Source organism: Alcanivorax sp. NBRC 102024, assembly GCF_001602235.1.
Taxonomy (GTDB): Bacteria; Pseudomonadota; Gammaproteobacteria; order Pseudomonadales; family Alcanivoracaceae; genus Alcanivorax.
On sequence record NZ_BDAS01000001.1, the window covers coordinates 169351 to 284370 of the forward strand.

Consider the following 115020-nt stretch of genomic DNA (forward strand, 5'->3'; position numbering starts at 1 on the left):
GGTACGAATGATCTCCTGCAAGGCCAGGCGCATGGAATCATCCAGCCCGGAGCGCACCAGATCGAACTCGTCGGCGCCGCGAGCCAGTTCCTTGACGATATGCTCGGGCACCTTGGTGTTGGTGGCCTGCTCGATGGCATCAATCACATGCTGGCCACGGGCTTCGTGGAAGCGCTTGTCCAGGCGTCCGAAGCGCACGTGGTTGAGGTTACGAATCCATTCGAAGTAGGAAACGATCACACCACCGGCATTGCAGTAGGCATCCGGAATAATTTCCACACCCTTTTCGCGAAGAATCCGATCCGCTTCAAACGTCACCGGCCCGTTGGCCGCTTCCGCGATCAGCTTGGCCTGAATACGCGGCGCGTTTCCGGCGGTGATGACACCTTCCAGTGCTGCCGGTATCAGAATATCGCACGCTCTTTCCAGCGCCTTGATGCCGTCTTCCAGATATTCCGCACCGGTAAACCCCTTCACACCGCCTGTTTCCACAATATGCTGGCGTACCGCGCCCACGTTGAGGCCGTCTTCATTAATGATGGCACCATCCCGTTCGATGATGGCGGTAATACGGCAATCGTCTTCGGTTTCCAGGAAATGCGCCGCGTGATAGCCCACGTTACCCAGCCCCTGAACAATCACCCGTTTGCCTGCCAGTGAACCCGACAGCCCGGCACGCTTGATTTCTTCCGGGTGTCGGAACAGTTCACGCAGGGCATATTGCACGCCCCGCCCGGTGGCCTCATTGCGGCCACGGACCCCGCCGTGCTCCACCGGTTTACCGGTTAGCGCGCCCATGTAATTAATGTCGTTGGGGAACATCTGTTTGTAGGTGTCCACCATCCAGCCCATTTCCTGCGGACCGGTGCCCATGTCCGGCGCCGGCACATTCTGGGACGGGCTCAGGTAGCCCTTGTTGATGAGTTCGCGGGCAAAACGGCGGGTGATGGCTTCCAGTTGGTGCCGCTCGTATTTTTTCGGGTCGATCACCAGCCCGCCCTTTGAGCCGCCGAAGGGCACATCGACAATGGCGCACTTGTAAGTCATCAGCGCTGCCAGCGCTTCCACTTCATCCTGATCCACAATCGGGGCGTAACGAATGCCGCCCTTGGAAGGCAGCCGATGATCACTGTGGGTGGCGCGCCAGCCGGTGAAGATTTCTGCCTTTCCATTGATCTCCACGGGGAAAGACACCTGCACCACGCTCTGGCACACCTTCATGGCATTGCCCATGCCCGCATCGAGCCCCATGATGTCGATGGCATGGTCGACCATGTGTTCAACGCTTTCCCGAAATGACATGCCCTTCTGGGCGTATTTGGTATCGCTCATGGCTGCTCCGTCAGTCCTGTTGTTCTTGGTAGAACCTGAACATTAGCAGCGCCTTTTCGGCAAGGGTGTTTATGCTTTGTTATGCCCTGTTAACGTGCACGGAGGTACCAGTCAGCGCGGCACCGCCAGCACCGCAAAGGTATCGCCCACATTGACCAGGGCAGGATGGCGACGGCCAATCAGCAAGCCATCGCAGGGGGCGCGATATTCCACCGAAGCGGCACCGGTACGTTCCAGGGAATGCACCCGGGCCAGCACATCACCGGCACGGACGCTGTCACCCAACGCCACAGCAAATTCCAGCAGGCCACGATGTTCGCTGATCCGGTAATACTCACTCCCGGGAATCTCCAGAGCCTGGGAGGCCACCACCTCCGGATCGCCGGGCAGGATGCCAGCAAAGCGCAGCAGGTTCTCCACCCCCCGCTCCGCCAGCGCCACAGTCTCGGGGGTAGTCGTGCCGCCGCCACGCAGTTCCGTACTGACGAACACCTTGCCGCTGCCCTCCACCACGCTGTCGTAAAGCACGTCGCCTTCCAACTCCGCCATGAACAGCGTGTAGGGCGCGCCGAAGGCGGTGGCGGCGGCGAGACAGCGGGCTTCGAATTCCCGGTCGGCCATGCGGTGGGTAGCGGCAAAGGGCAACAGATCCAGGGTGCGCCCCCCGGAGTGGATATCCAGTGCCAGATCACACAGCGGCACCAGATAGCGGGTGAGGTAATCGGCGATTTTTTCCGTCAGGGTGCCCGCCGGATGACCGGGAAAGGCCCGGTTCAGATTACCGCCATCCAGCGGCGAGGTGCGAGTGCCGTTCAGTACCGCGGGATGGTTGAGCATGGGCACGATAATCACCCGTCCGCGCATCTCTTCGGGTTGCAGACGATTGGCCAGCTTCAACAGGGCGGTGATGCCTTCGTATTCGTCACCGTGATTGCCGCCGGAGAGCAAGGCCGTCGGCCCCTCGCCGTTGCGTACCACGGTGATCGGAATCATCACATTGCCCCAGGCGGAGCCATCATGGGAATGGGGCAATTTCAGAAAGCCGTGCTGAACGCCGTCCCGGTCGAAATCCACAGTGGCGGTGATAGGGCTGTCTTGCATAACGAGATCGGATCCGGGGCTGGGAATGTTGGCGGAGGCATCGGCGACACCCCCGGGTAGTACCCCCTATGATGCGCGCATTTCCGGCATCGCGAACAGCGCAATTTTGCGCTGTTCGCCATACCCAAAACGGCATCGTGCTTCTCAGAAGTCGTCGGTCACCGCCCCTTCACTGGCGGAGCCCACCAGGCGCGCATATTTTGCCAGCACACCCCGGGTATAACGGGGCGCCGGTTGCTGCCAGTTGGCTCGCCGGCGGGCCAGTTCCTCGTCGGACAGGTCCACGGTGAGTGTATTGGCCTCCGCATCGATGGTGATGCGATCGCCGTCTTCCAGCAACGCCAGCGGCCCCCCATCGAAGGCTTCCGGGGTCACATGGCCCACCACAAAACCATGGCTGCCGCCGGAGAAACGGCCGTCGGTGATCAACGCCACATCATTGCCCAGACCTCGGCCCATGATCGCCGATGTGGGAGTGAGCATTTCGCGCATGCCCGGGCCGCCACGGGGGCCCTCGTAGCGGATCACCACCACATCGCCGGCAACCACGGTGCCGTCATTGATCCGTGCCTGGGCTTCCTCTTCCGAACCGAACACCCGTGCCGAGCCGGAAAAATGGGTGCCCTCCTTGCCGGTGATCTTGGCCACCGCCCCCTCCGGGGCCAGGTTGCCGTAGAGAATACGCAGATGGCTTTCCGCTTTCAGCGGGGCCGTCAGGGGAGCGATGACGTCCTGGTCTGACGGATACGGCGCCACCTCGGCCAGATTCTCTGCCAGGGTGCGGCCGGTGACAGTCAGACAGTCGCCATGCAGCAGACCGGCTTCCAGCAAGATTTTCATCAACGGCTGAATGCCGCCGATGGCCACCAGCTCGCTCATCATGTACTGACCGCTGGGGCGCAGGTCCGCCAGCACCGGTACCCGTTTGCCGATGTCCGTGAAGTCGTCCAGAGACAACGGCACCCCCACCGTGCGCGCCATACCCAGCAGGTGCAGCACCGCATTGGTGGAACCGCCCAGGGCAATCACGATGGTGATGGCATTTTCGAAGGCCTGCCGGGTCATGATGTCGGAGGGCTTGATGTCCTTTTCCAGCAGGTGCAATACCGCCGCACCGGCCCGCTCGCAGTCTTCCCGCTTATCCTCGGACACCGCATTCTGCGCCGAGCTGCCAGGCAGGCTCATGCCCAGCGCTTCGATGGCTGACGCCATGGTATTGGCGGTGTACATGCCGCCACAGGAACCGGGGCCCGGAATGGCGGTTTCCTCAATCTGCTTGAGCTCGATCAGGTCCATGTCACCACGGGAATGGGCGCCCATGGCTTCGAACACGGAGACGATATCGGTGTGGCCCTTGCCGGGCAGGATGGTGCCGCCGTAGACAAACACGCTGGGGCGGTTGAGCCGGGCCAGACCGATCAGACAACCGGGCATGTTCTTGTCGCACCCCCCGATCGCCACGAGACCATCAAACCCCTCGCAACCGGCCACCGTCTCGATGGAATCGGCGATCACCTCGCGGGACACCAGCGAATACTTCATCCCCTCGGTGCCATTGGCGATACCATCGGAAATGGTGATGGTATTGAAGATAACCCCTTTACCACCGGCGCCGTCTGCGCCTTCACAGGCCCGCTCTGCCAGTTCGCCGATATGGCTGTTGCAAGGGGTCACCTGGCTCCAGGTGGAGGCAATACCCACCTGGGGCTTGCGAAAGTCCTCGTCGGTAAAGCCTACCGCCCGCAACATGGCGCGGCCGGCCGACTTGCCCGGGCCATCCACCACCTTGGCGGAATGGCGGCGGCGCGGATCGTCCTGGGGGTCGCTCATGTTCTCTCCTTGTCCGGTGCCGGGAAGCGCCTGAATCATTGCAGACATCTTCCCCATGGAATGGGTTGCAGGGGGAAACGGTAACCTGTGACGGCTCGCACTGCCATCCTCTGCTGGAGGACACGCATAAATTCAAAAGCACCACATCCAGGCTCTACCCCAAAGAACACGCCGCTTTCTGCCCGGCAATCCACCGCCGGCCTGTCGCCTTCGCAAACGCCCTCAACCGGCACATTGTCCCCATTGCCAGAGGCGTCCGCTGCTTTCTCGGGGCCATATGTCGCAACCAGGCAGTCTCATCAATTCCCAGCCGCTGGAGCACATCGGCAGCCTCGGCGCTGATCGCACCCCGTTTATCTTCACGCAGAGCACGACCTGTCGCATCAACCAGTTGCAGATAATCCATCAGGCGAACCCGGCAAAGCGTGCCCTCATCGTCTGTTTCAATGTGCTCAGCATCTACCATAGGGACTAGGCGTGGCTTTGCACCACCCTTCTGGCCAGGCTTCTGGCTCAGTGCCTGTGAACGCTGTTGAATGGAGGTGTGCTCTGACTGTTCCGGGGTGGCAGCCATCCCCGCGCGTACCGGGTTCAGGTCGACATACGCCATGCAGCTGAGCAGGGCTTTTTCATCCAGCAGGGCCTGACTCTTGTAACGGCTTTCCCAGAAACGGCCCTTGGTGTTGTCTTCTTCGTTGGCCTTGCGGGCCAGGTGTTCATTCAGGCATTTCATGAACCAGCCAAGGTCAAACAGCCGGGAGCGCCAGCTTTCGACGATTTCCACTGCCTTCAATGTTTCTGCCTCTACCGTTTCACCACGCAGCCAGCGCCTGACCAGTAATGGCCCGGAAAACAGCCCCATCCACCGCTCCGCCACCTCTTCCACTGACCAGGTCTCTGCACGAGCCCGATCCACCTTCAGCACCACATGGTAATGGTTCGACATGACGGCATAGGCACACAGATCGATGGCAAAAATCTCCACCAGAACCGCCAGCCTGTCTACCACCCACTGGCGGCGATGCTCGTAGTCTTGACCGGAATAATGATCCTGGCCACACAAAAATGCTCTGCGAACGCAGCGACAGATACAGTGGTAATAGGGCGTCTCATCCAGAGAGATCTGGGAAGATCGGGCTCGGGTCATGGAAAGGCCTTCTTGCTGTTCCACAACTCCACAATACTGATCAAAAAGTCAGCCAACCATCAGAAAGCCGCTACTGAATTTGTAGGAAATTCTCTAATCCGTGCGTGTCCCGTTGTGTGCTCGTGTCCCGTTGGTTGGTGGTTGTTTGAATTGGTTCATGCCCCCGATTATTGCAAGTCCTCCTACACCCACTCCCAGTTGAAAGACACAAAGGTCTTTCCATCCGAAGCATAATAGCCACTTTTTCCCCAGGCATTGAGCCGCTGCATCAGCATCGCAAGCTTGTCTTTCGCATCAGGCTGCGGCTGCAAGGAATCCTGGCGGATTGCCAGGTGGATTAGACCGTTAAAAGCCGGATTTTTGACATCCTTACTAAACACGCAGCGACCACGGGCGATGGCGAGATTTTTTAGTTCCGACTCGCCATAGCGGAGTATGTCATCTAGGCAGGGGTAATCCGTAGTCAACACATATTCTTCCCCCCCCCATTTCTCCGCAGAGATTCCACAAACGACACCTCCGCGTCACAGACAAAATCTGAATGAATATCATCTGGATCAAACTCTACCAAAGCCCCTCCCTCGTTACCCCAAAAGCTGCGAGTCATAGGCACATAGAGCTTTCCTTCAGAGAACCGGGGTTCCAGGTTTCTATCAACGGCATAACCTATCGGCAAATCTTCATGACGCAAACATTCCAATGTTGCCAAATCAAAAATCCAAAACTCTTTACAATCGGCACTTGAATCAAGCAAGTAGCTAGTGTTGAAAAAGTAAAGGTGCGCCCCGTCTGAAACGAGCGTACTTTTTAATACAGACTGGTACATTTTGTTTTGTTGATAACGCTGATTACTTTCCACACCGAACACATTTTCCAGACTTTTGACGATATCGCCACTTTCCGGGTCGAGCACATAAGCCGACCCTTGAGAAGAAACGTAGACATATTTCTCGTCTGACCAGATACTGTTTACAACCTGTGGAAACGTCACCTTCCATAGGCATTTCCCTGACACTTGCTCCAGCAGGGCCACATCATTGTCGCTGCCGTTAGCGTCTTTTCCATCAAGGTAACCAAGATTTAATAAAACGGTATCAGCCACTGGACCTTCAGCAATATTCACAGGGCAAAATGCAGCATCAAGGTGTTTTCTTTCAATTGACCATAGCTCATTTAACCTAGAATCAAGCGCCACGAACCGATGCCCCCTAGGGGCTTCATGAACACAAACACCTGATGGGAAAATACGGGAGACACCAATATTCTTCGACTTAATATTTTCCACCTCTTTACTATCTATTGAGTAGTGAAACGCATAGTTATCCCCCTCATAATCATAATCCTCGGCATCGACTATATTAACGGCATCAGGAAAGAAAAGAACATCATTGCTTTCCGAGTCAAAAGTTTTTCCTGGGAAAAGTTTCAAATAACAGCGCATCGCCTCTTCAAATTTATTTTTATCAACAACATCAGGAGCAACAAAATAGCCATCTAGACTAACAATCACACTTCCTAGAATTGGAGCACTGGCCAAACCAACATCTTTACCTAGCATCGCTGAATGACCAAGAAAAGCATCATAACCTCGCCCAAAGCCTTTGCGATAACTGAATCCGCCACCGCTCCAAGCTGACAGGGTTCTTTTTCCCACATCAAAACCATGCAAATTAGTCGGAAAAACATGAATAGTTAGCATCTTCAAAACTCCACAAAACCAACAAAGTCATCCAGCTTTTCTTTTAATTGGTCTAGCTTCCTTTTCAGTTCCTTGTCTCGCAAATTTCCAAGATGCTTCCTAAAGTTTTCTTTATTCTCATCAATCGCATCTTTCATTGTCTGAACAATCTCAGCTTTCATACCGGCAGCACGTGGGTCAAAATCTCAATGCCCGCTTCTTCCATTTGCCAAATCAAGCACTTAAGGGACACGCACAAACTTAAAACCAGAAATCAATCAGTTACCAACTCTCACTTCTGAAATAGCGTTTAGCCCCCCCAAACACTCATGCAAAAAATCAATCTGTTAACGATTCAACCTTCTAGAAGCTTGTGCGCCCCACCGGGCCACACCGACTCGCTCCCTTCGCCATGGAATGGGTCGCAGGGAAAACTGTAACCTGTGACGGCTCGCCCTGCCATCAGGCCCCATATGACGCCCCCCGCCTTTGCGCCTATAATGCGCCCTTTATGGGAATCACAGGACACTGCTTGTTATGGCCGACAAAGGCACGCTGTATATCATTTCCGCCCCGTCCGGCGCCGGCAAGACCAGCCTGGTGGCGGCGCTGGTCGACAAGCTGGAGCAAGTGCGCATCTCCGTCTCCCATACCACCCGCGCCATGCGTCCCGGGGAAGAAGACGGGGTGAACTACCACTTCACCGACCGCGACACCTTTGTTCGCCAGGTGGAGCAGGGCCGGTTTCTGGAACATGCCGAGGTGTTCGGCAACCTGTACGGCACCAGCGCCGACTGGGTGGCCCAGACCCTGCGCAGCGGCGATGACGTAATTCTGGAGATCGACTGGCAGGGCGCCACCCAGATCCGCAAGCAGCTGCCGGACTCGGTGAGCATCTTTATCCTGCCGCCGTCCCTGGAAACCCTGGCCGAGCGCCTGCGCGGGCGGGACACCGACGACGAGACGGTGATCCAGCAACGTCTGGACGGTGCCCAGGAGGAGATGAGCCATTACGGAGAGTTCGACTATCTGGTAGTGAACGATGATTTCCAGCGCGCTCTGTACGAACTGGAAGCCATCCTGGAAGCCCGCCGGCTGATCACATCCCGGCAATCCGCACGGCTCGCGGCCACCCTGAGCAATCTGCTGGGCAAACGGTAGGCTGCCCGGCGGCGCTGGACTTGCTCACCAATTCACCAGTAAAATCGCTCCCCCTCGCGAATTTCAGGCGCTGCCGCCATCGGCATCGCCACCCTGTAGGAGAACAGCATGGCCCGTGTAACCGTTGAAGATTGCCTGGAAAAACTGGATAACCGCTTTGAGCTGGTACTGGTAGCCGGCAAGCGCGCCCGTCAACTGCAGACCGGTGGCAAGGAACCCCGCGTGGCCTGGGAAAACGACAAACCCACCGTGGTGGCCCTGCGTGAAATCGCCGAAGGTCACGTGACCTCCGAATCCGTGGACAACCCGATCGCTGACCGCAGCGCTGACGTGGACGAACTGGCCCTGCTGACCCAGTCCTTCGGCGAGTAATACCGTCTCTGGCAAGTGCCCGCCCGGGCGCTTGCCGGTATTTCCCTGTCTGCCACTTTTCCCCTCCGCGACCCACCCGGAAAATTCATTGCCGGTGACTATCGCCCTTGTCATAGACAAATCCCCTCGCCAAATCTAAGCTTGAAGTCATTCCTGATCATTACTCCGCCCCGGGCGTGACGAGGACTTTTGCCCACCATTCATAACCTGGAAAAACGGTTACGCAGTTACCTGGACGACGATCAGATCGCCCAGGTCGTACGCGCATACCATTTTGCCGAGCAAGCGCACGAGGGGCAGTACCGCCGCACCGGGGACCCGTACATCACCCACCCGCTGGCCGTGGCCAACATCCTCACCGACATGCACATGGACCATGCCTCACTGATGGCTGCCATGCTGCACGACGTGATCGAGGACACCGGCATCTCCAAGGAACAGCTGGCCGGGGAATTCAGCGAAGAAGTGGCCGAGCTGGTGGATGGCGTGTCCAAGATCGCCCAGATCAAGTTCGAGTCCAAGGCGGAACAGCAGGCGGAGAACCTGCGCAAGATGATGCTGGCCATGACCCGGGACATCCGCGTCATCCTCATCAAGCTGGCCGACCGCCTGCACAACATGCGCACCCTGCACGTGATGCGCGCGGAAAAACGCCGCCGCATCGCCACCGAAACCTTGGAACTGTATGCGCCCATCGCCTTCCGGCTGGGCATGTACAACATGCGGGTGGAGTACGAGGACCTGGCTTTCCACGCCATCTACCCCATGCGTGCCCGCCTGATCGGCCAGGCGGTGAAAAAGGCCCGTGGCAACCGCAAGGAAATCCTCACCACCATCAAGGCCAGCCTGGAACACTGTCTCGAAGAAGAAGGCATCGAAGCGCGGGTGCTGGGCCGCGAGAAGCACCTGTTCAGCATCTATACCAAGATGAAGGAACAGCACAAACCCTTCGCCGACATCATGGATGTGTTCGGTTTCCGCATCATCGTGGACCGGGTGGATACCTGTTACCGGGTGCTGGGCGCCGTGCATAACTACTTCACCCCGATCCCCGGCCGCTTCAAGGACTATATCGCCATTCCCAAGGCCAACGGCTACCAGTCCCTGCACACCACCCTCAAGGCGCGCTCCGGCATTCCCCTGGAAATGCAGATCCGCACCGAGGAAATGGAGGCCATGGCCAATAACGGCATTGCCGCCCACTGGCTATACAAGGCCGACGATGAGCCCGGCTCGCCCACCCACAGCCGCACCCAGAGCTGGATGCAGCGCCTGCTGGAACTGCAGCAGAAAGCCGGCAACTCCATGGAGTTCATCGAGAACGTGAAGGTGGACCTGTTCCCGGACGAGGCCTATGTGTTCACCCCCAAGGGCGACATCAAGGAACTGCCCGGCGGCGCCACCGCGGTGGATTTTGCCTATGCGGTACACACCAAGGTCGGCAACAAGTGCGTGGCCGCCCGCATCGACGGCAAGCTGGCAGCGCTCTCCACACCCCTGGAATCCGGCCAGACAGTGAAGATCATCACCGCCCCCAACGCCACCCCCAACCCGGCCTGGCTCAACTTCGTGGTCACCGGCAAGGCACGCACCAACATCCGCCATTTCCTCAAGCACCAGCGTCGCGAGGATGCGGTGGAACTGGGTGAGCGGCTACTGGAGAAAGCCCTGCACTCTTATGACATCGGCATGGACGAGCTGCCCATCGAACGGGTGGTGAGCGAGCTGGCCGGAAACGGCTATGTGGAGCTGGACGACCTGCTGGAAGACATCGGCATGGGCAATCGCCTGGCGCCGCTGGTGGCCCGCAAGCTGGCCGGCGCCCGCGATGACGATGAACGTCAGCATGAGGACGACCGTCGCCCGCTGGCCATCCGCGGCAGTGAAGGCCTGATGGTCAGCTACGCCAAGTGCTGCCTGCCCCTGCCCGGCGATACCATCATCGGCCATCTGAGTGCCGGTCGCGGCATCGTGGTGCATCGGGACACCTGCAAGAACCTGCTTGCAGAAATGCGAAACGCCCCGGAAAAATGCATCGCGCTGAGCTGGGACAAACAGGTGGAGCAGGAATTCACCGCCGCCCTGCGCATCGAGCTGATCAACAAGCGCGGCGTCCTTGCCACCCTGGCCAACAGCGTCTCCGAGCTGGGCTCCAATATCGACACCATCGACATGGCCGAAAAGGATCCCACACTCACCACCCTCAACGTGACCATGACCGTCCGGGACCGGATTCACCTGGCCCGCATCATCAAGAAGCTGCGCACCCTGGACAGCATCGTGCGGATTCACCGATTGTAGAAACCCTCTGTCCTCACTACAGAGGGCGCTTTCTCTCCAGAAACGCTGGCGTTCGACTTGGTGATATTGCGAGTTGCGAGAAGCGGGTTTCGAAAGGCGACAACCTGTCAGATGATGCCTTTCGAAACTCGCTTCTCGTGACTCGTTACTGTTGAATCGCGCCGCCAGCGACGCTCCTACAGGCCGGCTGGAACCGCCCATGTTGCGTGCGAGCCTGCTGCGTGCAAGCATAGCCCCTTTCCTGATTTCGTCTGTCAGCGCCATGGCGCTGGCAGCTCAACCAAGTGAAGAACCAACCATGTCCAACCATTCCGTGATCAGCACCGACAAGGCGCCCCAGGCCATCGGTACCTATTCCCAGGCCATCAAGGCCGGCGCGACCGTTTACCTGTCTGGCCAGATTCCCCTGGTCCCCGACACCATGGAACTGGTGGACGGCGACATGGAAGCGCAGATCGAGCAGGTATTCAGCAACCTGACCGCCGTGTGCGAGGCCGCCGGCGGCAGCCTGCAGGACATCGTCAAGCTGAACATCTTCCTCACCGACCTGAGCCATTTCGCCCTGGTCAACGAAGTGATGGCCCGCCACTTCAAACAACCCTACCCGGCCCGGGCGGCTATAGGCGTAGCTGCCCTGCCCAAGGGTGCCGGGGTGGAAATGGACGGCATCATGGATATTGCCTGACCAGGCAAAAGCCGCATTCGCCCTGCAACACGCCCGCTACTTGCGGGCGTGTTTCGTTAACAAACCTGATCCCGACGGGGGAAGACAACGGCGGTCAAAAAGCGCACCATCTGGGGACAACGTCATCCGCTATGGAGGGACTGCGATATGGATACCGCAACCCACGACTTGCCCACCCTGTTCGCCCAGCTCGGCCTGGAAAACAGCGATGCGGCCATCGAAGACTTCATCCATCAGTACGCTGGCACCCTGAAAGACAGCATGCACCTGCACCAGGCGCCCTTCTGGAACGACGCGCAGGCGCGCTTTCTGGCTGAGGCCATTCGTGAAGACGCGGATTGGGCCGAAGCGGTGGACAGCTTGAGCGCACTGCTTCGGCATTAGCCATTTCCAGGCAATTCCCTGACGCCAGAATCCTGTTACGCCAGCTGCAGGACCTGGGCAATGCGGTCGAAGAAAAAGCAGTAGATCAGCAAGGGAAAGGGGAGGCCCAACAGAGAGCCAAGCAGGTAATCCCGGCGTTTCACCCCGCTCAATGCCAGGGTGTAGTTCAGGGCAGGCATGGTCTGGAACAACAACCGCAGCAACATCACACTGCGCACCGGGTGACTGTCCAGCCGGGCGAGGATCTTTCTTGCCAGGGGTTTGTCGATATCGCGCAGGGCGCTGCCGCCCACCCCCTGTACCACCTGGAAGGTGACCAGGCAGGATACGCAGGCCGCCACATACGTCACCAGTCCGCCAGCCACTGTGCCCAGCGCCAGTATGGCCGCCGCCAGAAACGGCCAGCCCGGCAGCTGTATCAGGTTGCCGATGGCAAACGCCAGCACAAACAGCAGCACGCCCACCAGCAGATTGGCTTCCAGCAACGTCCGCAAAGCCGTGAGGGAAAACTGCTCGCGCAGCCCGGTAAGTTCCACAATGAGCAGCACGGAAACCAGCATCACAGCCAGCAGGATCAGTCGTCGATAACGTGTCATGGCAAGGGGGGAAGCCACATCCGGATTCCTGTTTCAGGTTTAACCAACAGTGTACCCGATAGGTGCGCCACGGAAATGTGAAGCGAACCTGCGCCTGGCGGGGGGATTGGAGACAGTCGCGAGTGACGAGAAACGAGTTTCGAAAATCAAACCCTGTTTGCCTTTCGCTCCTCGAAACTCGTGACTCGACACTCAGCACTCAGCACTCACGAGCAGGCGTTATTCTCCCTGCTCGTCCATTCTGGCTTCAGCCCAGCGCCAATTCGGAATCGAGCACGGCCTGATAGCCTTCCGGCAGCACATCTGCCCAGGCGTCCAGACCCGCGCGCAGCCCCTCCAGGCTGTCCGCCACCAGGTTGGCGTGGCCCAGCTTGCGGCCCGGGCGCACGCCCTTGCCGTACCAGTGCACCACACCCGGGTGTTGCAGCCAGGCGCTTTCGAAGGGAGTGCCGATCAGATTCACCATGGCAGTGGGACCGTGCACATTCAACGCGTGCAGGGGCACGCCGGCCAGGGCATGGACATGCAAATCGAACTGGGACCAGTCCGCGCCTTCGTGGGTCCAGTGACCGGAGTTGTGCACTCGCGGGGCAATCTCGTTGACCATCAGCTGGCCATCGGTTTCGAAGAATTCCACCGCCATCACACCGGCATAGTCCAGCTCTTCCATGATGCCCTTGAGCATCTGCTCCGCCGGCTTCTGCAGATCGGCACAGGCATTGGCCGGGGCCAAACTCAGGCGCAGGATGCCGTCCACATGCCAGTTGCGGGTGAGCGGGTAGAACAGGGTTTCGCCGCGGGTGCTGCGGGCACCGACAATGGACAACTCGCGGCGGAAAGGGATTTTTTGTTCGATGATGGCCTTTCCGGCCAGTTCGCTGACAGGCACCGCGCCCAGATCACCGCCTTCGCCAATGATCCAGGTGCCGCGCCCGTCATAACCGCCGGTGCGTGCCTTGACCACCACGCCGCCAAACTTTTCCACGGCCGCAGCCAGATCTTCCGGCTGATCCAGGGTTACCCAGGGAGCAGTGGGAATGCCCAGCTTGTCGAGCATGGACTTCTGGGTGAACCGGTCCGGGATCACTTGCAGGGCGCCCCGGGCCACACAGCGATCGCTTGTTGCCAGCTCCGCAGAGAGGCCTGTTTCCGGGAAGGCCTCGCGCTCCACGGTAATGACCGGGTAACGCTCCAGACACTCCTCCCAACTGATTGGCACCGCCAGATCCGAGGTGCCGGGCAACAGCAAGGCCCGCTCCGGGTCGTAACGATCCACCACCAGCCCCAGCCGGGCCGCCGCTTCCGCCATCATCAGGCCAAGCTGGCCTCCACCAAGAACAAGCACGCGATTCATCAGCCTTCACCCAGCTCAGCATTGGCCAGCACGTCAGCGGCCCGGGTGGCTTTCCAGTCAGCGATCTTCTGCAGTTGCTCCGGGTTACCCGCGGCCAGCATCTGTGCCGCCAGCAGACCCGCGTTCCAGGCACCGGCCGCGCCGATGGCCAGTGTGCCCACGGCCACGCCCTTGGGCATTTGCACGATGGACAACAGGCTGTCCCAGCCGGACAGGGTGCGGCTTTTCACCGGCACGCCGAGCACGGGCAGCGGGGTCAGGGAAGCGATCATGCCTGGCAGGTGCGCAGCGCCACCGGCACCGGCAATGATCACCTGATAGCCATTATCGTGGGCGCTTTTGGCGAAATCATACATGCGCTGAGGGGTCCGGTGGGCAGACACCACTTCCGCCTTCCAGCCCACGCCGAACTGGGTCAGGGCGTCACAGGCTTCTTTCATGGTTTCCCAATCGGACTGGGAGCCCATTACCACGGCAACCGGTGTGCTCATTCGCTTCACTCCATCGCGCCCACCACGGGCTTTTGCGGGGTTTTCGCCCGCCACAGAAAAATTTGAGGCGCACACTTTACTAGCGCGTGCGCGGGAGGCAAGTCCGCTTTAGGGGCAGTGAATAATTCATAGTTAATAATTCATAGTTAAAAGTGAAAAATAAACCTTAAATTCAACTGGTTACCGATATTTCTGGCACTTTTCCCCGGTTTTTGGTGGATGGCGCCGTTTATCGGCTGATCAGGGCAGCGTAACCATCCTGGTAACCCGGATAGTGCAGGGTGTAATGCCCCTGGCGAATGTACTGGCTGCGAATCCGCTTGCCAGCGGGCGCGTCGTCGGGCACCGCCAGGGTCAGCCCCTGCTGCTGGGCCAACCATTGCAGCACGTCCAGGTTACGTCCACCCACGTTGTCGGTACCGATCACCAACGGCGGCATTTCCTGCCCTGCCAGCCAGCCATCCGCCACGTTCTTGAGCAGGCCCACACAATCATCCCGGTGAATGCGATTGGTCCACTGGGCGGCCGGTAATGCTTCCTCGCCCCGGGCCAGCCGCGCCGCCTTGTCGATCTGCCGGTAACGGCCCGGTCCGTAGATGCCGGAAAACCGCACCACGGTACAGTGGCTGCGAATGCTCAGCTCTTCTTCCGCAGCCAGCAGCACCTTGCCGTTATACCGGGTGGGTCGAGGCGGTGTCAGCTCATCCACCTCGCCCGCCACCTCACCGAACACCGCCGTACTGGACACAAAGATCACCGGCGGCAGCGGCTGCTGCCCGGCCAACGCATCCAGCAGGGTCTGTGGCGCCCGGACATAGGCCTTCAGATAGCCTTCTTCGCTGTACTCGGAGGGCGTCATGATGATGACGACCAGATCCACCGGATCCGGCGGCAACAGGGCCGCACCCTCCAACAGGTCCTGACTGTACAACTCCACCCCGGCGGGGCAACGGCTGCCCCGGCGAATAGCGCTGACCCGGTGTCCGTCCGCCAGTAACTGTTCCGCAAGGCCGGTCCCCAGATCTCCCAGGCCAGCAATCAGAATGTGGGACATAAATGAAAAACCAATTGATAGTTAATAATGAATAGTTAATAGCGAAAAACGCACTTGATCCAAGGTAGGCGCGCGTCTGCTATTACCGCAGCTCTCCGACCCTTTCTCGCGAGCTATTAACTATTCACTGTTAACTATTCACTGCCATGTTTTCTAGGCACAATGGCCAGTAATTGGATAAGCGAATCAGTGCCATGACATTAACAGAACTACGCTATCTCGTCGCCCTGGCCCGGGAGCGCCATTTTGGCCACGCTGCCCAGGCCTGCAACGTGAGCCAGCCCACTCTCAGTGCGGCGATCAAAAAGCTGGAAGAGCAGCTGGGTATGCCCCTGTTCGAACGTCGTCCACGGGAAGTGGTGGTTACGCCCCAGGCCGAACCCATTGTCGCCCAGGCCCAGCGGGTGCTGGAACAGGCGGACTTGCTCACGCAGATGGCCATGAGTCAGCAGGACCAACTGGGCTCGCCACTGCGCGTTGGCGCCATTTTTACGGTGGCCCCCTACCTGTTCCCCACCATGGTCCCGAAGGTACGCGCCGCGGCACCGGAAATGCCCCTGTTTATCGAGGAAAACTACACCCACGTGCTGCGGCGCAAGCTGGAACAGGGCGACCTGGATGCCATTATTGTGGCGCTGCCTTTCTCCGGCGGCGGCCTGGTGCGGGCACGCATGTACGAGGAATCCTTTTCCGTGCTGCTGCCCGGCGATCATCCCTGGACCGCCCAGACCGAAATCGCCCCGGACCAGTTGCTGGACGAAACCCTGCTGCTGCTGGGGGAAGGCCACTGTTTCCGGGACCAGGTACTGGAACTGTGCCCGGCCATCGATTCCCAGCGCCAGCGCAATCTGGTGCAGATTGAGGGCGGCTCCCTGGAAACGCTGCGGCACATGGTCGCCAGCGGTCTGGGCATCACCGTGCTGCCCAACTCTGCCCTGCACCAGCATGGCTACGACAAGGCCACGTTCGCGGTACGCCCCTTCAAGGCCCCGGTTCCGGCGCGGACCATTGCCCTGATCTGGCGGGACAGCTTCCCGCGGCCGAAAGCCATTGAGGTGCTACGCCAGGCGGTGCCGAAGGAAGGGCTGGCCGGTTAATCATGGGTTGGATGATCGCTCCCCGTAGGAGCACCTCTCGAGGTGCGAACCTGTTTGAAGACGATCTCCCAAGTACCGTTCGCACCTCGAGAGGTGCTCCTACAGCGGCGCGGTATAATGGCCAGTGACAGTCTCTCCGCCCTGCCCATCACCCGCCTGAAAGGCGTCGGTCCCGCTGCGGCTGAACGGTTGGCGAAACTGGGCCTGCATAGTCTGGAAGATGTGCTCTTCCACCTGCCGTTTCGCTACGAAGACCGCACCCGTATTACCCCCATCGGCAGTCTGCGCCCGGAAACCGGGGTGGTCATCGAGGGCGAAGTGATGGCGGCCGATGTGGTGTTCGGCCGCCGACGATCGTTGCTCTGCAAGGTAGCCGATGGCACCGGCATGGTGACCCTGCGCTTTTATCATTTCAGCGCCGCGCAGAAGAACAACATGGAGCGGGGCAGGCCCATTCGCGTGTATGGCGAACCCCGCCCCGGGGCAGCCGGGCTGGAGTTTTATCATCCCGAATATCAAATTGGCAGCACCCTGCCCCCCCTGGAAAAAGCACTGACTCCCGTCTACCCCACCACCGAAGGGGTCAGCCAGAAACTGCTGCGCAACCTGGCCGGTCAGGCCCTGCATTACCTTCAGGGTCACCCTCCGGCAGAACTGATTCCCGCCACGCTGCTGGATCAACGCGGCCTGCCCTCGCTCACCGACGCCCTGAGCAAACTGCACAATCCACGCCCGGATGATCCGGTCAACCTGTTGCTGGACGGCAAGCATCCGGCAGTAAAACGACTGGTCATGGAAGAAATGGTGGCCCACCAGCTGGGCATGCTGCAGAAACGGGCGGGCCAGAAAGCCTTCCATGCGCCGCGCCTGCACGCGGATGCATTATTCGAACAACTGCAGGCCAGCCTGCCGTTCTCTCTCACCGGCGCCCAACAGCGGGTGATCGGCGAATTACTTGGCGACATGGGCAACCCGCACCCCATGTTGCGCCTGGTCCAGGGGGATGTGGGGTCCGGCAAGACGCTGGTGGCCGCCGCCGCCGCCCTGGCCGCCATCGAATCCGGCTACCAGGTGGCCCTGATGGCCCCCACGGAATTGCTGGCCGAACAGCACCGGGACAACTTCCGCCACTGGCTGGCACCGCTGGGCATCCCGGTGCACTGGCTGGCCGGCAGCCTGGGGGCCAAGGCACGCCGGGAAACCCAGGCTGCCCTCGCCGACGGCAGCGCCCCTATCGTCGTCGGTACCCATGCCCTGTTTCAGGAGACGGTGCAGTTCCATCGTCTGGGCCTGACCATCATCGACGAACAGCATCGCTTTGGCGTGCAACAGCGCCTGGCCCTGCGGGAAAAAGGCCGTTTCGATACCCCACACGGCATCCAGGTGCCCCACCAGCTGGTACTCACCGCCACCCCGATCCCCCGCACCCTGGCCATGAGTGTCTATGGTGACCTGGATACCTCGGTGATCGACGAAATGCCTCCGGGACGCAAACCCATCGATACCCTGGTGCTACCGGAAGGACGCCGGCCCCAGGTGATCGAGCGTATCAACGATGCCTGCCAGCAGGGCACCCAGGCCTATTGGGTATGCCCGCTGATTGAAGAGTCGGAGGAAATCCAGGCGCGGGCGGCGGAGGCCTCGTTTGAGGAACTGCAGGCCGCCCTGCCCGACCTTACCGTGGAACTGGTGCATGGGCGTATGAAGGCAAAGGAGAAGGCAGAACGCATGGCCCGATTTGCCAGTGGCGAGGCCCAGTTACTGGTGGCCACCACCGTGATCGAGGTGGGTGTGGATGTGCCCAATGCCACCCTGATGGTGATGGAGAATGCGGAACGGCTGGGACTGGCCCAGCTCCACCAGCTTCGTGGCCGGGTGGGCCGGGGCGGCGAGCAAAGCTACTGTCTGCTGCTCTACCAGACGCCCCTGTCGCTCACTGCCAAACGACGCCTGGCGGTAATGCGCGACACCACCGACGGCTTCGTGATCGCCGAGGAAGATTTGAAGCTGCGCGGCCCCGGCGAATGGCTGGGCACCCGCCAGACCGGTGACATGGCATTCCGCATTGCCGACCTGGTCCGCGATGAGTCCCTGATGGAACCCGCCCGGGAGGTGGCCGACAACCTGCTCCGCGGCCACCCCGAGAATGTCGAATCACTATTGCGGCGCTGGCTGAAAGGGGGAGAAAGCTATGCCGACATTTAGGGAGCCTCTCACCCCTCCCCCCCGCAACGTTATGGAGTCACCCTGACTGTCACCGTCCCCACCCCCGCATAGCTGACCACCCGAAGTATCTGATCCGCGGATCCGGGAAGCACCTGCCCCCCTTCCACAGACACCTGATAGCCATCGGGATAATGCCGTTCCGGGACAAAGATTTCGGTGACAGAACCGGGCGCAAAATGGCCGTTCCCGTCGGCACGCTGAGTGGAATAGGTCAGATGGAAAACCTTGTTCTTGCGATCGAACCCGTAACTCTCCGGCACCCCGGCCACACGCTGCGGGTAAGCCCTCACCAGCACATCCAGTTTTTCCTGATTCAGGTTTTCAGGCAGTGGCGGGTCTGAGGGATGGGTAATGATCCCCTCTTCCGGACGCTCGCAGCAAACATCACGATTCCACCATGCCCAGTACTGCCAGGACACACGATTTTTTGCAGCCAGCGTGATCAACCGCTCAATCGTTACCAGGTCATTGGACGCGCCAAACTCGCTGAGGATGAGGGTATCGTTCTTTTCCCTGGCCTGCCTCTCTGCATTGGTGAACACCAACTGCTCTTCGATCCCACACCCCGGATCGGTAAGCGGCAGCCCCGGCAAACCCGGCGTTTTGGCCAGGCAGTAATTGTGAAAGGACATGCCAGCCTGGACGTCTTCACCAACGCCACCGTGTGCGGTATCTGCGCCGTTGTTAAAGGTGACGAAGGGTTCATAGAAAATAATCGCGGTATCGTCTTCTTTCCGAACTGCATCCGCGGCCAGACGACTGACTGCGGTCAGCTTTTTGTCCTGATTGTTCAGCAGGCAACCCAGCGGGTTGGCACAGAGCGCCAGCGCAGTGCCTGGGAAAGGCTCGTTCCACAGGTCATAACCCAGCAATCTGTCGACATCCTTGATGCGGGCGGCCACTCGGCGCCAGGCTTCGGCGAACGCCTCATGCATAGGACGACCCGCCAGGTCCTGGTCGTTATCCAGAAAGTGATCATAGGCACGCCACAAGGCGGGCATCAGGAAGTAGTTTCCCGGGAAACCCAGGTCGGGCTGGTTGGGCAAGCCGTCATCAAACACGGTCCAGTCGGGAAAGCCCTCACCACTGAATTTTTCGTTATACATGTCCTGATGGAAATCAAACAGCACCCACAAACCGGCATCGGATGCGGCCTGCGCTGTACGGTATAACGATTCCAGATAATCGGTATCGTACTGACCCGGTTCCGGTTCAAATGCCTTCCAGATGAATCCTAGCCGAATGGTGTTGAAACCCTGGCTGGCAATATAGCGCAGGTCATCCTCGCCAAAGCCGATGGCTTCTGGCGTATAGGGTGGCAGTTTACTGATCTGGTTCACCCCCTGAAGAATCACCACCCGGCAGTCTGCATCGATCACCCATCGACCGGCCTGCCCCAGTCTTCCTTCGGCAACCGTGCCCTCACAGGAGGAACGGGGAGCCACGGGTGAAGGGGTATCCACTACCTCCGGCTCCTGGTCATCATTGTTCGGGTTGACGGGGGGCGCACTGGTCCCGCCACTGCCACCGCCACATGCCACCAGAAACGCAAACGGAACCCAGACAAGCGCCTTCAGGCCCCACCGGCAACGTCTTTTTATTTGCATAGCCTACTCCGACAAATCCGCAACATGACGTATACAAATATGGCTTTGATGCCGCCTGACCGTCTTGCCAGAATCGGACAGCTTTTAGCAAATCACGACACCCTATGCGCTGCATTGATGCCACCTACTCACATTTGCTTTTCGACCACCTGACAAGCCGGGGGATCGCGGCCGAAAACGTGCTGGGCAAAATGCCAAAGGCCGGAAGCCGGATCGCGGAAGATCGCTGGAAAGAGATGCTGGAGAAAGGTGCCCGCACGGTAAGGGATTCCGCCTTCGGCCTGTCTGTGGCTAACCATTTCTCGTTACGGTATCTGGGGCCGGTTGGTTACCTGCTTCTGAGCAGCAACAACGTCATGGATGCCCTGGCCAAAGGGCAGCGCTACCATGTGCTGATTTCAGAAATGAACCCGGTAAAGGCACATATTGACGCGGATCATCTGGTGTTAAGTTGGCCTCTTGAGCATGGCTGGAGTGGCCAGTTATGGGATGAGCTGGGGCTGGGCACCACCCTCAAGTTGATTCAGGCCATCAACCAGAAACCCGTATTTCCATCCTCGGTTGAATTTGTTGGCCCCCCTCCCGCGAACCGGGCGCTTTATGAACAGTTTTTTGGCTGTGATGTGTTATTCGACCAGGCAATGCCCAAACTGGTTTTCCCTGTCAGGAATCTGTTTTCCCCCCATCCCCAAAACCGACCCATATCTCCATGACATTCTGGACAATCAAGCGCAACAACAGCTCAGAAAGTTGACCCTGGAGAATGAGGAAATCGGTCTCTATCGCAAACAATTGCTGCAGATCCTCACCCGAGAGCCGCCATCACTGGAAAAGCTCGCAGCAGAAAACGGCATTTCTGCCCGTTCAATGCAAAGACGGTTACGGGCGCAGCGCATCTCTTTTCAGAGCCTGCTTGATCAAACCCGCCACACACTGGCAACCAATTACCTGCGTGAGTCCCGGCTTGGTCTGTCAGATATTGCCGGCATGGTTGGCTATACCGAACAAAGCTCATTCACCCGGGCGTTTGCCCGCTGGGAAGGCATGTCTCCGGGGAAGTATCGCCGACAGCACCACGAAGACGACCGGTAACGGACGCAGGGCATGACGATTCTGACAACAATTTTTCCTGGCACCACTAGTGGAACCGGGAACTGCGGCGTAGTATCGCCGCCGCTTCCGACATGCCAGGGAGCCGTTTGGATACCAAGGATGTCATCACTTTAGTTTGAGGAAGAAAAACCATGGCAAAAGGCCCTAAACCCCTGCGCAACTGGGCGGCGATGGATCCGCTGATGCGCAAAGGTGGCGCTCACCAGGTCGCCAGGGAACAAACCCGACCCCGCATGGACTGGCGCCAGGCGCTGGATGATTTCGAGGACTGGCAGGATAGCCTGCCGGAAACACAATGCGGGAGCGTCAAAGAAGGGCCGGACGGCCCTTCTTTTTTGCCTGGCGAACAGGCAGGAGGAGGCTGTGATCAGTCCGCACAGATCCAGGCCTTGGCGCTGGCCGTGTCATCGCGGGCAAAGACTTTGACATCGATGGAGGGCAGCAGCTTGTCCGCCAGCAACGCCAGGCGCCGCATCCAGTCCTGATCGGTGACGACAGCCTCTCGCTCGAAATGCTGCCAGTGGCGCAGGCCGAATTTCAGATCCTGGAACAGGGCATCCATGGCCACACCACCAAAGGTTTCCATTTCCGCATAGAAACGCACCTTGTCGTGTCTGGCCAGCGCCGCTTCCAGAGCGGCCGCCACGGTATCGAATTCCGGGCGGGTGATCTTCCCGGAAATCCTTGCCCCGACGACCCGATCATCGTCGAACGGAATCAATGTCAGCATGCCAGCCCCTCCCAGTTTGCTGCACGACCCTCAGTTTTCCTCAGGGCTCTCCGTGCTTTCTGCTACAGGTGCATTCAGCGCCTGCCAGCTCTGTTTAACCGCGTCCCAACCTCGGGAGAATTTTACCTTGGCAGCCTCCCAGTTGTCGGCACTGGCTTGCTGTAGCGCCTGATAACGGGACTCCAGCTCTGCACGTTGCTCTTTCAGCGTGGCCATGGCGGACTGTTTGTCCAGCCGTGCCTGTTGGGAAAGTCCCTGCCAACGGCTGTCGATCTCACTTTGCAGCAAGGTGATCTGCCGGTCCAGGTCATCCAGCGCATGGCGGGCAGCACGCATGGCATCGTTTTTCTGCTCCACCGTAAACGCCTGGATTTCTTCCAGGGTATCTTCCATCTGGGCGGTAACTTTCTCCGGATCCGGGGTCTTCACATTGGGGACCCCCTCGGTATTCGCCCAGGAAATGGATGTGGTTACCAGCATGAGTGCGGCGGCTGCGAGTAAACGATGTGTCATTGGAGCACTCCTTGTATTGCTTGTCGGTCTCTCTCTTCCGGTAGGACAAGCAGAATCCCGGGAATACTCCTGAGGAGATGAAAAAAAGGGGTAAAACGGGCGGGCCGGGCAGCCCGGCCCCGAGTGTGCGTCAGGCGTTGAGGATATATTCCAGCATCTCTACCACCTGTTCAGGAGTGCGTGCCACGGCGTCCGCGGCCGCATCCACTTCCTTGAGCGGATGGTCATGTTCCTCATCGTGGAGAATGATCATCGGGGTCCCCAATGCCGCCGTGTAGCCCGCATCGAAGGCCGCATTCCACTGCTTGTATTTGGGCCCGAAACGCACGATCACCAAGTCGGCCTGATCGATCAGTTTACGGGTCCGAATACCATTAATGCCGGCGCCCAGCCGATCTTCCCAGAAACGCTTTTCTTCCGCGCCAAGAATATTGACCCCTACCTTGTCGCTGGCTTCATGGTCGGTCACTGGACCGGTAAATTCGATATCCAGCTCTTTCTCGGCACAACCCTGAATGATCCGTTCGCGCCAGTCGGTGTGGATCTCTCCGGAAAGGTAAACCGTCCAGAAGCTCATTGCGTTTCTCCCTTTGATACAGTGTCTGTGAAACCGGCTAGCATAGCAGGCTAGCAAAGAACCTGTTACGGGCCCGTTATTTCATCAACCTGTCCGGTTCCCGGTTGCAAAAAGCAAGGCTGCTGCCGTTAAATGCCCCCATTCCGAACTTTGTGAAAAGGCGACCCCATGCGCATCAGATTTCTGTTTCTGCTGGCGGCTGCAATGCTGGCAGGTTGTGATAACAATACTCAGGATAGCGATTCCCCTGATGCCAAGGCGGACACCACCAGCCAGCAGTCTGACAACGTACCGGGCAATACCGGTGAGCTGATACGCATTCTTCACACCCTGAAAAAGACCGACGAGCAATGCCAGGGGGACGGCTGCCCACGGGTTGAGCTGGAATGGATCACCTTTGAGAACCAACCGACCCTGAACGATGCGATCACCACCCAGCTGGCCGGCATGCTGGTCCAGAACCAGGGCAGCAGCCCCCATGACGGCACCATCGAAGGGCTGGTGGATGCGTTTCTGGCCGATGCGTCGGACATGGCCATGGCGTCCCGACAGGGTTGGGAGCTGAACGCCACCATCAAGCGCCAGGGTCGCCGCGGTGACCTGCTGACCCTGCGTCTGGACAGTTACGAGTACACCGGTGGCGCCCACGGCCAACCCGGGGTGCAGTATTTCCATTGGGACCTGGCCCGCCAGCAAGAGCTGGGACTGGATGATCTGCTGGAACCCGGCCAACAAGAGGCTTTCTGGGAGCTGGCCCGATCCCGCCACCAGCAATGGCTGGATGAGGAAAACCTGGATCAGGCCTTCCGTGACAGCTGGCCCTTCGATCGCACGGACAACGCCTACTTCAGCAAGAACGGCCTGGTGCTACACTACAACGTCTACCACATCGCCCCCTATGCCATGGGGCAACCTGAACTGACCATTCCGTATGAAAAACTGGACGGGATTGTGCGGGGGAAATACCTCAACCCGTAATCACTCAGCGTAGGAGCCAGCCTGCTGGCGAAGAATAAGGTACGAGTGGCGAGGCTCGAGTAACGAAGTTCAAAACCGGTTTTGATTTTCGAAACTCGCTTCTCGAACCTCGAGACTGGCTTGATTCACCCTACAAAGTCAGCCCCAATAACAACACCAACTCGGTAAACACCACACTGGCCCCCAGCGCATCCCCGGTATAGCCACCGAGCTGCCGCTTCAGGCTGACGCCCCACAGCAACGCTACCAGCCCCACCGCCAACAAGGCAGGCAGCCACACCGAGAACAGCAACGCCACCCCCAGGATGAAAAGTGTGGCCAGTAGCAATCGCTGGCTGCTGAAGGCTTCCGCCACCGGTTTGCTTTTACTGGTAGTCGGGTCGGTCACATAGGGCAGAAAGCGCATCAGCAGCAGGGGTGTTAGACGACTAATGGCAGGCGTTACCAGTAGCGCCAGCCAGACCGGCTCGGCCTCCAATAGCAACACGGCCTTCAGGCCCAGCGCCACTATCAGCGCCACGGCACCATAGGTGCCGATACGGCTATCCTTCATGATTTCCAGCCGCCGGGCCACGGTGTAGCCACCGCCCAGCGCATCCATACTGTCCGCCAGGCCGTCCTCGTGGAAAGCACCGGTAATCCACAAATGAAACGCCAGCACCAGACCGATACACACCGGCGGGCTCCAGAACACCACCAGAGCGCTGAACAACGCCGCATAAAGGCCGCCCAGCAACAGTCCCACCAGGGGGAAATAAACACTGGCACGATTCATCAGACGCTGGGAATAATCGATCTTCACCAGCATGGGAATCCGGGTCAAAAAGCCCAGCGCCAGCCAGAAGGCCTGCCATTCCTGTTTCACGGCAACTCCCTATTGAATGGGTTGCCGCACGGGGGCGCGGCATAATTCCAGCCACCGCTCGATACCGGGACTGCGGTATTTCTGGCGATGCAGCACAAAGTAGAAATCACGGCTGAAATCCCGATGGGGCACCGGCAATTCCACCAGCGAACCACGCCTGAACGCCTCACGCAGACACACCCGGGACAGGCAACTGATCCCCAGACCCGCTTCCACTGCCCGCTTGATGGCTTCGGTGTGCTCCAGCTCCAGGGCCAGATCCAGCTCCGGTACCAGACCATGCAGGCCGCGCTCAAACGTCTGCCGGGTGCCAGAGCCGGATTCCCGGACAATCCAGTGAGCCTCCCGCAAGTCCTGATCTGTGAGTGCTTCCTTACCGGCAAGAGCATGATCCGGGCTACAAAACACCACCAACTCATCCTCTCGCCAGGGCAACAACTCCAGGTCCGGGTGGTTCAGTTCGCCCTCAATCAGCCCCAGATCCAGCTCGAACGCCAGCACCCGCTCCACGATAGTCCGCGTGTTGGCCACCTCCAGGTGTACCCGGGCGCCGGGCTGCTCCGCCATATAATCGGCCATGATCCCCACCGCCAGATAATTGCCGATGGTCAGCGTGGCCCCCACATTCAAACGGCCCAGATCTCGGTGACTGAGCAGGTCGGCCTCCAGCTCCCGGGCCTGGGCCAGCAACGCCTCTGCCCGGGGCCAGAACTGGCGGCCCAGCTCATTGAGTTTGAGTCGCTTGCCGGCCCGTTCGAAGAACTTCAGGTCGTAGAGGGCCTCCAGCTCCTTGAGGGCACCGGAAGCGGCGGACTGGCTCATGCTCAGGCTCTCTGCCGCCTTGCTGATGTTCTCGTGGTGCGCCGTGGCCAGGAAGACCTGAAGCTGACGCAGGGTAAATTTCATGGCCACTCCCTCCGGTAGAGTCAGACGTGGAACGCCCATATCGGCAATGCCGATATAATACATCGGAATTACCCATTTTACCGATAAACAGGTTTCGTTTAAATTTCCACCAACTGAGATTTTGGAATAAGCGCTGATTTAATTATGTCTAATTTGAATACTGAGACCGTCACAAGCGTACGCCACTGGAACGATACCCTGTTCAGCTTCACCACCAGTCGTGATCCGGGTTTCCGTTTCAAGAACGGCCACTTCACCATGATTGGCCTGGAACAGGACAATGGCCGCCCGTTACTGCGCGCCTACTCCATCGCCAGTGCCAACTACGAGGAAGAACTGGAGTTCTTCAGCATCAAGGTGCCGGATGGCCCGCTCACCTCCCAGCTGCAGAACATTCAGCCGGGTGACAAGATTTATGTGAGCCGCAAGCCCACCGGCACCCTGGTGGCCGATCACCTGCTGCCGGGGAAGAATCTGTGGCTGCTGTCCACCGGCACCGGTCTGGCGCCGTTCATGAGCATCATCAAGGACCCGGAGGTCTACGACCAGTACGACCGGGTGATCCTCACCCACGGGGTCCGTCATGTGTCGGAGCTGGCTTACCAGGACACCATCCAGAGCGAGCTGCCCAACAACGAATTCTTTGGCGAATTCGTCAAGGGCAAGCTGCTCTACTACCCGACGGTGACCCGCGAACCCTTCCGCAATCAGGGTCGCCTCACCGACCTGATGACCAGCGGCAAGCTGTTCGAGGATCTGGGCCTGCCGACACCGAGCCTGGAAAACGACCGCTTCATGCTCTGCGGCAGCCCGGCCATGCTCAAGGATACCCAGGCCATTCTCGATGGCTGGGGCTTCAAGGAAACCCGCGGCGGGGAACTGGGTGAGTATGTGATCGAACGGGCGTTTGTGGAGAAATGAGTTAGACGCTGACACGCTTCACGCAACACGCTCCGGGCCGCCTTCGCGGCCCGTTTTTTTGAAGCCCGATACCAACCGACAGCACGCTTCCTTGTTAGCATGAGCAGGATGTTACCAGGGAGGGACATTCATTCGATGCAACCACAATCCATCGCCATTATCGGCGCCGGTACCGCCGGCCTGGCTACTGCTGCCCTGCTTGCTGAACAAGGCCACCACATCACCCTGATCGAACGGGCCGAGGCGCTGGCACCAGTAGGAGCCGGTCTTTTGCTGCAGCCCACCGGCCTGTCAGTGCTCAAGGACATGGGACTGTACCAGGCCATGCTGGGATATGGCGCCCGCGTTGATGCCCTGATCGGTCACACCCGCGATGGTCGCCGCATCATGAACACTGCCTACCGAAGCCTGGACGACCACAGCCACGGTCTAGGCATTCATCGCGCCAGCCTCTGCCATGTGCTGGACTGTCACCTGCAGACACTGCCCCATGAGCGTTTGATGGGCTGCACCGTCAGCGCCGTGGAGGTGGCGGAAGCGCACACCACGGTAATCGCCGACAACGCAGGGGAGCCCTGTCGGCGATCTTTTGATGCGGTTCTGATCGCCAATGGCAGCCACAGCCGCCTGCGGCCAACGGATTGGACCCGCTATGACAGGCGTTACCCCTGGGGCGCCATGTGGGCTATTCAGCCCATGGTGGAATCATTTGCGGCGCCGCTGCTGCAACAGCGCTATCACCGGGCGAGCCAGATGGTCGGCATCCTGCCCACCGGCTGCTGCCCGGAACAGCCGAACCAACCCCTGGCCAGTTTCTTCTGGAGCCTGCCGGTGGCGCAGATGCGTCACTGGCAACATCGGGATTTTGATTTTTCCGGTTGGCGTGATCAGGCACTCCAGCTGTGGCCACAGCTGGAGACTCTACTGGCCCCACTGACCCATCAAGACCAGCTACTGCCCGCCACTTACCGGGATGTGATCATGCATCGTTGGGGGGAAAACCGGCTGGGCATCATTGGCGATGCCGCCCATGCCATGAGCCCGCAACTGGGTCAGGGGGCAAACATGGCCCTGCTCGATGCCCGGGCCATTGGCCAGGCGGTTGCGGAATCAGACGCCTGGCCCCAGGTCTGGCGTCACTATCACCGTCAACGGGAACCACAGATTCGCTTCTATCAGCGTATGAGCCGCTGGCTGACCCCCGCCTTCCAGTCGCACAGTCGCACGGTATCCCGCGGACGGGATCTGTTCTTTCCAGCCATGGAAAGGGTGCCATGGCTACGCATACAGATGGTGAAGACGGTTGCTGGACTGAAACAGTCCCTGCTCGACTGACCGGCATGTCGTAACCGGCCATCCGCCATTTTCCACCTTTGAGTGCCGAGAATGTAAAAGAGCGCGCCAATCGCTACATAAAACCAATGAAAAAGTACTAGAAATAAACCTTCGCACTTAGACAAAATAATTACATAGTGATCGAAGGGGGCAACATGAACACTGCAAGCCGAGCGGGGATTACCGTACTACTGGCACTTTCAGCCTCAGCCGCCATGGCCAGCAATACGATTTCATTCCAGGGAGCGGTTGTTTATGCGTCTTGTCAGCCAGGGACGCAGAGCCAGGTGGGGTATACGGACGTCATTGTAGACAGCTGCGGCAATCAGGCATTGTCTGCTGACCAGCACATAGGCAGGACTTATCTCGAGCCGGTGTCCGGAAACCGTCACGCCCAACCGGAGGTTATCAGCCGGTCAGAGTCTCTCCACGAACGTATTGCCGCTTCGGAGACGGGGCCCGTCAGCATGCGCTATGTCATTGAGTACCATTAATGGTACTCAATGGTGAACGTGGCCCTGCCATTACCGGTGCCTGCGCCGACCGTGCCTGACTGCGTCTGGATATAGTAGGCACGCATGGGCAGAACAAACTCCGCGGAGTCGTTGATGGGCGTGCGCCCAAGGGCAACCCCTTCACCCAGAGTCACGACCTGTTCGGTGCCACCCAGGGTCTGGTTGAGCTGAATGCCAATACCGCTGGCGGATGCCGGGCCAGCATCAATGGCCAGCACGCCCGGCAGGTTCGAGACGTCCCGGGTTCCATCAAACCTTACCTTGATGAGCCCCTGATCCATGCCGGCCACATTGCCGCCCTGGCATCGCATGCGAATCTCGAAATCTCTTGGATTCACCCTGGACCCGACCCCGCTGAAATCACGGTTGGACACCGAGCCAAAGTTGACGGCGATATTCTTGGATCCCGCATCAACCTGACAGGATGACGTCACAATGGTGACCCCCTGCCCGGTCAACGTGGAAGTCAGAACCGGCCTGTTGATGCCGGAGCCATCCAGATAATAGGTGGTAAACAATCCGGGCGGCCCAATGGGGCCGGCACCGGTGACCGCCGCCGTCTTCACCAGATCCACCTTGAAATACCCGCCAATCAGGTTCAACTGCCGATTGCCGCTGAAATTGATCTGATGGGGGTAGTAGGTGGAGATATTGCCCGCTTCCCGATAAACCCGAATTCCTACGCCCGGCACATCCGTCTGATAGACATTGGAAAACCCGGGGACTGCAGCGGGATTACGGACAAACTCGCCCCTGGAAAAGCCACCATAATTACAGTAGCCGGCATTATTTTTGCCAGTGATTGGCCGTTGCAGGGTCTGGATCACCGCGCCGACGGGCAAATCCGGCTGAATCAACACACGCCCCCAATCCATCTGTACGTCCTGAGGGGTGAATCCGGACGACACATAACAGGCGGCATGGCCCGCCATACTCAACAAGGACAGCAGGGCGACCGCTATCAGGTACCCTGCCAGTCTGGCAAACCGATCAGTGACAAATCGCATTGGTTTTTTCAAAACCGAACTCCTGTTCCGGGGACACATCACCAAGCTGGTAAGTCAGCCGGCATTGCTCCCCACCCCACTTCACCGTCAATATCCCTTGTCGCTGCTCGCTGCGTACAAAAATGACGCTGCTCTGGCCGACCACACCGACTTCATTGCCAGACGTGTCAAAGACCCGGGCAGCGAACGGCAAACTGATGCCATCACGTCGGTGCGCTTTTATCAGAATCGGTAGCCCTTTTTCTGTTTCAAAGGTCACCCGGGTAATGGAACCGGCATAGGGCGCCAGCTCACGACTGGTCCCTTTCAACTCCACATTTCTGTCAATGCCATTGGGATCCAGGGTAATTCGATTCATCCGGTACGGGGTCACGTACGGCAAGACCGCATAGCCAAAGTCATCCACTTCCACACCCGAGGCACTCACCACGCCAGCCCCTTTTGCATCTTTGGCTTCAATCAGCACCATGGTGTCGCCATGTTGCGGGGTCATGGTGATGCCATCCTTGTGGGCCACAAAGGCACCCCGCGCACCGGCAGAGGCTTGCTGGTAATCATCGCTATAGCTGTAGGAACCATTAATGGATGCAAATCGGCTACGGTATTCCGCGTTCACACCAACGGTGGACCCATTTTGTTCGTTGTCCGTTACCCGCATGCCATAGTTGTACTGGTTACGGTCACCGCTATAGTCGTTGATGCCGGCACGGCTGGACACGTAGCCGTCATCATCCAGAGATACACCGCCATCAATGTACTTCCCGGTGTAGCCTCCGCCTATCGGCATGGTGAAAGAGAGATCAAACTGGTTATCCGATTCACCGTCCTGGGTGGTCGTCCGAATCGCAGAAATCCCATAGCTGATTGAGCGGAAGCGGTTGTTATACCCCATCTGATATTGCTTGGTTTCCCCGTCAGTATCCCAGAAGTCACGCACGGACCCGGTAAAGTACAAGGATCCATAACGACGCCCGAGCGCCTGGTTCAATGTCAGTTGAAACTGACTCTTTTGGCTTCTCAGCGCATCCAGACTCAACTGTTGCTCGTCAAACTCTCTGGCAAACATGGCATCCGAAAGACCATAGAAGCCTTTGGTGGAGTAGCGGTAGGCGGCCAGCGTAAAGTTGGTATTGGTCTGGTTCAGCATTTTGGAATAATTGATGCGAACACTGTTACCCAGCTTGTCCTCATTATTCCTGAATTCCGTCTGCGACCGGGTCACATCAAACGAGAAAGCCCCCAGCTTGGTCGACAAACCGGCGCCCACCAGAACAGATCGATACCCCTGGCTGACCGTACTGCCCAGATAGCCGGTAATATCGTGATACAGACCGCGCTGGTAGGTCGCTTGCATGAACAGAGGCTCATCCTCAAGTTCGTCATTGCGCAGCTGCGCCACCGTAACGCTATGTCGACTGATACCTTCTCGAAGCAGTTGTGCAATGGAGGAATAGGGAACACTGAAACTCCGTTGCTGACCGTCCGCTTCCGTGACAAGCACCTCCAGATCGCCACCAAACCCTGTTGGGTAAAGGTCATCAATGACAAAGTTACCGGGCGATACCGTGGTGCTGTAAAGAAGATTGCCGTTCTGACGAACTTCAACCCGGGCATTGGTTGCCGCCACGCCGCGAATGACTGGCGCGTATCCCCGCATGGAGTCGGGCAGCATACGGTCTTCGCTGGCCAGATTAATGCCTCGATAGGCCACGGAATCGAACAGCTCTCCACTGGTAAAGCTGTCACCAATGGTCAGATTGCTACGAATCTCCGAGAAAGCACGGCGCGCAAACGTTGAGGTTTTTTGCCAGTCGTATCCGTCACCGGAACGCCTGGATACGCTTGAGTTATGTCTCAGCTGCCAGCCGGCCACATTGACACCGGAGTTGAGACCAAGATAGAGGTTGTCACTGCTTGAAATGCCGGAACCGGACTCGTCGGCACGGATGGTAGTGGCATTCAGGTCATAGCCAATAAAGCCGGCATCAATGCCGCGATCCCACAGCTCCGGATTGACATAGCCCCTGGCTTCGCGGCGCATGTTCTCCTGAGGAATGGTGAGATCCATACGCAGAGAGGAAATCTCAAGGCGGGATTGTGCTTGTCCTATCCACTCCGAGAGCGGCTTGCACGTTTCGATATCCGTCTCTGCCGCGTCCATGGATTCAACATCGATGCCGTAGAACGCAAGCTGCTCAACGGTGAAGCAGGTTTCTGCACTTTTTCTCCCGGGTACTGACGAGAAAACGATGTCCTGCTTGCCAAACCACTGTCCATTCACATACATGTCCAGACGGTATTGACCGGGCGATACGGGATTGCCATGGCTATAAAGAGAGGTATCCATATCCCTGGCTGAGCCCATCAGGAACGATGAGTTAAAAGACGCCGTCTTTTCCTGTGCATAGGCATTCCCACAGCAAAATCCGCCCGTCAGTATGGCTATACCGATAGCGAAACTTTTCTTGAATGATAGCGCCGACAGCATTGGCATCCTTACCAGACCTCTAGGCCGTTAATTCTTTTATTGGCGGGCAATATCGATACTGGCTTCCACTGCGCCGCCAAAATCATTTATCGATGTAAAGACCGCCTTTGTCCCTTCCTTTACATCGTTTTTGAAACCAATTTCGAAATTGTGGGATGAGAAAGGCGAGAACATCATCCCTTGTTCAACTTGATTTTTTTCGCCGCTTTCATGGGCGAGTTCCAACTTGACAACACTGATGTGGTACGGCGTTGGATTGGAACAGCGCATCACTCTTTGCTCTGATTCGAAATCACATTCGAGAGAGTGACTGGACAAGTTAGCTCGACCCGACAAACCATCAGGACGATAGAAAATTTTCAGTCTGGAACGAAATGCCAATTGCATCAGGTTCTTGTCTTCCGCACTTTCCGGTGCCGGAGGAACCTCAAGCACATTCAACCAGAACAGGGATTCCCGGTCAGAGGGCAAATCCCTGCCGGTAAATGTCAATCGCAATGCCTGTCCAGATCCCGCTTCAACACGGGAAATAGGCGGCGTAATGATGAACGGTGCCGACGTGGTATCCGGTGTTGCATCCTTATCGCCTTCGTCTACCCATGACTGGACCAGCGACGGTGAATCACCTGTGTTGTGAAGCTGCACAGTCACCTCGCGGGCTTTTTGTGAGTAAACCACACGGGTGCCATCGATAATCACACTGGCACTGGCCCACTCTGCCAGCAGCAAAAGGCTGCTCAGCAGGAACAGTTTCATTTTTAATAACATTGAATTACCCGGCCAAAATAGTTGGCAGCCCCCGGGGAACGGGAGCTGCCATCACGTCATCATTGGTAGATGATGGTGTACTGGATGGAGCTATTGACCGTACCGGCAGTAGCTGCACCGGTAGCGTAGTACTCGGCGTAGTAGTTCAGGTCAGCGGCACCACCTGCGGTCACGTCAACCCACTGGGAGTTGTCCTGCGCACCACCGGCACCGGCGGCTTGAACAGGAATGAACAGGCTGTTTTCGCCCAGCAACTGGATCTGAACGTTAGTGGCGGCATCGGCAGCGTTAGCCTGGTTAACCAGACGGCCCGTGTCGAAATCAACGGTGGGGCCCGGCTCGAAGTAGGTCGCGACCTTGCCATCGCTGCTGCAGTTGGACAGGTTGATAGAGAAAGGCGTACGGCCTGCGGTTTGCGCGGCCGCATTCAACGTGGTGGCAGACACGGTCGGCAGAGTGACGGTGAAGTCTTTGCCGGCAGGGGTGGTGATTTCACAGGTCTGGTCGGTTACCAGGCCGTTGAATGTAATGGTTCCGTCGACCGCCAGGGCCGGAGCAGACAATGCCGCGATGGCAGATGCCAGAATAAGCTTGTTCATGCGCATGAAAAGTTCCCTCTTTGGATGGTCATTACCGAATTCGCCATTTGTTCAGTGAAACAGGTCACATAACAGACAGCGGGAGGAAACTTAGCACGCGGCAAGATATTTTAAATGTAAAATCGGATACGAAAGATTACTTTTTTACACATTCTAATAACGAATAATCACCTTGGCACCAAGGTATTCACGCCTAGTGCGTAGTTTTTTTCATAGCGACTACGTCTTTTTCCCTAAAATACCCTGTTTTAATGAATTCCGTTCATTCCTCAGGGGGTTTCTGACGCAGACACGCAACCCCATCTCGCTCATGTAATCATGGCCCGCCAGGAAAGGAAAAAGAGAGGGATATCGGCAAAATGAAGGGCAGGAATGGAAAGGCGGGGCAGTGGCCCGGGAAGGAGCCAAACATCCCTATGCCATTTTACTGACGACAATCACAGGCTTGCCGGTGGTGTTTTTTTGCCCGCCAAACTATTTTTTTGGCGGCTGCAAAGTGACCGGTTGCGCCAGGGCATCGATCGTCTCTGGAGGCTTGGCATCCAGATCCTTTGTCGCCCCGCAGGCGACGCATTCCATCCATTGCCTGTCGCCGTCGATGACACGCTGGATCTTGTCCATCTGCCCACACTCCGGGCAGGTGGCGCCGGCGATAAATTGGCGTTTCATAGAAAACCCTTTGAGTCTCGAGTTGCGAGTAACGAGTTTCGAAAACCCGGCGACGCGGGGTTTTTCATTTCGAAACTCGCTCCTCGTCACTCGCTACTTAACAGCACCGGCACAAAAGACTCTCTTGAGAGATTCTGTGCCCTCTGTGGTAAAAATCAGCCGTTAATGCCGCAATGGCGCAGCAGCGGCTCCACGCTGGGCTCGCGGCCGCGGAAGGCCTTGAACAGCTCCATGGGTTCGCGGCTGCCCCCCTTGGCGAGAATTTCGCTACGGAAGGCACGGCCTGTGTCTTCGTTGAACTCGCCCTCTTCCTCGAAGCGGGAATAGGCATCCGCAGAAAGCACTTCGGCCCATTTATAGCTGTAGTATCCCGCCGCATAGCCGCCGGCAAAAATATGTCCGAAGCTGTTGGGGAAACGGTTGAAGGCGGGCGGTTGTATCACGGCCACCTGCTCACGCACCTCCTTCAGGACCTGATAAATATCCATTCCTTGCTGATATTCCGCGTGAATGCGCATGTCGAACAGGGAGAACTCAAGCTGCCGCACCATCTGCATGGCACCCTGGAAGTTTTTGGCGGCCAGCATTTTTTCCAGCTTTTCTTTGGGTAACGGCTCACCGGTTTCGTAATGCCCGGAAATCAGGGCAATACCTTCCTCGGTCCAGCACCAGTTTTCCAGGAACTGGCTGGGCAGCTCCACGGCATCCCAGGCCACCCCGTTGATGCCGGAGATCCCGGACACATCCTGCTCGGTAAGCATGTGATGGAGACCGTGACCGAACTCGTGGAACAGGGTCACCACTTCATCGTGGGTGAGCAGCCCGGGTTTGCCGCCAGCGGGCGGGGCGAAGTTACAGGTCAGGTAGGCCACCGGGGTTTGCAGGCTGCCGTCGGCACGGCGGCGGCGAATACGGGCATCGTCCATCCAGGCACCACCACGCTTGCCGGTACGCGCATACATGTCCAGATAGAACGCAGCTCGGACACTGCCATCGTCATCTACCAGTTCATAGAAGCGCACGTCCTCGTGCCAGGTGTCCACGTCATCACGTTGACGGAACTGGATACCGAACAGTTTCCCGACCACCGCAAACATGCCATTGATCACGGTGTCCGCCGGGAACCAGGGACGCAGCTCTTCTTCGGAAATGCTGTAACGCGCTTCGCGCAGGCGCTCGCTCCAGAAACCGATGTCCCAGGGTTCCAGCTGGTCGGCACCCTGCTCTGCCGCAAAAGCCCTTAGTTCCGCCAGCTCCCGTTCCGCCTGGGGCTTGGCCCGCTTGGCCAGATCTTCAAGAAACCGGATCACCTCGTTCACATCCCGAGCCATCTTGGTGGCCAGGGATTCTTCGCCAAAGTTGGCAAAGCCCAGCAATTGAGCCTGCTCGTGGCGCAGCTTGAGAATCTCATCCATGATGGCCGCGTTATCGAACTGCCCGGCGTGGGGGCCCTGATCGGACGCCTTGGTGGTCCAGGCCACATACATTTCCTTGCGCAGTTCCGCATTCTTGCAGTGGCTCATCACGGCGATGAACACCGGCGCATCCAGCGTCAGCAACCAGCCTTCCTTGTCTGCCGCCTTGACCCTGTCGGCGGCCCCGGCCTTGGCGCTGTCCGGCAAGCCCTCAAGTTCCGCTTCATCCGTCACGAGCTTGGTCCACGCCTGGGTGGCATCCAGCGTGTTATCGGAAAATTGGCTGGTCAGTTCGGAGAGTCGTTTGGAGTTGGCCATGTACTGCGCTTTCTTGTCGTCCGGCAGATCCACCCCGGAAAGGCGGAAATCGCGCAGGGTATTATCAATGTCTTTCTGCTGGGCTTCGCTGAGCGAGCTCCATTCATCACTGTCTCGCAGGGTCTGGTAGGCGGCACACAGCTGCGCGTTCTGGCCCACCTCGGTGCCATACTCGCTGAGCAGCGGCAGGCAGCTGTTATAGGCATTACGCAGGGCTTCATTCTGGGCCACCGCATTGAGATGCCCGGCGGGACCGAAGGCCTTGCCCAGGCGGTCGTCTTCCTCATCCAGGGCCTGCACCAGATGGGCATAATCGAAGTTACCCTCCGCCAGCACCTGCTGGATGCGCGCGCGGCCATCGGCCACCAGTTGCTCCACAGCGGGCAGTACATGCTCCGGCTGGATTTTGGAAAACGGCGGCAGTTCCGGGTAGTCAATCAGCGGGTTGTTGCTCATCGGTGTCTTGTCCTGCGTCGGTTGGCGCCGCTGGCAGAGGCTGGCGAGTGCTCTCATCCGGCTGCAGCAGCGTCTGGAAAATCAGCCACTTGCTCAGCAGGAAAACGCCAAGCAAGATCAGTATGGCAATCAGTATACGGGTGGGCGGCTGTTTCATGGGCCTCCCTGACGACCACATTCGGCTATCGAGTTTAACAGTGATGGGGATTCGCCGCTTTGAAGACAAGGCCCCGCAATTGGGGAAACGGGTATTTGTGGACCCGGATGCCACCGTGATCGGTGATGTGGTGCTGGGTGATGATTGCTCCGTGTGGCCGCGGGCCGTGATTCGCGGCGATATGCACGCCATCCGCATTGGCGCCCGGGTCAGCATTCAGGACAACGCGGTGCTGCATATTACCCACGACTCCCGCTTCAATCCGGGCGGTTTCGCCCTGAAAATTGGTGACGATGTGACTCTCGCTCACCAGGCCATGCTGCATGGCTGCACTCTGGGTAATCGGGTGATGGTGGGCATGCAGGCGATCATCATGGACGGTGCGGTGGTGGAAGACGACGTGATCGTCGCCGCCGGGTCGCTGGTGGGTCCGGGCAAGCGGCTGGAAAGCGGTTACCTCTACCGCGGCCAACCGGCCCGCCAGGTACGTGCGCTTAGCCAGGAGGAAAAAGAATTTCTGCCCTACGTGGCCGGGAATTATGTGCGGTTGAAGGATCGGTATCTGGGGGCGTCAAGCGACAGCACCGTGCTGTAGGAGCGTCGCTCGCGGCGCGATTCCGGTGCTTATTCAGGCTTCGTATTTCTTTATTAGCAAACCTGTCGAGCTCTAATAGCCCTGATCGCCCTGCGGTCGATGTCCTTGCTTCGCAAGGTTCGCACCTCAAGAGGTGCTCCTACAGCGGCTTCGTAGAAATGACGAAGTCTTGGGAACTTCCCAACCTTTACCTATCCAACGAGTGTAGCTTGTAGCTAAATCTTCCACATAAACGACATATTCCCAAAACTCAGAATATCGTCGCTTTGACGAATCGGTGATGACGACCCCTGCAAGGTCAGGGTGAAGGAAAAATTGTCCAGACTGATGCCGCCACCGAGCACCAGCCCGACAATGCCGTCCCGGGATTCCACGTCATAGGGGCCGCTGTTTTCTTCCAGGTAGGAGTAACCGATATACTCCCCAAAGCTGGCAAAAAAGATTTCCCAGCCAAACCCTTCCCCATCGAACAAGCCCACCAGGGAACCCGCAGTGCCTATTCCCGCGTAATCGGGGATAAAGTTGCGCGGCAGATTCTGGCCAATCCGCCAGAATCCACCGGCCCTGGCCGTGCCGTTAAAATTATTGGCATCCACCCCCCAGGCATAGCCCACCTCACTGTCCAGCCAACCTTGTGTGTACCTGAAAAGCCGATGAGCATGAAGAAAATAGGCGCCACCAATCGCATCATGACCGAGCTGATTGTCCCAGCCCCGGGGCTCCTCGGAACCGGTGATCTTGTGCACCACCTTTTGTGATTGCTCAGCGCCGGAATCCGGACCCACAATGCCGACCCGCACGCCATAGCCGAACAGGCTGTTGCCATTCCAACTGAACAAGCCCAGCTCCAGATTGCTGTAACCCACATAGGGAAGATCATTGAAGTCGGGCATTTCTCGACTGATATCCGATGGCGTGATCATGATCTGCTCCAGACTCAGGGTCAGCGCATGTTTTTCATCAATCACACTGATGCCGGGCAGCGGGTCCAGCAGCGACGCCAGGCCGCAGGTGAAACTCCCGTTGCGATCGCAATGTTCATGTGCATCGCCAACCCAGCTGACGCGAACCCCATTGGTGTACTGCCCGTCGGAGCCCACAAACAGATCGTTATCCCAGGAAAAACCGAAGGTGGACGCCTTGGCAACCAGAGGTAACAGACAAGAAACGATCAACAGAAGGCGCAGGGACATATCCATACCTCTCACGGAACGGCATTGCCCCGCATGAAAAATCAGAAACGCCACCGTCGCTGCATGACCAGAAATGCAAAGGATGCAGACCAGGTGATCAATATCAGTCCGTTCAACGCCTCGACCCCGGCAATCAAACGTAACGTGCCCAGCGGATACAGGTCGCCAAGACCCAGGGAGGTATAGCAAGCGGTGGAAAAATACAGATGATCCAGAAAGCTGCCATCAACCGCACCGGCCAGGTTCATGGCGGTATCGCCCTGGTCCAGAATCAGATAGACCCAGGCATAAAGCGTTACCTCAACCATGTGGGCAACGAACATAACCATTACCACCAACAGGATCTCGCCACGGAAATCCGGCCAGCGTTTGAGCAATGCGGACAATCCCGCCAGGGTCCAGTAGTGCAATGTTACGGTGGTCAGCACCATGGCCAGGCTGACCATGGACGCAAACACCACCTCACTCATCACCGCGCTGTCCGCCATCATGCTAGCGCAGCCCGGCAATCACCGGCGCACTGTCCGGACGCCAGCCTCGCCAGATTTCGAAGGCCTCGGCAGCCTGTTCCACCAACATGCCCAGGCCATCGGCGGTGGCGGCGGCGCCCTGCTGTTGTGCCCAGACCATAAAGGGTGTCGGCTCGCTGCCGTACACCATGTCATAGGCCACGGCATCAGCCGCCAGCAATCCCTCGGGAAGAGCCGGCATGTCACCATGGAGGCCGGCAGAAATGGCATTGATGACCAGATCGAACTGACCGGTGAGGGTATCCAGTCCGCTACCCAGCACCGGGGGATTCTTTCCATCCATAAAATCGCGGGCCAGGATCGCCGCCTTCTCTTCCGTGCGGTTGGCAATGCGCACCAGCGTCGGCGCTTCCGCCAGCAGGGGACCCATCACGCCGCGCACCGCACCCCCCGCACCCAGCACCAGCACCCGCTTTCCCTGAATGTCCCAGCCCAGATTGTCACGGATATCCTTGACCATGCCGGCCCCATCGGTGTTATCGCCATGGAGCTGCTCGCCATCCCACCACAGGGTATTCACCGCCCCCGCCAGGCCGGCGCGCTCGGTGACCGCGTCACAGAGATCGAAAGCCTGCTCCTTGAAAGGCACGGTCACATTGGCGCCAAGCCCCCCCTCGTTACGAAAGGCTTTCACCGCCCCGGCAAAGTCTTGCAGCGGCGCTTCGCGTTTTTCATAGCGCAGATCCTCATCACGCTGGGCGGCAAACGCATGATGAATATCCGGCGACCGGGAATGGGCCACCGGATTGCCGAACACACAATACAAGGCCGTCATAACCACTCCCGATGGATCAGAAATTTCCGGTAGAGCTCGCTCTCCGCACTGTCCGGCTGCGGGTGCCAGTCATAGTCCCAACGTACCAGGGGTGGCAGCGACATGAGGATGGATTCGGTGCGCCCACCGGACTGCAGTCCGAAGAGGGTGCCGCGATCATAGACCAGATTGAATTCCACATAGCGACCGCGGCGATAGAGCTGGAACTGACGCTCCCGATCACCGTATTCATGGTCTTTTCGCCGCGCCACGATAGGGCGATAGGCCGAAATGTAGGCGTCACCGACGCTGCGCATCAGCGCAAAGCTGGTCTCGAAATCAAAACGATTCAGGTCGTCGAAAAACAGTCCTCCCACCCCGCGGGGCTCGTCGCGATGCTTGATATAGAAATAATCATCACACCAGCGCTTGAACTCCGCATAGAGGCCTTCACCGAAAGGATCACAGGCCGTTTTGGCAGTCTGGTGCCAATGCACCACATCCTCTTCGAAGCCATAAAAAGGGGTAAGATCAAAGCCACCACCGAACCACCACACCGGCGCTTCGCCGTCTTTCTCGGCAACAAAGAAACGGACATTGGCATGGCTGGTGGGTACATAGGGGTTCTTCGGATGGATGACCAGCGACACCCCCATGGCCTGAAAACTGCGGCCCGCCAGCTCCGGCCGTGCGGCGGTGGCGGAAGGCGGCAACTGGCTGCCGAACACATGGGAGAAGTTCACGCCGCCTTTTTCGATCACGGCACCGTTTTCCAGCACCCGACTGCGGCCACCGCCTCCCTGCTCCCGATCCCAGCTCTCTTCACGGAAAGTGGCGCTGCCATCTTCCTCGGCCAGTTCCTCGCAAATGCGATCCTGAAGGCCCAGCAGGTAGTCTTTCACCGCCTGCAGTGATACCTCTGACATGCCGTCTCCCGGTTTGAATACGTGGCTTAAGCCCGCAAGATGCGGCCACTTTCCAGATCAATGATGGTAGAGGGTTTGGCGGCGCGGTCACAGGCACCACTGACAATAAAGTCCAGGCGTTCGCCAAGCTGACGGGCCACCTGGAACTGATTGCGGGCCGCCGGGCGGCCACTGATATTGGCACTGGTGGAGATGATCGGATGGCCCACCGCCCGACACAGGTCACGGGCCAGGGGATGATCCGGTACCCGCACCGCCACCTTGCTGAAGGCACCGCGTACCCAGGCGGGGACGTTCTCCCCGGCCTCGACCAGATAGGTGCGCGGCGCCGGCCATTGCCCGGCCAGCTGCTCATGCTCACTGCCTGTCAGCCGCAGGTAAGGGGCCAGCTGGGACAGATCCGCACCGATCAGAATCAGGCCTTTACTTACCGGACGCTCCTTGATCGCCAGCAGATGCATGACCGCAGATTCATTAAAGGGATCACAGCCGAGACCGTAAACCGACTCGGTGGGATAAGCCACCACCCCCCCGGCCTGAATAATCTGTGCCGCGCTATGCAGATGCTGATACATGACGAGCTCGCCCTGAGAGAAAGACGGGAAAATACCTTGCATCACAGGCCGGCTCAAGTCGCAGCCGCAATGGCATCCGGGTTTACAGGGGAACCCGCGTCACACGGACCGCGGCAAGGGCGTTTTTTCCCTCCTCCACTTCCGTGGTTTCGCACTCCACCTCTTCGCCGGGGAGGAACTCCCACTCCTCGTCCTGCGGCATGGTGCCGATAATCCGGTAGCGCCTGCCGTCAACATGGACTGCCTCCACCGCACGCCACTCGCCCTGTCCTCGCAACAGGGGCACATAGATCTCGAACATGGCACACCTCGAACACAGACTCTGAACTTCCACCCTCCGCCCCACGCCGGAAAAGGTCAAATCCGAGAATCCACTGCCATGCCCGGACTAGGCCGCGCCACTGCGCTTCAGGTACCCCCCGGCCACCCGCTCCACCCAGCCCTCGAGTTCCAGGTCGGCAAGCTGCCCGGCCAGCTCGGTTACCGGCAATCCCGTGCGGGCTTGCAGGGAATCCAGAGAGTTGAGGCCGCCGGTCAGATGCTGAAGCAACCCGGGCTGATCCGGCGCCCGGATTTCAGCGGCTTCGACGCTGCGCCGAAAGTCACCGAAGGCGTGGAAAATATCCTCTCTGCTCTCCAGCCAGCTGGCCCCGTCACGCAACAGCTGGTGACAGCCCTTGCTCAGGGGATTATGGATACTGCCCGGAATGGCAAACACTTCGCGCCCCTGTGCCAGCGCCGTTCGCGCAGTGATCAGGGAACCGCTCTTGATGGCCGCCTCCACCACGATGGTGCCCAGGCTGAGCCCGCTGATTACCCGGTTACGCTGGGGAAACTGGCCGGGCAGGGGAGGTGCGCCAGGGGCAAACTCCGTGACCAGCGCCCCACCGGTCTCCACGATCTGCCCGGCAAGGAGCGCATTTCGGGGTGGGTAGATTCGATCCGGCCCGCTGCCCAGCACCGCCACCGTGCGGCCCGTACTGAGCGCACCGCGGTGAGCCGCAGCATCCACACCCAGGGCCAGCCCGCTGACAATCACAAAGCCACCGGCGGCCAGATCCCGGGCAAAGCGGCGACTGTTATCCAGCCCATCCGCAGAGGCATTACGCGCACCGACCACGGCAAGGCCGGGCGCATTGAGCGCTTCCACACAGCCACGTACCGCCAGCACCCCGGGGGGATCGGCAATCTGGGCAAGCAGGGATGGATAGTCCGCATCACCGAGGGCCAGCCAGCGCCATCCCTGCTCACGCAGGTGCTCGTAGTGCACGGCCAGGGAGCCGGTATTGTCCAGCAGTTTGCGACGCGCTTTCAGGCCAGCGGGCAACAGGGGCAGGAAATCGGCCAGCGCGGTGCTGTCGATGGATTGCTGTTTGAGTGCACGGCCCAGGGCCGCGGACGACGGGGAAAACAACGCCTGCAACAGCAGGCGTTTGTATTGTCCGTCCATCGCTCACCTCCTTGTGTGCGTTGACGGGTTGTCAGGGGCCAGGACCCCGGCGGTGAGCGCTACCGCAAATGGATTGTCAGTAGCTACCTGCCGGACTCTCGGCGATATCGTTCATGTAGATGGGGCGTGTGGACTCCATGATCAAGCCATAGCTGACCTTGTCAAAGACCCGGAAGATCACCATGGAGCCGGTTCTTTCTCGGGGCAGCCGCACCATATCGCCACGCTGGCGATCACGGACGGCTTCACCCTGACCGAACACATCCAGCACATTGCCTTCTTTCAGGCCATCGCGCAGCCCCTTGTTGACCACCACCACGTCGTTACGCGCCACGCTGCTGATACGGTCAAAGAAGCGAATCACCTTGCCTTCGATCTTCGTGTCTGGGGCCGACGGATAGAGCACGGAACGCACCCGGCGATCCTCGGTGGAGAAAAGACGATCATCGATGCGCAGATCTTCACTGGAGCGGGTAACCCGCAACGTCAGCATATCTTCATCATGGTCGGCCACACGGCCCAGACCGATCTGACGGGCTTCATAACCCAGCACTTCATTGGTGTCCGGATCGACATATTGCTCGCCCACCCGGTAAAAGCCGTAGCCGCGCTGCAGATCCGCCCATTCATCTTTCACATCCCGGGCATAAACGGTATCCCCCTCACCGAAAATCACCCGACGGTCCCGGCCCCCGACAATATACGGCGCCTCGGCAATCTCCTCACGGCTGACCACCAGGCCTTCCTTCAGGTAGGCGGCGATGGCACCGGCGGGGATCGCAGGAATCGCTTCATCATTGGCGATTTCACGCACTTTCGGCGTGAGTTTGACGGTACCATTCGGCAGGGTCTTTTCTTCCACGCCCCGTTTCACGGAGAGACGTGGCTCGCCATCCACATAGGTCAGGCGAATTTCATCGCCAGGATAGATCAGGTGGGGATTGCGGATTTCTTCATTGATCTGCCAGATCTCTGGCCATTGCCAGGGTTCTTCCAGAAAACGGGCGCTGATATCCCACAGGGTATCGCCGTTCTTGACGAAATATTTGCCGGGATGCCCGTCTTTGAGCATGACCTGGGCAGCCGCCAGGCCGGATAAAGACACTAACAGCCCGAAGGCCAGGGCGCGCTGGACCGATTTCATCATCATCGGATTCCTTTTATCATTATTGGACTCATCCCCAAGAGCTGCCGTGGGCCGGTTTTTACGGACACGGTTTCTTTTGGATATTAGCAATGCGATCATATATTTAGCAACCGAAATTCGAGTGCTATCGCAACTTCCGAGAAGGTACATGGCCAAACTGGAAATACTGGAATTCCCTGACCCCCGACTACGCACGGTAGCAAAGCCGGTGGAAAAGGTAGATGACGAGCTTCGCAAACTCATCGACGACATGTTCGAAACCATGTACGCCTGCCCGGGCATCGGTCTGGCGGCCACTCAGGTGAACGTACATCAACGGCTGATCGTGATGGACCTGTCCGAAGATCAGTCCCAGCCGCGGGTTTTCATCAACCCGGAGATCACACCGCTCACCGATGAGCTGGCCCCTTATGAAGAGGGCTGCCTGTCGGTCCCCGGCTTTTACGAGAAGGTACAACGCCCGGCCCGGGTACGCATCAAGGCCCTGGACCGGGACGGCAACGCCTTCGAGGAAGAGGCGGACGAACTTCTGGCCACCTGCATCCAGCATGAGATCGATCATCTGGACGGCAAGTTGTTTGTGGACTACGTATCCCGGCTGAAACGTGATCGCATCAAGAAAAAGCTGGAAAAACTGCACCGTCAGCAGGCTTGAGAGAGTTGCAAGTTGAAAGTTCAAAGTTGAAAAGCGCGGGCAAGTGCCAGGTTAGCCTGCTTGGCGTGCCCGCGCTCTTACCTCGCAGCGCGGGCAAAGCCCGTGATTCCATGGCACCGCTCTCGAGCCGCGTTTCAACTTTAAACTTTTAACTTTCAACTCATCCGAACCACAACCACCCGAGGCTCACCTTGAAACCCTTACGCCTTGCCTTCGCCGGCACCCCGGATTTCGCCGCCGCCAGCCTGCAGGCGGTACTCGACAGTGACCACCAGGTGGTTGCCGTACTGACCCAGCCGGACCGGGCCGCCGGGCGCGGCAAGAAAGTCCAGCAAAGCCCGGTCAAGGTACTGGCCGAAAGCCACCAGATTCCCGTGCTGCAGCCGGAAAACCTGAAGGGCGAGGACATCCGCCAGCAACTGCGTGATTTGAATCTGGACGCCCTGGTGGTGGTGGCCTACGGCCTGATCATTCCCCAGGCGGTGCTGGATATTCCCCGCCTGGGTTGCCTCAACGTGCACGGCTCCCTGTTGCCCCGCTGGCGCGGCGCCGCCCCTATCCAGCGCGCCATCACCGTGGGCGACACGGAAACCGGCAACACCATCATGCAGATGGAAGCGGGCCTGGACACCGGCCCCATGTTGCTAAGCGAAAGCCTGCCGATTGGCGATAGCGAAACTGGTGGCGAGCTGCACGACCGACTCGCCGCACAGGGCGCCCGCCTGCTGGTAACCGTACTGAACGATCTGGAGCACTACCTGGCCAACGCTACCGCGCAACCGGACGACGGCGTCACCTACGCCCACAAACTGAGCAAGGCGGAAGCACGGCTGGATTTCCGCTTGCCCACCCGCGCGCTTTACAACCGCATTCGTGCCTTCAATCCCTTTCCGGTGAGCTGGGTACCCCTGAACGGTCAACCCATGCGTATCTGGAAAGCCAGTGAAAGCCCCCAGCCCGGCCACGACAGCGATGAACCCGGCCACATCCTCAACGTGGACGACAGCGGCATCCAGGTGGCCACCGGCGATGGCGTGCTGATTCTTGAAGAACTGCAATTGCCCGGCAAGCGTCGCATGGCCGTGGCGGACCTGCTTCGCGGCAACCCGGATCTGTTCAAGGTCGGCGAACCGCTGGGTGACTCCATTGACAACGTCTGACCCGCGCCTGACCGCGGTACGCGCCCTCAACCGGGTGCTGCCCGGCAAAGGCGACGGGGAAAGCCTGCGCGAAGTGCTGCGCGACTTTCCCCTGCAGGGCGCCGACGGCGGCCTGATGCGCGATATCTGCTTTGGCGTCTGCCGGCACCTTCGGCCCCTCAACCACTGGCTCAACCAGCAACTGGACAAACCCCTCAAAGCCAGCGCCCAACCGGTGCGGCTGGCCCTGCTGGCCGGGCTTTACGAGCTCTGGTTCAGCGACCGTCCGGCCCACGCCATCGTCAACGCCTACCCCCAGCTGTGTCGCAAACTGAAAGCCCCCTGGGCCGCCGGGCTCAGCAATGCCATTCTGCGCAAGGCCAGCAAGCTGACGATTGACGATGCCGTCGCCGACGCCAGCCCCAACATCCGACTCAGCCTGCCGGACTGGCTGTTCAGGCGCTGGCAACAGGACTGGCCCGTCGAGGCCGAAGCCATGGCCCGGGCCAACCTGCAAACACCGCCTTTCACCCTGCGGGTCAATCGCCGCCAGCAGCAGCGGGCCGGCGCCATTGCCGCCCTGGGTGACGGCGCCCGCCCCGGCGAACTGTCCCCCTGGAGCATCTACCTGAGCCCGGCACGGCCGGTATTCCAGCTGCCCGGTTTTGAACAGGGCGCCCTGTCGGTCCAGGACGAAGCCGCCCAGTTGCCCGGCGAGGTGCTGCAATGCCCGCCTGGCGGCCGCATTCTCGACGCCTGTGCCGCCCCCGGCGGTAAAACCGGGCAGCTCTGTGAGAAATTCCCGGATGCCGACGTGGTCGCCCTGGAACTGGAAGGCAAGCGGCTGGCGCGCATCCGGGAAAACCTGGCCCGCCTCAACGCTGACATCACTCTGCTGCAGGGCGATGCCAGCGACCCGCAGAGCTGGTGGGACGGCACCCCCTTCGATGCCATCCTGCTGGATGCCCCCTGCTCTGCCACCGGCATCCTGCGCCGCCAGCCGGATGTAAAATGGCACCGCAAGGCGTCGGACATTCCTGCACTGGTTGATTTACAAGCGCGCATGCTGGATGCACTATGGCCGCTGCTCAAACCCGGCGGCATGCTGGTGTATGCCACCTGTTCGGTACTGCGGGACGAAAACGACCACCAGGTCAGCGCCTTCCTGCAACGCCAGCCACAGGCCCGGGATGTGACGCCACGGCCGGAAGGGGCCACAATGGTGAGCGCGGGATGGCAGCTGTTCCCGCAACATCATGGGCCAGACGGTTTCTATCTGGCGTGTTTGCGCAAGGAATCGGGGGCGCTAGCGTAGTCCATGAAGATTATTATTCTCGGTGCCGGCCAGGTGGGCGGCACCCTGGCCGAAAACCTGGCCAACGAGCGCAACGACATCACCGTCATCGACACCGATGCGGAACGCCTGCGCGAACTGGGTGACCGCCTGGATATCGGCACCGTGCACGGCATGGGCTGTTACCCGGCGGTGCTCAAGGACGCCGGCGCGGAAGACGCGGACATGCTGATCGCGGTCACCAACTCGGACGAGGTGAACATGATCGCCTGTCAGGTGGCCTACTCCCTGTTCCGCACCCCCTCGAAAATCGCCCGTATCCGTACCGCCCACTACACCAGCCGCGCCGACAAGCTGTTCAACGAAAACGCCCTGCCCATCGATGTGATCATCAGCCCCGAGCAGGTGGTCACCGACTATATCAAGCGGCTTATCGAGCACCCCGGCGCCCTGCAGGTGGTCAACTTTGCCGGTGGCCGGGTACAGCTGGTGGCGGTGCGCGCCTACTATGGCGGCCCCCTGGTAGGTAACGAGCTGCGCGAGCTGCGCAAACACATGCCCAATGTGGACACCCGGGTTGCCGCCATCTTCCGTCGCGGCCGGCCCATCATTCCCGAAGGCAACACGGTGATCGAAGCGGACGACGAGGTCTTCTTCATCGCTGCCAAGAACGATATCCGTGCGGTAATGAGCGAACTGCGCCGGCTGGAGCACAACTACAAGCGCGTCCTGATTGCCGGCGGCGGCAACATCGGTTACCGACTCGCCAAGAGCATCCAGCACCGCTACAACGTGAAAGTGCTGGAGCGCAGTCCCGGTCGCGCGGAATGGCTGGGTGAAAAACTGCACCAGACCGTGGTACTCCAGGGCCTGGCCACGGACCGGGACGAACTGCTCAAGGCCAACATCGAGAACACCGATGTGTTCTGTGCCCTGACCAACGATGACGAAGCCAACATCATGGCCTCACTGCTGGCCAAACGGCTGGGGGCGCGCAAGGTGATGACGCTGATTTCCAACCCGGCCTATGTGGATCTGGTCCAGGGCCACGATATCGACATCGCCATCTCGCCCCAGCAATCCACCATTGGCAGCCTGCTCAGCCATGTGCGCCGTGGCGATGTGGTCAACGTGTACTCCCTGCGCCGGGGGGCGGCAGAAGCCATCGAGGCGATTGCCCACGGGGACAGCAAATCCTCGAAAGTGGTGGGCCGGGCCATCGAGGATATCGACCTGCCGGAAGGCACCACCATCGGCGCCATCGTGCGCGGCGAAAAGGTGCTGATTGCCCACGATGATGTGGTCATCGAACCGGACGACCACGTGATCCTGTTCCTGATCGACAAACGCCGCACCCGGGACGTGGAAAAACTGTTCCAGGTCGGGTTTACCTTCTTCTAACGGCCGAGGCCACGCCAGCGCATGCATTTTGCACTGATCTCGAAAATTCTCGGCCTGCTACTGGTGGTGTTCAGCTTCACCATGATGCCGCCTGTCGCCGTGTCCTACTGGTATCAGGAAGGCAGCGAAGGCCCCTTCCTGGTGTCGTTCGTGATCACCCTGCTGCTCGGGCTGGCCCTGTGGCTGCCGTTCTTCAAGCACAAGGAAGAGCTGCAGACCCGCGACGGCTTCCTGGTGGTCACCCTGTTCTGGTCCGTGCTGGGCGTCATCGGGGCCTTGCCGCTGTATATCAGCAACGACGTGCCGGTGGGCTTCACCGATGCGGTGTTTGAATCCGTTTCCGGGCTGACCACCACCGGCGCCACCATTCTGTCAGGCATTGATTTTCTGCCCAAATCCATCCTTTTCTACCGCCAGCAACTGCAATGGCTGGGCGGCATGGGGGTGGTAGTACTGGCGGTGGCCATTCTGCCCATGCTCGGCGTGGGCGGCATGCAGCTGTACAAGGCAGAAATTCCCGGCCCCATGAAGGATGCCAAACTCACCCCGCGCATCGCCGAAACCGCCAAAGCCCTGTGGCTGCTGTATCTCTTTATCACCGTCGCCTGCGCCGTTCTTTACTGGGCGGCGGGGATGACCATTTTCGATGCCATCTGTCACAGCTTCAGCACCGTGGCCACCGGCGGCTTCTCCACCCATGACGCCTCCATGGCCTACTGGGACAACCCCTGGATCGACTGGACCGCCACCCTGTTCATTCTTATCGGCGGTCTCAACTTTGCCCTGCACTTTGCGGTCTGGCGGGGCCGCTCATTGATCGCCTATGTGCGCGATCCGGAATTCCGCTTTTTCATGACCTTGTTCCTGCTTTATACCGCCCTCATCACTGTCGGGCTGCTGGCCTTCGAGGTGGATGTGACCGCCGATGACGCCCTGCGCCATTCCGCCTTCCAGGTGGCCTCTTTCAGCACCGGCACCGGGCTGACCAGCACCAACGCCGCCGCCTGGCCAGGCTTTATTCCCTACCTGCTGATCTTCACCAGCTTCATCGGCGGCTGTGCCGGCTCCACCGGCGGCGGCATGAAGGCAGTGCGTGCCGCCCTGGTGTTCCACCACAGCATCCGCGAGCTGCGCCGGCTGATCTATCCCAATGGCATGTTCGCCTTGCGCTTTGGCCGCCACTCGGTACCCGACCGGGTGCTCCAGGCCGTATGGGGCTTTGTGGGGGTCTATATCACCCTGTCGGTCATCTTCACCTTGCTGTTCACCCTCACCGGCATGGATCTGACCACCGCGGTCAGCGCCGTTGCGGCCAGCCTCAACAACCTGGGCGTGGGTATCGGCCAGGTGGGTGGCGGCTTTGCCAACATCACCGACAGCGCCAAATGGATGATGACGGTACTGATGGTGGCCGGGCGACTGGAAGTCTTTACCTTGCTGGTGCTGTTTACGCCCATGTTCTGGCGACAATAAAAGGCAGTTAATAGTTAACAGTGAATAGTTAATAGTTGCGCGGGGGGAGCCCTGCCAACGGCAAGGCCGTGCCCACCAGGAAAAGCCCACCCAACCTTTCTACATTACCGCTTAGGAATGGAGCGTAGCGGAGTAACGCACGAAGTGCGGCCCGAAGGGTGAGCGCAGCGAATGAGGCCGCTTGAGGCAGGAAGGGGTTAACAGAAGCACCGCTATTCGCGATGCAAGCATCGGCTCCCGCAGTGGCTTTGCAGAAACGAAAAAGCCCCGGCATTGCCGGGGCTTTTGGTTTGCGCTATCCGCTGTGTCACGGCGTCATACTACTGGCTCTTCTCAAGCAGCCTGCAGAAATCGATCAGCAATTGGCGGTTCTTTTCATCGAGTGCACGGAAGTGACGCTGCAACTTCCCCATGTCGGTTTCCCAACCTGCAGGGGCAGGTTCGCCCACCCGGTTAGCCGATGCCGCCTCTTCATATTCCCGGTATAAATCAGACACGCGAGTGTCCAGGGATTTGGCCAACGCCTCCAGAAGCGCAACGGAAGGCTGCTGCATGCCGCGCTCCACCCGTGACAGATTGCTGGGATCAGTACCGGCTCGATAAGCCACCTCTTCCAGTGTTTCTCCCATCTTCAGACGGTAACGCTTGAGTATCTCGCCGATTGTCATGGCTGGATTTTCCAAAGCTGTCGGCATTGACACCATGCAAATCCGCACCTAGTATTTTGCGTATTACGCAAATCATCCGGTAACCACGACGGAGCAAGGGACGCACACGATATATCAAGGCGGAGGCAAGGTAAGCAGGATGCTTGGAAAATGGTTTGGCCAACGGAAGGTGCCACCACGACCTCAGTTCATAGCCCGGCAAGAACTCCACACCCTGGACCTTGAGCGCTACACTACGGTCTACGCCTATGGCTGCTCATCGCAAGTCTCCATGCTGATATGGCGCAGCAATACGCTTTGCTATAACCGCATGTTGACCGCCAACCCTGCCTCACCGCAGGAGGGCGAATTATTCATAGCCCTGCCAAACCTGCAAGACAGCCACCTGCAACCGCTGCTACGCCAGCTTGCCGCGCTTGACCCCCTGGACGAACAGCGACTCTGTGTTCCTCTGACTATTACCCCGCTGAAAACCCTTCACCGGCGGTGGCTGGCGTTGCGCAACAAGACCCTGGGTTACTAGCAAAGTCATTGCCCGTAACCGAAAAGGCCCCGGCGAATGCCAGGGCCTTTCGGGTTCAGCTATCAGTGATCCGTTGGCAATGCGTCATTGCCTTCAGGCGATATTGTTCACCCGCTTGGATTCACGGAACAGCTGGTCCAGCTCGCCTTCGTAGTAGGCTTCCACCCGCGGGTTCATCACTTTCTTCCACAGCGGCGGAATCATGGCCAGTACATACATGGTGGCGTAACCGGCCGGCAGCTGCGGACTCTCATCGTAATGACGCAGCACCTGGTAACGACGCTTGGCATAGGCGTGGTGATCGCTGTGACGCTGCAGCTGGAACAGGGCCAGGTTGGTCAGCAGGTAGTTGGAGTTCCAGCTGTGGGCCGGCGTCACCCGCTCGAAGCGACCTTTCTCGTTCACACGACGGTGCAAGCCGTAGTGCTCAATGTAGTTGATGATTTCCAGTGCCAGGGCAGCGAAGAAGCTCTGACCCAGGAAGAACACCACACCCTGCCAGCCCCACAGCAGCCCGAAGGTCACCGCGAACAGGGCAGAAATGCTGTACCACCAGATCAGCTCGTTATGAATGCTGAAATTCTTTTTGCCCTTACGCTCCAGATATTCCTTCTCCAGACGCCAGGCATTCTTGAAGTTGCGCACAAACGCTTTCGGCAGAAAGTCATAAAGAGACTGGTTATAACGGCTGGAAGACGCGTCATCCGGGGTGGAAACATGCACATGGTGACCGCGAACGTGCTCTACCTTGAAACCGGCATAGGTCACGGTGGACAGCAGCAGGCCGCCCATCCAGTTTTCCACCTTGGGGTCCTTGTGAATCAACTCATGGCCCAGGTTGATGGCGATGATGCCGCCCACGGTACCGATGGAAACGATCCAGCCGATCTGGCCCAGCAAACCATAGTCATTGGTCATGAAGACGTGGCCTGCGTAGAACAGCACCGCGATCCACACAAAACCCATGGCAATGGCTGACACCCGGTAGAAGATTTCTTCACTCATGGTGGGCACTTGTACCGCCTCATCGGGATTGGTCGGGTCTTTGCCGACCAGGAAATCCAGAATCGGGATAATCCCGAAGATGAAGATGTACATAAACCACGCCCAGTAGTCCTGGGTACCGCTTTCAACACCCACGTAGGCCGAGAACGGTACCAGCGGCACCATCAGCGCCCAGAACGTCAGGTAGCCGTATTTTTTCATTTTTAGCATTACGTCAGCATTCATGCTCTCGAACATGGCTCATACCTCGCTAGTTCAAGCCAAAAGTAACAGTCTTCAATGTGACGGTTAGATTATCCCTGATTTCTTGAATTGTCAAACAACTCAATTAGTGACATAGTAATGCCCTCGGAGGATAATTCTCGCCGAAGCCGAAAAGGACCGTTGTCATGTCGTTGAAAGCCGTCAGCCTGAGCGAACAGATTGCCCAGCACCTGGCCGAGCAAATCATCACCGGCACCCTGGCCCCCGGGGCACGATTGCCGGAAAACGAGCTGGCCAAACAGCTTGATGTGAGCACCAACTCACTTCGTGAGGCCTTTCGTGTGCTGGAAAAACAGCATCTGATCGAGCTGCAACCGCGCAAGGGCGCGCGGGTCTGCGACGTGAGCGACGAGCAAGTCCACGACCTTTACGACTTCCTGTTCATGCTGCTGTCGCGATTGGCCGGCCAGGCCGCCAGCAACTGGATGCCGGGCCAGATCGAAGATCTGGTGGAGATGCTGCCGCAGCTGGAACAGCACTATCAGGGCAACGATCTACCCGCCGCCCATCAGCTGGCATTCCGCTTTGTTGAACTGGCCACGGAACGTTTCGCCAACAACCGCTACCTGGCTGACGACATCATCGACCTGATCCCCCTGCTGAAGCGCTATACCTTTATTGCCCTGCAGGAAGAGACCTCTGAATTCGATGTGTCCCTGCAGCTATTCAAGCGCTTGCTGATCAATGTGGTGGGCCGCAATGCCGAGGAAGCGGCGGCGGACATTCGCGAATACGGTGACAACCAGTACCAGATCGTACTGCGCGCCATCGCCAAACGCCGCAACGCAGCGTAAAAGGCAGTGAATAGTTAATAGTTCGCGAACTCACATAGACGCCAACTGCCTGCATAGAAAGCCGCGCCCAAGCCCATGAGCGCGGCTTTCCACGTTTAAAACCAGACACAACACCGGTCCCGCGCTGTTAACTATTCACTATTAACTGTTCACTGATTCCCCTCCCCCACACAATCCCCACAAAGCCTCCTTGTTGGCTTGCCATGCTGGCCCCCATCACAAGGAGGCCACCATGAAACTGACGTTTTTCTTCTCGCTACTGCTGCTGACACTCACCGCCCAGGCGGACTGGCAAGACGAGGCTGCCACCGGCGCCTTGCTGCTGGCGGATGACCGGGGACATATCACCGCCGCCACCCTGCTCGACACTGACGCTCACATCACCGTCAGCGGCCCGCTGGCGCGGGTCACGCTCACCCAGCGCTTCCACAACCCCAGCCAGCAATTTCGTGAGGGGCGCTACCTGTTCCCGCTGCCGGAGAACGCCGCCGTGGACGGCATGGTGCTAACCATCGGAGACAGACGCATCGTCGGTCGCATCGACAGGAAGGCCGAGGCGGAAAAAACCTACCGCCAGGCCCGCGCCAGCGGCAAGAAAGCCAGCCTGTTCAGCCAGCAACGTCCCAACCTGTTCACCACCGCCGTGGCCAATATCGCCCCCGGCGAAACCGTGCAGGTGGAACTCCATTACCAGCAGACCCTGAACGTGGACGGGCACCGCTTTCAGTTGCGCCTGCCACTGACACTGACGCCGCGCTTCACCCCAGCCACGGAAACACCCCATCCGCTGGATTCCCTGCTGCGCAATACGGTGGCGAACCCCGGCGGCAACGCCGAGGCCGGCACCGCGTCGGTCCACATCGATCTGGACGCCGGCAGCCGCCTGGCCACCCTGGGCAGCCCCAGCCATGCCATCCACTCGCAACGCCACGGGCGGCGCTACACCATCACCCCAAAAGCCGGCCCGGTACCCATGGACCGGGACCTGCTGCTCAACTGGGAACTGGAAGACACCGGCGAACCGCTGGCCACCAGTTTTTATGAGCAAATCGACGGCGAGCACTATGCCCTGCTAATGGTGGTTCCACCGGAAACCGGCCAGGCGACCACCCTGCCCCGGGAAACCCTGTTTATCATCGACAGCTCCGGCTCCATGGGCGGCGCCCCCATGCGCCAGGCCAAGGCCAGCCTGCAACTGGCCCTGCAACGTCTGAAGCCCGGTGACCGTTTCAACATCACCGATTTCGACAGCCAGCACACCCTGCTGTTTGAACAACCCGCCACCGTCAACGACGCCAGCCGCCAACAAGCGCAAGACTTCGTGGACAGCCTGCAGGCCAGCGGCGGCACCCACATGCTACCCGCCCTCAGCGCCACCCTGAGCCAGCACGCCAGCGACGGCTACCTGCGCCAGGTGATCTTTATCACCGACGGCGCCGTGGGCAACGAGCACGGTATCTTCCGGGCCCTGCACCAACAGCTCGGTGAAGCGCGCCTGTTCACCGTGGGCATCGGCGCCGCTCCCAACAGCCACTTCATGACCCGCGCCGCCCAGTTCGGCCGTGGCAGCTTTACCTACATCAACGACCAGAGTCAGGTCCAACAGGGCATGGATACCCTGTTCCGCCGGTTGGAGTCACCGCTGATGCGCAACCTGCAGGTAGCGCTCCCGGACGGCATCGTCGCCGAACACTGGCCGCAAAAACTGCCGGACCTGTACGCCGGCGAGCCACTGTTAGTGGCCATGAAACTCTCAGCCCCCACGGACCAGATCACCGTCAGCGGCTACCGGGACCGGCACTGGCAACAACAGGTGGCGTTGCCTGCCAACGACAACCACCCGGGCACCGGCAGTCTGTGGGCCCGGCGCAAGATCGCCGACCTGATGGACCGTATCACCCTGGGCACCCCGGAAGCGGACATCGCCCCACAGATCACCGACGTGGCCCTGCGCCATCAACTGGTCAGCCGCTACACCAGCTTTATTGCCGTGGAAGACACCGTGTCCCGCCCGGCCCACGAGCCACTCCTGCACGATACCGTTCGCAGCCAGGCTCCCCATGGCACACAACCCCCTGCGGCCTGGCCCGGCACGGCGACACCGGCACCGCTATTGTGGCGGCTGGCCGGCGTGCTGCTGATCGCCACCCTGTTGCTCTGGCTGCGCCAACGGAGAGAGAACCATGGCACGGTATGAGCGCGGCCTGCTGGCACTGAGCCTGACCGCTCTGCTGGGACTGGCAGGCTGGGCCAGCTGGCTGGACGGAAAAGCCTGGCTGGCTCAGCACCTGATTGCCCACGCCTGGCAAACCACCCTGGACCAGGGCGTACCCCAGCGCCCCTGGCCCTGGGCGGACACCTGGCCGGTGGCACGCCTCACCGCCCCCGCCGGCAAAACCCTCTATGTGCTGGAAAGCACCAGCGGCGAAGCACTGGCGTTCGGCCCCGGCCGACTGGCCGGCGGCATCGGCAGCGACCAGGCCCTGACGCTGGCCGGCCACCGGGATACTCACTTTGCCTTTCTGGAAACCCTGGAAAACGGCGATTCGCTCACCGTTCAACGGGCCGACGGCGCCAGGCAACGCTTCCAGGTCAGCAGCCAGGAAGTCGTCGACAGTCAGGCGCACCCATTACAGATCCCCCGCAACGACCGGCAGCTGATCCTGATTACTTGCTACCCCTTCGACGCTCTGACCCCCGGCGGCCCCCTGCGCTACGTCGTCATCGCTACGCTTACGCCGTAGGAGCGTCGCTGGCGGCGCGATCCACGAGCTCATCAACCACAAGGCCTCAAGAAAAAACCTCTGAACGATAAAAGGAATTCGCATGTTTATCGCCCACCTCCCCGCCGGCTACCTTTTGGCCCGCCACCTGCTGAAAAAAATCCGCACCCTCCCGGTCTCTCCCAGGGCGCTCACCCTCACCGCCATGGCCGGCGCCATCGCCCCGGATCTGGACATGCTGTACTTTTATTTCATCGACAACGGCCAGACCCACCACCACAAATACCTCAGCCACTGGCCCATCCTGTGGATCGGCCTGCTGTGTATCTCTGTCTTGGCAATGGGCCAGATGAAAAGAAAACCGCTCCCCTTTCTCGCCCTGATCTTCTCCCTGGGCGGCTTGCTGCACATGCTGCTGGACAGCGTGGTGGGCGACATCTGGTGGCTAGCCCCAATCGTGGATCAGCCCTACGCCCTCTTCACCGTCCCCGCCCGCTTCCACCCCTGGTGGCTCAACTTTGTGCTGCACTGGTCGTTTTTCATTGAGCTATTGATCACTGTCTGGGCGGCAAGAGCATCGTCATCGACGGCCCCTTCACAGAAACCAAGGAACTGATCACTGGCTACACCCTGATACAGGCCGAGTCCCGCGAAGAAACCCTGGCCTGAACAAAACGCTTTCCCAACCCGGCCACCGATGAAGGCATCGGGCAGATTGAAGTGCGGCAGATATTTGAGAAAGAAGATTTTGGTGACAGTGAAGCGATTGCGCGATTTGGGAGGATGGGGAGGATTGATTAAACCTGAGAAGAATCACCAGGCAGGAGGGCACCACCTCCGTTGGAGCTTTGCTCGCAAAGCGAATCTCTGAAGAATGGACAAGCCCCTTCGCTTTGCGAGCAAAGCTCCAACGGTACCCGACCGCTCATCAAGTCAGTACCATCCAGACACTTCCGGATCAGACTAGCAGGCTTTCAGCCCTGGTAGTCACTGCAACGCCCAAGTTTCTCGCTGGCGAGATAGGCACAGAACGCCTCAACGTCATCGTTGGCATAGGTATTGGCAATCAGCTCACCGGGAATCAGCCCCTCATCCCAGCGGGTCGCGATCATTCTGTGGGTCTTGTCTTCCTCACCACCGGGGTAAATATTCACCTCGGCGGTTGTCTGGTGAATATAAAGATCCCGAAGCGCCCGGGAACAGCGAAACTGCCCGGCGTCCGCATCAGCACTACACGCATAGCCCGCTTCGGAGAAAAATGTATCTGCTACTGAGAAGAGGCGCTCAGCGGTCAGATTTTCTGCTTCCTGTGGAGAAATGGTCCTGGGGGTATCACCTGTCACATTGGTACAACCGGATAGCACCGATAATGAGAGAAGGAATAGGACTGTTCTTGTCATGTCAGAGAATTCTCTTTACTCGCCGGCATATTGGTCTGACCACTGGCGGTGGCGACTCACATTTCTTACTGGCCAGTTTCTCGTGATGCCAACCGATGGATAAGTTTGCCACGACAGATAAGGTAATAAGATGCCATGGAGAAAAGCATAAGCTGGGATATTGCCGTTATCCCCTTGGACAGTGCCGCTTTACGTAATGAGTCAGCGAAAGAGGCAATTTCAGCTGATTGGCTGGCTGCATCGGCAACATTAAGGTGGGCATAGATAGCACCAATCGCTTCAGGAATCGAAATGATGGCCAGCACCAGAAGATAGATACCAAATATTCTGATCGCAACCCAAATCCATTCGTCTTTGTTCATTTTTCGTCCTTATTGCGTAGCGCCTGCCATCATTCTCTTGTTGCATACATGGCATTGCTAAAGGATCACTAACGCGCCACATCATTAATTTTCCCGGCAACCGTCCTCGCTTTCAGCACAAGAAAAGCCCCACTTATGACCTCAAAGGCCGTAGCAAGCATGTTGGCTTTTATCTCAATAGACATCCGAGCAACACCCAAATCCTGCCCCATAATAATTACCGAAATGTAGTACAGAGCATCAACCATACCGTACCAGAAAACAAACAACCCAATCGCAGCAACAAACACAGACAACAAGGAGACAGGAGGCATCTTTTCAGGCTTGGCATCTATACCGCCCGACGCCATCAAACGACCAATACCCTGAGCGGAGAACCAAAGGATGAACACAAAAGCCCAGCTTGTTAAAGCCACGACCAAAACAGGCCATACCGAGGCATCATTGCCATAGGGACTACCCTGATAGAAAAACTGAAATACCCCAACAAACTCTCTAACGGCTTTAAAGAAAAATAAAATAGCTACAAGCCTAACCCCAATCGCCACATAGGAACTGAGCATCCTCCCCCCCCTTTAACCCCGTTATAACCGGTGCAGACTTTCTGCGTCCGGCGCCGCAGGCGCGTACTTTATAACCTTGTTAGTAACCATGCTTTGCATAGGACTCAATCCAAATTTTCTCAATATAGTCCTTGTTTCCGTTTTCGGTAACTTGGCGAGCCGCCTCATCAGGGGTGAGTGAATTTAGCCAATCAATGCCGTGACTAGAAATTTGGTCGTATATTTCTTCTAACGTAGCCGATGGATTCACTTCACCATAATCAATATCAACGGTGTCATAGTGCCCAAGATTGCAACTATGATAATGGTAACTTATTGATTTTCTGAAAATGCCAACCTTTAATTTCGATAACTTTAAGGGATTTATCTTAAATGGATACAAGGCAGGGTCCTCAACAAACCCCTGCACATCACGCCCGTCCAAATCAGGCAGGAAATTGTGCCTTACAACTGCAAGATACTTAGCCTGCTGCGTCAAATTTGACCATTTATCTTTAACTCTAAGAAGCGCTAGGCAAGCCTCATTTTGATTTATGAACAGATGATCGCCATGAGCCTTAAATCCAATAAGCTCAAGTCTGTCTATTAATTTTTCTTTAACCAGGCCACGGTATTCTTCGATTTTCATAGGCTACTAACGCCTTGGTCACGCGCTCGTCGCGTGCACCGACTTGTTACGTGAACGCCCGGATCGAAGCTCGCCATAGGCCTCTTGGGCATCCTCATCAATATATATGTGTACAGGCTCCGCCCAATGAGCATTTGAACCACGCACCTTAACACCAGAGACCCAATATTCTTCGCCTGTATCTTGGCAGAAGAAATTTCCCGACACCCCACCACCCTTAATTCTTGTGAGCGTCCTACCTCGATAATGGACGGAGCGACCGGACTTGGAGAAACGGACCCAGCCTATTCTGGCCGGATGCCCATCGATATCTCCTTCCTTGTTTTCCAGGTACATCAAACGCACCTGCTTACCCTGTGTGAGCTGGCTCATTCTCAATCCACGTAACAGCGTATTAAGACGAACGAATCGACTTAACTCCATTCGACATAATTATTTCTGGCTTATCACATTGGCGACGAATAATTTGATATTGGTTAGTGACTTACCACCATATTGAGAGCATATCCCAACTGAAAAATCGCGAACGTTCGACATAATGTCAGTACGAGCGTGCTTTTTGGCAAAGCCCCTACCTTTTGAAAATCACTTTATATCAACCTGTTAGCATTTTCTGTAAGCCATATCCTACAAATTCTGAGCTGGCTCTGGTGAAAACAGGGAGGTGGGCGTGTTTGTGGTGGCTGAGTTGTTCGCCATGCGAGCATAGCTCCTACAGGATAAGAATCTGGCGGGTATAAAAAAACGCGGCCGTAGCCGCGTTTTTTGGGTGCTGAAATCCTGAGGATTTATCGCCCGATAATTTCTCGGGAGATGATTTCTTTCATGATTTCGCTGGTGCCGCCATAGATACGCTGGATGCGGGCATCCACGTAGTCGCGGGAGATGGGGTATTCCTGCATGTAGCCGTAGCCACCGAACAGCTGCAGACATTTGTCGGCGACCACACCTTGCAGCTCGGTGGTGGTGAGCTTGGCAATGGAGGCGTTGGTGGCGGTGAGTTCGCCACGGTCATACTGGTCGATGCACTGCTCGCCGTAGGCGCGGTTAACCACCACCTGGGCGTGCAGATCTGCCAGCACGAAGCGAGTATTTTGCAGGCTGGAAATCGGCTTGCCGAAAGCCTGGCGCTCTTTGGTGTATTCGATGGTGCGCTCAATCATGCCTTCACAGGCGGCGATGGCGCCCAGGGCCAGGATCAGCCGTTCGCGGGGCAGTTCGTTCATCAGGTTGGCGAAGCCTTTGCCTTCACCGCCGAGAATCTGGTCGGCGCCCACTTTCACGTCTTCGAAGAACAGCTCGGAGGTATCCGCAGCGTGGTGGCCCATTTTTTCCAGGTTACGGCCGCGGGCGAAGCCCGGCAGGGAGCAGTCCACGGTGAACAGGGTCATGCCCTTGGAGCCGGCGTTGGGGTCGGTTTTGGTGGCGAGCACGATCACATCGCAGTGCTGGCCGTTGGTGATGAAGGTTTTCTGGCCGTTGATGCTGTAGCCGTCACCGTCCTTGTCGGCGCGGGTCTTCATGCCCTGCAGGTCGGAGCCGGCACCGGGTTCGGTCATGCCGATGGCGCCTACGGCTTCGCCGGTGACCATCTTCGGCAACCAGGCCTGCTTCTGCTCTTCGGTGCCCAGGTGCAGGATGTAGGGAGCAACGATATCGGAATGCACGGAGATGTTGGAGGCCAGGGCGCCGTAGCCGGCTCGGGAGGCTTCTTCCACGATCACCGCCGACAGGCGGAAATTGGCGCCGAAACCGCCGTATTCTTCCGGCACGTCCACACACAGCAGGCCATTTTCGCCCAGCTTGTTCCACAGTTCACGGGGGAACATTTCGGCTTTTTCCCACTGGTCGTAGTGGGGGGCCACTTCGTTTTCCAGGAATTTTTTGACGTTGTCGCGGAACAGTTCGATTTCGTTTTGATCAAGCATTTCACACAGTCCTGTTGGTCCAAGGCGCCACCCCCAGACGGAAGGTGACAAAACAATGGGCCACATTCTAACGGCCCAGGGTGAAGGCAACATCATCCCAGGGTGACTGTCCGGTCCGCTGTATACCGCAGTATCAGGGCGCGAGGCACGAGGCACGAGCACCGAAAGGCGGAACCCGGGGCGTCGAAGCTCACTTCTCGCCCCTGGAATCTGATGGCTTCAGGACTACGGGCAGAGGCAGATTCAGAGAGCCCCGTTTCGAGTAGCGAAAAACAACTCAGGGAACCTGGCGCTTTTCGCGACTCGAAACTCGTCCCTCGCTCCTGCCTTATTGCGGCTCGATGCGAATCTCCGCCTTGAGGGAATTGGCCACGAAACAGTTGCGGTGGGCCGTGGCATGAAGCTTGTCCAGGGCGGCGGCCTCCGGTTCCTGACCATCATCGAACACCACCCGCGGGCGCAGCACGATGCGGGTGATGGCCATGTGCCCATCCGCGGCCTTCTCCACGGTGCCAACAGGTTGATCGATGTAGCTGAGCACCTTGAGGCCCTGTTTGGCGGCAACCGACAGGAAGGTGAGCATATGACAACTGGAGGTGGCGGCAATGACCGCCTCGTCCGGGCTTACCCGGTTACCGCTGCCGAAGTAATCCGGTGAGGCCGAGGCCTGCACCACTTCACCGCCGGCGAAGGTCCATTCGTGTTCCCGGTTGAAGTGTTCGTAATCGAACGACGCGCCCGGCTTGAGATGCCAGGCAACCGTTGCACCGTATTCACTCATGATTTCGCTCCCTCTGTTGCATCACGGTTTTCTGTTCTCCTGCTTTAAGGAGTCTCTGAATAACTCCTTGCGTACTCAGCGTGGCCTGAAGGGTGCAGCTGCTGTGTTTTGTTGCGACGGACAGGGTGGTTCCCTTTGCTAGCGACAAAGCACAGCAGATGTGCCCTTCAGGCCGCGCCCTCCGGGTCTTCCAGGCTGGCCCGCACTCGTTGTTGCGCTTTTTCGATGGATGGACATACACCTTCAAAATCGCGCCTAGATTGCGAGCCAGCCTGAAAGACTGAGCATGCAAGGAGTTATTCAGAGGCTCCTTAACCATGATCCTCGTCGACGGGAATCGCAATACTGTTTCAGATCAATGTTCTGGTCGCGGTGCCAGGAGGCAGCGCTCCACCTGATCCAGCACGCGGTTGCTGTACAACAGGGCGCAGTGACCCAGATACGGCACATTGATGTTGGCTTCAGCGCCGTCGAGCACGGCGGTGGACACCGGCAATACAAAGTTATCCAGGTTCGAATAGATGGAGAAGAAGCGGGCACCACCAGGGCAGCTGCCGCCTTCCGCCAGCTCCTGCACAAAGGGACTCTGGTAGCGCATCTGCGCCGCAGAGCCCTGGGCCGGGAACAGGCCGGCAATCCGCGAACCATAGTGGGGGCTGCCCAGGGTGATCACCCGATCAACCTTGCCGGCCAGGCCCAGGTTTTTCAGGGCGTAGCGAGTCAGCGGCCCGCCCATGGAATGGCAGATAATATGGGCTTTTTCCGCCCCGGTGGACGCCAGGATCCGCTCCACATGGTCGTTGACCTGCTGGGCCAATTTACGCGCATTGATGTGCGGCGGGGTGTAGCTTACCGAGTAGACATTGCCCCAGCCGCGCCATTTCAACCGCCATTGCATGAACAGGAAATTGGCGCTGTTGCCGCCGTAGCCATGCACCAGAATCAGCGGGGTCTCCCCGTGGTGGCGGCTGCGCACCGGCGATGCATCGTGGATCAACCGCAGCGGATAACTGAACACCAGCACGGTGAGGCTGGCGGCTTCCTTAATGATGCCCACCACGGTCGGTAACAGACGCAGCGGCGGCTCATCGGGGAGCTGGGCCTGTTCGGGAAAGCTGCGTCGGTCGTAGAACCAGCACAGGTAGAACAACAGGGTGATGGACACTGTGCTGAGCACCGCCAGTGTCAGAAGAAAAATGATCAAACCCATCCTGTGATTACTCCGTTGTTGTTTTTACCGACGCTAGGCCAGTGGCGGGGCGGATGAAGCGCCGCTGGTATGACTGTCGGACAAGGCGTGAAGAGAATTCACAATTGGCCGCTATCTCACCCGTTGGAGCTTTGCTCGCAAAGCGAAGGTTTGAGATCCCTCCCAGCTTTCGCTGTGCGAGCAAAGCCCCAACGGCGGCACTCTTCAGCTAGGCAAGCAGGCCCTGCTCTTGCAGCCAGGTGGTGCAGTGCGCCACCGCTTCGGCCAGTTTGTCGTTCTGGCCGAAGTAATAGTGATTGGCCCCGGCCACCTCACACAGGGTGGCCTGCCCTGATTGGAACCCGTCGAACAGCCGGCGGGTATGGCTGGGGGTACAGGCATTGTCTGCGGTGTTACCAATCACCAGGGCGGGCACCCGGATGCGACCGGCACAGGCCGGCCCGTTGGCGCGGGAATCGTCGTAGCTCCACTGGCTCAGCCAGCCACGCAGGGTGTTGAAACGAGCCAGGGCCACCGGACCGTTGTTAACGGTTCGCGGGTCGCCCAGATAACAGGTCCCGGGGGGGCGCTCATTGGGGTCCTGCTGCGGGTCCAGCCAACGGACGTCGCACATGGTGCGGTGGACGATAAAGCCGTATTCCTCGTTGGGCAGGCCGCGGTTTCGAAAATCCGCCAGTTTCTCTTTCACCCAGCTGGTGATACGCCGGTTGCGGTCGATCTGCGCCTGGCGGAACCGGGCCACGAATGCCTCGCTGTAGGGCGGCTGGTTGGGGCAGTCCGGATGATAAATATCCAGCTCCCGGTCCCGCTGCTCCGGATCGCTTTCATCCAACACGGACGGGTCCAACCATTCGGTCATGGTAATAGCCCGGGACACATGGGCGGCGAGCAGCATGATGCCGTCTGCGGGGATCAGTTTCCGGGCCGTCAGGTCGTAGGGGTCTCCCGCCGGGGTCTCGGTAATCTGCGGATCTTCCGCTTCCGCCTGGTAAAGCAGACTCAGGGAGCCGCCGCCGGACCAGCCCGCCAATACCACTGTTTCAAAACCCAACCGCTCTTTGGCATCGCGCACACAGGCGCCAAGATCGGCCACCACTTTCTCCATCAGCAAGGCGCTATCGGCGCCCCGGTAGCGGCTGTTGCAATAGATCACCGACACCCCGGCTTTCGCCAGCGCCGACACCATGGGCAGGTAGGCGCCACCGCCCACCGGGTGCATGAAAATCACCACCGTCTTGCCGGGTCCGCTTTTGGGTGTCAGCAGGTGGGACTCCAGGGCCACCAGATCCATGGGGCCTGCATAGGTGTCCTTGAAACGGGATTGTTCACTGAAGGTGACCAGATAGGGGGTACGGTCATAGTGCTTGCTCATTGCTGCGCATCCTTGTCGCTGGGGTTCTTGATCTTTGAGAAATCCGTTTTGCTCATGTCGATGCCGCGCAGGTCCAGGGCGGCAGCACCGAAATTGCGCTCTTTCAGGGCCCGGGTTTTTTCGGTCCATTCCTTGAGCACGCGGTGAGCGTTGGCGGCATCCTTGGCCACCACCGCCTCGTAGTCCGGATCCTTGATGGTGATTTCCAGGGGAATGCCGTTGGGGTCAAAGAAATAGATGGAGTGAATGAACTCGTGGTCGATGGGCCCAAAGCAGGGGCGACCGGCCTGATTGATGCGACGGCGCCAGGCTTTAAGCTCTTCCCGGGTGTCCACTTCAAAAGCCAGGTGCAGGTCGAAGGCGCTGCGCGGGCGGAACAGTTTTTCATCAGCCCCTTCCGGGGCGTCGAAAAAGGCGATGAAGTTGTCATCACCCATCTTGAAGAACAGGTGCATGTAGTCGATCTTGCGCCCGGTACCCGGCTCCTCGTCGAAGACCATGGCCAGGGTCAGCGGCAAACCCAGCACGTCCTCGTAAAACCAGCGGGTCTGCTCCGCATCGCGGCAACGGTAGGCACTGTGGTGCACATGCTTGAGCATGGCACACTCCGGCAGGCTGCTCATGGTTGGCTCCTGATTGTTGTTAGAATTCGGATGCCATTGTTGCCACAGGCTGGCCGGGAACTGAAAACCAAAACCACCAAGAACCTGTCAGTTCTGGACATTCGCGCTGGACCGGTGACAGTGGCAAACTGTCTGCCCCTTTTATCGGCAGCATGGCAACGCAAATGGCAGACACGGCAATCATCAACGAAGTTGGCCTTCGTGACGGCCTGCAGAATCAACCGGTTACCGTGGACACGAACACCAAGGCCCGACTGGCCCGGCTGCTGGTGGATGCGGGCATGCGCTACCTGGAACCGGTGAGCTTTGTCAGCCCCAAGGCCATTCCGCAAATGGCCGACGCCGCGGCCCTGACGCCCTTGCTACCGCAGGGAGAGCATCTGCACTACACCGCCCTGGTCCCCAACCTGAAGGGCTATCAGCTGGCTAGGGAGGCGGGCTACCCCACGGTGGCGCTGGTGCTGTCCACCACGGATTCCTTTAACGAACGCAACCTGCGCATGAGCCTGGAGCAGGCGGCGCAGAGCTGCGAGACGATCATCCAGGCCGCCAGGGAAGACGGCATTGCCACGCGCACTTATATCTCCGGCGCCTTCGCCTGCCCCTACGACGGCCCGGTGCCGGAAAGCCTGCCCCGGCAGCTGGCCGAGCGCATGTTCACCGCCGGCAGTGACGAGGTGGCCATTGCCGACACCATCGGTGCCGGCAACCCGCAACAGATGAAAGCCATCATGGCGCCACTGATTCGCGACATCGGTGCAGAGCGCTTTTATGTGCACCTGCACGACACCCGCGGCCTGGCCGCTGCCATGGCCTGGGAAGCGGCCGATCTGGGGGTGAGGAAATTCGACGCCTCCGTGGGCGGGCTGGGCGGTTGCCCCTTCGCGCCGGGCGCCACCGGCAATATGGCCACCGAAGACCTGGTCTACCTGCTGGAAAGCTGCGGGCTGAATACCGGTATCAATATTGAAGGGCTGCGTGAAGCGGTGGCGCTGGCCGCCGAAGCCACCCAGCGCCCCCTGGGGGGGCGCATTCTCGACTGGATGGCCTCCCAGGAAAAACAGGGCAAGACGCCCTGCCTGTGGTAATCAAAAAAAATTCGCACCGAACCCTTTGTAAAAAACGCCGGGCAGTACGAATGCCCGGCATTTTTTGAGTCCTTACCTTGCTTTTCAGGGGGTGTAGGGATAGCGAAACTCGCCTGACAACGAGATTGAATTATCGTTACCCGGCAAAACGGGTGCCATATTCCTGGCTACCAGCGTGGCGATATAGCTCCCCTCTACCATTCCGTCACCGACACTGGTGACATTGATAGTGCAAGACGCCCCTTCAGACAGATTCTGTGTGCCTGATTGAGTATAGGTGGCACCGTACGGAATATCCGCGGGGGTAGAGATCGTCATGGTCGGTTTCAGACCGCCCACATCCGTGTTGCAGGTAAAGCTGCCGACCTGCATGGGAATATTGGACCACACCATCCGCATCTGGTTATTCGGGGATTCCAGATCATCAAACAGGCGGAAGAAGTAGCCATTGTTGCCATTGGACGACACTTCCGATGCCAACAGGAACCGCTCGCCGGCCACAAAATGGGTGCTGCCCTCATCGATGGTCATGCTGATGCCCTGCGCCTCACTGCCCAGCACACCATCATCACCGTTATTGTCGGCATGGAAGGTCTGGGTGGTGAAGTTGCGGAACTTGCCGTGCACAACCAGGGTCCGCTCCGCTTCCGGCAGCTCGATATCGCCTGTCCCCAGGCCGGAGCCAAAGGCAGCACCGCCTCCGTTGCTGGGCCCCATCAGGGTGGCGGTGTACGAACCGATATACTTGCGCCCGGCATTTTGCTCGATGGTAACGGTGCAATTACCCCCGTTGGCACTCTGAAACTTGAACAGCGGATCGCTAACGGTGATCCAGCCCATCTTCAGGGTCACTTCGGTGTCACCATCGTCGCAGCTGTATTCGCCTGCCGCGGGGTTGTTGTTGCTGCCGGCCTGCAGTTCGAATTTCAGCGCATGATCCGGATGTGAGCCATCCAGCAGGGGCCGGCCACCCAGGAAATGTCCGGAGCGCATCTCACGGGTACCACTATCGATCGTCATGTCCCAACGAATCTCGTCCGCCAGGGCCGGCGCTTCGCCTTCAGTACCGGTGTGGATATAGATCCGGAACTGGCCACCGCTCAGGGTGATCTGCTCATCGTCCTTGTCGTTGCCCAAGGTGGCGCTGATGATGCGCCCTTCCGTGGCGCCATTACTGAAGTGGTAGTCCACATCCAGTTCACATTCGGTGGCGGTCCAAGTTTTCTGAGCCAGCGGGGTGGCGGCATAGTCAACCGTCAGCAAGGACACGCCCGTGCTGGCGCTGCACAACTGGGTCCCCAAGGCGCCATGGGCCACGTTCACCTGGGCCCAGATCAGATCATCACCATTAAACGGCTTGGTATCGATGGTGTTGAAATCACTGTCATAGTTATGCGCACGGATCTGACGCTTGGCGGTGGTTGCCCCGAACGCTTCAATAAAGGGCTGCTCCATGGCCCAGATCTTTCCGTCATGCACAACGGCAACCCCATTACGCATGCCGAGCAACTCGGCACCTGGCTCGGGCTCTGGCTCCGGATCGTTGTTCTCTTCCTGAATCAAGGCACGCGTGGTGGCGCCGGCACCGTCATCATGGATGATTTCGATGACTTCAAGATCCGCATTGAGATATAGCCGAACCCGCTCATCGCTATCTGACTGACCATAGTTCACAGCCACCCGACGATCCGCCTCGACGCTCTTGCGATCGTAAATGGCAACAATGTCGGCAACGACAAAGCTGGTTCCGGTATCAAAATCAATATCGCCCTGGGCTGAAATCGTGACGGTGCCACGCTCATGGTCACGGGTAGCGGTGCCACAGCTTGCGCAGTAGCCGGGGTTCCCCTCGCCGGTGCCGACTACCGTATAGGTACCGGCATAATCCGTCAGCACATCCAGGTTCACTGGCAGTTCAGGGTCTACCGGTTCTTCCTTTTTCGGGGCGTCCGGGAACTGGTTCAGGTTACCGTCTTTCACCAGGTTCAGCAGGGCGCTGTAATCGGCAATGGAGGGGTCATCATCAATGGCCTCCTGGATTGCATCCAGAACCTGGTCCCAGGCATCGCCAATCACCAGTTCTGTGCTGAACGGATCCCCACCAGGCAGCACAAAACCGGCATTGGTCATAGCGGCGAGCAGCTCGGTTTTCTTGCTGGCAATGGTGCTGGCATCTGGCCAGTTGGCCGGTGTGGCAATCCAGCTACCGTCCGCCAGGCCGGTAGTAAGTGCCAGCACCATATCGGTGATCGGGGTGATATTAATAGTGCCCGGTTGACTGGCATAGCTGCGCAAGGTCACCGATGGCGTCCCGCCAGTAACAGTTAATACACAAGGCAGCGCTGTGCTGGCAATGTTGCCCGTCCATGATCCATCAGCATTGGTGATGACGGTGGAGGCAAATCCACTACCATCGACACATTCAGCGTTTACGGTTCCGGCCTGAATAGCGGCACCTATTGCCGCGGTACCGGTGAGGCTGGAAGAGGAGGGTATGGGGGGATTTTCGCCCCCCGAGCCACTACGATTACTGCTGCTGTCACCACCACAGGCAGTGACCGCCAGGACAATACCCAGCAGCACCGCATGAAAAATGAACGTCCCTATTCCTGTCTTCATACCCGATACCCACGCTGATTGATGAAACGATTTCAACATCATAGGGCTGACAGGAAATTTTCAGCACCCCTCAAACACGGGGGTATAGAACCAATAACAACAACGGATCAGGAAGGATTCACCAAACCCATATGAATCGCCTTGAGAGTGGCTTCTGCCCGGGTATTCACCTGCAACTTGGCATACACATTCTTCATGTAACCTGCAGCCGTGTAATGGGAAATGCCCAATTTTTCTGCAGCATATTTGACACTTAATCCCTTGGCTATCAGGGTCAGAATATCCCTCTCTCTTCGGGTGAGCGTCGCCTCTCTTTCACTGAAATCCGGATGAAACTGCTCAAGTAATCGGCGTGCTATAGAGGCAGAAAGAGGCGGCCGCCCCGCCAGAATGCCTGCTAGCTGCTCGCCAAATTCCGGCTCGGCATCATCTTTCAACAGGTAACCGTCAGCGCCAGCGCGCAAAGAGCCGAACAAATGCTCGGCATCATCAAAAATGGTCGTTACCACGCATAGTGAATGACGATTCACTTCCTTAAAAGGGCGCACCAGGGCTACGCCATCACCATCCGGCAATCCCAAGTCAACCAGTGCAAGGTCGTAGGGTCCTGCTGCTATTTTTAGCCTGGCATCCGCCAGAGTAGCCACCTGATCAACCGTTTCCGGAGTCAATAAATTCGATACCTGTGTATGCAGCCAATCCGCCACATCAGGCAGATCTTCCACAATCAAAACCTGCCTGATTGCATTCATTCTTGAGCTCCAAAAACCAGGGAAATAAAACTGTGATTCAACACACAGAAATCATATATTCTTCAGCATTGTAAAAACAATTTACTCGAAGAAACGTAGTAGTAGTCGCTAGAGGCCCCATGAATCAACCCCTCAAAAAAGGGGCCGGCGCCACTTTACATATAGGTAACATGCATGCTTTCGCTCAAAACGCGCATTATTGCCGGACTAGCCCTGGTTTCCTTTTATGGCTTTATGATCATCACTCTGGCGCTGGCGCTGCCCGGTAGCGACACGACGTTTCAGATAAATGGTGATCGCATTCAGGCACAGCTGCCGGATGGAAAATCTGTGATTGTTACAGCTTTCACTAACGGTGAGTCAATACAGACTGCGGATGTATCACTGCTCATCGAAGAACCGGATGTCCTTCCTCACTATGCCGATTTGAACACTTTTTTTGACAGCCATCAGACTCTTTACAAATGGCTATCTGCAGGCACCCTGAAAATCGTCAGCGACACCGGGAAAGAATATTCCATGGAACGCCGGTCACGATCACTTACCCAGTTATCCGGCCTGTTCTGGTTACAACTCTTATGCGGACTGGCCGGCATGATTATCTGCCTGCTTGTCTGGATTCCAGCAAAGCGAGAAATCGCCATACACTCCTTTGCCCTAACCGGGTTGAGTTATGTGCTTTTTTCATCCGCGGCCGCTATCTATAGCACCCGTGATTTTTTCATTCCAGGAACGATGTTTGCCTGGTTATCCGGTATCAATCATTTTGGCGCTCTGCTGTTTTCTGCTTCCCTGGGCGCCTTTTTGTGGAATTACCCCCGAAAGGCCCCCGGCCATTGGCTCACCACGGGCTTTTATCTCGCCTTTACCGTTGCCATTCTCATTGACCAGTTGCAGTTGGTGAACAGCCCCGTTGAAGGCTTCCACTCCTGGGTCATGGGTATTTTCCTGATCGGACTGTCCGGATCAATTTGGCAATGGACAAAAACAAAAGAAAAACCCCATCATCGTTCTGCATTGGGATGGGTAGTGATTTCAATTGTGACCGGCACGGCTTTTTTTGCAGGTGGCATGATCCTTCCTGCTATCTTTCAGGTCGCCCAACCCGCTTCACAGGGCCTGCTGTTTACCACTTTCCTACTGATGTATCTGGGTATGGCTCTTGGTGTTGTTCGACATCGGCTCTTCGATCTGGAGCAATGGTGGTTTTCTTTATGGTCCTGGTTACTGGGCGGTCTCTTCATCATGTTGACCGACTTGGTTCTGGCGATGCTCCTCAGCTTGTCTGGCCCGATCACACTGACATTGTCCGTCGCCCTTATCGGCTGGCTATATTTTCCGTTACGTCAGCTACTCTGGAAAAAGCTATTTCTGCGTAATCATCAGGAACTGGACGAATGGCTCGCACAGGCACTACCCGCGATGCTGGATGCTCAAAACGTATCTGATTCACGGTCCGGTGTGGAAGAAGCGCTTCAGGCGGTATTTGATCCCCTTTTCATGGAACCCGCTCCTCTGGCAAGTTCCCAGATAACCATTATCAATAAAGGCCAAAGCCTCAGCGTTCCCGAACCCCTTGAACAGCGATCCTGGTTACTGCATCACCCAAAGCATGGCGAACGCCTTTTCAACCGCCAAGACACACTAATAGCAAGCCTTGTGCTATCTCTACATCAACTGGTCAGCCAGGCTAAGCTTGCGCACGCTAAAGGTGCCAGAGAGGAACGGCTTCGCATTCGACGAGACATGCACGACGATCTGGGAGCAAAACTCTTACAGCTTTTACATCGTTCAACAGACACCACCAAGCCGCTGGTTCGTGAAGCCATCCATGATTTGCGCGATCTTCTTAAAGATATGGAAGGCGAGTCCTTGTCACTTGAGGCAGCCATAATCCAGTGGCATGAGGAAACCGCTCAGCGCTGCAAAGATCATGGCACTACGCTGGAATGGCATGGCAAACCTAACTCGATGGTACTGGCCGCAAGCCAGTTCAGCGAGCTAACCCGAATTTTACGGGAAGCTGTTACCAACGCATTGAAACATTCATCAACGTCTGTTCTTACCGTCTCGATAGACAGCCGAGAAAACATACTGACGCTGGTAATCGAAAATGACGGCGCGCTTACATCAAGCCAATCAACAGCTATTCGCGGCCTTGATATCATGGCCGGTCGAGCACGCAAGTTAAGTGGTCGCTTTGAGCATCACAATGTTGATGGCCAGTGGAAGGTAGTGCTGGAAGTCCCGCTGGCCAGTTCTTCTAACTGACCCGATAAATACAAACGGGCCTTTTTCAGGGGCCCGTTTGTATGCACTGGAGGTTTAGCGAACTGCCGCTGCCTTGGCAGCAGCCATGCCCATGAAACCGCTAGAAAGGGTGAAAGCCTCCGCCTGGTAGACATCCGGAAGTACGTTTACTTGATAACGGGTGATATCCCGGGCCACACTGCTGGATACGCCGCCAAGGGCACTGAGCATGCCAAGCGCTTTGGTCACGCCAGAAGTCACCTTGTCGCTCGTAGTGGTCACGTTATCAATGCTGCTGTAAAACTTTGCAGGGCTAGCAATTGCCTGCTTGGCAGCGAAAACCGGCTGATGGTGGGGCAAAATCGAACATACATCTGCCGGATTCATCAGTGATGCGCGCGCGCACTTTATGTTTCCGGCAGGCTGGAAACGCAAATCGCCGGTAACCGCCAACTCTACCTTGCTGCTTACTTTAGCATTGTCCTTATTGCTGAGACCCGCCCAGCTCTTGTGACCATCGCCCTGCAATTCTGCGAAATCCACCAGAAGGTTAATATTTACACCACTTATGTTAAGCTCTTTCATCAGCTGCGCTTCGAGCTGTGCGGTTGACTCGCCCGATACAGACTTGAATGATTGCGCCAATCCTTTACTCGCTCCAATATATCGTGAGTCGGTTACCGCCTCACCACTACGCGCCAACACCAGATAGCGTGTACCGCCATCGCCCTTATACTCAAATGGACTGGCTCGTCCTCCCGCCTGAATGTTCTTGTAATGCGAGTTGGCTTTTATGATGTCATGGGAAACCAACTGGAAACCGGCATTGCTCAGCTGCTTCTCCGCATCGTCACAAGCGCGATCAGCAATACGCTGAAGATCCCGCTCTTCGATACCCTGTGCCGTATAGGTCACGGAAACTTTTACATCCGAACGACTAACAGTACCAATGGCGCGAGTATTGCCCGCTCTAAAGCCACCACTGGTGGAAGCAGATGCTGAAGTAGTCATGCCGAACATCACATTGCAGGACAATACACCTACCTTTTTAACATCCTTCATATGCTTTTCGCTATCGGCACCGATAAAGGTATCCGCCTGGCTGACTGCGCTTCCATTGGCGTCATAGGTTGCCGCCATATCTGTGGATGCACACCCTGCCATGAATGCGCAAAAAAATAATGATGATGCTTTATTTATCTTCTTTGATGATAGATTTTTCATTTTTTAATTCCGTTATATTTTAATATTTATTGCAAATAAACGCCGGAAAAATCCGGCGTTTTGAATGATCAAAAACTATTGTTTTACCGCATCTCTCAACTCAAAAAGTTCACCACTCACCCATGCACTCAGGCTTTTCACTGTCATATCTTCGTTGAAACGAACCTGAATTTTGCCGGCGCTGACATTGACAAAATCCTGGGCATCGATATGCATCAGGAAGGCACCATCGCTTTCCTCCACTCCCGGAATCAGAAAATCATTATTTCCGCCCCACTCCAGTTCCTGGGGGAAGGTGCCACCGCACAGCTGGGTCTCCCCATCCAGGGTAAAGTGCCCTCCTGCGGTAATGACCATGGTGTTTGTAACTGTACTGAAAGGACCAAAGGGTCCATTGCATGAGACCTGTGCCGAGCCGCTCCAGGTACCTGCCAGATCTACAAAAATATCTGGTACGCCTGATCCGTAAGCCTCCATGCTGTTGCGAAACTTAACTTCACCATTGCCCCCTGCATTGCCCTCAATCAAGCCACTATCCCACTCCGCAAAGGTATTCAGAAACTCTGTAATTCCTGTTCCTTGATTGATGAAAAGCTGGCCAGGCATGTAGATAGGACCAAAGCCATAATCCTCTTCAGAGAAAGGGGTAAGCGCACCCGTCAAGGCGCCGCTCGACTGCAAACTGGAAATAATGCTGCCGTCCGCGCCCTTTAATTCCATCATCCAGTCAGCCGTCGATCCGCTGATGGTTAGCGAGCCTTCGCCATACCATTGCGGATTGGATTCCGGTGTTTCATAAATGGCAACCGGCCAGGTCGCCGTCATCAATGCCAGAAATTCGGCTTGTGTAGGGTTGGCATTGGCACCGAAATCGGCACTATCGATACTGGCTTGCACCTCGGGGGAAACAGTCTCTTCCTGAATCAATGCACGGGTCGTTGTGCCTTGGCCGTCATCATGAATGATTTCCACGACGTCCAGATCACTATTCAGGTAAAGACGAACCCGCTCGTCACTATCAGACTCGCCAAAGTTCACCGCTATCCGTCGGTCAAAGTCGATATTTTTTCGGTCATATATGGCAACAATATCCGTAGCAGCAAGGTTAATTCCATCGTCAAAGTCGATATCACCCTGAGCCGTGATGGTGACCGTGCCACGACTGTGATCGCGATTGGCGATACCGCAACTGCCACAGTAACCAGGATCACCCGTACCCGAACCAATCACGGTATAGGTCCCTGCATATCCGGTAAGCACATCCAGGTTGGCCGGCAATTCCGGGTTATTCTGTTCTTCGTGATCCGGCAGGGTATTGAGATTACCTTCGGCCAAAAGCTGGGCCAGCGCGTCATAACCATCAATGGCGCCCGCAGGATCTTCCACCAGTTCCCGAATCGCATCGAGTAACGCATCCCAACCCGTACCATCGGCATCAAACTCTGTATCGAAAGGATTGCCCTGCAGACTGTCAGGGGCATATCCCTTTTCTTTTAGTGCGTTGACAAGTTCGGTAGCGGCAGAATTGACCTCGGCTTCGCTGGGCCAGTTCGCAACAGTAGGCTTCCAATCCAGTTCTGCATCTGTTTTCGCCATAACCAGAGCAAGTTGAGTGAGCGGACTGATATTGGTCGTCCCCGCCGTAAAAGCCATACTTGTCAGTTCAATCGCAGGCGTGCCACCACTCAATTCCAGCAGGCAAGGCAACTGGTCGTTTTCGACCTTGCCACTCCATTTGCCATTGCTGTCAGTGGTAACAGGGGAAAGGGTGAAACCGGAGCCATCCTGACAGGAGGCCGTGATAGTCGCATTGGCTATCGCCTGACCGATGGCTGCAGTACCTTGCAGCGTTGCTTGAACGGGCGGCATACCGCCTCCAACCGACGGAGGTGTTCCTTCTTTGCGGTTGCTGCTATCACCACCACAAGCGGTAAGTAGCAGCCCCAGACCGATACACCCGATAACCGGCAGCCATTTGCCACCTCGATCTTGAGCGATACCCCTCATGACCAATCCCCTAGTGTTTTGAGTAATTGGTCACAATCCTAGGCCGCCGCTTGTCTGCTGTACCCCCCATAAACAGGGGGGAGGGGGGCTCTTTTCGCTCAAACCCTCCAGCAGCTGTTAGCGTGGCGCACATCTCCATACAAAAGCCGGAGGCAAGGACATAGTCTCGGAGAGAGGCGCGCGCATTCTTGACTGGATGGCCTCCCAGGAGAAACAGGGCAAGACGCCCTGCCTGTGGTAATCCGTCAAAGTCGGAAGTCCATTTCCCCGTTTGATCCGTTGGCGCTTTGCTCGCGGACTGAGAGCCAGAAGCACCGCCCCCAAACGGGTTCCCGAGGCGGGAGCCTCAGGCGCCGATGCCGGCCCGCTGCTCGCGAATCAGGTGGTCCAGAAGGGCTTTGTCCTGCTGTGACACCCGCCAGTGGATATCGGCCTGCTCCATCAGGGCAACCAGATCCTCCAGGCTGAAAGCACCGATCTTGCCCGCCAGCAGCGCATCCATCCGCGCCGCGGATAAATCCAGCCATCGACAGGCATGATCCCGGCTCCAGCCCTTGTCGGTGATGCCCTCTCGCAGATTCATTAGCAGACGGCTGCGCAACTCCATTTCCCGGGCCTGCCGGCCATCGTCTTCCAGGTGGCCCCAGCCCCGCTCAAACCACTGTGTCTGCATAGCGTCTCCTTCCGGTACCGGCCCGGCAGGGTCGCCGGACCCTCCCCTCAGGCTACACCGCAGAGCCACAGAGACAACCCGGCGGCGGGGATCAACCCTGTCGTATCACCATGCAGGTGGCCGTGGCATAGGCATAGAGTTTGCCGTCCTCGTCTTCGATACGGCCTTCGCTGATCACCAGGTTACGCCCCACGTTGATCACCCGGCCTTCCGCGCGCAAGGTCTTGTTGAACGGCAACGGCCGGCACATCTTGATGTTCAGGTCCGTGGTGCCGTAACTCTCCCCGGCCGCCAGCACGGTGTGGGTGGCACAGCCGGTGACCGAGTCCAGCACGGTGGCGGCGAAACCGCCGTGTACACCGCCCAGGGGATTGGTGTGGCGCTCGTCCGCCGTGGCCAGAAAGACCACCCGGCCCGCTTCCACCTGGTCAGGTTCCATGGGCATGGTTTCGGAGATAGGCGGGCGCGGCAGTTTGCCGGCGGCGAAGGCCTGCATGATTTCCAGGCCGGTCAGCGTTGCAATATTCATGGCATGTCCTGTTGGTCATAAGGAATGGCCGATATTGTAGGTTCCTTTTTGGAACTTACAAGACGATACAGGCCGTATCCCGGCAAACGGCAGCGGGCGGAACAAAACGGCGCCATAGAAAAGAGGCGGCCCTGGCATCAAGGGCAGGGCCTTTACGAAGGGGGATTGCGAGTTTCGAGGTTCGAGGAGCGAAAGGCAAAACCGGTTTTCTTTTCGCTTTTCGCTCCTCGTAACTCGTAACTCGTAACGGATTGTTCCCTTACAACGTCACCGTCCGGCAACAGTTCCTGCCCGCCTCCCGGGCGGCAGCCAGGGCAGTTTCCACCGCCTGCAGGGCGGTGTCCGTGGAGCCGTAGTCGTCTTTTTCCGCATCACAGGGCATCAGGGTTGCCACCCCCAGACTCACCGTCAGCAGGGTGGGCAGGCCAGGCAGAGACAGCACCGCCTGACGGCAATCCTCCGCCACATCCTCGGCCTGGTTGAGGCCGGCTTCCGGCAGCACCATCAGGAACTGCTTGCCGGTGAAGCGCCCCAGACAGCCACTGTCCCCGCCCAGTCCGGCCAGGGCCTCGGCCACCGCGACCAGCGCATCATCGCCGACCGTATGCCCGTGTTGCTGGTTGAGCTGACCCAGGTTGCCTACTTCCACCAGCAATAACGAGAGGGGCTCACGGGTTCGCAGGCCCAGGGTCAGATTCTGACGCAACTGCTCCAGAATCACCGGCCGATTGCTGAGGCCGGTGAGCGCATCCCGACGGGCCAACCCGGCCAGTTCGCGATTCAGCTGTTCCAGCTCATCCCGTTGTTCGCGCAGGGCGATTTCCCCATTCACCTGGGCGGTAATGTCTTCCAGCTGCGACAGGAAGTAGCGCGGGCTGCCGTCACTGTTACGCACCAGCGACACCGCCAGCAGCACCCACACTTCATGACCGTCCTTGTGGGTATAGCGTTTTTTCATGCGGTAGGAGGTCGCTTCACCGCGCAGCAGGCTCTCCACGTATTCCAGATCCCGGTCCAGATCATCCGGGTGCGTGATGGCCTGGAAATCAATCTCGAGAAGCTCGGTGTCGCTGTAGCCCACAATCTGACTCACCGCCTCATTCACCCGCAGCCAGCGGCCATTGGGAGCCACAATGGCCATGCCGATGGCGGCGTGACGAAACGCCCCCTCGAACAGGGCGACACTGGCTTCCATGTCTTCCGCCGCCTGCACCCGCTGGGCGTCCTGCCAGCTTCGCTCAAGACCATGGCCCAGTGATTGGGCCATGCGCTCCAGCAACTCCACTTCCTCGACACTGAAGGGCTCCGGGCGGGGGCGGGTGTCGCTAAAATTCAGGGTACCCACGATATCGCCTTGCACCCGCACAGGGGTGGCAATATAAGCCAGCAGGTTCAGGCCTGTGTAGGCAGGGTGCGAACGCATGGATTCGAGAGCCCCCACGTCGTGCAATGCCACCGAGCCCTGCTTGGCCATGACACCGGCGCAGTAGGTATCCCCCAGGGCAAACTGATCCCCGGTGCGGACGGCATCGTTCGGCGATTGCACCGCCAAGACGTGATACTGCTCACCCTCAACGCGGCTGATAATACCCACGGACAACCCAAGCAGGCGGCAACCCACCTCCAGATACTGTCGGTATAGCTCGCTGCTGTCCGCATCACTCAGCAACGACAACCGATGCAGTTCCTTCAGCCCTGCCAGACGCAGGTCTACCCCCTCATCCATGATACTGATCCTGTTCAGGTAACATTTCCGCAGTCGTTATTTGTATACGGCTACGGCCCGCAAGTAAAAAGCTTGCGCAGAGTTTGTTGTCGCCACACAAAAAAGGCGCCCCGGGGCGCCTCCTGGAAACGCACGGCTCAGCGTAGCTGAAACAGAATCTGCAGCAGCTGGATACCCAGCAACACAAACAACGGACTCAGGTCGAAGCCCCCCATGGGCGGCAGCAGTTTGCGCACCGGGGCCATGATCGGTTCGGTGATCTGCACGATTACCCGCACCACCGGGCTGTAGGGGTCCGGCGCCACCCAGCTGAGCAACACGCGAATCAGTACCGTCCAGAACACATAATTGAGGATCAGGTTGGCCAGTTCACGCAGCGAATGGATGACCAGTGCCCCACCGATGCCGCTGGGCAGCCCACCCACCAGGATGCTCTGCAAAATCACCGTCTTGAGGATGATCAGCACCACCACCAGGACCAGGGAAGCGATATCCAGCCCACCGTAACCGGGAATCACCCGGCGCAGGGGCTTGAGCAGCGGATTGGTGGCCTTGAGCACGAACTGGGAGATGGGATTATAGAAATCCGCCCGGGCCAGCTGCAGCACAAAGCGGGTCAATACGATGAAGATGTAGGCACTGAAAACAAAGTCCAGCAGGAAAAACAGGGCGCCCTGGGGGTTCATGGATGGCTCCGTGGTTCGCGACAGGGGAAGAGTTTGGGGCACGCAGGGAAAAATTCAAAGGGGGAGATGTATGTAGGAGCGTCGCTGGCGGCGCGATTTTGGCGTGGGTTATCGCGCCGCCAGCGACGCTCCTACAAAAGTTGTTCAGCCCGCCAGCTCTTCCGAGCGCTCCCGGGCGGCTGCCACTGCGGCCTGAACCTGCTCGCGGAACCCCGCTTCCTCGAAGACATTCAGGGCCGCGGCGGTGGTGCCACCGGGGCTGGTGACCTGCTGGCGCAGCACATCCGGGCCCGCTTCACTGGCCACCGCCAGTTGCGCCGCCCCCCAGGCGGTCTGCAATACCATCTGGCGTGCGGTGGCCGGGTCCAGCCCCTGGGCCTTGGCGGCTTCGATCAGGGATTCCATCAGCAGGAAGAAGTAGGCCGGGCCGGAGCCGGACACTGCAGTGACCGCATCCAGTTCCTTTTCCTGGGCAAACCAGAAGGTCAGCCCCACGGAACCCAGGATTTCCTTGGCCATGGCTTTCTGCTCATCGCTCACCCCCTCGGCGGCATACAGGCCGGTCGCGCCCGCCTGTACCAGCGACGGCGTGTTCGGCATGCACCGCACGGTCGGGGTCTCCCCCAGCCAGCTACGCAGGTTGGCCACGGTGACGCCGGCGGCGATGGAGATCACCAGCGGCTGGCGATCGGCAATCAGGTCGCGCAGATCCTCGCACACGGCCTGCATCATTTGCGGCTTGACCGCCAGCACCAGCACGTCCACTCGCCCGGCTACATCCCGGTTCTCGTTGGTCACATGGACCCGGTGCAGCTGGGAGACTTCCTCCAGACGATCGCGGGAAGGGTCGCTCATCCAGATACGGGCGGGACGAATTCCTTTCGCCACCATGCCGCCGGCCAGGCTGGTGGCCATGTTGCCAGCGCCAATAAATCCGATGCTTTGTTGTGCCATAACTGCGCAATCCTTGTCGTGTGTTGTAACGCGTACGCTTGTGGTTGGGCCAACGGCGGGGCTTTCTGCCGTCAGGGAGTGCGCGGACCAAACAGGGCGGTGCCCACACGGACGATGGTGGCGCCTTCTTCGATGGCTACGCCGAAATCCGCACTCATACCCATGGAGAGCGTATCGAGGGACGGCATTGTATTGCGCAATTGTGACAGTGTCATGGCGAGCTGTCGGAAAGCCCCCCGGCTGTTGTCCTCGCTGTTTGCCCGGGGAATGGCCATCAGGCCCCGCAGGCGCAGGTTGGGCAAGGCGGCAATCTGGTCTGCCAGAGCAGGCACCGCCTCCAGCGGAATGCCGCTTTTGCTGTCTTCATCGTCCACATTCACCTGGATACAGACATTCAGCGGCGCCAACCCCGTCGGCCGCTGGTCACTGAGCCGGCGGGCCACCTTCAGGCGGTCCACGGAATGCACCCAGTCAAAATGGGCCGCGATATCGCGTGTCTTGTTGGACTGGATCGGCCCGATGAAATGCCACACCAGATCCTTGCCCTGCAGCGCCGCGATCTTGTCCAGGGCCTCTTGCAGGTAGTTCTCGCCGAAGTGCCGCTGCCCCTGGTCAGCCAGACGGGCCACTTCATCCGCTGTGCGGGTCTTGCTGACCGCCAGCAACTGCACACTGTCGCTGGCGCGACCGGATTGCTCACAAAATGCATTTATTTGCGTATTAACTTGCACCAGTGGGCTTTTGGAGTCTGTCATTATTGAACGGCTCAAGAGGTCGGGTTACTTTAGGCATGCGACGATTTTCTGAGGAAGCCGGTTTCAGGCTGCCGACATAATAACAAAAGGGCGCTTCAGGCTCCCTTTCAATACCAGACAACCCAAGTAGACACCCATGGATATTACCGAGCTGCTCGCCTTCAGCGCCAAAAACGGCGCTTCCGACCTTCACTTGTCCGCCGGCCTGCCACCGATGATCCGCGTGGACGGCGACGTGCGCCGCATCAACCTGCCGCCCATGGAGCACAAGGAAGTCCACGCGCTGATCTACGACATCATGAACGACAAGCAGCGCAAGGACTTCGAGGAATTCTTCGAAACCGACTTCTCCTTCGAGGTGCCCGGCGTGGCCCGTTTCCGGGTTAACGCCTTCAACCACAACCGGGGCGCCGGTGCGGTATTCCGGACCATTCCCTCGAAAGTGCTGACCATGGAAGACCTGGGCATGGGCAAGGTGTTCCAGAAGATTTCCGAGATGCCACGGGGCATTGTGCTGGTGACCGGGCCCACCGGTTCCGGTAAGTCCACCACCCTGGCGGCGATGATCGACTACATCAACGATTCCCGCTACGAGCATATCCTCACCATCGAGGACCCCATCGAATTCGTGCACGAATCCAAGAAGTGTCTGGTCAACCAGCGGGAAGTTCACCGTGACACCCTGGGCTTCGCTGAGGCACTGCGCTCGGCCCTGCGGGAAGACCCGGACATCATTCTGGTGGGGGAAATGCGGGACCTGGAAACCATTCGCCTGGCGCTGACCGCGGCAGAAACCGGTCACCTGGTGTTCGGCACCCTGCATACCACTTCCGCCGCCAAGACCATTGACCGGGTGGTGGACGTGTTCCCCGCCGAAGAAAAGTCCATGGTCCGCTCCATGCTGTCGGAATCCCTCCAGGCGGTGATTTCCCAGACCCCGATGAAGAAGAACGGCGGCGGCCGGGTGGCGGCCCATGAAATCATGATTGGTACCCCGGCGATCCGGAACCTGATCCGCGAAGATAAAGTGGCGCAGATGTACTCCGCCATCCAGACCGGTGGCGCCCTGGGCATGCAGACCCTGGATCAGTGCCTGCAGGGCCTGGTGCAGAAAGGGCTGGTATCCCGTGAAGTGGCGCGGGAAAAAGCCAAGAGCCCGGACTCAATCTAACGAGGGGAATGACAGATGGAATTCGAAGAGCTCCTCAAACTGATGGTGCAGAAAGGCGGGTCCGACCTGTTCATTACCGCCGGCGTGCCCCCCAGCATGAAAGTGAACGGCAAGATTTTGCCGGTCACCAAGAGCGCGCTGACCCCGGACATGACCCGGGATATCGTGTTCGGCGTGATGACCGAACAGCAACGCAAGGAATTCGTGGCGCACCACGAGTGCAACTTCGCCATCTCTGCCCGGGGCGTCGGTCGTTTTCGGGTGTCCGCTTTCTACCAGCGGAATCTGGTGGCCATGGTCCTGCGTCGCATCGAGACCAAGATCCCCAATGTGGATGACCTGCGACTGCCGCCAGTGATCAAGGAACTGGCCATGACCAAGCGGGGCCTGGTGATTTTCGTGGGCGCCACCGGTACCGGTAAGTCCACCTCGCTCGCCTCCATGATCGGCCACCGCAACAAGAACTCGAAGGGTCACATCATTACCATTGAGGACCCCATCGAATTCATCCATCAGCATCAGGGCTGTATCGTCACCCAGCGCGAGGTGGGCATTGATACCGAGTCCTTCGATGTGGCGCTGAAGAACACCCTGCGTCAGGCGCCGGACGTGATTCTGATCGGCGAGATCCGGACCCCGGAAACCATGGACAAGGCCATCGCCTTCGCGGAAACCGGCCACCTCTGTCTGGCCACGCTGCACGCCAACAACGCCAACCAGGCGCTGGACCGGATCATCCACTTCTTCCCGGCAGACCGTCACGGGCAGCTGTGGATGGATCTCTCCCTGAACCTCAAGGGCATCGTTGCCCAGCAACTGATTCCCACCCCGGACGGCAAAGGCCGCCGTGCCGCCATTGAGGTCTTGCTGGGTACGCCGCTGGTTCAGGACCATATCCGCAAGGGCGAAGTGCACATGCTCAAGCAGCTGATGAGCAAGTCCCGGGAGCAGGGCATGCAGACCTTCGACCAGGCACTCTATGATCTCTACTCCGCCGGGGAAATCACCTACGAAGACGCCATGCTCCACGCGGATTCGCCCAACGACCTGCGCCTGATGATCAAACTGGGCAACGAGACCGACGCCTCCAGCCTGGATGTGGCCACGCGGGGATTGAGTATCGAGGACACGGAATAAAGGTAATAACCCGGCCCATGAATAGGCTGTAGGAGCTATGCTTGCATGGCGAACCACCCGCACGCAGGTTCGCCATGCAAGCATAGCTCCTACAGATACCCGTTATCTGTGACGGGATGGCCCGGTAACCGCAGGGACGCTTTTTACTTTACCAATGGAGGGGGAAACCCATGCAACAACAAAAAGAAACGCACCTGACACCCATCGGTTATCTGCTGTGGTTTTTCGGCGGCATCTTCGGTTATCACCGTTTCTACTATGGTCGCCAGCTCACCGGCCTGCTGTGGATGTTCACCGCCGGCCTGCTGCTGATCGGCTGGATCGTGGATGCCTTCCTAATTCCAGGCATGAACCGGGACGCCAACAACCAGTTCAAGAGCGGCGAGACTGATTACAGTGTGGCCTGGGTGTTGATGCTGTTCCTGGGCATCTTCGGCGCCCACCGCTTCTACATGGGCAAGATCGGCACCGGGGTACTCTACCTGCTGACGCTGGGCCTGCTCGGCTTCGGTGTACTCTATGACCTGTTCACCCTGAATGGTCAGGTCTCCGAGCGTAACGGCGAAACCGCCCAGGGCGAGCCGGTTCCTGCCTGAAGAGAAACAAGCCGCAAGCTACAAGCTGCAACACGGGCAAGTCCATTGCGGACCAGAACTGATGAGGCCGCGCCCAAAAATTGGGCGCGGCCTCTTTGCTTGCAGATCAAAAAACGAGCCAGTTCGCATTGTAGCTTGTAGCTTGCGGCTTGAAGCTATCTTTTAGTAATGCGGCGGCGGTGCATCCTCAATACGTGACGCGGCCATTTCCTCGGACAGGTCCAGCACCCGGTCCACCAGTTTGCGGCACACCTTTTCCAGCTCGTCGATTTTTCCCTGCTGGTCGCTGATCACCTTGTTCAGGTGCTGAACCAGGTCTTCCTGGTAGGCCAGTTTGGTTTCGATATCGAGAAAACGATCATCGCTCATGGGAGTCTCTCTGGTTGTCTTTACGGCGGGGCAAATCCCCACTCGCTCCGTAGGAGCGTCGCTGGCGGCGCGATAACCCAAAACCTGAAAGCGGTATTCACCACAGAGGGCACAGAGATCACTGAGGAAAAACAAGGGGTTTTCTCTCTGTGCTCTGTGCCCTCTGTGGTGAAATGGCTTTTGATCCTGGCTTTTGATCGCGCCGCCAGCGACGCTCCTACAGGGAGTATGGAGTCGCCCATTGTACTTGCCCGAAAACAATATTACCGCTAAGGTTTGCCCCGTCTTGGGGGAGTAGTCGCTCGGTTTTCACCCCTTGGCGGTCATCAACATAGTTGCGCCTCATGCGCATGGTGGCCGCGTCCGCATCCTGACGGATTGACGAGACCTGAGACATCGCTGGTATTCCGCAGGGGCGGGATTGACCGGTGGTGTCTCTGTGTCGCAATCCCGCCCCTCTGGAAACGTTCATGGAAGCCCTGTTCAGCTCTTTCCTGCTGGTTGCCCTCGGCGAGATCGGCGACAAGACCCAACTGTTGTCGCTGGCCCTGATTCTCAAATTCCGCAAACCCTGGCCGATCCTGGCCGGCGTGGTGGTGGCTACCTTGCTCAACCATGGCGCGTCCGTGTGGTTCGGTGACTGGCTGGCCGGGGCGATTCCCGGAGACTGGCTGCGCTGGATTCTCGGCATCAGCTTTATTGCCCTGGGCCTGTGGATGCTGATCCCGGACGGTGACGAGAAAGTGGATGATGATCCCCGCTTCGGCCCCTTCCTGACCGCCCTGTTCCTGTTCTTCATCGCCGAAATCGGCGACAAGACCCAGTTCGCCACCATCGCCCTGGCGGTCCAGTTCAAGGATCAGTTCTGGCCGGTATTGGGTGGCTCCACCCTGGGCATGATCGCCGCTAACCTGCCAGTGATCTGGTTGGCTCACCAGTTCGGTGGTGAACGCTTTGAAACCTGGGCCCATCGCATCAGTGCGGTGCTGTTTGTAGGCTTCGGGCTCTTTGCACTCCTCAGCTAATGCCCTCCCCCTGTGGGAGCGGTCGTTCGACCGCGAAAAGAGACGCGAGTAACGAGGCACGAGTTCCGAAAAGCAGAACCTGCATCAATATTTTCGCTACTCGCTTCTAACGACTGGGGGATCGACCGCTCTCACGGCAGGGCGAGTATTACGCCCGTCGTGCAAGCTTCAACCCTGCTACAATCAGCCTGATTTTTTCCGTGCATGCCTGTTGCATGCCGCTTGCTTGCGAGTCCTTTCATGGCCCTGACCGCCACCATTTATAAAGCCGAATTGACCGTGTCCGACATGGACCGGGACTACTACGCTACCCATAACCTGACCGTGGCGTTGCACCCGTCGGAAACCGAATCGCGGATGATGTTGCGGCTGCTGGCCTTCGCCCTGAATGCCCACGAAGACCTGGCCTTTACCCGGGGCCTGTCCAGCACGGACGAGCCGGACCTGTGGCAGCGCAACCCGGACGATACCCTGGAGCACTGGATCGAACTGGGCATGCCCGACGAGAAACGCCTCCGCAAGGCGTGCGGCCTGGCGCGACAGGTGACGATTTACACCTACGGTGCCCGCGCACCTCAGGTGTGGTGGGACACCATGAAGAGCAAGGTGACCCGCTTCAGCAACCTGCACATCATTCACGTAGACCCGGACAGCGAAGCAACGCTGGCCCCGTTGATGCAGCGCACCATGCAACTGCAATGCATGATCCAGGATGGCCAAATCTGGTTTGGCAGCACCGAACAATCCATGGAGATGGGCCTGACCACCTGGTTTGGTGCCAGCCCCCATCACTAAATCTTCACGCAGCACACAAGCGCTTCATGTTACTAGTGTCGTCGCGATTTCTTTGACAACGGAGACCCCATGTCAGACCTGATTCTGCACCACTACGCCCTGTCCCCCTTTTCCGAGAAGGTGCGGGCCATGCTCGGCTATGCCGGTCTGGATTGGCAATCGGTCACCGTGCGGGAAATGCCACCACGGCCCCAACTGGCTCCCCTGGCCGGGGGTTACCGGAAGATCCCGGTGGCGCAAATCGGCGCGGATGTGTTCTGTGATACCCGTATCATCAGCGAGGAAATTGCCCGGTTAGCCGACAAGCCGGAACTGGTCGCCGCCAACGGTGACGCCCAGGTGCAGGAATTTGTCGCCCGGGTGGACCTGGACATCTTTCTCGCCTGCATCATTTCCGCCGGCAACCTGACCCTGCTGCGCAAGGTGCTCAAGGAATCGTCGCTGCTGGATCTGGGCCGCCTGTTGTGGGATCGCATCGCCATGGGCAGCAAGGCCAAGGTGAAAACCAACAGCCCCAAGCAGATGAAGCGCATGGTGGAAGCCCATCTGACTGATCTGGAAGGAAAGCTGGAATCACAGCCGTTCCTGTTTGGCGACACCCCAAACGCCGGGGATTTCTCCGCCTACCACAGCCTGTGGTTCCAGCGTGACCTGGCCGAACAACCTCGCTTCAAACGGTTTCCCAACGTCAATGCCTGGATGGATCGTCTGCAGGCCTATGGCCAGGGCAACAGCACCCCGATCAACGCCGACCAGGCCCTGGAACAGGCCCGTGCTGCCACCCCCCGCTCCCTTCCCGATTCCACCCAGGACCAGGCATTACTCGGCAAGACCGTAAGCGTGGTCCCGAACGACTACGGTCGCATTCCGGTGGAAGGCACTCTGGTGGCCAGCACCGATGAGCGCTGGATCGTGGCACGGGACGAAGACGCCGTGGGCCGGGTGCATGTGCACCTGCCCCGGCAAGGTTTTGTGATCCGCGCCGTCTGACGGTATTGGCCACTCTGGTCTGACATTTCAGCAAGCGTTTCGGCTGCCACCCGTTTTATTCCAATGTCCGGGTGGCATCCGTGCTACCCTGTCTGCCGTTTCACCCCACCGCTTAGTGGGGTCTTCTCGCTGTTCTCCGGTGCCTCAGGCCGACCTCATCGCCATTGCCCCTCTAAGCCTTGTGTCGCCAGAGGAGCCACCATGAGTACCGTTTCCCCGATTTCGTTGCGCCCACGCCCCTATTCGGCCCAGGCACCGCCCGCCGGCGCTTCGTCCTTGCCTGCGGTGCTTCCTGCTGCCTTGCCCGACTCTGCCCTGCATAACGCTCACACCCTGCCCCACCCCGCCATCAACCGCACCGCCACCGCGATCATCTACTGCGAAGGCCAGTTCGGTGACATCGACGGCAAAACCGCCAATGGACTGATTCGCCACTCGGAAAAATATGCCGTGTTGTCGGTGATCGACAGCACCCGGGCCGGGCTCGACAGCGGCATGATTCTGGACGGCACCGCCAACGGCATCCCGGTCTGCCGGGACATGGACGACGCCCTGAGCCAGACCGCCACCCTGCCGGACTTTCTGATTTTTGGTATGGCGCCGGCCAGCGGCCTGCTCTCCGACGCCCAGCGCCAGGTGGTGCTGGCCGCCATGGGCAAGGGCATGAGCATCGTTAACGGCCTGCATGAATTCCTTAACGACGACCCGGAATTCGCCGCCGCCGGCATCGCCCACAAGGTGGATATCGTCGATGTGCGCCGGCCCCGGCCGAAGAAGTTTCTGCGCATGTTCAGTGGCGACATCCATCAGGTAACCTGCCCACGCATCGCCGTGCTGGGCACCGACTGCGCCATCGGCAAGCGCACTACCGCCACCGTACTCACCGCTGCCCTCAATGCCATCGGCCTCAAGGCGGTACTGGTGGGCACCGGGCAAACCGGGCTGATCCAGGGCGCCCGTTACGGTGTAGCGCTAGATTCGGTGCCCTCGCAGTTTTGCGCCGGGGAACTGGAAGCCACCATCGTCGAGGCATTCCAGAACGAGCAGCCGGACGTGATCATCATCGAAGGCCAGGGCGCCCTGAGCCACCCGGCGTTTTCCACCACTTCCTTTATTCTGCGCGGTGCCTGCCCCCACGCGGTGGTGTTGCAGCACGCCCCGGCGCGGGCGTTCCGCTGTGACTTCGACACCATGGCCATGCCCGACCCGGCGGACGAAATCACCCTGATCGAAACCTTTGCCGACACCCGTGTGATCGGCCTGACGATCAACCACGAGCACATGGACGCCGCCCAGCTCTGCCTGGCCATGGATCGCTTCGCCCATGAACTGGGCATCCCGGTCACCGATGCGCTGAGCCGCCCCGACCAGCATCTGCTGGACATGGTGTTTGCCGCCTTCCCGGCCCTGCAACAAGGCCTGGCGGGAGCACCGCAATGAGCACCCCGCGACTGGACATCAATCTGGACAAGATCAGCCACAATGCCCGCATGCTGGTGGAAGATCTGGGCGACCGGGGCATCGCCGTCACTGGCGTCACCAAGGCCGCGCTGGGCTCCCTGGACATTGCCAAGGCCATGCTGCGCGCCGGCATGAGCGGGCTGGGGGATTCGCGCATCGAGAACATCGAGGCCATGCGCCAGCAGCGCATTTCTGCCCCCATCATGCTGATCCGCTCGCCCATGCTCAGCCAGGTGGACCGGGTGGTACGCAACGCAGACATCAGTTTCAACACCGAACTGTCGGTGGTGCGCCGACTGTCCGCCGCCGCCGAGGAAGCCGAGCGCAGCCACGGCATCGTGCTGATGGTGGAACTGGGGGACCTGCGCGAAGGCATTCTGCCCGAAGATCTGATCAGCGCCGCCCGCGAGGTGGTGCGGCTGCCCAACCTGGAACTCACCGGCATCGGCACCAACCTGGCCTGTCACAGCGGCATGGCCCCGGATGCGGATAACATGGGCGCCCTGTCGACCCTGGCCGAGGAAATAGAAACCGCGCTGGGAATCCAGCTGCGACTGGTCTCCGGTGGCAATTCCGCCAATCTGGACTGGGCTCTGGGCAACAGTGCCACCGGTCGCATCAACCATCTGCGCCTGGGTGAAGCCATTCTGCTCGGCTGCGAGCCCCTGCACCGCCAGCCTGTTGACGGCCTGCACACCGACGCCATCACCCTGGTGGCGGAAGTGATCGAATCGAAAACCAAACCCTCCCTGCCTTGGGGCACACTGGCGGAAACCGCCTTCGGCGGCGACGTGGTTTCCACCGATAGCGGCGACATGGCGCGGGCGATTCTGGCGGTGGGCGAACAGGACCTGGACCCGGACGGCCTGCTGCCACCAGAGGGGCTGACCATCCTCGGCGCCAGCGGCGATCACCTGCTGCTGGACTGCGGCAAACTGCGCCTGCGGGTGGGAGATGAAGTACGTTTCGGGGTGAACTACAGCGCCCTGGTGCGGGCCATGACATCACCGTTCGTGGAAAAGAAAATGATCCGCGGCAAACCGGTAACCCAGCACCGGAAGTAGTGCTCGGTTGTCGAAAAGATAAAAGGCGGAAAAGCGGGTTTTACCACAGAGGGCACAGAGAACACTGAGGGAAAGCGTTGTTTCTGTGGCTTGGGGTGACATGTTGCTTTTCAGCGCGGCTTCGCTTGCAGGCAGACCCGCAGGGCACAGAAAGCTCCTACACTCTTCGCGTAGGGTGCACTGAGCCTAAGGCGAACTGCACCATTCCTGCGGTGGAAAAAACACTTCCACCACAGAGGACACCAAATCCACCGAGAAGGTTTTTATCTCAGTGTCCTCTGTGCCCTCTGTGGTAAAAAAAATCTTTACGACCTACATGCTGCGCTGATTCACCCGCTTCATCAGTTCTTCGGCGCTTTCCTTGCGCTCGGAATAACGATCAGTGAGGTAGTCGCTACGGTCGCGGGTCAGGTAGGTGAACTTCACCAGCTCTTCCATCACATCGACGATACGGTCATAGAAACCGGACGGCTTCATGCGGTCGTTTTCATCGAATTCCAGAAAGGCTTTTGGCACCGAGGACTGGTTGGGAATAGTGAGCATGCGCATCCAGCGGCCCAGCACCCGCAGCTGGTTCACCGCATTGAACGATTGAGAACCGCCACACACCTGCATCACCGCCAGGGTCTTGCCCTGGGTGGGACGCACTGCGCCCAGGGACAGGGGAATCCAGTCAATCTGCGCCTTCATGATGCCGGTCATAGCGCCATGGCGTTCCGGCGAACACCACACCATGCCTTCACTCCAGGTCACCAGATCACGCAGCTCCTGCACCTTGGGGTGGCTGGCATCCTCACTGTCCGGCAGCGGCAGCCCATCGGCATGAAAAATCCGCGGCTCCGCGCCCATGACTTCCAGCAGACGCGCAGCCTCGGCCACCACCAGCCGGCTGAAGGAACGCTGGCGCAGGGACCCGTACAACAACAGGATGCGTGGCTTGTGGGTGGATGGCTGATCCCGGAATACATTTTCTGTGGCGGGGACCTGGAAACACTCGTTATCGAGATTGGGTAGATCTTTCATCGACGCTCTCATTGTTTGTAGGAGCCCATGCTTGCATGGCGAAGGGTTCTGTTTCCTGAAAGCAGGTGTGAATCTGACAGACTTTCGCCATGCACGCATGGGCTCCTACAGGGTTATGCAGGATTTTCTTCGAACCAGTGTGAGGTGCGATTCACGATCGCCACCAGTGTCAGCATCACCGGCACTTCCACCAGCACCCCCACCACGGTGGCCAGGGCCGCGCCGGAGTGCAGGCCGAACAGGCTGATGGCCACGGCCACCGCCAACTCGAAGAAATTGCTGGTGCCGATCAAACAGGCCGGGCCGGCCACGTTGTGTTTCAGACGCAGACGGCGGGCGGCCCAGTAGGCGATCACAAAAATGCCGTAGGTCTGGATCAGCAACGGAATGGCAATCAACACAATGGCCAGGGGCTTGGCGAGAATGGTTTCCGCCTGGAAGCCGAACAGTAACACCACCGTGGCCAGCAGCCCCATGACGCTGATCGGTTTGAGTGTGTGGACAAAACGCGCCACTTTTTCCTCACCGCCTTTTGCCACCAGCATCTGGCGAGTGAGGAAACCGGCGATCAAGGGCAGCACCACATAGAGCACCACGGACAACAACAGCGTATCCCAGGGAACGGTGATATCGCTGACGCCCAGCAACAGAGCGGCAATGGGCGCAAAGGCAAACACCATGATGATGTCGTTCACCGACACCTGCACCAGGGTGTAGTTGGCGTCGCCCTTGGTCAGGTGACTCCACACGAACACCATGGCGGTGCAGGGCGCCACGCCCAGCAGGATCATGCCAGCGATGTACTCAGTGGAGGTCTGCGGATCCACCCAGCCGGCGAACAGCACCTTGAAGAACAACCAGCCCAGCGCCGCCATGGTGAACGGCTTGATCAGCCAGTTGACCACCAGAGTGAGCAGCAACCCTCGCGGGTTCTGGCCCACTTTCCTGATCGCCGTGAAATCAATCTGGATCATCATCGGGTAGACCATCACCCAGATAAACACCGCCACCGCCAGGTTCACATGGGCATACTCAAACGCTGCCACCGCCTGAAACAGAGGCGGCACTGCCAGCCCCAGGCCGACCCCGGCAATAATCGCCAGGCCCACCCAGACACTCAGGTAACGTTCAAAGAACGGCATCAGAGATCCCCCATGTCCCGGTGGATTTGCTCGCCGCAGGCCACCAGGCCTTTCTCGTTAAGGTCATCCAGCGAAACGGCGAACAGTGCCTGAAACCGTTTTTCCAGTTGCTGGTAGGTGGCCTCAAAGGCCGCCGCAATCTCCTCGTCCGTGCCTTGCGCATGGGCCGGGTCCGGTAGCCCCCAATGCAGCTTGGGCACATTCCCCAGCCACACCGGGCAGGCTTCACCGGCAGCGCTGTCGCAGACGGTAATGATCAGATCAATAGTCTCATCGGCCAGATCGTCCATGGACTTGGAGGCCGGGTTTTGCGGAGTAATGCCATGGCGGGCCAGTACCGCCAGCGCTCCCGGGTTCACCTGACCGGTGGGATGACTGCCGGCACTGAGCCCCCGAAAACGGCCTTCGCCCAGGGCGTTGATCAACGCTTCACCAATAATGGAACGGCAGGAATTGCCGGTGCACAGCACCAGAATCGTCATGGGTTGCAGTTGCATGTCATTTCTCGCAGCAGGCAGGCTCAGGAAGGTTCAGAGACAGGGCGTCGCAGGCCGGTGATACCAGGCTTGCCAACGTCTGTTGGGCCCAGGCAGGCAGTTCCGGGTTGATGCGGTAATGCATCCAGGTACCCTGCCGCCGCGCCACCACCAGCTCGCACTGGCGCAGCTGGGCCAGGTGTCGCGACACGGTGGACTGCGGTGCCTCGAGGGCATCCACCAGATCACAGACACACACCTCTTCCTGACCGTGCAACAGGCAGACCAGACTCAGACGCAGGTCATCGCCGAGGCATTTGCACAGCTGGGTGGGAGTGAGCATGGCTTGCCCTGTATTCGTATATTCGGAAATACGGATATTAAAGCTGCAAGCGACAAGCTTCAAGCTGCAACGCGGGAAAGTTTTGTGACGATGGCGGAAAGGAAAAAGGCCGTGCCTGAAGGTTAGGCGCGGCCTTTGAAGGATGCTGTAGGAGCTATGCTTGCATGGCGAATCCGAGCCTTGGCGAGGAAAAAGCGGTGCAGTTTACTCGCCCTCTCCTCTGGAGAAACCTGTCACGTTCGGAAATGCCTGATCGCCTTTCAGGCGATTCCGCGCTACGCGCGGTTCGCCATGCAAGCATAGCTCCTACAGCGACTTCGTCGCGGGGTTTTGCTTGTAGCTTGCCGCTTGAGGCTTGTAGCTGCCTTTACTTCTTCAGCTTGGCTTCGATCTCGTCCACGGTGATGTGGCGGACATCCTTGCCCTCCACCAGGTAGATAACCTGCTCGCCGATATTGCGGGCGTGGTCACCGATACGCTCGAGGGCACGCAGGGACCAGATAATGTTAAGCACCCGGGTAATCGAGCGCGGGTCTTCCATCATGAAGGTGACCAGCGAACGCATGGCGCTGCGGTATTCCAGGTCCACCTCGTTATCCTCGGCGGCCACGGCCAGGGCTTTCTTGGCATCGAAGCGGGCAAAGGCATCCAGGGTGTCGCGCAGCATGTTGCGCACGTGGTTGCCGATATGGCGCACTTCCACGTAACCGCGCGGCGACTCGCCCTCTTCCGCCAGCTGCTGGCCCATGCGGGCAATCTTGGCGGATTCATCACCGATCCGCTCCAGATCGGAGACCGCCTTGGTGACGGCAATGATCAGACGCAGATCCGACGCGGCGGGCTGACGCAGGGCCAGCACTCGGGTACATTCCTCGTCGATCAGCATTTCCAGCTTGTCGACCTTGTCTTCCGTATCCAGCACCTTCTGGGCCAGGTCGGAATCCGCATGCAGCAATGCCTGCAAGGCATCCACCACCTGCTTCTCCACCAGGCCGCCCATCTCCATCAGATTGTTGCGGATGGATTCCAGCGCCTCATTGAACTGGGTTGAGCTGTGCTCACCAAAATGCATGCGATCCATTATGTCTTGCTCCCCTTAACCGAAGCGGCCGGTGATATAGGCTTCCGTCAGATCGTGTTCCGGCTTGGTGAACACGGTGTCGGTGTCATTCATTTCGATCAACCGCCCCAGGTGGAAGTAGGCGGTACGGTGGGATACCCGCGCGGCCTGCTGCATGGAGTGGGTGACGATGGCGATGGTGTAGGACTCGCTCAGCTCGGAGATCAGCTCCTCAATCTTGGCGGTGGCGATGGGGTCTAGCGCGGAGCAGGGCTCATCCATCAACACCACTTCCGGGCTCACCGCGATGGTGCGGGCAATACACAGACGCTGCTGCTGACCGCCGGACAGGCCGGTACCCGGCGAGTGCAGCCGGTCCTTCACTTCGTTCCACAGGCCGGCTTTCTGCAGGCTGTTTTCCACGATCTCGTCCAGGTCGTATTTCTTGTTGGCCAGACCATGGATCCGCGGCCCGTAAGCCACGTTGTCATAGATCGACTTGGGGAAGGGGTTGGGCTTCTGGAACACCATGCCCACCCGGGCGCGCAGCTCCACCACATCCAGCTTGGGATCGTAGAGATCCTGATCTTCCAGACGCAGATCCCCTTTCACCCGGCAGATATCGATGGTGTCGTTCATGCGGTTCAGGCAGCGCAGGAAGGTGGACTTGCCGCAGCCGGACGGGCCGATCAGGGACACCACCTCGTTCTTGCCGATATCCAGGCTGACGCCGTGGATCGCCTGGTTGTCGGCGTAAAACACCTCCACATCGCGCAGGCGCATTTTCGGATCATCCACATAGGGGCTGCCGACAGTCTGTTCGGGATAGGGGGTGTCTTGTGTCATTGTGTTCTGCTCTTTAATGGCCTTGTCTTTGGCCGCATCATTGTTGCCCAGAGAACGTTTGTCCAGTTGCTGTGCGGTTTCCATAACTCGATTCCTCGTTGCCGGTCCGTTACCAGCGCCGCTCTAGGCGCTTGCGCAGTACCACCGCCAGGGTGTTCATGGTGATCAGGAAAGCCAGCAACACCATGATGGCGGCCGACGCCAACGCTTCGAATGATTGTTCCGGGCTGTCCGCCCACAGGTAGATCTGTACCGGCAGTACCGTGGCGGCATCCAGCGGCCCGGCGGGCAGATCGACGATAAAGGCCACCATGCCGATCATCAGCAGCGGTGCGGTTTCACCCAGGGCCTGGGCCATACCGATAATGGCGCCAGTGAGCATGCCGGGCAGGGCCAGCGGCAGCACATGGTGCAGCACAACCTGCATCTTGGAGGCACCCAGACCCAGCGCAGCCTGACGAATGCTCGGCGGCACCGCCTTGATGGCGGCACGGCTGGAAATGATGATGGTCGGCAAGGTCATCAGCGTCAGCACGATACCGCCTACCAGCGGCACCGAGCGGGGCAGACCAAACAGGCCAATGATCACCGCCAGCCCCAGCAGACCGAAGATGATGGATGGCACCGCCGCCAGGTTGTTGATGTTCACTTCAATAAAATCGGTGAACTTGTTCTTGGGCGCGAATTCTTCCAGATAAACCGCCGCTGCCACCCCGATGGGGAAGCTGAGCACCAGGGTGACGATCATGGTGAACAGGGAGCCGAGGATGGCACCCAGAATGCCGGCCTGCTCCGGCTCGCGGGAATCCCCGTAGCTGAACAGGGACTGGTTGAACACCACGCGGGTTTCGCCAGACGCTTCCAGCTCGTCCACCCACTCTTGCTGTTTGGCATTCAGGCGGCTGTCTTCGCGCTGTTTCTCGTTAGCCTTCAGAAACAGATCCACATCGTCATCGGCCAGCAACCAGAGGGTACGGGTCTCACCCAGCAGGGAGGGATCCTCGCGCAGCATGTCACGCAGGGCATAACCGGCGCCGGTGCTCACCAGCTGGTTCAGGGCGCGGGTATCCTGGCGGCCTTCCACGCTGGGAAAGCGCTCGGCCAGGGCGTCGCGAATCACACCCTGATAATTCCCGTAGTTCAGCTCATCCTCGTCGCGGGGGTTGCTGACATCCAGCACCTCGGCGTCGAAGGTAATCGGCAGCTGAATTTCATGCTCGACAAACGCACTGTGGCCCTTGCCGATGATGTCGGTGAACAGCAGGACCAGCGCCATCAGGCCGATGGCAATGGAACCGATACCGAAGGCCTTGAAGCGTTTTTCTGCCCGGTAACGGCGGGCCAGCGTCTTGCGGACTTTTTCCGTGGTTTCGCTCATTTCTCAATCTCTCCCGACGCTAGTCGTACTGCTCACGGTATTTCTTCACGATATGCAGCGCGAAGATATTCATGACCAGGGTGGTGATAAACAGCATCAACCCCAGGGCGAAGGCCGCCAGCGTCTTGGCGCTGTCGAATTCCTGGTCACCGGTCAGCAGGGTGACGATCTGCACGGTGATGGTGGTCACCGCTTCCAGCGGATTGGCGGTGAGGTTGGCGGCCAGACCGGCGGCCATCACCACAATCATGGTTTCACCAATGGCCCGGGACGCGGCCAGCAGGATGCCCCCCATGATTCCCGGCAGGGCCGCCGGGAAAATCACCTTCTTGATGGTTTCGCTCTTGGTGGCGCCCAGGCCCAGGGAACCGTCACGCATGGCCTGGGGCACCGCAGTAATCACGTCATCGGCCAGGGAAGACACGAAGGGGATGATCATGATGCCCATCACCAGGCCGGCGGCCAGGGCCGATTCGGATGCCACATTCAGGCCGATGGACTCCCCCAGCCCGCGAATGAACGGCGCCACGGTCAATGCCGCAAAGAAGCCATAGACCACGGTGGGCACCCCGGCCAACACTTCCAGCGCCGGCTTGGCCACCGTGCGCACCCGGTTGCTGGCGTATTCCGCCAGGTAGATAGCTGACATCAAGCCCACCGGCACCGCCACCAGCAGGGCAATGGCGGAAATCAGCAGGGTCCCCATGAACAGGGGCACCGCACCGAAGGCACCGCCGGAGGCCACCTGGTCCGCGCGCAGGGCGGTCTGCGGACTCCACTGCAACCCGAACAGGAAATCCGTGACCGGCACCCTGCCGAAGAAGCGAATCGATTCGAACAGTACCGACAGCACAATGCCCACGGTGGTGAGAATCGCCACCGTGGCACACAACATGAAGATGGTCTGCAGCACCCGCTCCACCTGCTGGCGGGCGCGCAGCTGCGGCGACACCTTGAGCCAGGCCCAGGCGCCACCGAGCATACACAGCACAATCACCACTACGGTCAGCGCCATGGCGCTGGTCTGCTTGAGAGACTGCAACCGCTGCGCCGCTTCGGCGATTGGTGGCTCCACAAAGCTGGTAGGCAGCGCGCCGCTGGCCACGTTCTGGATCTTGCTCAGGGTCAGGTTGTAGCTGGAAGCATCCGTGGGCTGCAGCTGCTGCGGCAGACTGGCCAGTACCTGCTGACGAATGATGCTGTCATCGAACGCCAGCCACAGTGCCAGTACCACCATGGCCGGAATCGCGCACCACATGGCTGAGCGCATGGCAAAGTAGAACGGCAGCGAGTGCAGGTGGCGAATGCCCCCCAACGGTCTGGCCAGCGCGTAGGAGCGGCGATGCCCCAGGTAGTAGGCGCCGGCCACCATCACCACCAGCAGCAACAGCAGGTTTCCGGTTTGCATGTAGTACTCCGATCGGATTTGCTCAAGCAAAATCACCGCAATGATCTTGGTGGAACAAACGCGGGTTTCTCAGGGGCGAAAAAGCCCGGTGGCAAACACCACCGGGCCGAAAGCATCCATGCTTTTTTTCTTTCCTTACAACTCTTCGCCAGTCATGGACTTCAGGCTGCGAGCCTGTTTGGCCATGCTCTTGCGCAGGTCATCACCCAGCGGGATCAGGCCTTTCTCGGACAGGTAACCGTTGTTACCCCAGGCTTTCTCGCTGGTGAACTCTTTCACGTAACCTTCGATGCCCGGTACCACACCCACGTGGGCTTTCTTCACGTAGAAGAACAGGGAACGGGATACCGGGTAGTCGCCGGAACCGATGGCGTCGAAAGTGGGCTCAACACCGTCCACGTTGGCAGCCTGTACCACACCGCGGTTCTGGTCCAGGAAGGAGTAACCGAACACACCGTAGGCAGCCGGGTTCTTTTCCAGTTTCTGCACGATCAGGTTGTCGTTCTCGCCAGCTTCCACGTAGGCGCCGTCTTCACGTACGCTGCGGCAGATCGCCTTGTACTTGGATTTGTCTTCGTCCTTGATGGCCTTCAGCCAGGGGAAGGTTTTGCAGCCGCCTTCGATGGCAAGTTCGTTGAAGGCATCACGGGTGCCGGAAGTCGGCGGCGGGCCCAGTACTTCGATCTTGGTGTTGGGCAGAGCCGGGTTCACTTCTTTCCAGGTCTTGTAGGGGTTGGCTACCAGCTCTTCGCTGCCATCCGGGTTCGGCACGTCCTTGGCCAGGGCCAGGAAGATGTCACGCAGGGACAGGTCGATTTGCTCGCCCTTCACGGAGTTGGCAATCACGATACCGTCGTAACCGACCTTCACTTCGGTGATGTCTTTCACACCGTTGCTCTGGCACAGCTCGAACTCGGACTTCTTCATGCGACGGGACGCGTTGGTGATGTCCGGGTGCTGGGTGCCCACGCCCTGACAGAACAGCTTCATGCCGCCGCCGGAACCGGTGGATTCGATTTTCGGGGTGGCGTTACCGGTACGACCGAAACGCTCAGCCACCACGGTGGCGAACGGATATACCGTGGAGGAACCCACGATAGAGATAGTGTCACGGGCCATAGCGGTGCCCGGTACGCTGGCCATGGCCAGTGCTGCAGCGGCACCTGCCAAAGTTGCTTTCATCTTGAAGTTCACGGTTAAGCCTCCTAGTTACATGGCACCGGCGCTTGTCAGGTAACGACCCCACCCCGGTTTTGTTCTTGCAATCTTTGCAAACCAGTTCATGTTTCAGCACCGCGCATGCTAGAGAGGGTTTGTGACAACAACATTACAGGAAGATGGCCCCACTGTGATCCGGGAAATCTTCCCGGTCACCGCCACGGGCTGGCCCTGCCCCACAGGCCCCGTATAATGCCCGCTTTCTCGGTATTCCCCGGCCTGCAACCGGGCCCGGGGGGTCACATAGGCTATTTATGACACAACAACTCTTTCGCTGGCAGCAACGCTTGACCGGGTTCACTACCCGGGTGGGCCGCGGCAGCGCCTGGCTCGCCCTGTTATTGGTACTGGGCATGGTGCTGGTGGTGGTGCTCCGTTACGGCTTCGGGATCGGCAATATCGCCCTGCAGGAATCGCTCACCTACCTGCATGGCAGTCTGTTTATGCTGGGAATTGCCTATACCCTGGCCGAGGACGAGCATGTACGGGTGGATGTGCTCTACCAGCGTTTCAGCCCCCGGGGGCGTGCCTGGGTGAATGTGCTGGGCACCCTGTTTCTGTTGTTGCCGGTTTGCGGGGCCCTTTTCTGGCTGTCGCTGGACTATGTGGCCAGTAGCTGGCGCGAGCAGGAAGCCTCCGCCAATGGCGGCCTGCCCTTTGTGTATCTGCTGAAAACCCTGCTGCTGATCCTGCCCGCCCTGCTCACCGTGCAGGCCCTGGCGGAGCTGTTGCGTCACAGCCTGACCCTGCTGGGGGCCGCCCTGCCCGCTCCCCAGGATCACCCCGGGGAGGGCCTGTGATGGAATGGATTCCCCTGCTGATGTTTGTGGTGGTGTGCCTGGTGCTGCTCAGCGGCTACCCGGTGGCCTTTGTGCTGGGCGGCACCGCCCTGCTGTTCGCTGCGGCCGGCATGGTGACCGGCACCTTCAGCCCGGCGGACCTGACCTTTGTTCCCAACCGGCTGTTCGGCATCATTGATAACACCACGCTGATGGCGGTGCCCCTGTTCGTGTTCATGGGGGTGATGCTGGAGAAATCCCGGGTGGCGGAAAAACTGCTGGCCAGCATGGGGCAGCTGTTCGGTGGCCTGCCCGGCGGCATGGGCGTGGCCATCATCCTGGTGGGCGCCCTGCTTGCCGCCAGCACCGGCATCGTCGGCGCCACCGTGGTCACCATGGGACTGCTGTCGCTGCCCACCATGCTCCGTCAGGGCTACCAACCCCAACTCTCCACCGGCCTGATCTGTGCCACTGGCACCCTGGGCCAGATCATCCCGCCCTCCATCGCGCTGGTGCTGCTGGGCGATGTGCTGGCCAATGCCTATCAGGAAGCCCAACTCAAGCAGGGGCTGTGGTCCCTGGATACGGTGTCGGTGGGGGATCTGTTTGTCGGCGCGCTGATACCCGGCCTGATTCTGGTGGGGCTGTATCTGTTGTATGTAGTCGCCATCAGCCTGTTGAAACCCCAGTGGGCGCCGGCATTTCAGGCCGATGACGGGGCGCCCCGCGGCTGGCGCCCGCTGCTGGCAGGCCTGATTCCGCCACTGTTGTTGATTGCCGCTGTATTGGGCTCCATCCTCACCGGCAAGGCCACACCCACCGAGGCCGCCGGCGTTGGGGCCTTCGGCGCCCTGTTGCTGGCCGCCGGCAACCGGCACCTGAACCGGCAGATTCTCGGTCAGGTGGTGCGCGCCACCAGCCGGGTCACGGCCATGGTGTTCATGATCCTGATCGGTGCCAGCCTGTTTTCTCTGGTGTTTCGCGGTTTCGGCGGTGAAGAGGCGGTCCAGGCCCTGTTCGAGAGCCTGCCCGGCGGCGTGATCGGCGCCACCCTGCTGGTGATGCTACTGATCTTCCTGCTCGGCTTTATCCTCGACTTTATCGAGATTACCTTTGTGGTGGTGCCCATTGTCGGCCCGGTATTGCTGGCCATGGGGCTGGACCCGGTGTGGCTGGGGGTAATGATCGCCCTGAACTTGCAAACCAGCTTTCTGACCCCACCCTTCGGGTTCGCCCTGTTCTACCTGCGCGGCGTGGCGCCGCCAGAGGTGAAAACCGCGCAGATTTACCAGGGCGTGATACCGTTTATCATTATCCAGTTGCTGATGCTGGGTATACTGGCGCTGTTCCCGGAACTGGCCACCTGGCTCCCTGATCAACTGTACGGGTAAATGCACTACCGCACGGCGGTGTAAAGCCTCTCCTTTAACACCGGCTCAAAATATTACGGATAACAAACATGACCGATAACACCGACGACATACCCCAGCCCATCGGCACACTGGCCATCCAGACCATTGCCATGCCGCAAAGCGCCAACTGGAATGGCGATATCTTTGGTGGCTGGCTGGTTTCTCAGATGGATCTGGCCGGTGCTGTCACCGCCCGCAAGAAAGCCCGTGGCCGCGTGGCCACCGTGGCCATCGACTCCATGGCCTTCCTGCGCCCGGTTCCCATTGGGGCGGTGGTGAGCTGCTACACCCAGCTGCAAGACGTGGGGCGCAGCTCCATGCAGATTCTGGTGGAAGTGTGGATTCGGGAAGACACCGGCACCCTGTCGAAAGTGACCGAAGGGCACTTCACCTTCGTGGCCATTGATGACACCGGGCGGACCCGGGCGGTGCCAAGGGATTAGTTGCACGAGGAACGTCGCTGGGACCGGGCTTTCTGTAGGAGCACCTCTTGAGGTGCGAACCGAGCGTAGCGAGGCCAGAAGATTGAGGTTGACGCCATTCCTTCCAGAGAGACCCGTCGAGCGTTGAAATCCCTGATCGCCCTGCGGGCGATTTCCGCGCAAGCGCGGTTCGCGCCTCAAGAGGCGTATTCGCTACGCTCACCCTTCGGGCCGCACTTCGTGCGTTACTCCGCTACGCTCCGTTCCTACAGCGGCTTCGTAGACGCGCAGAAGCCGCTCCCGTTCAACCCTTGGCCAACTGACTACGCACGTTCATATACGACTGCTCCGCCACCGCCATGTATTCCACCGATTCGTCACGGAATTTGCGGTAGGACTCGTACACCTTGCGTGCCTCACTGTTGTCGGCCACCAGGGCTTCGATCACCTCGTCGCTGGCCTCCTTCAGGGCCTTGAGGACATCGTCCGGCAACCGGCGCAGTTTCACACCGTGCTTGTTGACCAGCTCCTGGAGGGCCGCATTGTTCTGGGCGGTGTACTCGTCGAGCATGTCCTGGTTTTCCGACTGGGCGGCGTAGCGGATGATCGCCTGCAGGTCCGCGGGCAGGCTGTCCCAGACTTGCTTGTTGATGGTCAGCTCCAGGGTCGGACCCGGTTCCTGCCAGCCCGGATAGTAGTAGTACTCGGCGACCCGTTGCAGACCGAAGGAGCGGTCGTTGTACGGCCCCACCCAGTCCGCCGCATCGATGGCGCCGGTTTGCATGGAGGTGAATACCTCGGCGCCAGGCAGCTGTACCGGCGTGGCGCCCACCTTGCCCAGCACCTCACCGGCCAGCCCCGGCATACGCATCTTCAGACCTTGCAGGTCCTCCACGCTGTTGATTTCCTTGTTGAACCAGCCGGCCATCTGGGTGCCGGTGTTGCCACAGGCAAACGGCTTCAGGTTGAACTGGGCATACAGATCATCCCACAGCTTTTGCCCGCCGCCATGGTGCAACCAGCCATTCATTTCCTGGGCGGTGAGCCCGAAGGGCACGGCAGTGAAGAACGGCGTGGCCGGGTGCTTGCCTTTCCAGTAATAGGCGGCGCCGTGTCCCATCTCGGCGCTTCCCTGGCGGACCGCATCGAACACCTCGAAAGCCGGCACCAGCTCCTTGGCACCGTACACCTTGATCTTGATGCGCCCGGCGGACATCTCTTCCACGCGCTTGGCAAACCGGTTGGCGCCGACACCCAGGCCCGGATAGTTCTTCGGCCAGGTGGTCACCATCGTCCATTCATAGGTCTGCTGTACCGGTGCTTTTTTTTCCGCTTCCGGCGCAGCCGCCACGCCACTCTCGGTGGGCGGACAGTCTTTCTTTTCACAACCGGCCAATGCCAGGCCACCCAGCCCCAGACCGAGGGCGGACACGAATTTGCGACGATCCAAGGGTTATCCTCCATCATTCGGCAGCCGGAAACAGCCGCCCGATTGTTCTTGTCGACGGGCCGGACGGGGTCCGACGTCAGTCTGTCTTCAAATCACTTCCAGCCGCGCGTACTGGCTGACCAACCACTTGGTGCCGGCACCGTCGAAGTTGATCTGCAGGCGCGCATTGGGCCCCTGCCCTTCGAAATGCAATACGGTGCCCTCGCCGAATTTCGGGTGCAACACCCGCGCGCCCAGATCGATACCATTGGACTCGGTTTCCCGAATCGGCCGTGCCGCCCCGCCAACGGGCCGACTGAATCCGGCACGGGCGCGGATCTCTTCCAGGGATTCGGCAGGGATCTCGCGCAGGAAGCGGCTGGGCGGGTTGTAGTTTTCGTTGCCGTAAAGGCGACGGCTTTCCGCATGGGTCAGATACAGTTCGCGCATGGCACGGGTCAGGCCCACATAACAGAGGCGACGTTCCTCGGCCAGCCGCCCGGGCTCCTCACTGGACATCTGATGGGGGAACAGGCCCTCCTCCATGCCAGTGATGAATACCACCGGGAATTCCAGCCCCTTGGCGGAATGCAGGGTCATCATCTGCACCGCGTCCTCGTGGGCATCGGCCTGGCCTTCGCCGGATTCCAGAGCGGCGTGGTCCAGAAAGGCGGTGAGGCTGTCCAGTTCGGAGTCTTCGTCCTCGTCACCGAACTCGCGCGTGGCAGAGACCAGCTCGCGCAGGTTTTCCAGCCGTTGCTGGCCCTTTTCGCCCTTCTCTTTACCGTGGAATGCCACCAGACCGCTGGCCTCGATCACGTGTTCGGTGGTTTCCGCCAGCGACAGACCGTCACACTGCTGCTCCAGCTGCACCACCAGATTCAGGAATACCGCCAGCGCATTGGTGGCCCGGGCGGTAAGTAACTGCTCACTGATCAGTGCCTGGGCCGCAGCCCACAGGGACACGCCACGCTGACGTGCCAGCTCGCGCAGGCTTTCCAGGGTCTTGTTGCCGATGCCCCGGGTGGGGGTGTTCACCACCCGCTCGAAAGCGGCATCCGCATCCCGATGGCTGATCAGGCGCAGGTAGGCCAGGGCGTTCTTGATCTCCGCCCGTTCGAAGAAGCGCTGGCCGCCATAGATGCGGTAGGGAATACCCGCCTGCAGGAAGGCTTCTTCCAGTACCCGGGACTGGGCATTGGAGCGATACAGCACCGCCATTTCCCGCCGCGCGGTCCCTTCCTGGAACAGCTTTTCCACCCGCCCGGCGATAAAACGGGCTTCGTCCACTTCGTTGAAGCCGGCATAGAGACGGATCGGGTCGCCATCGCTGCCTTCGGTCCACAGTTCCTTGCCGAGCCGGTCACTGTTGTGACTGATCACCGCGTTGGCGGCTTTCAGGATAGTGCCGGTGGAGCGGTAGTTCTGCTCCAGGCGGATGGTGCGGGTATCCGGGAAATCGCGGCTGAATTTGTGGATGTTCTCGATCTTGGCGCCGCGCCAGCCATAGATGGACTGGTCATCATCGCCGACGATGGTGACGGCGTTATCGTCGTTGGCCAGCAACCGCAGCCAGGCGTACTGGATGCTGTTGGTATCCTGGAACTCGTCCACCAGGATGTGGCGGAAGCGACGCTGATAGTGACCGCGCAGGTCGTCGTTGTCGCGGAACAGTTCGAGCACCCGCAACAGCATTTCGTTAAAGTCCACCAGACCACTACGCTCGCAGGCCTCTTCATAGCTGAAGTAGATCTTCTGCATGGTCTGCACGAACAGATCGCCATTGGCGTCCATGTGTTTGGCGCGCAGGCCTTCGTCCTTCTGGCCGTTGATAAACCAGGTGGCCTGGCGGGCCGGCCAGCGCTGTTCATCCAGCCCCAGCTCCTTGATCACACGCTTGATCAGACGAATCTGGTCGTCGGCATCAATGATCTGGAAACCCTGGGGAAGGTTCGCCTCCTGCCAGTGGGCCCGCAGCAGACGGTGGGCAATGCTGTGGAAGGTCCCCACCCACATGCCATCGGCGGACATGTCCAGCAACTGCTCGATACGGCCCCGCATCTCGGCAGCGGCCTTGTTGGTAAAGGTCACCGCCAGAATCCCGAACGGCGAGGCCTGCTCGGTGGCAATCTGCCAAGCGATGCGATGCACCAGCACCCGGGTCTTGCCCGAGCCGGCACCGGCCAGCACCAGTAAATGTCGGTCATCGGCAGCCACCGCATCGCGCTGGGCCGGGTTCAGGCCATCAATAAGGGAAGTTACGTCATCCATGGCGCGGGAGTTTAGCAGAATGTCCGCTGGCGCGATGCCTGCCTGGCGCATCCATGGCCCCTGACAGCATGGCAATACGCCACTATGGATAGCGAGATCGCGGTTTCCCTTGTCTGCGCCGATAGGTAAACTGGAAAACAAAAACACTCGGCTACACGCCAGAGGATAATAATCAAGGTGTCTTCGCAGTCTCCGCAAACCCGAACCGCTCCGCCGTTCAATGGCGTGGTCACTGAACAGTGCCAATTGTTACTGAGTGGCATTGCGGTACTGATTTTGCTGGAAGTCGCCAGCGCCATTACCCTGGTGTGGGCCTACTGGGACACGCCGGTTCCCCGGCAAAACCTGCTGACCTGGCTGGGAATTCTGGCGATCGTGCAAACCGCCAAGATGATCGCCCTGCCTCTGTGCCATCGTCGTCTGCGCAACGATCTTGCCACCCCCCACTGCCGCCATATTCTCTCTGTGATTGCCCTGAGCACCCCGCTGATACTGGGTGCCGCCGGTTACCTGTTCAATCCGCTGGACACCCTGTTCGCCGACAACATGCTGGCCGCCCAGCTCACCATTGCCTGCCTGGGCCTGGGCCTGAGCACCATGGCCCTGGCCGCCTACAGCAGCCATTTCCCCACCGTCTTCCTGTACCTGTTAATGCTGCTCGGGCCCGGCATGCTGCGGTTGTCGGAAACCCAGGAGCACGGCCAGCTATCGCTGATGCTGCTGATGTCATTGCTGGGGCTGTTCTTCCTGTTCGCCGCCCGGCGCATCAACCAGACCGGCCACCAGGCAATGATGCTGCAGGCCAGCAACCGCTCGCTGATCGACTACCTGAACCGGGCCCGCAGCGACGCGGAAGCACTCAACGAGAAACTGGCCCAGGAAATCTACGAGCGCAAGGAAGCCCGTCAGCGCCTGCAGGAAACCAACGAGCGACTGGAATCCATGGTGCAGGAACGCACCCGGGCGCTCGGGGAAACCAACCAGGCCCTGGCCGCCACCAGTGAGCGCCTGGAGCTGGCCCTGGAAGCCAGCAATATCGGCCTGTGGGACTGGATGCTGGATACCGGGCGCAACTACCACACCAATTTCGACCGGTTGCTGGGCTATGACGGCGCCTACTTCAAGAACTTCTTCGGGGACCTGGAAACCCTGGTCCACCCGGAGGATCTGACCCGCATTCGCCGCGCCATGGTGTCTCATTTCAAGGGGCAGAATGACCGTTATCATGCGGTATACCGCCTGCGCCATGCGGATGGCAGCTGGCGCTGGATCGAAGACGAAGGTCGGGTGGTGAAGTGGTCAGACCAGGGCCGCGCCCTGCGCATGATCGGCACCCGCCGGGACATCACCGAAGACCGCCAGAGCCAGGAGCAGCTGCGACTGTCCGCCACCGTTTTCGACAATGCCCCGGAAGGCATCTTCATTCTCGACCACAAGTTCCGCTTCCTGGCGGTGAATGCCCGCTTCGAACAGATTACCGGCTACAGCGAATCCATGGTGCTGGGCAAACAGGTGCTGGATCACCATGAAACCGCCGCCAACAGCGACACCTACAAGATGATTACCGCTGCGCTGAATGAAAGCGGCTTCTGGGAAGGCGAGATCAACGAAACCCGCCGCAATGGCGAGCCCTTCCCGGAGTGGCTGCAAGTCAGCGCCGTGCGCGATGAACAGAAACGGGTGATCCGTTATGTGGGCATGATGTCCGACCTGACCGCCCGCAAGGAAACCGAACAACAGCTGCAGTTCCTTTCCAACTACGACCGGCTCACCGGCCTGGCCAACCGCACCCAGTTCCGCGAACACCTGCACAAGTCCCTGACCCTGGCACGCCTGAACCGGGAAAAGGTGGCGCTGCTGATGATCGACCTGGACCGTTTCAAACCGATCAACGAATCCCTGGGGCATGAAATCGGCGACCGCCTGCTCAAGGCCGCCGCAGAGCGCATCGGCCAACATGCCGGCGGTGAAGAAAATCTTGCCCGGGTGGGCGGCGACGAATTTACCCTGCTGCTGGAAAATCACGGTGGTGAAGGCGCCATCAGCCAGCACTGCCAGAAACTGATCAACGCCATGAAGAAGCCCTTCATGATCGACGGCCACGAACTGCTGCTGGGCGCCAGCATCGGCATCAGCGTGTTCCCGGACACCGCCAAGGAAGCCCAGAGCATGATCAACCAGGCGGACATGGCGGTGTACCAGGCCAAGCGCAGTGGCGGCAACAATTTCCAGTTCTATCGCAGCAACATGCGGGTGGCCTCGGTGGAACAGCTGGCCCTGGAAACCAGCCTGCGCAAGGCCATTTTCAAGAACGAATTCGTGGTCTATTACCAACCGAAAATGGACCTGGCCAGTAATCGCATCAACTCCGTGGAAGCCCTGGTACGCTGGCAGCATCCCACCATGGGCCTGCTGCCACCGGCGGATTTCATTCCGCTGGCCGAGGAGACCGGGCTGATCTCCGCCATCGGCGAACTGGTACTGGAACGCTCCTGCCGTCAGGCCCACCAGTGGCACAAACAGGGGCTGGGCGATATCTGCGTATCGGTGAACCTGTCCGCCCATCAATTCCGCAAGGGTAATGTGGCGGAAATCGTGGACCGGGTACTGGAAAGCACTGAACTGCCGGCCCACCTGCTGGAACTGGAACTCACCGAAAGCCTGATCATGGAAGACATGGAGCAGAACATCGAATTGCTCCAGCAGTTGCGGACCCGCGGCATCGAACTGGCCCTGGACGACTTCGGCACCGGCTACTCGTCACTGAGCTACCTGAAGCGTTTCCCGGTGGACACCCTGAAGATCGACCGTTCCTTCATCATGGATCTGGACAAGAGCCCGGACGACGCCGCCATCACCCGGGCCATCATCGACATGGCCCACAGCCTGCAAATGAACGTGGTCGCCGAAGGCGTGGAAACCGACGCCCACCTGAGCATTCTCCGCGACATGCACTGCGACAGCATCCAGGGCTACCTGATCAGCCGCCCGGTGCCGGAGAAGGAGCTGGTGGAGTTGCTGCATACGCAGGCGTATAGAAAGGCAATTGATAATTAATAGTTAATAATGAATAACGCGCGCGTTTGCGTTGCGGGCTTCTCAAACGCAAGAGGCCGCGCCCAAAGTCTGGGCGCGGCCTCTTGCGTTACAGGACCAGTCAATGTTGCCCCGCGAGTTATTAATTATTCATTATTAACTATTAATTAAGCAGCTCCAACGTCTCCGGCCGCTGAAAATACCCCTCCAGATGCCTGCGCAGCCACGCCTCAAGCAGGCCTTCGGCGCGCAGTTTCTCCATCACCGGGGGCAGGAAGCGGCGGGCGTCATCGAGCATCAGGGCGCGGGTCACGCCCAACTCGTCGAGTAGCCCCATCAGGGTGGTGTCGCCGTATTTGTCGAAGAAGGCGTTGACCCCGGAATCCAGCATGGCAATGAAATAATCCGTGTGGCGCAGCTCGCGCCAGTACTCGAAGCCGATCACGAACAGCTCCTGGATATCTTCGCTGCTGATCAGTTCGCGCAACTCGGCCACCGGGCGCTGGGAGAATTCCTGCCAGGCGACCAGCACCAGTTCACGCAGCTCGTCCAGGTTTTCATCCCGGTATAGCCAGGGATCACTGAGCAATTGCTCCATGCGCTTGAGCAGCCATTCCTGCAGACGCACTTCCAGGCTGCCCAGCCAGCGGGCCGGCAGGCGCTTGCGCAGCTGGTCATGCAGTGCCGGCGGCAGACCCTGGTGCAACAGGGTCTTCAACCCCAGCTGCGCACCGCCGGCCAGCAATGCCAGCAACACCGGGTTACGGCCCAGCCAGGCCATACTCTGACGGGACAGGGGAATCTCCAGCACCTTGTCCAGCAGGGCCATCACCACGTCCTCGTCGACCACATCGCCGATCAGGCGGTCACTCTGGATACCGTGGTCGTAGAACTGCTCCACCATGTCGCCGACCAGCTCGGGGATGGCGCCACTGATGTCCATTTCCGCCGCATATTTCTGGGCGGTGATACGAATCTGCTCGGCACTGACCCAATCGTTCAGGGTGTAGCGCGTGGCCACATCCAGGGCGTAATCCAGCTCCTGCTCGATCAGCCCGTCCAGCTGTGCCGGCGACAATTTGGCCAGCAGATGCTCGACCAGACCATCGAGTAAACGATTAGCAACTTCCTGTTTATTATCCGCCATTTTTTTCATTTCCCGGTGGAAAACCCTTGCTGTGTGACACAGCAATTGTATCATCGAATGATGTAACAGTTACGGAGGTACGCACCATGGCGATCTCGATTCTTCCCATCCGTCGCAATCTGAAATTCAACCTGAACCCGGCCAAGGCCCTGACCTGGCACCGGGATGGCCTGAATGTCAGCCAGTTCATGAACACCATGAGCCTGTTTTTCCCGGTGGGGGAACGCTTTTTCATCGACAGCGTACGCAATTACCGTGACCAGATCACGGATCCCGAGCTGAAAAAGGCCGTGACCGCCTTTATCGGCCAGGAAGCCATGCACGGTCGTGAGCACGAAGAATACAACGATTTCGTGGCCCAGGCCGGTATTCCCCTGCATGCCCAGGAAGCCTTCGTGGCCCGTTTGCTGAAAGCGGTGCAGGACTATTCCCCGCAATCCTTCCAGCTGGCCGCCACCGTGGCCCTGGAGCACCTGACCGCCATCCTCGGCGGCGGCCTGCTGGATCTGCCGGAGATTCTGGAAGGTGCCGACGATGGCTACAAGGCCATCTGGAACTGGCATGCCCTGGAAGAAACCGAACACAAGGCTGTGGCCTTCGATGTCTACCAGGTAGCCATCGGCGACGACAGCAACCTGGGCGCCTATGCCCTGCGCAGCGGCACCCTGGTCGCCGCCACCGGCGTCTTTTTCGCCCTGATGATTCCCTTCTATCTGCACAACGTGCGCATCAAGGGCGGCCTGACCGACCTGAAAGGCTGGCGCGCCGTGGCCAAGCACACCTGGGGCAAGAAGGGCATTTTCCGCAATATCACCAAGCCCTGGTTCGACTGGTTCAAGCCCGGTTTCCATCCCTGGGACCACGACAACAGCGAACAGTTGAAAAACTTTGACGCCTTGCTGGGCGACCTCCTCAAGGAGGAGGCCGCCTGACACTTTCCATCACCGAGCTCTCCCTTTTCCGGTGACTCTCAGGGTCGGCATTCATGCCGGCCCTTTTTTTTGGCGCAAAAACCCCGCAACGTTGCAAACGTAGGGTGCACTGAGCCTAAGGCGAACTGCACCCTACGCAATCCCTGGCGGCGCTCCAGAATTCAGCAGCATCATCAAAAAAGGCACAGAGCAAACAGAGAAAAGTTTTCCCCGTGAGCTCTGTGCCCTCTGTGGTGAAACATTGATGTTCAACAACGCCTGCCGTGGCAGGCACCGGCCTTACCCGTCGTTGCCTCCCTGGGTGGACACCACCCGGTCGTCGGTGAGGCGGATGTTGCCTGCCGGCGCCTTGCCGTCCCGGTCCTCCCCGAAATACAGGGTGGTATGGGGGAACGGAATCTCGATGCCGGCCTTGTCGAAGTAGATCTTCACCAGACGGTTGAAGGCACGACCCACCGCCCACTGGTTGCCCGGCGTGGTCTTGATCACCACGCGGATGTTCACCGAGCTGTCCGCCAGGGCGGTGACCCCGGCCACCGTCATGGGTGCCAGGATATTATCCTTGTGATCGCCTTCCTTCAGTTCTTCAAAGGCCGCTTCCAGCTGAACGATGGCATCATCGATGCTTTCGCGGTAAGCAATACCGTATTCACCCACGTGGTTACCGAATTCACGGGTAAAGTTGGACACCGCATCCACCGAGGAGAACGGCACGATGTGGTAGGTACCATACAGATCCCGCAGGGCCACGGAGCGGATACCCACCCGGTCCACGGTCCCGGAGTTGCCGCCGACGCTGACAAAATCGCCGGTGTTCATGGCATTTTCCAGCTGGATGAACACACCGGTGATCACGTCCTGGACCAGCTTCTGAGCACCGAAACCAATGGCCAGACCCAGCACACCGGCACCGGCAATCAGCGGGCCGATATCAATACCGATCTCGGACAGAACGATCATGGTGGTCATGATGATGATGGTGATGGCCAAGGTGGTGTGGAACAGTCCGAGCAGGGTTTCCCCGCGGGCAGCCTGGGCCGCGGTGCTGTTTTCTCCCGGGCTGAACTTGTGCTCCACCAGGCTTGCCAGCGCAATCCACAGGGCCGCCGCCAGCCCCAGGATGATCAGGATATCGATCAGCGCAGACACCGTCTGGGCACCGGCCGTGGTGGCATACCAGGCGGCCAGATCATAAAGCTCCCAGGCATCCAGCGACAGCACTACCACCAGCGCCAGAATCAGCGCGCGGATCAGTTTCAAGGCCGTGGGAACATAGGTATTCACCCGCGCCTGCAGCCGCGGCATGCTGGCATTGAGTCGCTCGGAAAACTGGATTTCCTTGCCGATCAGTTGCCCAAGCGCCACTGACACCAGCAGCCCCACGCCCACATAGATCAGGGTTTCCAGGGTCGCCATGGCCACATAGGGCAAGGCGGTCTCCGGATTCAGTACGGTGACGGCAAACACCAGCAACGCATAGGCCAGCGCCAGCCAGTGCCAGGTGCGCGCCAACAGCAACAACGACAGACGGATCGGCCCATAGCTGGCATTGGCTCGATGGGTCAGTGCCTCACGCAACACCGGGCGCTTGCGCAAAATCACCCCGGCGGCATAGATCAGCGCCACCAGCATGATCAGGGAGCCGGCACCACTGCCCACCGCAGGGGACACGTTGAAGTTCAGCACCGGCACCAGCACCAGCATGCCGTAGCCGATCAGCCCGGCCTCACGGGCCAGGAAGCGGTTGCAGTAACTGGCCTGGTCCGCCGCCACTGGCAGCAACCGCAGGCCCTCGTAACGGGACGAAAAGAACATCCGCAGCCCGGCCTTGGCCAGTTCCACGATCAGGAAGGCATTCAGGAACAGGGCCAGTCGTGTGGCATCCGCGCCCAACTGCTCGGTGAGTACCGGCGCCACAAAGGTCCCGGCCAGATAGGCCAGCGCCACCACAATGACATCCAGCAGGGCACCGACTGCCACCGCCACCGTGGTGCGCAGAATCGCCAACTTCTCCGACCCGGCCCGGGCCCAGTGGCTGAGGCGGCCAAAGGCCGAACCCGCCAGGGTACGCAACACCCAGAACACCACAAAGGTGACCACTACCAGAATGGCCAGATTCAGTAACGCCGCGGTGACCGCTTTCATGTTGACCGTGGTGCTGACAGCCGCCTCACCGGCGCTGTCATCGCTGACAAACCAGCCGGTGACCAGGCCGCTCAAGGCCGCGAACTGCCGCCCCATATCCCCGGCCAGGTTGCCGGTGGCCGAAGCCATACGGCGAGCGAGGGACACCTGGTCGGCGGTCTGCCCGCTGGGGGCCTGGGCGGCAATTTCCGAGGGTGGCACTTCCCCGGCCACGCCCAGCGGCGCCGGGTTGGCGGCCGCCTGTAAACCCCGTAGCTGGTCAATCAGCTGCTGGCGCGTGGTCTCGTTCTCCAGCAATTCCGCCAGCTCCCCGTACTCCTGGGCTCCAGGAGGGGCTTCCTGGGCGGGCAATGCCGTCGTCAACATCACTAACAACAGGGCAAAAAGGGCTGTCAGGCCCCGTAAATGACGGGCTTGATGGCGCACTCTCATCTCCTTAGTGCCGGCTTTTTGCCGGATCAACCGCTATGTTTGAAGCATATTCAGACGCATACCCTAACAATTGGCGTCAGGAAAAATGTGAAGATCGCGCGAAAATCCTGTACCGGAATTGTCACGCGGCATTGACCCAAATGAAGCCGGGCCGCTGCAGGAATGCCAATCACACCGGTTGACCGTGACATTGCCCACTGTAATGATCAGTCTCCATTTCATAACAATATTCGGCGGAGGTGCTCATGAGCGCATTCTGGACCCCGGACTCCCAGGCTCTGGCTCCCTATCTCCATAGCCAGGCGCTGGCCAACAAGTGCCTGCAGATTATTGCCGCGTCCCTGCAACCGGGGATGAGCGAACAGGACTGCGAACTGCTGATCCGCGACTGGCTGCGCGCCCATCAGGTGTTTGATCCGGCCCGCCCGCCGAAGGTGCGCTTTGCCGGACAGCCGACCCGCCGTCGCTTTGGCCTGAACAGACCGGGAAAGCGCCGCTACCGGATCGGGATGCGCTATATACTGCGTTGCGATGCGGTGCAGAACGGCCATGCCGCCAAGGCCAGCCTGAGCGGCCCCGCCAGTGCCGAGCTGGCCCCCCTGCATAGCCGCCTGCGCCAGTTCCGCGAGCAACTGCCGACGGCCCTGCGTGAGGGTGTCACCCCGCAGCAACTGGCCAGCCGCTTCCCCGGCCTGCGTCAGCATTACCGGCTGGCACCGCTCACCGGCAGCCTGCCGGAGGGCAACCGCATCGATGACGCACCGCTGATCCAGGGGCTGTGGCAGTGGCAACTGACCCTCAGCGATGGCCCGTACAGCGTTGCGTGCAGTGAATTTTTGCTGATGGATGACCAGGGCCCGCGCTGGCTGACCGCCACCCCGGCCCACCTGCTCGACACCAGCCATAACGACAATCAAGAGGAAGCAGCCTGATGGTGCAGTGGCGCGATACAACCGTAAGCCGTGATGGCGTGAACCTGGCTGTGCGTACCTGGAGTGCGGACAAGAGCCCCACCGTAATCCTGGTGCACGGTTATCCGGACGCCAACCACGTCTGGGAAAAGGTGGCCGAACGGCTCAGCCGGCATTTCAAGGTGGTCGCCTACGACGTGCGCGGTGCCGGCAATTCTTCCGTGCCAAAAGGCCGGGCAGCCTACAAGCTGCGCGAGCTGCGTGACGATCTGCATGCGGTCATGGATGCGGTCAGCCCGAATGAAAAGGTCCATCTGGTGGGCCACGACTGGGGCTCCATCCAGACCTGGGAATCGGTCACCGACCCGGGGGCCGAGCAGCGCATTGCCTCCTACACCACCCTGTCCGGCCCCTGTCTGGACCATGTGGGCCAGTGGATGAAGGCCCGGCTGCGCGAACAGAAAATCGGCGTTGTGCTCAACCAGCTTTCCCATTCCTGGTACATCGGCGCCTTCCAGCTACCGGTCCTGGCCCCGGCCCTGTGGAAAGCCGGGCTGGCCAAGGCCTGGCCACAGGTGCTGCGTCGCACCGAGAACCTGGACAGCGAACCCAGTGCCACCCAACTGCAGGACGGCACCCATGGCATCGAGCTGTATCGGGCCAACATGCTGCCCTGCCTGCTCAAGCCCCGGGAGCGGTACACCAAAGTGCCGGTGCAACTGATCGTCGCCCGTGACGACAACTACGTGCGCCCGGCCATGCTGGAAGACCTGTCCCAGTGGACCGACCGGCTGTGGCGTCGGGAGCTGGATTGCGGCCACTGGGGCCCATTACTGCAACACCCGGACGTGACTGCCGACTGGATCCGTGACTTTATTCAGCACATTGACGGCGCCCCCGCGTCCGGCCCGCTGCAACGCAGTGAGGTCACCGGCAAGCAGCTGAAAGGCCCGGACAGCGGCAAGCGAGTGGTGATCACCGGTGCCGGCTCCGGCATCGGCCGGGAAACCGCCCTGGCCTTTGCCCGCCGTGGCGCCCTGGTGGTATGCACCGATATCAACACCGAAGCTGCCGCCGCCACCGCCCGCATCATTAACGCCGAAGGGGGCAATGCCCTCAGCCGCAAGTGCGACGTGAGCAGTACCCGCTCCATGGAAGCCCTGGCCAACTGGGTGGAAAAGGAACTGGGTGCACCGGATATCGTGGTCAACAACGCCGGCATCGGCCTGTCCGGCTCGCTGCTGGATACCAGCGTGAAGGATTGGCAACAGGTGCTGGGCGTGAATCTGTGGGGCGTTATTCATGGCTCTCGCCTGTTCGCTCGCCAGATGGTTGATCAGGGCCGCGCCGGCCACATCGTCAACGTGGCCTCCGCCGCCGCCTTCATGCCCTCGCGCATGCTGCCCGCCTACGCCACCAGCAAAAGTGCCGTGCTGATGTTCAGCGAATGTCTGCGCGCCGAACTGGGCGACCATAACATCGGCGTCAGCGCCATCTGCCCGGGCATCATCGATACGCCCATCACCCGCAACACCCGTTTTGTGGGCGTGGACAACGACGAGCAGGACCGCCGTCGCCAGCACGCCCACAAGCTCTACCAGCGCCGTGCCTTCACCCCGGACCGGGTGGCCCGGGCCATTGTCGAGGCGGTGGAGAAAAACCGGGCGGTGGTCCCCGTCAGTCCGGAAGCCCGAGGCATGCAGTGGCTGGGGCGCTTCACCCCGTCCCTGGCCCGCAATCTGGCCCAGGTGGAAATCAGCCCCTGACACCGGCCACCCGTTTGCAGGCGGTGATACGGACATCGCTTCCTGCAAACGCGCCGCCTTCCCCGCGATCGGCACACCGTTGAGTGAAAGCAGTCACATTTGTGGCGCGAAATGCCATCCTGCGAACGCCGCAAGCTGTGGCGCCTGTGCAAAAAGCGGGCTATCATCGCTGGCATGAAAACCAGTGACCGCAATCCCGCCGCTATCCTGCGCAGCCTGAAGAAATACACCCAGCCTGTGACCGGAGCGCTTCAGGCTGAAGCCGGCAACCACAAGGAATTTACCATCGACGAACTGGCCCGTGAGGCCAGCTCCACGGTGCGTAACGTACGGGCTTATCAGGATCGGGGCATTCTGCCGCCCCCGGAAAAACGCGGACGTACCGGTATCTATACCGATGTGCATCTGGCGCGCCTGAAGATCATTGGTGCTCTGCTGGAGCGCGGCTACACCCTGAACAATATCCGCGACCTGCTCAGCGCCTGGGAACAGGGCCGCGAGCTCAACGATATTCTCGGCCTGGAAGTGGCGGTCACCTCCTGGCAGACCCCCAGCGTGCCCTCCTACCTGGATTACCAGGACCTGCTGGATGACTTCGGCGAAGACATCACCCCGGAAGTGATGACCAAGGCTGTGAAGCTGGGTTACATCATTCCCGAGGGCATGCGCCTGCGCATTCCCTACCCGCGCATTTACAACGCCGGCAAGGAACTCAGCGAAGCCGGTGTCCCCCTGGACGCGGTGCTCACCCACGTGACCCTGGTGCGCGAGGAAGTGGACAAGCTGGCCGAGCGTTTCATCGGCATGATCATCCACCACCTGGTGGACGAGAAGTACGGTGACGAGGCCCT

110 protein-coding genes (2 of these 110 cut by a window edge) are annotated in these 115020 nt (G+C 59.1%); 42 read left to right on the plus strand and 68 right to left on the minus strand.

Annotated elements, in window-relative coordinates; all coding sequences use genetic code 11:
- The 7 genes from A0251_RS00835 to A0251_RS17315 all read right to left on the minus strand — a co-directional run.
- Positions 1 to 1332 carry the 5' portion of a Glu/Leu/Phe/Val dehydrogenase gene (locus tag A0251_RS00835; protein WP_062814943.1) on the minus strand. It extends 96 nt beyond the left edge of the window, so 1332 of the gene's 1428 nt are visible here — the first part of the coding sequence; its start codon is at positions 1330 to 1332; its stop codon lies beyond the left edge, outside the window.
- Between the two features lie 111 nt (positions 1333 to 1443).
- Positions 1444 to 2433: a N(2)-acetyl-L-2,4-diaminobutanoate deacetylase DoeB gene (gene doeB, locus A0251_RS00840; RefSeq protein WP_062814944.1), complete on the minus strand. Its 990-nt coding sequence runs from the start codon at positions 2431 to 2433 to the stop codon at positions 1444 to 1446.
- Between the two features lie 144 nt (positions 2434 to 2577).
- Positions 2578 to 4263, minus strand: a complete 1686-nt coding sequence (gene ilvD, locus A0251_RS00845) for a dihydroxy-acid dehydratase (RefSeq protein ID WP_062814945.1) — start codon at positions 4261 to 4263, stop codon at positions 2578 to 2580.
- A 154-nt stretch (positions 4264 to 4417) separates the two neighbouring features.
- A complete protein-coding gene (locus tag A0251_RS00850) occupies positions 4418 to 5410 on the minus strand; it encodes a transposase (RefSeq protein ID WP_062815464.1) in 993 nt (330 codons plus the stop codon).
- Positions 5411 to 5592: 182 nt separating this feature from the next.
- Positions 5593 to 5877 (minus strand): hypothetical protein, encoded by a 285-nt coding sequence (locus A0251_RS00855; RefSeq protein WP_156478207.1) that lies wholly within the window; start codon positions 5875 to 5877, stop codon positions 5593 to 5595.
- Entirely contained in the window at positions 5874 to 7109 is a 1236-nt protein-coding gene (locus A0251_RS17310; protein ID WP_156478208.1) for a hypothetical protein, read from the minus strand. Before A0251_RS17310 ends, A0251_RS00855 begins: the two co-directional genes overlap by 4 nt.
- Positions 7110 to 7111: 2 nt before the next feature.
- Complete coding sequence (locus tag A0251_RS17315) at positions 7112 to 7270, minus strand: hypothetical protein (RefSeq protein WP_156478209.1); 159 nt, start codon at positions 7268 to 7270, stop codon at positions 7112 to 7114.
- A gap of 355 nt (positions 7271 to 7625) precedes the next feature.
- Between A0251_RS17315 and gmk the strand changes: the two genes are divergently transcribed.
- The 5 genes from gmk to A0251_RS00890 all read left to right on the plus strand — a co-directional run bounded on the left by gmk (position 7626) and on the right by A0251_RS00890 (position 11991).
- Positions 7626 to 8249 (plus strand): guanylate kinase, encoded by a 624-nt coding sequence (gene gmk, locus A0251_RS00870; RefSeq protein WP_062814949.1) that lies wholly within the window; start codon positions 7626 to 7628, stop codon positions 8247 to 8249.
- 108 nt (positions 8250 to 8357) lie between these two features.
- A complete protein-coding gene (gene rpoZ / locus A0251_RS00875; protein ID WP_062814950.1) occupies positions 8358 to 8621 on the plus strand; it encodes a DNA-directed RNA polymerase subunit omega in 264 nt (87 codons plus the stop codon).
- 189 nt (positions 8622 to 8810) lie between these two features.
- Positions 8811 to 10922 (plus strand): bifunctional GTP diphosphokinase/guanosine-3',5'-bis pyrophosphate 3'-pyrophosphohydrolase, encoded by a 2112-nt coding sequence (spoT, locus tag A0251_RS00880; protein ID WP_062814951.1) that lies wholly within the window; start codon positions 8811 to 8813, stop codon positions 10920 to 10922.
- A 298-nt stretch (positions 10923 to 11220) separates the two neighbouring features.
- Positions 11221 to 11607, plus strand: a complete 387-nt coding sequence (locus A0251_RS00885; RefSeq protein WP_062815465.1) for a RidA family protein — start codon at positions 11221 to 11223, stop codon at positions 11605 to 11607.
- A gap of 147 nt (positions 11608 to 11754) precedes the next feature.
- A complete protein-coding gene (locus tag A0251_RS00890; protein ID WP_062814952.1) occupies positions 11755 to 11991 on the plus strand; it encodes a DUF2789 domain-containing protein in 237 nt (78 codons plus the stop codon).
- A 35-nt stretch (positions 11992 to 12026) separates the two neighbouring features.
- On the opposite strand, the gene A0251_RS00895 is transcribed toward A0251_RS00890, so the two are convergent.
- The 4 genes from A0251_RS00895 to A0251_RS00910 all read right to left on the minus strand — a co-directional run bounded on the left by A0251_RS00895 (position 12027) and on the right by A0251_RS00910 (position 15486).
- Entirely contained in the window at positions 12027 to 12605 is a 579-nt protein-coding gene (locus A0251_RS00895) for a TVP38/TMEM64 family protein (RefSeq protein ID WP_231866202.1), read from the minus strand.
- A gap of 229 nt (positions 12606 to 12834) precedes the next feature.
- Positions 12835 to 13941 (minus strand): 5-(carboxyamino)imidazole ribonucleotide synthase, encoded by a 1107-nt coding sequence (locus A0251_RS00900; RefSeq protein ID WP_062814954.1) that lies wholly within the window; start codon positions 13939 to 13941, stop codon positions 12835 to 12837.
- Positions 13941 to 14432 carry a 5-(carboxyamino)imidazole ribonucleotide mutase gene (gene purE / locus A0251_RS00905; RefSeq protein ID WP_062814955.1) on the minus strand — a complete coding sequence of 164 codons (492 nt, stop codon included), beginning with the start codon at positions 14430 to 14432 and terminating at the stop codon, positions 13941 to 13943. Before purE ends, A0251_RS00900 begins: the two co-directional genes overlap by 1 nt.
- A 229-nt stretch (positions 14433 to 14661) precedes the next feature.
- Positions 14662 to 15486, minus strand: a complete 825-nt coding sequence (locus A0251_RS00910; protein WP_062814956.1) for an NAD-dependent epimerase/dehydratase family protein — start codon at positions 15484 to 15486, stop codon at positions 14662 to 14664.
- A 194-nt stretch (positions 15487 to 15680) separates the two neighbouring features.
- Here A0251_RS00910 and A0251_RS00915 point away from each other — a divergent pair, with 194 nt between their 5' ends.
- Both A0251_RS00915 and recG read left to right on the plus strand, forming a co-directional pair.
- Positions 15681 to 16583, plus strand: a complete 903-nt coding sequence (locus A0251_RS00915) for a hydrogen peroxide-inducible genes activator (RefSeq protein ID WP_062814957.1) — start codon at positions 15681 to 15683, stop codon at positions 16581 to 16583.
- Positions 16584 to 16700: 117 nt separating this feature from the next.
- Positions 16701 to 18788 (plus strand): ATP-dependent DNA helicase RecG, encoded by a 2088-nt coding sequence (gene recG / locus A0251_RS00920; RefSeq protein ID WP_062814958.1) that lies wholly within the window; start codon positions 16701 to 16703, stop codon positions 18786 to 18788.
- Positions 18789 to 18817: 29 nt separating this feature from the next.
- On the opposite strand, the gene A0251_RS00925 is transcribed toward recG, so the two are convergent.
- Positions 18818 to 20416: a cellulase family glycosylhydrolase gene (locus tag A0251_RS00925; protein WP_062814959.1), complete on the minus strand. Its 1599-nt coding sequence runs from the start codon at positions 20414 to 20416 to the stop codon at positions 18818 to 18820.
- Between the two features lie 104 nt (positions 20417 to 20520).
- On the opposite strand from A0251_RS00925, the gene A0251_RS00930 reads away from it, so the two are divergent.
- Both A0251_RS00930 and A0251_RS00935 read left to right on the plus strand, forming a co-directional pair.
- The gene (locus A0251_RS00930; RefSeq protein WP_062814960.1) at positions 20521 to 21129 is read left to right on the plus strand and encodes an AraC family transcriptional regulator ligand-binding domain-containing protein; all 609 of its coding nucleotides are present in this window, start codon (positions 20521 to 20523) and stop codon (positions 21127 to 21129) included.
- Between the two features lie 37 nt (positions 21130 to 21166).
- The gene (locus A0251_RS00935) at positions 21167 to 21508 is read left to right on the plus strand and encodes a helix-turn-helix transcriptional regulator (RefSeq protein WP_062814961.1); all 342 of its coding nucleotides are present in this window, start codon (positions 21167 to 21169) and stop codon (positions 21506 to 21508) included.
- Between the two features lie 388 nt (positions 21509 to 21896).
- Here A0251_RS00935 and A0251_RS00940 read toward each other — a convergent pair whose 3' ends face one another.
- The 3 genes from A0251_RS00940 to A0251_RS00950 form a co-directional block, all read right to left on the minus strand.
- Entirely contained in the window at positions 21897 to 22259 is a 363-nt protein-coding gene (locus A0251_RS00940) for an STAS/SEC14 domain-containing protein (protein WP_062814962.1), read from the minus strand.
- Between the two features lie 30 nt (positions 22260 to 22289).
- On the minus strand, positions 22290 to 22772 hold the full coding sequence (locus A0251_RS00945) for a hypothetical protein (RefSeq protein ID WP_062814963.1): 483 nt from the start codon (positions 22770 to 22772) through the stop codon (positions 22290 to 22292).
- A gap of 130 nt (positions 22773 to 22902) precedes the next feature.
- Positions 22903 to 23349: a YtoQ family protein gene (locus tag A0251_RS00950; RefSeq protein WP_062814964.1), complete on the minus strand. Its 447-nt coding sequence runs from the start codon at positions 23347 to 23349 to the stop codon at positions 22903 to 22905.
- A gap of 168 nt (positions 23350 to 23517) precedes the next feature.
- On the opposite strand from A0251_RS00950, the gene A0251_RS00955 reads away from it, so the two are divergent.
- Complete coding sequence (locus tag A0251_RS00955) at positions 23518 to 24327, plus strand: DUF3298 and DUF4163 domain-containing protein (RefSeq protein ID WP_062814965.1); 810 nt, start codon at positions 23518 to 23520, stop codon at positions 24325 to 24327.
- Positions 24328 to 24457: 130 nt separating this feature from the next.
- Here A0251_RS00955 and cobS read toward each other — a convergent pair whose 3' ends face one another.
- A complete protein-coding gene (gene cobS, locus A0251_RS00960; protein WP_062814966.1) occupies positions 24458 to 25192 on the minus strand; it encodes an adenosylcobinamide-GDP ribazoletransferase in 735 nt (244 codons plus the stop codon).
- Between the two features lie 9 nt (positions 25193 to 25201).
- Positions 25202 to 26098 (minus strand): LysR family transcriptional regulator, encoded by an 897-nt coding sequence (locus tag A0251_RS00965; protein ID WP_062815466.1) that lies wholly within the window; start codon positions 26096 to 26098, stop codon positions 25202 to 25204.
- Positions 26099 to 26242: 144 nt separating this feature from the next.
- On the opposite strand from A0251_RS00965, the gene A0251_RS00970 reads away from it, so the two are divergent.
- Entirely contained in the window at positions 26243 to 27019 is a 777-nt protein-coding gene (locus tag A0251_RS00970) for a ferredoxin--NADP reductase (protein ID WP_062814967.1), read from the plus strand.
- A gap of 135 nt (positions 27020 to 27154) precedes the next feature.
- On the plus strand, positions 27155 to 28354 hold the full coding sequence (locus tag A0251_RS00975; RefSeq protein ID WP_062814968.1) for an NAD(P)/FAD-dependent oxidoreductase: 1200 nt from the start codon (positions 27155 to 27157) through the stop codon (positions 28352 to 28354).
- A gap of 490 nt (positions 28355 to 28844) precedes the next feature.
- On the opposite strand, the gene A0251_RS00985 is transcribed toward A0251_RS00975, so the two are convergent.
- The 7 genes from A0251_RS00985 to A0251_RS01015 form a co-directional block, all read right to left on the minus strand.
- Positions 28845 to 29876, minus strand: coding sequence for a fimbrial protein (locus tag A0251_RS00985; RefSeq protein ID WP_062814970.1), 1032 nt, complete (start codon positions 29874 to 29876; stop codon positions 28845 to 28847).
- Entirely contained in the window at positions 29860 to 32370 is a 2511-nt protein-coding gene (locus A0251_RS00990; protein WP_307188428.1) for a fimbria/pilus outer membrane usher protein, read from the minus strand. Before A0251_RS00990 ends, A0251_RS00985 begins: the two co-directional genes overlap by 17 nt.
- Positions 32371 to 32400: 30 nt before the next feature.
- The gene (locus A0251_RS00995) at positions 32401 to 33120 is read right to left on the minus strand and encodes a molecular chaperone (protein ID WP_062814971.1); all 720 of its coding nucleotides are present in this window, start codon (positions 33118 to 33120) and stop codon (positions 32401 to 32403) included.
- A 71-nt stretch (positions 33121 to 33191) separates the two neighbouring features.
- A complete protein-coding gene (locus tag A0251_RS01000; protein ID WP_062815468.1) occupies positions 33192 to 33731 on the minus strand; it encodes a fimbrial protein in 540 nt (179 codons plus the stop codon).
- A 474-nt stretch (positions 33732 to 34205) separates the two neighbouring features.
- The gene (locus A0251_RS01005; protein WP_062814972.1) at positions 34206 to 34400 is read right to left on the minus strand and encodes a YheV family putative metal-binding protein; all 195 of its coding nucleotides are present in this window, start codon (positions 34398 to 34400) and stop codon (positions 34206 to 34208) included.
- A 155-nt stretch (positions 34401 to 34555) separates the two neighbouring features.
- Entirely contained in the window at positions 34556 to 36589 is a 2034-nt protein-coding gene (gene prlC / locus A0251_RS01010) for an oligopeptidase A (protein ID WP_062814973.1), read from the minus strand.
- Positions 36567 to 36746: a hypothetical protein gene (locus tag A0251_RS01015; protein ID WP_062814974.1), complete on the minus strand. Its 180-nt coding sequence runs from the start codon at positions 36744 to 36746 to the stop codon at positions 36567 to 36569. The genes prlC and A0251_RS01015 overlap by 23 nt, the downstream gene beginning before the upstream one ends.
- A 43-nt stretch (positions 36747 to 36789) precedes the next feature.
- Between A0251_RS01015 and A0251_RS01020 the strand changes: the two genes are divergently transcribed.
- Entirely contained in the window at positions 36790 to 37341 is a 552-nt protein-coding gene (locus A0251_RS01020) for a gamma carbonic anhydrase family protein (protein WP_062814975.1), read from the plus strand.
- 215 nt (positions 37342 to 37556) lie between these two features.
- Here A0251_RS01020 and A0251_RS01025 read toward each other — a convergent pair whose 3' ends face one another.
- The 8 genes from A0251_RS01025 to A0251_RS01060 all read right to left on the minus strand — a co-directional run bounded on the left by A0251_RS01025 (position 37557) and on the right by A0251_RS01060 (position 43916).
- Positions 37557 to 38534 carry a lipid A deacylase LpxR family protein gene (locus A0251_RS01025; RefSeq protein ID WP_082810741.1) on the minus strand — a complete coding sequence of 326 codons (978 nt, stop codon included), beginning with the start codon at positions 38532 to 38534 and terminating at the stop codon, positions 37557 to 37559.
- A gap of 41 nt (positions 38535 to 38575) precedes the next feature.
- Entirely contained in the window at positions 38576 to 39025 is a 450-nt protein-coding gene (locus A0251_RS01030; RefSeq protein ID WP_231866056.1) for an ion channel, read from the minus strand.
- Position 39026: 1 nt separating this feature from the next.
- On the minus strand, positions 39027 to 39839 hold the full coding sequence (aroE, locus tag A0251_RS01035) for a shikimate dehydrogenase (RefSeq protein WP_062814977.1): 813 nt from the start codon (positions 39837 to 39839) through the stop codon (positions 39027 to 39029).
- Positions 39836 to 40744 carry an oxygen-dependent coproporphyrinogen oxidase gene (gene hemF / locus A0251_RS01040; RefSeq protein ID WP_062814978.1) on the minus strand — a complete coding sequence of 303 codons (909 nt, stop codon included), beginning with the start codon at positions 40742 to 40744 and terminating at the stop codon, positions 39836 to 39838. The genes aroE and hemF overlap by 4 nt, the downstream gene beginning before the upstream one ends.
- 26 nt (positions 40745 to 40770) lie before the next feature.
- Positions 40771 to 41319: an L-threonylcarbamoyladenylate synthase gene (locus A0251_RS01045; RefSeq protein WP_062814979.1), complete on the minus strand. Its 549-nt coding sequence runs from the start codon at positions 41317 to 41319 to the stop codon at positions 40771 to 40773.
- Between the two features lie 82 nt (positions 41320 to 41401).
- A complete protein-coding gene (locus tag A0251_RS01050) occupies positions 41402 to 41653 on the minus strand; it encodes a hypothetical protein (protein ID WP_156478210.1) in 252 nt (83 codons plus the stop codon).
- Between the two features lie 54 nt (positions 41654 to 41707).
- Positions 41708 to 42769 (minus strand): DNA-processing protein DprA, encoded by a 1062-nt coding sequence (gene dprA / locus A0251_RS01055; protein ID WP_062814981.1) that lies wholly within the window; start codon positions 42767 to 42769, stop codon positions 41708 to 41710.
- Between the two features lie 76 nt (positions 42770 to 42845).
- Complete coding sequence (locus A0251_RS01060) at positions 42846 to 43916, minus strand: LysM peptidoglycan-binding domain-containing protein (protein ID WP_231874135.1); 1071 nt, start codon at positions 43914 to 43916, stop codon at positions 42846 to 42848.
- Between the two features lie 148 nt (positions 43917 to 44064).
- Between A0251_RS01060 and def the strand changes: the two genes are divergently transcribed.
- From def to A0251_RS01085, 5 genes are all read left to right on the plus strand, one after another.
- Positions 44065 to 44571, plus strand: coding sequence for a peptide deformylase (gene def / locus A0251_RS01065; RefSeq protein WP_062814983.1), 507 nt, complete (start codon positions 44065 to 44067; stop codon positions 44569 to 44571).
- A gap of 191 nt (positions 44572 to 44762) precedes the next feature.
- Entirely contained in the window at positions 44763 to 45731 is a 969-nt protein-coding gene (gene fmt / locus A0251_RS01070) for a methionyl-tRNA formyltransferase (protein ID WP_062814984.1), read from the plus strand.
- Positions 45709 to 47025 carry a 16S rRNA (cytosine(967)-C(5))-methyltransferase RsmB gene (rsmB, locus tag A0251_RS01075; RefSeq protein WP_404840814.1) on the plus strand — a complete coding sequence of 439 codons (1317 nt, stop codon included), beginning with the start codon at positions 45709 to 45711 and terminating at the stop codon, positions 47023 to 47025. Before fmt ends, rsmB begins: the two co-directional genes overlap by 23 nt.
- Positions 47026 to 47028: 3 nt before the next feature.
- Positions 47029 to 48405, plus strand: coding sequence for a Trk system potassium transporter TrkA (trkA, locus tag A0251_RS01080; RefSeq protein WP_062814986.1), 1377 nt, complete (start codon positions 47029 to 47031; stop codon positions 48403 to 48405).
- A gap of 21 nt (positions 48406 to 48426) precedes the next feature.
- The gene (locus A0251_RS01085; protein ID WP_062814987.1) at positions 48427 to 49878 is read left to right on the plus strand and encodes a TrkH family potassium uptake protein; all 1452 of its coding nucleotides are present in this window, start codon (positions 48427 to 48429) and stop codon (positions 49876 to 49878) included.
- Positions 49879 to 50198: 320 nt separating this feature from the next.
- On the opposite strand, the gene A0251_RS17095 is transcribed toward A0251_RS01085, so the two are convergent.
- Positions 50199 to 50546 (minus strand): helix-turn-helix domain-containing protein, encoded by a 348-nt coding sequence (locus A0251_RS17095; RefSeq protein WP_063509027.1) that lies wholly within the window; start codon positions 50544 to 50546, stop codon positions 50199 to 50201.
- Between the two features lie 139 nt (positions 50547 to 50685).
- Between A0251_RS17095 and A0251_RS01095 the strand changes: the two genes are divergently transcribed.
- The gene (locus A0251_RS01095; RefSeq protein ID WP_062814988.1) at positions 50686 to 51069 is read left to right on the plus strand and encodes a hypothetical protein; all 384 of its coding nucleotides are present in this window, start codon (positions 50686 to 50688) and stop codon (positions 51067 to 51069) included.
- A 93-nt stretch (positions 51070 to 51162) separates the two neighbouring features.
- On the opposite strand, the gene A0251_RS01100 is transcribed toward A0251_RS01095, so the two are convergent.
- Positions 51163 to 52311 carry an alkane 1-monooxygenase gene (locus tag A0251_RS01100; RefSeq protein WP_062814989.1) on the minus strand — a complete coding sequence of 383 codons (1149 nt, stop codon included), beginning with the start codon at positions 52309 to 52311 and terminating at the stop codon, positions 51163 to 51165.
- 152 nt (positions 52312 to 52463) lie between these two features.
- Between A0251_RS01100 and A0251_RS01105 the strand changes: the two genes are divergently transcribed.
- The 5 genes from A0251_RS01105 (at position 52464) to A0251_RS17720 (ending at position 56524) form a co-directional block, all read left to right on the plus strand.
- On the plus strand, positions 52464 to 53132 hold the full coding sequence (locus A0251_RS01105) for a GntR family transcriptional regulator (protein WP_062814990.1): 669 nt from the start codon (positions 52464 to 52466) through the stop codon (positions 53130 to 53132).
- A gap of 232 nt (positions 53133 to 53364) precedes the next feature.
- A complete protein-coding gene (locus A0251_RS01110) occupies positions 53365 to 55329 on the plus strand; it encodes a marine proteobacterial sortase target protein (RefSeq protein ID WP_062814991.1) in 1965 nt (654 codons plus the stop codon).
- A complete protein-coding gene (locus A0251_RS01115) occupies positions 55316 to 55876 on the plus strand; it encodes a class GN sortase (RefSeq protein WP_062814992.1) in 561 nt (186 codons plus the stop codon). Before A0251_RS01110 ends, A0251_RS01115 begins: the two co-directional genes overlap by 14 nt.
- An 82-nt stretch (positions 55877 to 55958) precedes the next feature.
- Positions 55959 to 56471: a metal-dependent hydrolase gene (locus tag A0251_RS01120; protein ID WP_062814993.1), complete on the plus strand. Its 513-nt coding sequence runs from the start codon at positions 55959 to 55961 to the stop codon at positions 56469 to 56471.
- Positions 56438 to 56524, plus strand: coding sequence for a hypothetical protein (locus tag A0251_RS17720; RefSeq protein ID WP_404840818.1), 87 nt, complete (start codon positions 56438 to 56440; stop codon positions 56522 to 56524). Before A0251_RS01120 ends, A0251_RS17720 begins: the two co-directional genes overlap by 34 nt.
- Positions 56525 to 56829: 305 nt before the next feature.
- Here A0251_RS17720 and A0251_RS01125 read toward each other — a convergent pair whose 3' ends face one another.
- From A0251_RS01125 to A0251_RS01170, 10 genes are all read right to left on the minus strand, one after another.
- Positions 56830 to 57255 (minus strand): hypothetical protein, encoded by a 426-nt coding sequence (locus A0251_RS01125; RefSeq protein ID WP_062814994.1) that lies wholly within the window; start codon positions 57253 to 57255, stop codon positions 56830 to 56832.
- A 65-nt stretch (positions 57256 to 57320) separates the two neighbouring features.
- Positions 57321 to 57617 carry a hypothetical protein gene (locus tag A0251_RS01130; protein ID WP_062814995.1) on the minus strand — a complete coding sequence of 99 codons (297 nt, stop codon included), beginning with the start codon at positions 57615 to 57617 and terminating at the stop codon, positions 57321 to 57323.
- 68 nt (positions 57618 to 57685) lie between these two features.
- Positions 57686 to 58180, minus strand: a complete 495-nt coding sequence (locus A0251_RS01135) for a hypothetical protein (protein ID WP_062814996.1) — start codon at positions 58178 to 58180, stop codon at positions 57686 to 57688.
- A 79-nt stretch (positions 58181 to 58259) separates the two neighbouring features.
- Positions 58260 to 58808, minus strand: a complete 549-nt coding sequence (locus tag A0251_RS01140; protein ID WP_062814997.1) for a hypothetical protein — start codon at positions 58806 to 58808, stop codon at positions 58260 to 58262.
- 18 nt (positions 58809 to 58826) lie between these two features.
- Positions 58827 to 59180, minus strand: coding sequence for a hypothetical protein (locus tag A0251_RS01145; RefSeq protein ID WP_062814998.1), 354 nt, complete (start codon positions 59178 to 59180; stop codon positions 58827 to 58829).
- A 416-nt stretch (positions 59181 to 59596) separates the two neighbouring features.
- Positions 59597 to 60736 carry an acyl-CoA dehydrogenase family protein gene (locus tag A0251_RS01150; RefSeq protein ID WP_062814999.1) on the minus strand — a complete coding sequence of 380 codons (1140 nt, stop codon included), beginning with the start codon at positions 60734 to 60736 and terminating at the stop codon, positions 59597 to 59599.
- Between the two features lie 328 nt (positions 60737 to 61064).
- On the minus strand, positions 61065 to 61517 hold the full coding sequence (locus A0251_RS01155) for an OsmC family protein (RefSeq protein WP_062815000.1): 453 nt from the start codon (positions 61515 to 61517) through the stop codon (positions 61065 to 61067).
- Between the two features lie 355 nt (positions 61518 to 61872).
- On the minus strand, positions 61873 to 62727 hold the full coding sequence (locus tag A0251_RS01160; protein ID WP_062815001.1) for a triacylglycerol lipase: 855 nt from the start codon (positions 62725 to 62727) through the stop codon (positions 61873 to 61875).
- 208 nt (positions 62728 to 62935) lie between these two features.
- On the minus strand, positions 62936 to 64099 hold the full coding sequence (locus A0251_RS01165) for an alpha/beta fold hydrolase (RefSeq protein ID WP_062815002.1): 1164 nt from the start codon (positions 64097 to 64099) through the stop codon (positions 62936 to 62938).
- Entirely contained in the window at positions 64096 to 64722 is a 627-nt protein-coding gene (locus A0251_RS01170) for a VOC family protein (RefSeq protein ID WP_062815003.1), read from the minus strand. The genes A0251_RS01165 and A0251_RS01170 overlap by 4 nt, the downstream gene beginning before the upstream one ends.
- A 164-nt stretch (positions 64723 to 64886) precedes the next feature.
- Between A0251_RS01170 and A0251_RS01175 the strand changes: the two genes are divergently transcribed.
- Positions 64887 to 65810, plus strand: coding sequence for a hydroxymethylglutaryl-CoA lyase (locus tag A0251_RS01175; RefSeq protein ID WP_062815004.1), 924 nt, complete (start codon positions 64887 to 64889; stop codon positions 65808 to 65810).
- Between the two features lie 84 nt (positions 65811 to 65894).
- On the opposite strand, the gene A0251_RS01180 is transcribed toward A0251_RS01175, so the two are convergent.
- Together A0251_RS01180 and A0251_RS01185 are read right to left on the minus strand one after the other, a co-directional pair.
- Entirely contained in the window at positions 65895 to 68429 is a 2535-nt protein-coding gene (locus A0251_RS01180; RefSeq protein WP_156478211.1) for a hypothetical protein, read from the minus strand.
- 107 nt (positions 68430 to 68536) lie between these two features.
- Complete coding sequence (locus A0251_RS01185; protein ID WP_062815006.1) at positions 68537 to 69181, minus strand: response regulator transcription factor; 645 nt, start codon at positions 69179 to 69181, stop codon at positions 68537 to 68539.
- Positions 69182 to 69355: 174 nt separating this feature from the next.
- On the opposite strand from A0251_RS01185, the gene A0251_RS01190 reads away from it, so the two are divergent.
- Positions 69356 to 71452: a hypothetical protein gene (locus A0251_RS01190; RefSeq protein ID WP_062815007.1), complete on the plus strand. Its 2097-nt coding sequence runs from the start codon at positions 69356 to 69358 to the stop codon at positions 71450 to 71452.
- 54 nt (positions 71453 to 71506) lie between these two features.
- Here the strand turns inward: A0251_RS01190 and A0251_RS01195 are convergent, their stop codons facing one another.
- The 8 genes from A0251_RS01195 to A0251_RS01230 all read right to left on the minus strand — a co-directional run bounded on the left by A0251_RS01195 (position 71507) and on the right by A0251_RS01230 (position 79985).
- Complete coding sequence (locus A0251_RS01195) at positions 71507 to 72655, minus strand: hypothetical protein (RefSeq protein ID WP_062815008.1); 1149 nt, start codon at positions 72653 to 72655, stop codon at positions 71507 to 71509.
- Between the two features lie 75 nt (positions 72656 to 72730).
- The gene (locus A0251_RS01200; protein WP_156478212.1) at positions 72731 to 74662 is read right to left on the minus strand and encodes a hypothetical protein; all 1932 of its coding nucleotides are present in this window, start codon (positions 74660 to 74662) and stop codon (positions 72731 to 72733) included.
- 346 nt (positions 74663 to 75008) lie between these two features.
- Positions 75009 to 75335 (minus strand): XRE family transcriptional regulator, encoded by a 327-nt coding sequence (locus tag A0251_RS01205; RefSeq protein ID WP_062815010.1) that lies wholly within the window; start codon positions 75333 to 75335, stop codon positions 75009 to 75011.
- A gap of 91 nt (positions 75336 to 75426) precedes the next feature.
- Complete coding sequence (locus A0251_RS01210) at positions 75427 to 75864, minus strand: PaaI family thioesterase (RefSeq protein WP_062815011.1); 438 nt, start codon at positions 75862 to 75864, stop codon at positions 75427 to 75429.
- A gap of 259 nt (positions 75865 to 76123) precedes the next feature.
- Positions 76124 to 77590, minus strand: coding sequence for a PAS domain S-box protein (locus A0251_RS01215; RefSeq protein WP_062815012.1), 1467 nt, complete (start codon positions 77588 to 77590; stop codon positions 76124 to 76126).
- A gap of 137 nt (positions 77591 to 77727) precedes the next feature.
- The gene (locus A0251_RS01220) at positions 77728 to 78276 is read right to left on the minus strand and encodes a YggT family protein (RefSeq protein WP_062815013.1); all 549 of its coding nucleotides are present in this window, start codon (positions 78274 to 78276) and stop codon (positions 77728 to 77730) included.
- Positions 78277 to 78420: 144 nt separating this feature from the next.
- Positions 78421 to 79230, minus strand: a complete 810-nt coding sequence (gene proC, locus A0251_RS01225) for a pyrroline-5-carboxylate reductase (protein WP_062815014.1) — start codon at positions 79228 to 79230, stop codon at positions 78421 to 78423.
- A 71-nt stretch (positions 79231 to 79301) separates the two neighbouring features.
- The gene (locus A0251_RS01230; RefSeq protein ID WP_062815015.1) at positions 79302 to 79985 is read right to left on the minus strand and encodes a YggS family pyridoxal phosphate-dependent enzyme; all 684 of its coding nucleotides are present in this window, start codon (positions 79983 to 79985) and stop codon (positions 79302 to 79304) included.
- Positions 79986 to 80121: 136 nt separating this feature from the next.
- On the opposite strand from A0251_RS01230, the gene A0251_RS01235 reads away from it, so the two are divergent.
- From A0251_RS01235 to A0251_RS01245, 3 genes are all read left to right on the plus strand, one after another.
- Positions 80122 to 81156: a type IV pilus twitching motility protein PilT gene (locus A0251_RS01235; protein WP_062815016.1), complete on the plus strand. Its 1035-nt coding sequence runs from the start codon at positions 80122 to 80124 to the stop codon at positions 81154 to 81156.
- A gap of 15 nt (positions 81157 to 81171) precedes the next feature.
- Positions 81172 to 82293 carry a PilT/PilU family type 4a pilus ATPase gene (locus A0251_RS01240; protein ID WP_062815017.1) on the plus strand — a complete coding sequence of 374 codons (1122 nt, stop codon included), beginning with the start codon at positions 81172 to 81174 and terminating at the stop codon, positions 82291 to 82293.
- A gap of 170 nt (positions 82294 to 82463) precedes the next feature.
- Positions 82464 to 82889 carry a TM2 domain-containing protein gene (locus A0251_RS01245; RefSeq protein ID WP_062815018.1) on the plus strand — a complete coding sequence of 142 codons (426 nt, stop codon included), beginning with the start codon at positions 82464 to 82466 and terminating at the stop codon, positions 82887 to 82889.
- 162 nt (positions 82890 to 83051) lie between these two features.
- Here the strand turns inward: A0251_RS01245 and A0251_RS01250 are convergent, their stop codons facing one another.
- The gene (locus A0251_RS01250) at positions 83052 to 83258 is read right to left on the minus strand and encodes a SlyX family protein (RefSeq protein WP_062815019.1); all 207 of its coding nucleotides are present in this window, start codon (positions 83256 to 83258) and stop codon (positions 83052 to 83054) included.
- Between the two features lie 470 nt (positions 83259 to 83728).
- On the opposite strand from A0251_RS01250, the gene A0251_RS01260 reads away from it, so the two are divergent.
- From A0251_RS01260 to A0251_RS01280, 5 genes are all read left to right on the plus strand, one after another.
- The gene (locus A0251_RS01260) at positions 83729 to 84283 is read left to right on the plus strand and encodes a TMEM165/GDT1 family protein (RefSeq protein ID WP_062815021.1); all 555 of its coding nucleotides are present in this window, start codon (positions 83729 to 83731) and stop codon (positions 84281 to 84283) included.
- Between the two features lie 240 nt (positions 84284 to 84523).
- Positions 84524 to 85078, plus strand: coding sequence for a YaeQ family protein (locus tag A0251_RS01265; protein ID WP_062815022.1), 555 nt, complete (start codon positions 84524 to 84526; stop codon positions 85076 to 85078).
- Between the two features lie 69 nt (positions 85079 to 85147).
- Entirely contained in the window at positions 85148 to 86068 is a 921-nt protein-coding gene (locus A0251_RS01270) for a glutathione S-transferase family protein (protein ID WP_062815023.1), read from the plus strand.
- Positions 86069 to 86269: 201 nt separating this feature from the next.
- Complete coding sequence (locus A0251_RS01275; protein WP_062815024.1) at positions 86270 to 87508, plus strand: DUF1611 domain-containing protein; 1239 nt, start codon at positions 86270 to 86272, stop codon at positions 87506 to 87508.
- Complete coding sequence (locus tag A0251_RS01280) at positions 87505 to 88593, plus strand: alanine/ornithine racemase family PLP-dependent enzyme (RefSeq protein WP_062815025.1); 1089 nt, start codon at positions 87505 to 87507, stop codon at positions 88591 to 88593. Before A0251_RS01275 ends, A0251_RS01280 begins: the two co-directional genes overlap by 4 nt.
- Positions 88594 to 88905: 312 nt before the next feature.
- On the opposite strand, the gene arsH is transcribed toward A0251_RS01280, so the two are convergent.
- The 9 genes from arsH to A0251_RS01325 all read right to left on the minus strand — a co-directional run bounded on the left by arsH (position 88906) and on the right by A0251_RS01325 (position 97451).
- A complete protein-coding gene (gene arsH / locus A0251_RS01285) occupies positions 88906 to 89616 on the minus strand; it encodes an arsenical resistance protein ArsH (RefSeq protein ID WP_062815026.1) in 711 nt (236 codons plus the stop codon).
- Positions 89617 to 89729: 113 nt separating this feature from the next.
- Positions 89730 to 90758, minus strand: coding sequence for an ACR3 family arsenite efflux transporter (arsB, locus tag A0251_RS01290; protein ID WP_062815027.1), 1029 nt, complete (start codon positions 90756 to 90758; stop codon positions 89730 to 89732).
- A complete protein-coding gene (locus A0251_RS01295; protein WP_062815028.1) occupies positions 90758 to 91255 on the minus strand; it encodes an arsenate reductase ArsC in 498 nt (165 codons plus the stop codon). The genes arsB and A0251_RS01295 overlap by 1 nt, the downstream gene beginning before the upstream one ends.
- Position 91256: 1 nt before the next feature.
- Complete coding sequence (locus A0251_RS01300) at positions 91257 to 91577, minus strand: metalloregulator ArsR/SmtB family transcription factor (protein WP_062815029.1); 321 nt, start codon at positions 91575 to 91577, stop codon at positions 91257 to 91259.
- A gap of 367 nt (positions 91578 to 91944) precedes the next feature.
- Positions 91945 to 92661 carry a phosphate signaling complex protein PhoU gene (gene phoU / locus A0251_RS01305; protein WP_062815030.1) on the minus strand — a complete coding sequence of 239 codons (717 nt, stop codon included), beginning with the start codon at positions 92659 to 92661 and terminating at the stop codon, positions 91945 to 91947.
- Positions 92662 to 92673: 12 nt separating this feature from the next.
- Entirely contained in the window at positions 92674 to 93567 is an 894-nt protein-coding gene (pstB, locus tag A0251_RS01310) for a phosphate ABC transporter ATP-binding protein PstB (RefSeq protein ID WP_062815031.1), read from the minus strand.
- Between the two features lie 25 nt (positions 93568 to 93592).
- On the minus strand, positions 93593 to 94861 hold the full coding sequence (gene pstA, locus A0251_RS01315) for a phosphate ABC transporter permease PstA (RefSeq protein ID WP_062815032.1): 1269 nt from the start codon (positions 94859 to 94861) through the stop codon (positions 93593 to 93595).
- 19 nt (positions 94862 to 94880) lie between these two features.
- Positions 94881 to 96269 carry a phosphate ABC transporter permease subunit PstC gene (pstC, locus tag A0251_RS01320; protein ID WP_062815033.1) on the minus strand — a complete coding sequence of 463 codons (1389 nt, stop codon included), beginning with the start codon at positions 96267 to 96269 and terminating at the stop codon, positions 94881 to 94883.
- A 135-nt stretch (positions 96270 to 96404) separates the two neighbouring features.
- Positions 96405 to 97451 (minus strand): substrate-binding domain-containing protein, encoded by a 1047-nt coding sequence (locus A0251_RS01325; RefSeq protein ID WP_062815470.1) that lies wholly within the window; start codon positions 97449 to 97451, stop codon positions 96405 to 96407.
- A gap of 290 nt (positions 97452 to 97741) precedes the next feature.
- Here A0251_RS01325 and A0251_RS01330 point away from each other — a divergent pair, with 290 nt between their 5' ends.
- The 3 genes from A0251_RS01330 to A0251_RS01340 all read left to right on the plus strand — a co-directional run bounded on the left by A0251_RS01330 (position 97742) and on the right by A0251_RS01340 (position 100121).
- Positions 97742 to 98287 carry a TRAP transporter small permease subunit gene (locus A0251_RS01330; RefSeq protein WP_062815034.1) on the plus strand — a complete coding sequence of 182 codons (546 nt, stop codon included), beginning with the start codon at positions 97742 to 97744 and terminating at the stop codon, positions 98285 to 98287.
- Complete coding sequence (locus A0251_RS01335; RefSeq protein ID WP_197461831.1) at positions 98287 to 99657, plus strand: TRAP transporter large permease subunit; 1371 nt, start codon at positions 98287 to 98289, stop codon at positions 99655 to 99657. Before A0251_RS01330 ends, A0251_RS01335 begins: the two co-directional genes overlap by 1 nt.
- Positions 99658 to 99725: 68 nt before the next feature.
- Complete coding sequence (locus A0251_RS01340) at positions 99726 to 100121, plus strand: acyl-CoA thioesterase (protein ID WP_062815036.1); 396 nt, start codon at positions 99726 to 99728, stop codon at positions 100119 to 100121.
- Positions 100122 to 100404: 283 nt separating this feature from the next.
- Here the strand turns inward: A0251_RS01340 and A0251_RS01345 are convergent, their stop codons facing one another.
- Positions 100405 to 101550, minus strand: coding sequence for a TRAP transporter substrate-binding protein (locus A0251_RS01345; RefSeq protein ID WP_062815037.1), 1146 nt, complete (start codon positions 101548 to 101550; stop codon positions 100405 to 100407).
- An 87-nt stretch (positions 101551 to 101637) separates the two neighbouring features.
- A complete protein-coding gene (uvrD, locus tag A0251_RS01350; protein ID WP_062815471.1) occupies positions 101638 to 103800 on the minus strand; it encodes a DNA helicase II in 2163 nt (720 codons plus the stop codon).
- A 177-nt stretch (positions 103801 to 103977) separates the two neighbouring features.
- Here uvrD and A0251_RS01355 point away from each other — a divergent pair, with 177 nt between their 5' ends.
- Positions 103978 to 106857: a GGDEF domain-containing phosphodiesterase gene (locus tag A0251_RS01355; protein ID WP_082810721.1), complete on the plus strand. Its 2880-nt coding sequence runs from the start codon at positions 103978 to 103980 to the stop codon at positions 106855 to 106857.
- 142 nt (positions 106858 to 106999) lie between these two features.
- Here the strand turns inward: A0251_RS01355 and A0251_RS01360 are convergent, their stop codons facing one another.
- Positions 107000 to 107983 (minus strand): hypothetical protein, encoded by a 984-nt coding sequence (locus A0251_RS01360; RefSeq protein ID WP_062815038.1) that lies wholly within the window; start codon positions 107981 to 107983, stop codon positions 107000 to 107002.
- A gap of 86 nt (positions 107984 to 108069) precedes the next feature.
- On the opposite strand from A0251_RS01360, the gene A0251_RS01365 reads away from it, so the two are divergent.
- The gene (locus tag A0251_RS01365) at positions 108070 to 108915 is read left to right on the plus strand and encodes a metal-dependent hydrolase (protein ID WP_062815039.1); all 846 of its coding nucleotides are present in this window, start codon (positions 108070 to 108072) and stop codon (positions 108913 to 108915) included.
- 279 nt (positions 108916 to 109194) lie between these two features.
- Here the strand turns inward: A0251_RS01365 and A0251_RS01370 are convergent, their stop codons facing one another.
- Positions 109195 to 111486: a mechanosensitive ion channel domain-containing protein gene (locus A0251_RS01370; RefSeq protein ID WP_404840815.1), complete on the minus strand. Its 2292-nt coding sequence runs from the start codon at positions 111484 to 111486 to the stop codon at positions 109195 to 109197.
- 251 nt (positions 111487 to 111737) lie between these two features.
- Here A0251_RS01370 and A0251_RS01375 point away from each other — a divergent pair, with 251 nt between their 5' ends.
- The 3 genes from A0251_RS01375 to A0251_RS01385 all read left to right on the plus strand — a co-directional run.
- On the plus strand, positions 111738 to 112424 hold the full coding sequence (locus A0251_RS01375) for a M24 family metallopeptidase (RefSeq protein WP_062815041.1): 687 nt from the start codon (positions 111738 to 111740) through the stop codon (positions 112422 to 112424).
- Positions 112424 to 114169 (plus strand): SDR family oxidoreductase, encoded by a 1746-nt coding sequence (locus A0251_RS01380; RefSeq protein WP_062815042.1) that lies wholly within the window; start codon positions 112424 to 112426, stop codon positions 114167 to 114169. Before A0251_RS01375 ends, A0251_RS01380 begins: the two co-directional genes overlap by 1 nt.
- Positions 114170 to 114280: 111 nt before the next feature.
- Positions 114281 to 115020: the 5' portion of a MerR family transcriptional regulator gene (locus A0251_RS01385; RefSeq protein WP_231866182.1), read on the plus strand. 169 nt of this gene lie beyond the right edge of the window; only the first 740 of its 909 coding nucleotides appear in the window; the start codon lies at positions 114281 to 114283; the stop codon falls past the right edge of the window.

Excerpts from the sequence above, each read along its gene's own strand:
- A0251_RS01195 (WP_062815008.1), bottom strand. The coding sequence starts at position 72,655 with ATGAAAAATCTATCATCAAAGAAGATAAATAAAGCATCATCATTATTT.
- A0251_RS01235 (WP_062815016.1), top strand. The coding sequence starts at position 80,122 with ATGGATATTACCGAGCTGCTCGCCTTCAGCGCCAAAAACGGCGCTTCC.
- A0251_RS00910 (WP_062814956.1), bottom strand. The coding sequence starts at position 15,486 with ATGTCCCACATTCTGATTGCTGGCCTGGGAGATCTGGGGACCGGCCTT.
- doeB (WP_062814944.1), bottom strand. The coding sequence starts at position 2,433 with ATGCAAGACAGCCCTATCACCGCCACTGTGGATTTCGACCGGGACGGC.
- A0251_RS01190 (WP_062815007.1), top strand. The coding sequence starts at position 69,356 with ATGCTTTCGCTCAAAACGCGCATTATTGCCGGACTAGCCCTGGTTTCC.
- A0251_RS01145 (WP_062814998.1), bottom strand. The coding sequence starts at position 59,180 with ATGAGCCAGCTCACACAGGGTAAGCAGGTGCGTTTGATGTACCTGGAA.
- hemF (WP_062814978.1), bottom strand. The coding sequence starts at position 40,744 with ATGTCAGAGGTATCACTGCAGGCGGTGAAAGACTACCTGCTGGGCCTT.
- A0251_RS00970 (WP_062814967.1), top strand. The coding sequence starts at position 26,243 with ATGTCTAATTTGAATACTGAGACCGTCACAAGCGTACGCCACTGGAAC.
- A0251_RS01210 (WP_062815011.1), bottom strand. The coding sequence starts at position 75,864 with ATGAATATTGCAACGCTGACCGGCCTGGAAATCATGCAGGCCTTCGCC.
- A0251_RS01365 (WP_062815039.1), top strand. The coding sequence starts at position 108,070 with ATGGCGATCTCGATTCTTCCCATCCGTCGCAATCTGAAATTCAACCTG.
- A0251_RS17310 (WP_156478208.1), bottom strand. The coding sequence starts at position 7,109 with ATGCTAACTATTCATGTTTTTCCGACTAATTTGCATGGTTTTGATGTG.
- A0251_RS01215 (WP_062815012.1), bottom strand. The coding sequence starts at position 77,590 with ATGGATGAGGGGGTAGACCTGCGTCTGGCAGGGCTGAAGGAACTGCAT.
- A0251_RS17315 (WP_156478209.1), bottom strand. The coding sequence starts at position 7,270 with ATGAAAGCTGAGATTGTTCAGACAATGAAAGATGCGATTGATGAGAAT.
- A0251_RS01205 (WP_062815010.1), bottom strand. The coding sequence starts at position 75,335 with ATGCAGACACAGTGGTTTGAGCGGGGCTGGGGCCACCTGGAAGACGAT.
- A0251_RS01300 (WP_062815029.1), bottom strand. The coding sequence starts at position 91,577 with ATGCTCACTCCCACCCAGCTGTGCAAATGCCTCGGCGATGACCTGCGT.
- A0251_RS01240 (WP_062815017.1), top strand. The coding sequence starts at position 81,172 with ATGGAATTCGAAGAGCTCCTCAAACTGATGGTGCAGAAAGGCGGGTCC.
- A0251_RS01135 (WP_062814996.1), bottom strand. The coding sequence starts at position 58,180 with ATGCTCAGTTCCTATGTGGCGATTGGGGTTAGGCTTGTAGCTATTTTA.
- A0251_RS01120 (WP_062814993.1), top strand. The coding sequence starts at position 55,959 with ATGTTTATCGCCCACCTCCCCGCCGGCTACCTTTTGGCCCGCCACCTG.
- A0251_RS01185 (WP_062815006.1), bottom strand. The coding sequence starts at position 69,181 with ATGAATGCAATCAGGCAGGTTTTGATTGTGGAAGATCTGCCTGATGTG.
- A0251_RS01115 (WP_062814992.1), top strand. The coding sequence starts at position 55,316 with ATGGCACGGTATGAGCGCGGCCTGCTGGCACTGAGCCTGACCGCTCTG.
- A0251_RS00940 (WP_062814962.1), bottom strand. The coding sequence starts at position 22,259 with ATGCTGACATTGATTCCGTTCGACGATGATCGGGTCGTCGGGGCAAGG.
- A0251_RS01130 (WP_062814995.1), bottom strand. The coding sequence starts at position 57,617 with ATGAACAAAGACGAATGGATTTGGGTTGCGATCAGAATATTTGGTATC.
- A0251_RS01180 (WP_156478211.1), bottom strand. The coding sequence starts at position 68,429 with ATGAAGACAGGAATAGGGACGTTCATTTTTCATGCGGTGCTGCTGGGT.
- proC (WP_062815014.1), bottom strand. The coding sequence starts at position 79,230 with ATGGCACAACAAAGCATCGGATTTATTGGCGCTGGCAACATGGCCACC.
- A0251_RS01165 (WP_062815002.1), bottom strand. The coding sequence starts at position 64,099 with ATGAGCAAGCACTATGACCGTACCCCCTATCTGGTCACCTTCAGTGAA.
- arsH (WP_062815026.1), bottom strand. The coding sequence starts at position 89,616 with ATGAAAGATCTACCCAATCTCGATAACGAGTGTTTCCAGGTCCCCGCC.
- A0251_RS00975 (WP_062814968.1), top strand. The coding sequence starts at position 27,155 with ATGCAACCACAATCCATCGCCATTATCGGCGCCGGTACCGCCGGCCTG.
- A0251_RS01245 (WP_062815018.1), top strand. The coding sequence starts at position 82,464 with ATGCAACAACAAAAAGAAACGCACCTGACACCCATCGGTTATCTGCTG.
- A0251_RS01375 (WP_062815041.1), top strand. The coding sequence starts at position 111,738 with ATGAGCGCATTCTGGACCCCGGACTCCCAGGCTCTGGCTCCCTATCTC.
- A0251_RS00850 (WP_062815464.1), bottom strand. The coding sequence starts at position 5,410 with ATGACCCGAGCCCGATCTTCCCAGATCTCTCTGGATGAGACGCCCTAT.
- recG (WP_062814958.1), top strand. The coding sequence starts at position 16,701 with ATGGCCAGTGACAGTCTCTCCGCCCTGCCCATCACCCGCCTGAAAGGC.
- A0251_RS00915 (WP_062814957.1), top strand. The coding sequence starts at position 15,681 with ATGACATTAACAGAACTACGCTATCTCGTCGCCCTGGCCCGGGAGCGC.
- A0251_RS01230 (WP_062815015.1), bottom strand. The coding sequence starts at position 79,985 with ATGACAGACTCCAAAAGCCCACTGGTGCAAGTTAATACGCAAATAAAT.
- A0251_RS01360 (WP_062815038.1), bottom strand. The coding sequence starts at position 107,983 with ATGGCGGATAATAAACAGGAAGTTGCTAATCGTTTACTCGATGGTCTG.
- A0251_RS00990 (WP_307188428.1), bottom strand. The coding sequence starts at position 32,370 with ATGCCAATGCTGTCGGCGCTATCATTCAAGAAAAGTTTCGCTATCGGT.
- prlC (WP_062814973.1), bottom strand. The coding sequence starts at position 36,589 with ATGAGCAACAACCCGCTGATTGACTACCCGGAACTGCCGCCGTTTTCC.
- A0251_RS01260 (WP_062815021.1), top strand. The coding sequence starts at position 83,729 with ATGGAAGCCCTGTTCAGCTCTTTCCTGCTGGTTGCCCTCGGCGAGATC.
- A0251_RS17095 (WP_063509027.1), bottom strand. The coding sequence starts at position 50,546 with ATGACAATCGGCGAGATACTCAAGCGTTACCGTCTGAAGATGGGAGAA.
- A0251_RS01020 (WP_062814975.1), top strand. The coding sequence starts at position 36,790 with ATGGGGATTCGCCGCTTTGAAGACAAGGCCCCGCAATTGGGGAAACGG.
- A0251_RS00885 (WP_062815465.1), top strand. The coding sequence starts at position 11,221 with ATGTCCAACCATTCCGTGATCAGCACCGACAAGGCGCCCCAGGCCATC.
- A0251_RS01295 (WP_062815028.1), bottom strand. The coding sequence starts at position 91,255 with ATGCAACTGCAACCCATGACGATTCTGGTGCTGTGCACCGGCAATTCC.
- aroE (WP_062814977.1), bottom strand. The coding sequence starts at position 39,839 with ATGACGGCCTTGTATTGTGTGTTCGGCAATCCGGTGGCCCATTCCCGG.
- A0251_RS01105 (WP_062814990.1), top strand. The coding sequence starts at position 52,464 with ATGTCGTTGAAAGCCGTCAGCCTGAGCGAACAGATTGCCCAGCACCTG.
- A0251_RS01330 (WP_062815034.1), top strand. The coding sequence starts at position 97,742 with ATGACACAACAACTCTTTCGCTGGCAGCAACGCTTGACCGGGTTCACT.
- A0251_RS01220 (WP_062815013.1), bottom strand. The coding sequence starts at position 78,276 with ATGAACCCCCAGGGCGCCCTGTTTTTCCTGCTGGACTTTGTTTTCAGT.
- pstA (WP_062815032.1), bottom strand. The coding sequence starts at position 94,861 with ATGAGCGAAACCACGGAAAAAGTCCGCAAGACGCTGGCCCGCCGTTAC.
- gmk (WP_062814949.1), top strand. The coding sequence starts at position 7,626 with ATGGCCGACAAAGGCACGCTGTATATCATTTCCGCCCCGTCCGGCGCC.
- A0251_RS01335 (WP_197461831.1), top strand. The coding sequence starts at position 98,287 with ATGGAATGGATTCCCCTGCTGATGTTTGTGGTGGTGTGCCTGGTGCTG.
- A0251_RS01175 (WP_062815004.1), top strand. The coding sequence starts at position 64,887 with ATGGCAGACACGGCAATCATCAACGAAGTTGGCCTTCGTGACGGCCTG.
- A0251_RS01045 (WP_062814979.1), bottom strand. The coding sequence starts at position 41,319 with ATGTATCAGCATCTGCATAGCGCGGCACAGATTATTCAGGCCGGGGGG.
- A0251_RS00995 (WP_062814971.1), bottom strand. The coding sequence starts at position 33,120 with ATGAAACTGTTCCTGCTGAGCAGCCTTTTGCTGCTGGCAGAGTGGGCC.
- A0251_RS01270 (WP_062815023.1), top strand. The coding sequence starts at position 85,148 with ATGTCAGACCTGATTCTGCACCACTACGCCCTGTCCCCCTTTTCCGAG.
- A0251_RS00985 (WP_062814970.1), bottom strand. The coding sequence starts at position 29,876 with ATGCGATTTGTCACTGATCGGTTTGCCAGACTGGCAGGGTACCTGATA.
- A0251_RS00945 (WP_062814963.1), bottom strand. The coding sequence starts at position 22,772 with ATGACACATCGTTTACTCGCAGCCGCCGCACTCATGCTGGTAACCACA.
- A0251_RS00900 (WP_062814954.1), bottom strand. The coding sequence starts at position 13,941 with ATGAATCGCGTGCTTGTTCTTGGTGGAGGCCAGCTTGGCCTGATGATG.
- A0251_RS01265 (WP_062815022.1), top strand. The coding sequence starts at position 84,524 with ATGGCCCTGACCGCCACCATTTATAAAGCCGAATTGACCGTGTCCGAC.
- A0251_RS00890 (WP_062814952.1), top strand. The coding sequence starts at position 11,755 with ATGGATACCGCAACCCACGACTTGCCCACCCTGTTCGCCCAGCTCGGC.
- A0251_RS01155 (WP_062815000.1), bottom strand. The coding sequence starts at position 61,517 with ATGAGTGAATACGGTGCAACGGTTGCCTGGCATCTCAAGCCGGGCGCG.
- A0251_RS01100 (WP_062814989.1), bottom strand. The coding sequence starts at position 52,311 with ATGTTCGAGAGCATGAATGCTGACGTAATGCTAAAAATGAAAAAATAC.
- A0251_RS01025 (WP_082810741.1), bottom strand. The coding sequence starts at position 38,534 with ATGTCCCTGCGCCTTCTGTTGATCGTTTCTTGTCTGTTACCTCTGGTT.
- def (WP_062814983.1), top strand. The coding sequence starts at position 44,065 with ATGGCCAAACTGGAAATACTGGAATTCCCTGACCCCCGACTACGCACG.
- A0251_RS01280 (WP_062815025.1), top strand. The coding sequence starts at position 87,505 with ATGAGCACCCCGCGACTGGACATCAATCTGGACAAGATCAGCCACAAT.
- dprA (WP_062814981.1), bottom strand. The coding sequence starts at position 42,769 with ATGGACGGACAATACAAACGCCTGCTGTTGCAGGCGTTGTTTTCCCCG.
- pstB (WP_062815031.1), bottom strand. The coding sequence starts at position 93,567 with ATGGAAACCGCACAGCAACTGGACAAACGTTCTCTGGGCAACAATGAT.
- A0251_RS01140 (WP_062814997.1), bottom strand. The coding sequence starts at position 58,808 with ATGAAAATCGAAGAATACCGTGGCCTGGTTAAAGAAAAATTAATAGAC.
- A0251_RS01160 (WP_062815001.1), bottom strand. The coding sequence starts at position 62,727 with ATGGGTTTGATCATTTTTCTTCTGACACTGGCGGTGCTCAGCACAGTG.
- ilvD (WP_062814945.1), bottom strand. The coding sequence starts at position 4,263 with ATGAGCGACCCCCAGGACGATCCGCGCCGCCGCCATTCCGCCAAGGTG.
- A0251_RS01005 (WP_062814972.1), bottom strand. The coding sequence starts at position 34,400 with ATGAAACGCCAATTTATCGCCGGCGCCACCTGCCCGGAGTGTGGGCAG.
- A0251_RS01380 (WP_062815042.1), top strand. The coding sequence starts at position 112,424 with ATGGTGCAGTGGCGCGATACAACCGTAAGCCGTGATGGCGTGAACCTG.
- A0251_RS01000 (WP_062815468.1), bottom strand. The coding sequence starts at position 33,731 with ATGAACAAGCTTATTCTGGCATCTGCCATCGCGGCATTGTCTGCTCCG.
- A0251_RS01030 (WP_231866056.1), bottom strand. The coding sequence starts at position 39,025 with ATGATGGCGGACAGCGCGGTGATGAGTGAGGTGGTGTTTGCGTCCATG.
- A0251_RS00930 (WP_062814960.1), top strand. The coding sequence starts at position 20,521 with ATGCGCTGCATTGATGCCACCTACTCACATTTGCTTTTCGACCACCTG.
- A0251_RS01125 (WP_062814994.1), bottom strand. The coding sequence starts at position 57,255 with ATGACAAGAACAGTCCTATTCCTTCTCTCATTATCGGTGCTATCCGGT.
- rpoZ (WP_062814950.1), top strand. The coding sequence starts at position 8,358 with ATGGCCCGTGTAACCGTTGAAGATTGCCTGGAAAAACTGGATAACCGC.
- A0251_RS01110 (WP_062814991.1), top strand. The coding sequence starts at position 53,365 with ATGAAACTGACGTTTTTCTTCTCGCTACTGCTGCTGACACTCACCGCC.
- A0251_RS00925 (WP_062814959.1), bottom strand. The coding sequence starts at position 20,416 with ATGCAAATAAAAAGACGTTGCCGGTGGGGCCTGAAGGCGCTTGTCTGG.
- A0251_RS01340 (WP_062815036.1), top strand. The coding sequence starts at position 99,726 with ATGACCGATAACACCGACGACATACCCCAGCCCATCGGCACACTGGCC.
- A0251_RS01085 (WP_062814987.1), top strand. The coding sequence starts at position 48,427 with ATGCATTTTGCACTGATCTCGAAAATTCTCGGCCTGCTACTGGTGGTG.
- A0251_RS01015 (WP_062814974.1), bottom strand. The coding sequence starts at position 36,746 with ATGAAACAGCCGCCCACCCGTATACTGATTGCCATACTGATCTTGCTT.
- purE (WP_062814955.1), bottom strand. The coding sequence starts at position 14,432 with ATGAGCACACCGGTTGCCGTGGTAATGGGCTCCCAGTCCGATTGGGAA.
- A0251_RS01095 (WP_062814988.1), top strand. The coding sequence starts at position 50,686 with ATGCTTGGAAAATGGTTTGGCCAACGGAAGGTGCCACCACGACCTCAG.
- A0251_RS01325 (WP_062815470.1), bottom strand. The coding sequence starts at position 97,451 with ATGAAAGCAACTTTGGCAGGTGCCGCTGCAGCACTGGCCATGGCCAGC.
- A0251_RS00950 (WP_062814964.1), bottom strand. The coding sequence starts at position 23,349 with ATGAGCTTCTGGACGGTTTACCTTTCCGGAGAGATCCACACCGACTGG.
- A0251_RS01275 (WP_062815024.1), top strand. The coding sequence starts at position 86,270 with ATGAGTACCGTTTCCCCGATTTCGTTGCGCCCACGCCCCTATTCGGCC.
- A0251_RS01250 (WP_062815019.1), bottom strand. The coding sequence starts at position 83,258 with ATGAGCGATGATCGTTTTCTCGATATCGAAACCAAACTGGCCTACCAG.
- A0251_RS00955 (WP_062814965.1), top strand. The coding sequence starts at position 23,518 with ATGCGCATCAGATTTCTGTTTCTGCTGGCGGCTGCAATGCTGGCAGGT.
- A0251_RS01060 (WP_231874135.1), bottom strand. The coding sequence starts at position 43,916 with ATGATGAAATCGGTCCAGCGCGCCCTGGCCTTCGGGCTGTTAGTGTCT.
- pstC (WP_062815033.1), bottom strand. The coding sequence starts at position 96,269 with ATGCAAACCGGAAACCTGCTGTTGCTGCTGGTGGTGATGGTGGCCGGC.
- A0251_RS01200 (WP_156478212.1), bottom strand. The coding sequence starts at position 74,662 with ATGAGGGGTATCGCTCAAGATCGAGGTGGCAAATGGCTGCCGGTTATC.
- A0251_RS01170 (WP_062815003.1), bottom strand. The coding sequence starts at position 64,722 with ATGAGCAGCCTGCCGGAGTGTGCCATGCTCAAGCATGTGCACCACAGT.
- uvrD (WP_062815471.1), bottom strand. The coding sequence starts at position 103,800 with ATGGATGACGTAACTTCCCTTATTGATGGCCTGAACCCGGCCCAGCGC.
- trkA (WP_062814986.1), top strand. The coding sequence starts at position 47,029 with ATGAAGATTATTATTCTCGGTGCCGGCCAGGTGGGCGGCACCCTGGCC.
- arsB (WP_062815027.1), bottom strand. The coding sequence starts at position 90,758 with ATGCCGTTCTTTGAACGTTACCTGAGTGTCTGGGTGGGCCTGGCGATT.
- A0251_RS00965 (WP_062815466.1), bottom strand. The coding sequence starts at position 26,098 with ATGAAATTTACCCTGCGTCAGCTTCAGGTCTTCCTGGCCACGGCGCAC.
- A0251_RS01150 (WP_062814999.1), bottom strand. The coding sequence starts at position 60,736 with ATGCTTGATCAAAACGAAATCGAACTGTTCCGCGACAACGTCAAAAAA.